Here is a 113664-nt window from a genome sequence, read left to right as displayed (position 1 = left end):
GGCGCTTGACCGGCGGCTCGGCGCAGGTGGTCGTGGGGAGCGGGCCCGCCTCGTAGAGGGGGTTGGCGATCAGCTTGGGGTGCTTGACGGGGTAGGCGGCGCTCTCCGCGGCTGCCGTGCCGGTCAAGGTCGTGCCGGCCGAGGAGGCGGTGAGCACGCCCGCCATCGTCAAGATCATGAGGGGTTTCACGAAGGGTGACAATAGGGCTCGGGTCCGACCACCACAAGACCACCGGGGGCCGTCCGCCGGAGGGCGGACGGCCCGAGGGGTCAGCCGCTCACGCCGGTGACCTTCAGGTGGGGGTCGGAGGTGATCTCGGCGTCGGTGAAGCGTTCCGTGACCCATCCGCCGCGGGAGAACAGGGCGGTCTGGTCGGTGTGGTGGGGCGAGTTCGGGTTGGCGGACAGGGAGTAGGTCAGGACGGTCCGGGTGCGGGGGCCGTCGGGGGTGAGCTCGACGGCCATCATGAAGCTGGAGCCGGTGTTCACGTCGGGGTAGCGGCCGTCCTCGCCGAGCGGGCCGGAGTTGCGGACGCGGTCGAAGCATCCCTCCCCCTCGGTGCAGCCGGGGATCGGGACCGACGCGTAGTGCTGGGCCTGGCCGGTGGTGAGGGTCAGGGGCAGGTGGTTGGCCCGGAAGAACAGCGCGGCGTCGGCCAGGGCCCGCCGCACGGCGGGGTCGTCCCGCTTGAGGCCGCGCGGCGTGGTGAGCGGATGGGCGGGCTCGAACGGCACCCGCCACCAGCCCTGCGGCGGCTCCCCCGGCTTGACCGGGACCTGCAGCCCGTCGAAGAACCGCCGCCACAACACGGCCCCCTCGCCGTCGAGCGTGGCGCGTCCGTCCCAGCGGGTCAGCGTCCGGCAGGCGTCCCGTACGTCCACCCGCTCCCCCGAGGAGGCCCGCAGCTCGCGGTGCTCCCGGCACAACGCCACCAGGTCCGGACGCATGAGCTCGAAGCCGTGGTTGCGCTTGCTCCGGGCGGTGGCCTGGAGCGTCTCCAGGGTGAAGCCGGGGTCGCCGAGCCCGTCGGAGCCCTTGAGCCGCCGGTCGATCATGTCCAGGCTCACCCGGGGCCGCAGCTCCAGATCGGTCCGTACGGCGCCCCAGACCTGGTCGTAGCCGGTCAGCGGCGCGGCCGGGTTCGTCATCCACGGGCTGTTGTTGGAGTTGGCGACGTAGTCGGCGCGGGTCAGGCCGGGCTTGCCGCCGGGGCCGAAGATGCCCGGCACGACCGCGTCGGGGTCCTTGCCCCACAGGCACGCCGAGGTCGAGCCGTCCAGGACGAAGGCGTCGATCGACGGGTCGGGCGAGGGCTCGGCGCAGCGGCGGGCCTGGGCGTCGGTGACGCGCGGGACGACGGAGGCGTCGGCGAAGGACGCGGTCCCGCCGACGTCGGTGGCCAGCGTGTAGACGAACGGCATGCCCTGGTGGGCGTCCTGGGCGGCGCGCAGCCCGCGCACGTCGCCGGCCTTGGACATCGCCAGCCACTCGTCGGCCGCCCGCAGGTTGGCGGCGTTGACGTCGGCCAGCGCGTACGCGTACTCCTTGCTCCGCCCGGCGGCCAGCACCGGGCCGTAGCGGGAGGTGAACAGGGTGCGCGAGACGAAGGTGCCGTCCTGGAGCGGCACCTCGACGTCCTGGCGGCCCATCGGCTCGGGCCGGCCGTCGACCAGGTAGGTGGTGGGGTCGCCCTGCGCCAGCCGGAGCCGGTAGAGGGTGAAACGCTGGGCGTGGGAGACGGTGTGGGTCCAGGCGACGGTCCTGTTGTGGCCGATCTGCACGACGGGGGTCCCGTACAGGCTGCCGCCGGCGACGTCGAGCACGCCGGGGATGGTGAGCTGCACCTGGTAGAAGCGGCGGACGCCGTTCCACGGGAAGTGCGGGTCGGCCAGCAGCATGCCGTGGCCGTCGCGGGTGGCCTCGCGGCCCAGCGCCCAGCCGTTGCTGCCGGGGGCGCGCCGCGGGCCCTCTCCCCCGCCGCCCTCGCCGACGATGGCCTCCTTCAGCGCGGAGCCGCCCGACATGCGGCTGAGGTCGAGGAGGTTGGCCCAGACGTCCTCGGCGGTGATCGGGCCGACCCAGGACTTGCCGCGGCAGGTGGGGTCGGGCAGGTCGGCCACGCCGGTGTCGTCGAGGTAGCGGTTGTAGCCGGCCGCGTACCCGTCCACCAGCTCGCGCAGCTCGGCGCTCGGCCCGATGGGGGCGGGCCGGGCCAGCAGCCGCCGGACGACGCCGGACTCCGCGACGCTGCGGTGATAAAGGTCGCTGGTGAGGTTGGCGACCGGGCGCACCGGGTCGTCGGACTCGGCCTCCGGGCCGAAGTAGCGGGATCGTTCGCCACGCAGCGTCACCACCCAGGAGGCCAGCACGCACAGGTTGTCCTGGGCGAAGGCGTACCCGTAGCCGAAGCCGAGGCCGCCGTGGTCCTTGGCGGACACGTGCGGGATGCCGTACTCGGTGCGCCGGATCTCGGCCGAGTAGCGGCCGGCGGTGGCCGCGGACGGCGGGCCGGTGAGCAGGGCGGCGACCACGGCCAGCACGATCGCCGGCACGAACGCCGCAGTCGGTGCTCGCAGCTTCATGTGGCTCCTATTCGAAGCGCGCGTTGTCGGGCGCGGTCATGTGCCGCAGCAGCGGCAGAGCGGTCAGGATCACCAGCAGGGACGCGGCCAGCCCGCCGCCGACGCCGGCGAAGTAGACCGGCCCCGGCATCGCCAGGGAGGCCCCCTTCATGCCCAGCCCGTCGATGAACGGCGCCGCCACGGCGAACCCGGCCCCGGCCGCGACGACGGCCGCCAGGACGAGCGGCAGCGCCGACTCCAGCAGCACGACCGCGCCCAGGGTGCGGCCGGGCGTGCCCGCCAGCCGCAGCAGCGTGAACGGCTGCCGGCGTTCCACCAGCCCGCCGCCGACCGCCACCAGCAGGCTGCAGCCGCCGGCGAGCAGGGTCAGGGCGACCATGCCCAGCGCGATGTTCTCGGCCTGCGTGTAGAGCGTCGCCCGGACCTGGGCGACCTCGTCGAACGTCATCGGCGGGCCGGTGCTCTGCCCTGCCAGCAGGGTGCGGATCTGTTCCAGGGCCGCCGGGTCGGCCATGGCGACCAGCACGGAGGCCAGGTTGAGTCCGTCGGCGGAGACGGGCGCGCTGCCGGCGTCGGCGAGGGGGATCAGCTTGTCGATGGTGAGCGGGTTGTCGGCCTCCACCACGCGGTCGAACCGCCCGGCGACGGCCCGCGCGCCCGGCGGGCACTGCCCGAGCGCGGGGAAGCGGGCCAGGTCGGCGCACTCGACGACCGCCCGGGGCGGCGGCGGACGTTCGGGGTCGATCATCCGGTTCTCCTCCTCCTTGGCGGCGTAGATCGGCATCACGCCGACGCCCGGGTAGGCCCGCAGCCGGGCCACCAGGTCGGCCCCGGCCCGCGGCGACAACCCGCCGCCGCCGAGCTCGCCGAGCGGGGCGCGCAGCACGCCGGACAATGTGCCGCCGGCCACCGCCCGCTGGCCGTCCACCACGGCGGGGACGATCCCGGCGATCGCCGTCCCGATGAACACCGCCAGGACGAGCCCGCTCACCGACCGGAACGCGGCCTTCGGATCGGCGGCCAGCCGCCGGGCGGCCAGCAGCGTCGCCGCCCCCCTGGTCAGCCGGGCGGCCAGGCGGGCGGCCAGCATCGTCAGCCAGGGGCCGGCCAGGATCAGCCCCGCCATGGTCAGTGCCAGGCCCGCCGCGGCCAGCCCGGCGTTCGGTTCGCGGTCCTCGGTCTGGAACGCCGGGCTCGCGAACAGGGCCAGCCCGGCCAGCAGCGGGATCACCCGCCAGGCCCGCGGCGGCCGTGGCGCGCCCTTCCTGAGCGCGCCCAGCGGCGAGATCCGTACGCGGCGCAGCGACCACAACGCGCTCACCCCGGCCAGCAGCGGGACGCCGGCGAGCACGGCCGCGTACTGCCAGGCGGCCGGGGTCACCGTGTCGGGGAAGAACCGGGAGCCGGTGACGCGGACGGCGGTGACAGCCGGGCGTACCAGGAGGAAGAGCACGATCCCGGCGAGCGCGCCGGTCAGCGCGCCGAGCGCCGCGTCCACCGCGGCGAACAGGTTGACCTGCCGGGACGTGCCGCCCACCAGCCGGATCGCGGCGAAACGCGCCTCACGGCGGGCGGCGGCCAGCCGGGTGGCGGAGTTGACGAGCACGAGCAGCGGCACCATCAGCCCGACGGCCGCGATCGCGAACGCGAACCGGTAGATGTCGGCGTTGTCGTCGACGGCGGGTTCGTCGGCCGTCGTGTCCACCTGCCGGGTGCCGCGCAGGGCGGCCACCTGCTCGGGCGTACGGCCGACCACGATGGTCAGGTCGTCGGGGCCGGACAGCGCGGCGCGGCCGATCGTCCCGGCCCTGGCGCCGGGGAAGCGGTCGGCGAGCTGCGCGCGCGGCGCCGAGTCCAGCAGCCGGGCCAGCTCAGGAGAGACGTGGTACTGGCCGGGCGCGGGCATGCGGGACAGCCCGGGGACGACGGGAGCCCGGTCGCCGAGCGCGGCGGCGTCGAGGCGTCTGATCACGCGGCCGGCGTAGTAGTCCTCGTGGTAGTTCCACAGGGCGCCGGTGGCGGTGGCGTCGAGGGCCCAGCCGCTGGGCGCGGTGCCGCTGGTGCACTCCCAGCAGGTGCGCTCGTTGGCCGTCTGGAAGGCGTTGAACAGGGAGAGCGTGGTCAGCAGCACCGCCACGCCGACCGCCACCCCGGCGACGATCAGCGCGAGCCGGGCGGCCACCTCCCTGCCTCCGGCCAGCGACAGCCGCAGGCCGAGGGCGATCACCGTACGACCTGGCCGGCGTAGGGGTCGGTGAGCCTGCCGTCGCGGACGATGACCTCCCGGTCGGCGGAGGAGGCGACGCGGGCGTCGTGGGTCACCACGATGACGGTCGTGCCCTCCTCGCGCGCCAGGCCGACCAGCAGTTCCATGACGTGCTCGCCGGTCAGCGAGTCGAGCGAGCCGGTCGGCTCGTCGGCGAACAGCACCCGCGGCCCGGTCACCAGCGCCCTGGCGATCGCCACCCGCTGCGCCTGCCCGCCGGACAGCTCGCCGATGCGCCGGCCGCCCAGCTCGGCCAGTTCCAGCCGCTCCAGCCAGCCCGCCGCCCGCCGGTACGCCTCCTTGCGCCCGGTACGCGCGAGCAGCAGCGGCAGGGCGACGTTGTCGGCCGCGGTCAGCTCCGGCACGAGCTGCCCGAACTGGAACACGAAGCCGAACGCGGTGCGCCGCAGGCGGGTGCGCCCGTCGTCGCTCATGGTGTCCATGCGCCGCCCGTCGAACCACACCTCGCCGCTGTCGGGGGTGAAGATCCCGGCCAGGCAGTGCAGCAAGGTCGACTTGCCCGAGCCGCTGGGGCCCATGACCGCCACGACCTCCCCGGCGTCCACTCCCAGGCTGGCCTCGCGCAGCGCCGGGGTGCGGCCGTAGGAGCGGCTGATCTCGCGCGCTTCGAGGATCACGACGACGCCCGCACCAGCTCGGCCAGCGCGTCCAGGCGCGCCTGCGTGACGTCGATCCAGCGCAGGTCGGCCTCCAGGTGGAACATGCCGTGGTCGGCGAGCAGCGCGTCGGCCAGCGAGTCACCCCGCTTGATCTGCGCGAACTCCCGCATGCGCCGCAGGTGCGTGGCCCGCTGGAGGTCGAGGTAGGCCGCCGCGTCGCGGCCCAGCATCAGCGCCAGCACGACCTTGGTGAACAGCACCGTCTGCAGGTACGGCTCGGCCGCGACCGGCTCGCTCAGCCACGCCTCGACCTCACGCGCGCCGAGCGGCGTGATCGCGTAGCGCTTGCGCTCGGGGCCGTCGCCCGGCTCGTTCTCCCCGGCGGTGACCTTGCCGTCCCTGGCCAGGCGGCCGAGGGTGGAGTACACCTGGCCGAAGGGCAGCGACTTGCCGCGGCCGAAGAAGGTGTCGTAGTCGCGCTTCAGGTCGTAGCCATGGCTCGGCTCCCGCTCAAGGAGGCCGAGCAGCGCAAGAGGAACGCTCATGCCCCCACTATATACCGAGGGTATATACGGGGGGCATAACCGCCGCTACGGGATGGGCGTCCGTCAGGAGGTGGAGCTGGGCGACGGGGTGGGCGGCTGGTCGCCGTGCCGGTGGCCGTCCTTGCCGCCGTCCCGGTGGTCGTCGCCGTGGGAGTGCCGGCCGCGGCCGTCGCGGGCGCTCACGTCGTGGACGGTGACGGCGGTGGACGTGCCGCCGGTGACCTTGGCGCTGACCATGACCTTCTGGCCGGCCTTGATCGCGCCGATGCCCTCGTCGCGGTTGACCCGGGTGTCGGCGTTGACGGCGTACTCCTTGGTGTAGCCGTCGGCGCTCTTGACCGTGACGGAGTCCTGGTCCACGGCGGTGACGTCGCCGTACTGGGTGGCCACCGTCACGTAGGCGCCCTGCCCGTCTGGGACGACGAACTCGCCGTGGACGGGCGGGCCGCCGAACCCGCGCCCCCAGCCCCGCCCCTTGTCGGACGGCGAGTCCGACGGACTGGCCGAAGGGGTCGCGACGGCCGGGGGCGTCCCGGTGGGCGACGGGGACGGCGAGAGCACCGAGGCGGCGGCGACGCCCCCGCCCCCGACGATGACGGCCGCGGTGGCCGCGGCGAGCAGTACGGAGCGGGGGAATCGGCGCCTTGGCGGCTCGTTCGCCAGAGTTTCCGCCGTGCCGAATCCGTCAGGCCCAGAGGTCATGATCTTTCCTCTCTATGGGATGCAACACGACAACCATGCACGAAACCGCCTAAAAGCGTCGTAAACGCCCATCGCCCTGCGGCCCGCAACCCCGCGTGCGGACCGCGTCCGGCGTTAGGACCCGGAGACGGGTGGGGTGCAGAGCGCGGCGATCAGCCAGGAGGACGGCCGCCGCGGAGAGAGTGATTTGCGTGGCATGTAACATGTCACACTTCAAGTCGCCCGTCTTTACCTCCGTACGATCTTCCGCGGCGCGGGATCGCTCACTCGACGATCAGGTTGACCGGGATGTTGTCGCGGGTGGCGTTGGAGTACGGGCAGACCTGATGAGTGGCCTCGACCAGCTCGCGGGCGGCCTCGGGCTCGATGTCGTCGGGCAGCTCGACGCGGAGCGTGGCGTCGAGCTGGAAGCCGCCCGCGCCGTTGGGCGACAGGCCGATCTCCGCCGTGACCGACGCGTCCGAGACGTCGAGCCCCTTCCGCCCGGCCACCAGCCGCATCGCCGAGGCGAAACAGGCGGCGTAGCCGGCGGCGAAGAGCTGCTCGGGGTTGGTGCCCTCGCCGTCGCCGCCGAGCTCCTTCTGCAGGGCCAGCTTGACGTCCAGCCTGCCGTCGGAGGAGACCGCGCGCCTGTCGCGGCCCGCGGAGGTGGCGATGGCGGTGTACATGCTCATGTCTCGTCTGCCCTTCCATCGTCGCCAGACAGACCTGTCTGTCTGCCCGGCTTGGCCATGAGACTAGACAGGTCTGTCTGGTAGCGTCAAGGGGTGAGCGCAGAGACGGTGAAGGAACCTCGTCCGAGCCCGGCCCGTACCCGGGTCCTGGAGACCGCGGCGCGGCTGTTCTACGCCGAGGGCGTGCACTCGGTGGGGATCGACCGGATCATCGCCGCGGCGGGCGTCGCGAAGGCGACCTTCTACCACCACTTCCCGAGCAAGGACGAGCTGGTCCGAGCGTACATCGCGGAGCAGGGCGCGACGCAGCGGGCCTTGGTCGCCACCCTGCGGGCGGCCTCACCGCGGGAGACGCTGGAGGCCATCTTCGCGTTCATGTGCGAGTTCGGGTCCGGCGCCGCCTATCGTGGCTGCCCCTTCGTCAACACCGCGGCCGAGTACCCGGATCCCGCGCATCCCGTACGGGAGGCCATCGCCGAGCACCGGCGCTGGTCCCGCGACCTGTACCGCGACCTCCTGGCGGCCGACGGCCACCCCGACGCGGAGCGCACCGCCGACATCCTGCTCCTGGTCAGGGACGGCCTGGTGGTCGGCTTCGACCTGGACGACCCGCCCACCGTCCGCACCACAGTCCAGGAAACCCTGACCCGAGTCCTGACCACCTGACCCCCGGCCCCTCCGAACACCGCCCCCGCCCCCGGACCAGGCGCGCCCCCAGCGCGCCCACGGCCCCGGCCCGCCGCCGCCCCGAGGCGACCTCGGCCTTCCCCTCGCCTCCGCGCCTCCTCACCTTGACGCCCCCCGCTTCGCGCCTCCGTCTTGCGGCGCCGGCGTTCCATCTCGGGGGCGGGAGGGCCGGTGGAGCCATGGGGGGTTTTGTGCTTGATGGGAGGTTTGTCTGGTATTACTGGGCAGCGCCGTTCCTCCCCTCCCCACCGCTTACGAGGCAGTCATGTCGTTGTCCGGAAATATCAGGAGAAGCGTGGCTGCGGTGGTGGCCATCGTCCTCGCCCTGCTCATCGCCTCCCCCGCGACCGCCGCCCCCACGGCGGCCCCCGCCCCCACCCGCCCCAACATCATCTTCTTCCTGGTCGACGACCTGTCAGCCGACCTGCTGCCCTACATGGACACGGTCCGCACCCTCGCCGACGGCGGCACCACGTTCACCGACTACTACGTGTCCGACTCGCTCTGCTGCCCCTCCCGGGCCTCGATGTTCACCGGCCAGTTCCCCCACAACACCGGCGTACGGACCAACCAGGGCTACGACCGCGGCGGCTACCAGGCCTTCGCCCGGCACGAGAGCCGCACCTACGCCGTCTCCCTCCACCAGGCCGGCTACCGCACGGGCTACCTGGGCAAGTACATCAACGAGTACCCCGCCCGCCCCGGCTACCAGGTGCCGCCCGGCTGGGACGAGTGGCACGTCTCCGCGGGCGGCGGCTACAACGAGTTCAGGTACCAGCTCACCCGCTACATCAGGGAGGAGTCGGGCAGCAGGCGCCCGATCGCCCCCTCCAAGGGCACGTACCTGGTCGACGAGCTGGCCCGGCGCGCGACCGGCTTCATCGAGCGCTCCCGCGAGCACGCCCCCGGCCGGCCGTTCTTCCTCCAGGTCTCGCCCTTCTCCCCGCACAACCGGGTGGACGTCAAGCCGGGCGACACCGAGCCGCGCTTCCCGCCCGCGCCGCGCGACCGTCCGAAGGACCGTTTCCCGGCCGGCGAGTTCCCGCACGGCGACTGCGGCGGCCCCGACTGCGCCGGCATCGACGTCACCACCCTGCCCTCCTACGACGAGGACACCGCCGACAAGCCCTCCTGGGTCCGCAGGGCCCCGATCGAGGCCAAGCGCGCCGAGGAGCTGCGCGAGGACTTCCGCGACCGGATCCGCATGGTCCAGTCGGTCGACGACATGGTGGGACGGGTGCTGTCCACGCTGACCGAGCCGGAGCGCCGCAACACCTACGTCGTGTTCGCCAGCGACAACGGCTTCCACCTCGGCCAGCACCGCCTGGTACGCGGCAAGTCCACCCCCTACGACCACGACGTACGGGTCCCGCTGCTGGTCAGGCGGCCGATCACCGGACAGCAGGACCGGCTGGTGACCAACGCCGTCGCCCAGAACGTGGACCTGTTCCCGACCTTCCTCGACATGGCCGGCGTCGCCCCGGCGGTCCGCGACAGCAGGGACGGCCGCAGCCTGCTCCCCCTCATCCAGGGCCGGCAGGTCACGGACTGGCGGCAGGCGGCGCTGGTCGAGCACGTCAAACCCGACCCGCGGACGCCGGGCAGGCCCGACCCCGACGCCGACCGGCTGAAGAAGGGCAACGCGCAGCCGCCCACGTACAACGCCGTACGGACCGCCGGAGAGCTGTACGTCGAGTACGCGGGCGACCCGAAGCCCGAGTACTACGACACCGTCACCGACCCCCACCAGGAGTCGAACGACCCCGGCAACGCCAGGACGGCCTACCTGTCCGGGATCCTGCGCGGGCTGACGACCTGCGGCAGGACCGGCGCGCCCGACTGCTGGACGGCCGCCCACCTGCGCTGAGGAGTACGGCAGAAGTTGACCACCTTCGGACCGGCGGTTGACGCGCGGGCCGCCGGTCCCCCCTTAGGTTGGGGCGGTCCGGAGTCCGAACCGAAGGAGAACCATGCGGTTCATGTCCCCCCTGGCCGGATTACTGCTGCTCGCAGGCACGATGGTGGCGCAGGCGGCGCCCGCGGAGGCGGCGGGGTGCGCGACCGTGCTCCCCCACGCCGACGGCTACGGCATCACCTGCGCCGACGTGCGACGCCACCCGCAGAGCGACGGCTCCGAGCTGCGGGACGTCACGATGACCTCGACGGCGATCTTCCAGGCGTCCGGCGGCACCCCGGTCATCAGCCCGCTGTCGCGCCCGATCACCGTCCGCGTCTACCTGCCCAAGGGGTACGACCCCCAGCGCGCCACCCGCTACCGCACGCTCTACCTGATCAACGGCGGCGGCGACGACTACGACTCGTGGACCACCAAGGCCGACCTCGTCTCCCTCGTCCGGACCGCGGGCTCCTTCGACGGGATCGTGGTGATGCCGACCGGCGGGATGACCGGCTGGTACGCGAACTGGGCCGGCCGTACGGACGGATATTTCGCCCCGAAGTGGGAGACGTACCACATCAATCAGCTCATCCCCTGGATCGACGCCAACTTCAACACCGTCGCCGACCGGTCCGGACGCGGCCTGGCGGGCCTGTCCATGGGCGGCTACGGCACCCTGCGGTACGCGGCCGCGCACCCCGGCGTCTTCTCCGTGGTCGGCGCGTTCTCGCCCGGCATCGACCTGCGCGCCAAGCCCGCCCAGCGCACGATCTCCGACTCCATGTGGCAGTCGGGCGCGGCGATCGACCTGACCGACCTGGGCGAGTTCCGCGTCAACAAGTACGAGAACGGCAGCCCGCTGCCCGTCCTCGACCAGGAGGTGCAGCGCCGCTACCGCCTGGACACCCTGTTCGGACCGCACACCACCACGGTCTTCCACGGCCGCACGGTCGACGACTGGCCCGCCGCCAACCCCGCCGACCTGGTCACCCAGGGCAAGTACGCCCCCTACGACGGACGGCTGGCCCTCTACGCCGGCGGCTGCGCGAGCCTCCCGCACGTCCCGGACGGCACCGAACCCGCCCCCGCCGCCTGCGGCTACGACACCCGGGCGAGCGACGACGCCACGGGCGTGAACGAGCCGATCCTCGGGGCGTACGCGAGCGAGTTCGACGCGACGCTGACCACCCTCGGCGTCGGCCACCGCTACTGCTACACCAAGGGCGGCCACGACTGGAACGCCTGGCCGGCCTACCTGGTCGACTTCCTCCGGTACGCCTACGGCACCGCCCCGGCCCGCTGCCCGTCGATCTGATCCCACATCCCGCTTCCAAGTCGGCCACAAGTACCGGCCGGTAGTCCTGGACGGGTGACGAACCATCTTCCGACCCGCGTCCTGGCCGCCCTGGGCGCCGCCGTCCTCACGCTCACCGCGATGGGCACGGCGGCCGCCGCCGACCCCACGAGCTGGAGGTGGGGCGCCCTGCACTCGACCGACGGCCTGGCGACCGCCCGGGGCAAGGTCGTGGCCGGGCAGTCGGGGCTCGCCGTGACCGGCCACCTCGACGACGACCGCGGCAAGGGTTGCTCGTGGGTCCTGATCAGGTACCAGAGCGCGAGCAACGGCCGCTGGCGTACGCACGGGGTCTACAACTGCATGGGGAGCACGGGCTCCTTCCGCAAGAACGTCGGTGGGGCGCTGCAGATCAGGGCGCAGGTGTGCCGCGGCACCTCCAAGCGGCCCGTCGGCCGGTGCTCGCGATGGAGGACCGTCTACACCCAGGGCGGCTGACACCCCGCCGCCCGGCTGCTTCAGCCGGCGCGTTTCTTGCTGGCGATGATGTAGAGCACCAGCTCGCCGCAGGCGCGGCAGACGGCCATGTCCTCGTCGGCGCCCAGATGGGCGGGCACGGCCCGCGCGCCGCAGAACGCGCAGGGCCGTTCCGCCCGCTCCCGCTCGCCGCGCGTGGTCCCGGCCGTCGCCAGCAGCGCGCATCCCAGGCAGATCGAGACCGCCTTGCCGACGACGAGATCGGCGGGATCGGGCACCGAGCCGCAGAAGCCGCACTGGAACACCGCCGTCACCCCGATCCAGTCGCTCGGCCGCGCGTGCTCCCCGGACAGCACCATCCGCAGGACGCGCAGGCAGCGGCCGGCGACCTCGTCCGTGACGCCCGCCCGCACGAGTTCCGCCCGGAGCTCGGCCCGCGCGCCGGGATCCTCGGACGGGAGCGCCTTCAGCAGGCCGAGCAGCGCCTCGTCGAGCGCGCGCAGGGCGTCGGCGGCGGAGGCGACGAGGTCGCTCATGCCGCCCCGCCAGCCTCGCCGCGCCCTCTCGGGCTCTGGTCTCGTCGCCGGCGTGCGGCGGGCGCGTAATGCCACGCCTCTCCGTCGCGCGCGCACCTTTTCCGCTCGCGCCTTGTACGGAATGTCGCGTGCCGCACTCGCCGCGCGTTTTCACCGGCAGCGCCGGAAACGCTTCTCCGCGATGACTGTTCTAGAATTCCGCACCAGCGGGAGTCAATGGCCGGGGCGCCGGTCCTGATGGGCATGAATTCATGCTCCCCGAAATCGGCGGCGAACTCGGTACGGCCGGCGCGGCGGAGTGCCGTGTCGCCCCGCGCGGGCTTCATCTGCTCAGCCCCTGCCACCACTCGCCGGAAAATCGCAGCTCACGGCCACGTCGCGACACTTCCCTGGCACGCCGGCCGGGGCCCCGGAGCGTCGAGTATTCGTATGCATAAGCAGGGTCACGCATTCCCTCATTTCCGGCGGAGGCGCGGACGCCCCTTTCGCGGCCATCATCGCCCCGGCCCAAAAAAGCGTCAACGGGAGCCGACCCTACATTTTCCCTATATTGCGGCGTGGCGCCGTCTTGCGCGCCCCGGGTTGTCCCGGCACGCTGGCAGCGTGGCGGATACCCGTACTGGAAACAGCCGCGCGCGAGCGGCTACCGCGTCGACCCCGTCACCACGGACGCCGAACGCACGGTCTGGGACGTCCCGCCCCTGGCCGAGGCCCTGGCGCGGGCCGAGGAGATGAACCAGGCGGACGGCCCGGGATGACCCGCCCCCTCACCTGACCGGCCCCGGCGTCCCTCGCCGGAAACCGGACACGACCTTTGCCGCCGGTTTCCCCGCAGTTCCCGGCTCTCGCCGGGCCGGCGGGCGAACCTGACCATGACATGTTCCCGCCCCGGTCGAGACAGGCAGGTTCCCATGGTCAGACGGGCTCTCGCGACGCCGGTCCCGCTCGCTCTCTCTCTGGTCGCCGTCCTCGCGACCGCGCCGCCGGCCCAGGCGGTGACGCTGGAGGAGAAGATCGCCGCGCTCTCGGACTTCACGCAGCCCACCGAGTCGAGTGCCGCGGCCTGGGGGGACGCCTGGACGGACCAGAGGTCGTGGGCCGACTTCGGCTTCGACTGGTCCAGCGACGGCTGTTCCAACAGCCCCGACCAGCCGCTCGGCTTCGACTTCCGGATCGCGTGCGTGCGGCACGACTTCGGCTACCGCAACTACCAGGCCGTCGGCGATTTCCGGGCGAACAAGGAGCACATCGACAAGGCGTTCCTCTTCGACCTCAAGCACGTGTGCGCCGGGTACCCGATCTTCCGTCAGCCGAGCTGCAACGCGCTGGCCAAGCTGTACTACCAGGCGGTCCGCCGGTTCGGCGCCCCTCGCGGCACCGGCGGGGAGATCGGGCGCGTGCCGGACAGAGAATCTCTAGGGCAGCAGGGCGCCGCTGAGTCCGCAGACGGCGGTGACAAGATGTTCGCCCAGAGCCCGCCAGGATTCTTCGACTGAACCGGCGGCGGCGCGGCCGGCGGCCAGGTCGGCCTCCAGCTCGGCGCTCATGTGGACGACGAGCAGCCGGATCATCGCCGCCTGCCGCTCGGACAGCTCGCGCTCCCGGTCGCGCATCGACGGCGGGCGCAGCAGCTCCAGCCGGCGGAACGAGGGCGTGCTCAGGGTCGCCTGCGCCGCGTACTCGCGCAGGGACGGCTCCACGACGGCCTGGGCGAGGAATCGCCCGTACCAGGACGGGGTGCCCAGGTCGATGTGGTGCTCGATGCTCGGCGCGATCGCGCACGTGATCCAGTCGCGCAGCGACACCTCGCCCGACGCCTCCAGTGCGGCCACCATCGGCAGGCGGTGCCGGTCGATGGCGGCCGCGTGACGGGACAGGATCGCGTGGATCAGCTCGTCACGGGTGCTGAAGTGGTATTGGACGGCGGACTTGTTCCGCTGGCCCGCCGCCTCGCGGATCATCCGGATCGACACGTGCGCGAAGCCGTGCTCGGCGTAGAGCCGCTCCGCGGTCTGCATGATCCGGTCCTTGGCGCGGATCGAGCGGGGAGACGGCGCGGCGACCGCCGTACTGACGTCCATGACGGGTCCTCGATCTCGTTTCCACCACCGTCCCCGAACGCTATCCCATGCCGCCGGCAGAGGTCAGCGGGTCACCAGGTGACCCACACGTCCTGGAGGCCGCCGGACAGGCCGCCCGTGCGCAGCCGCAGCTCGTCGGGGGCGTCGCGGAGGCGCAGGCCGGGCAGCCGCCGCGCCAGCAGGCCCAGGACGACCTGAAGCTCCAGCCTGGCCAGGGGCTGGCCGAGACAGTAGTGGCGGCCGGCGCCGAAGGTGAGGTGCTGGCTGCTGTTCTCCCGGCGCGGGTCGAACCGGTCGGGGTCGGCGAACTTGGCCGGGTCGCGGTTGGCCGCCGGGATGTTGGGGATCAGCGTGCTGCCGGCGGGCACGGTGACCTCGCTCAGCTCGACGTCCTCGGTGATGAACCTGGGCACGCCGCCGATGGCCGACAACGTGCTGTCCAGCCGCAGGACCTCCTCCACGGTGCCCGGGATCAGGTCGGGGTCGTCGATCACGGCCTCGTAGCGCCGCCGGTCGGAGAGCAGCATCGCCGTCATGATCGCGATCATGTTGGACGTGGTCTCGTGGCCGGCCAGCAGCAGCCCGCGCACGGTGGCGATGAGCTCGTCCTGGCTGAGCCTGCCGTCCTCGGCGTCGGTGATCTGGGTCAGCTCGCTGAGCAGGTCGTCGCCGGGATCGGCGCGGTTGCGGTCGATCAGGTCCGACACGTACGCGTTGAACTCCCGGTAGGCCGTGTCGACCTCCTCCTGGGTGTTGCGCGTCAGGGTCAGCATCGTGCGCGACCAGTGCGCGAACTTCTCCTGGTCCGAGCTCGGCGCGCCGACCAGCGCGCAGATGACCCGTACCGGCAGGGGCAGGGCCAGGCCGGACGACAGGTTTCCCGGGGAGCCCTTGGCCAGCATGGAGTCCAGGAGGTCGTCGGCCATGGCCTGGACCCGGGGGCGCCACACCTCCATCTTCCGTGCCGTGAACCAGCGGCTCAGCAGCCGCCGCCACCGCATGTGGCCCTCGCCCTCGCCGATGTCGCCGGCGCCGTCCTTGCGCCGGCTGAACAGGCCGCCGTCCTCGGTGGTGGACAGCCGGGCGGCGCCCTCGCGGGCGAGGTTGCGGCTGAAGCGGGGGTCGGCCATCACGGCTCGGGCGTCGTCGTACCTGGTCACGAGGGCCGCGACGTCGCCGCTGGGCAGGCGTACGTGGGCCACGGGGCATTTCTCCCGCAGGTCGGCGAGTTGTGGCGGCGGTTCCAGCGCCGTGGCGCGGTCGAAGGGGAAATCGGGGATCGCGTCAGCGGTCATGCGTCCTCCAGCTTGAAAGCCCGACACTTCGGAATATAAGGCGATCGCCTTATTCAAGGCAATCGTCTTGACTGGATGGATTACTTCGGGTGCGGAGAATCTACCGAGGCTTTGCGTCCCCTTTTGGCTGCCCACCCTCGCGAACTGGCGGTGGAGGTCGGGGTGTGCGTGACCCACATCCAGGCCAGGGTGGGACTGGCGCAGTCGACGGTGTCGGCGTACCTGAGCGAGCTGCAACGCGCGGGCCTGGTACGCGCCACCCGCGTGGGCAAGTGGACGCACTACAGGCGCGACGAGCGGCGCATCGCCCAGCTCGTCGCCACCCTCGGCCATACCCTGTAGACGCCGCCCGCGGGCCCGGCGGCGCCCGCTGTCCTGCACGCGACGCATGCACATCGTGAACGGCATCGCCCAGATCTGGGCCCGCGAGGCCAGGTGGACGTACGGCGCCGCCCTGCTGCTCGCCGACGCCTACCCCGACCGGCACCTCCTCGGCCTGGGGTTCGGCGGCGATCCCCGCCCCGGAACGACCCCGCTCAAGGCCATGCGCACCTACCTGGACGAGATGGACGGGCTGGAGACCGTCAACCCCGTCCCGAAGGGCGGCGTACGCCGCATCCTGGCCGCGTACGGGGCCAAGATGCTCGAACTGGCCCGCGACCGCGCCGCCGGCGCCCAGACCTACCACGTGAACGTCGCCCACACCGCCGAGGCGCGGGACCTCCTCGGCCCGGACCGTCGTCGGCAAGCTGCGCTCCCACGTGGACGCGGGCGCCGACCATGTCGCCGTGCAGGTGATCGGCATCGAGCCCGACCGGACGGCGATGCCCCACTGGCGCGAACTCGCCGACGCCCTCGCCCCCGGCGAGTCCTGACAGGTATGCAACCGATCGGTCGTTAATATAGTTTGGCGGCATGACACACGACACCGCCGCCGGACCGGGCGCCGCATGCTGACCTCACGCTGGATCCCCGGCCCCGAGAGCCACAGCCCGGGGCCCCTGGTGGCCGCCCTGACGGACTTCCGCATGCGGCGGCTCCTCGACCTGCCCGGCATCGCCCGGCGCGGCCGGTCCCTGAGCCGCCATTGGCCCGAACTGCCGGGCGCGGTGGGCATGTGGCTCTGGGTGGACCTCGCCGGCCGCCGGGTCGGCTCGCTCTCGGTGTGGCGGACCGAGGAGGATCTGCGGGGGTTCGTCCGGCTGCGCGAACACGTCGCGATCATGCGCGCCTACCGCGATCGAGGCACCCTGCGCTCCCGTACGTGGCCGATCGACGCCCTCGACCGGAGCGCCCTGCTGCGGTCGCTGCGCTGACCCGCCGCGCGGGCCGTCCGCCGCACGGTCAAGCCGGGCCCCGCGGAGGCGCGCATGGCGGACCGTTCCACAGGCACGCTAGGGTCGGGCGGGGACGGCAGCCGGAAGGCGGGGACGGATGGCGTGGGCAGCCCGGGTGGTCGCCGTCGTCATGGCCGTGGTCTCGCCGGTGCTCGTGCTCGCGGCGATCCTGATGTACGCGGCGCTTCCGTCCGGGTGGCGGCTGCCGGAGATCTTCACGCCGCTGGCGGCGGCGGGGGTCACCTTCCCGGCGTTCAGCGCGTTCCTCATCATGCACCGGCCGCGGCTCAGGCTGGCGTGGCTGATGTGCGCGGGCGGCCTCGGGGGCGCGGTCAACACGTTCTGCCAGTCGGCGATGCTGGCCGCCGCCGCGGGCGGGGATCTCGCGCTGGCCGGGTGGCTGCGGTTCCCTGCGCACGTCGGCTGGGCGGTGTCCGGGCTGCTGCTGGAGATGTTGCTGCCGCTGTACTCGCCCGACAGCAGGCTGCCGTCGCGGCGCTGGCGCCTGGTGGTGCTGCTGGGCGCGGTGTCGACCGCGGTGGAGCTGGCCCACATGTTCGTACGTCCCGACCCGCCGGCCGAGGGCTACCCGCTGCCCGCGGTCATCCCCAACCCGTTACAGGTCCCGGAGCTGGCGCCGATCTGGCCGGTGGTCACGGTGGTGGCCTGGACCGGGATCCTCTCGACGCTGCCGCTGGCGGCGTGGTCGATGCTGCTGCGCTTCCGCCGGGCCGACTCGACGGTCCGGCGGCAGATCGGCTGGCCGCTGTTCTCCTTCGCCGGGTACATCGTGTTCATGCTCGTCGCCATCGTCGTGCCCGGGCTGGAGTGGCTGTCGATCGCGTGGGCGACGGTCATCCCCGTGTCGATGGTGATCTCGGTGACCCGCTACCGGCTCTACGGCATCGACACCGTCATCAGCCGGACGTTCGTCGCCGCCGGGCTGCTGGCCGTGATCGGCGGGGTCTACTTCGGGATGGCCACGCTGTCGAGCCTGATCGTGTCGGGGTACCACCAGGTCGCCGGGCTCGCCTCCGCGCTGCTCACGGGCGCGTTCTTCCAGCCGTTGCGGCGGACGCTGCAACGCGCGGTCGACCGCCTGCTCTACGGGCCGGTGGGCGATCCGCGCGTCCTGGCCGAGCGGCTGGCCCAGGAGGTGCGCCGGGGCGATCCGGCGCAGGCGCTGGCGGCGGTGATCGGCGTGCTGCGCGAGGGCCTGGCGGTGCAGGGGGTGGCGATCGAGGTGACCAGCGGCGAGCCCGGCCACCCGGTCAGCGTGGCCGGCACGGACGACGACCGGCTCGGCGACTCCCCGCGCGAGGTGCCCCTCGTCTGGCACGGCGAGTGGGTGGGGCGGCTCCTGGTCGGCCCGCCCGCCGCGCGCCGCTTCCCCGCCGCGCACGACGAACGGGTTCTGGACACGCTGGTCCCGTACGCGGCCGACGTGGCCCACGCGGTCCGACTCGCCGCCGACCTGCAACGTTCTCGCGAACGCATGCTGGCCGCCCGCGAGGAGGAGCGCCGCCGGCTGCGCCGCGACCTGCACGACGGCCTCGGCCAGACGCTCAGCGGGCTGGCCATGACCGTCAACATGGCCCGCCTGAGCCTGAAGACCTCCCCGGAGGCGGCCGACGGGCTGCTGCGCGAGCTACGTACCGGCATGGACGCCGTCACGGGCGACCTGCGGCAGCTCGTCTACGGCCTGCGCCCGCCCGCCCTGGACGACCTGGGCCTGGCCGCCGCCGTACGGGCGCTGGCCGGGCCGGACGGTCCCGCCGCGGAGGTGGTCGCCGAGGGCGACCTGACCGGCCTGCCCGCCGCCGTCGAGGTGGCCGTCTACCGGATCGCGCAGGAGGCGCTGACGAACGTCCGGCGGCACGCGCGGGCCACCAGCGTCCGGGTCGAGCTGCGCCGCGAGGCCGGGGCGCTGCGCCTGCTGGTCGCCGACGACGGCAGGGGCCTGCCGCCGGAGCACCGTTCGGGGGTGGGCCTGACCTCGATGCGCGAACGCACGGCAGAGCTCGGCGGCATCTGCCTGGTCACCGGCGCGCCGGGCGCGGGCACCACGGTGGAGGTCATGCTCCCCGTCCAGCCGATCTGACCGTGTGCCTTACCGGATGTCCGCCCGCCGATCACATAGGGTGCTAGACGATCACTCTCGGTAACTCTCACGGAGGTGTCCATGAAGCTCATGGGCCGTATCGCCTGCACTCTCGCCGGTGGCGCGCTGCTGACCGTCGCCGTCACCACCCCGGCCTCCGCCGACTCGCTGGCCGCCGGTGGGCCCGTCGGGGCGCTGGTGCAGCCGGTGCTGGACGTGCTCAACATGATCAACGACACGTCGACCCTCGGCGCCCTGCTGCCCGGCGGCATCATCGCCGCCCGCTGACGATCGCCCCTTCCCCCCGGGCGACGGCGCGGGGTCGGTGTGCACGCAGCACACACCGACCCCCGGCGGAGGAGCACCGAAGAGACGGCGCCGCCAACGCGGAACACTATCCGGTAAGCCCGCCTTCCCGACAGAACCCGAGCTCCACGCCCCCCCGGCCACGACGCAGGCCGGGCGTCATGGTCGAGCGACGCCAGGGCGATCCCGACGGGTGGGGGCGTACCGTGGGCGGATGGCGGTCGCGGCGGGGGTGGGTGAGGGCATGCGGGTGTGGGAGCCGTCCATCGTCGTCAGTGACGAGCTGGTCGATCCGTCGCCGGTCGCCGCGCTCGCGGCCTCCACGGGCCGCTCATGACGCTCGCCCTGGCCGAGACGCTGCGGCTGGAGGGGCGTCCCGAGCGGGTGACGCGGGTGGGGCATCGGAACAACAGGCCCCTGTTCTGCGGTCAGCCGTCGCGGCTGCGGGGCCGCCGCATCCCGGAGGGGTTCGCGCTCGACCTCCTCGGGCCCGGGGCCGCCACTCCGTACACCAGCCTGACCGTGGCGGCCCGGTAGCCGCTCTCCGCGCCCGGACCCATCAGGGGGCGATGACGTGTTCGGCGAGTTCGCGGGCGGCGACGGCGGGGTCGGTGCCGGAGCGCGTCGCGCCGGCGGCGAGGAGGCCGTCGATGAGGATGAGGAGCTGGTCGGCGCCGTGGCCGGGGCGCGGGTGGCCGAGGGCGGTCAGCTCGCGCGCCAGCAGCTCGTGCACCTGCCGCCGGTAGTCGCGGGTGATCTCGTGCGCGGGATGGGCGGGGTCGGCCAGGCCGAGGTCGGCGGCCAGGTAGCGGCAGCCGTGGAAGCCGGGCGCGGCGACGATCTCGCCGAGCCGGTCGAAGACGGCCAGCAGGCGCTCGCGCGGGTCGTGGCCGGCGGCGTCCATGGTGCGGCGGTAGTCGGCCGCGTCGGCGTCGGCGGCCGACCGGAGCACCTCGACGATCAGGCCGTCCTTGCCGCCGAAGTGCTCGTACAGCGACCGTCTGGCCACGTTGGCCGCCTTGAGCAGGGCGTCGACGCCGATGTTCACGCCGTGGCTGTAGATCAGGCGGTCGGCGGCCTCCAGCAGGCGCTCCCGGGGGCCGGGTCCCGTACGAACTGTCATGGAACCCAGGTTGCCACGGGTTGACGAGTAGATCAACCGGTCGATATACATAGATAGACCGATCGATCTACCGGCTTCCACCTGGAGGAACCGTGTCCCACTCATCCACCGCCGACGTCATCGAGCGCTTCAACCGCGCCTTCGTCGAACGTGACCGCGGCCTGCTCGACGACCTGGTCGCCGAGGACTGCGTGATGGAATCCGTCCAGCCGGCCCCCACCGGCGAGCGCGTCACGGGCCGCCAGGCGTGCCTTGAGTGGTGGGGCGCGCTCGTGGACGACCTCACCAGCAGGTTCGAGCCGCAGGAGGTGATCGTCGCCGGCGACCGGGCCACCATCCACTGGCACTACCGCTACGGTCCCGGCCCCTCCGACTGGGTCAGCGGCGTGAACCTCATGCGCGTCCGCGACGGGCGGATCGTCGAGGCCCTCGGCTTCAGCAAGACCGCCGGCGAAGTCCCTCTGGCCACCGCCTGATGACCGTCATGCGCAGCTACCACGTCGACAGCGGAGCCGGGATCGACGGCCTGTCGATCAAGGAACATCCCGTCCCCACTCCCGGCCCCGGACAGGTGGTGGTCGCGGTACGCGCCACCTCCCTCAGCTTCCGCGAGCTGATGATCCTGCGCGGCGACTACGTGCTCCCCGTCAAACCGGACGTGGTGCCGGTCTCCGACGGCGCCGGCGAGGTCGTCGCGACCGGCCCCGGCGTCGAGTCCGCCGGCATCGGCGACCGGGTCACCGCCACCCTGTTCCCGAGCTGGCAGGACGGCCCGTTCGCCCTCCGGCACCTGCCGCAGCTCGGCGGCTCGCTGGACGGCATGCTCACCGAGTACGCGCTGCTCGACGAGCACGCGCTCGTGCCGATCCCGGCCCACCTGTCCTACGAGGAGGCCGCGACGCTCCCCTGCGCCGCGGTCACCGCCTGGAACGCCCTGACCGGCGAGGGCCCCGGCCCGATGCCCGGCCGGACCGTCGTCACCCAGGGCACCGGCGGGGTGTCGCTGTTCGCGCTGCAGTTCGCCAAGGCGCTGGGCGCCCGCGTGATCGCCACGACCAGCAGCCCGGCCAAGGCCGAACGGCTGTACGAGCTGGGCGCCGACGAGGTCGTCGACTACCGGGCCACCCCCGACTGGGCGGCCAGCGTCCGCGAGCTGACCGCGGGACAGGGCGCGGAACACGTCATCGACGTCGCCGGCGACCTGGAGCGGTCGCTCGCGGCAACCGCGATCGCGGGGCAGGTCGCCAGCGTCGGGTTCGTCGCCGGCGACCCGCCGCCCCTCGACCCCCGCGCGGTCTTCAGGTCGGGAGCCACGCTTCGGGGCGTCGCCGTCGGCAGCCGGGCGCAGTTCCTGGCCATGAACCGGCCCATCGAGGCCCACCGGATCCGCCCGGTCATCGACCGCGTCTTCCCCTTCGAGCAGGCCCCCGACGCCTACCGCCACTACACGTCGGGCCGGCCGTTCGGGAAGATCGTGATCACCGTGTGAGGGCGGTCAGTGCCGGGCGATCGGGCGCAGCGGGCCAGGCGTGACCTGGAGCCGCACCACGCCCTCGCGATACGACCAGGCCTGCCACACGAGCCAGTCATCGCCGACGTCGACGGCGCCGACCGGCTCGTACGTCAGGTGGAATGCGCCACGTATGCCGTCGATGTGGTTGATGTCCGGGTTGCCGGGATCGTCGCGGACCCGTTCGTAGACGGCCTTCAGGCCGCGTCTGCGGAGCTCGGCGCGCAGTTCGCGCACGCGGCGGTCCTCCACCGTGACGCCCTGCAGCATCTCGCCGGAGTCGGTGGCCATGGCGGCGGCCTGATAGGGCTCGTCGCGGGTGGCGGGTCTGCCGAGCTGGGCGTACCGGGCCTTTGAAGCCGGCGGGGACGCGGAACGTGAGGTGGCAGCCCGTCTGGCCGATCCGGCAGCCCTCGGGTTCGAGGCCGCCCTGGAAGTGGCCGGCCGGCCAGATGTCCTTGACGAGCACGAGGTCGCCCACCCTCGCGGGCGAGGCCGGTACGAGCTGGAGCCCGACATCCAGGCCCACGGCGGCGAACGCCTCGGCGTACCTCGCGGACTCGGCGAGCGGGTCCTTGATCCTGGCCACCCATTCACCGCCCTCCCGGGTGACCGCGACGGCGGCGTTGGCGTACGACGTCGCCTCCCCCGGCGGCGTCGCCGACAGGACCGTCAGGACGACGGCCGCGAGCATCGCCGTCACCGGCGCGAGCACGAGCAGCCGTACGCGCGCACGCCGTGCGGGCGGGCGTTCCCCGGGTCGCCAGGCGAGGCGGGCCTCCAGTTCGCCGGGGTCGGGCAGCGGGACCTGCGACCTCATCCGCTTGAGCTGGTCGATCTCATGCATCGGCGGTTCCTCCAAGCGCCTGGCGCACCTTCGTGCGTGCCCTGTTCAGCCGCGAGCGCACGGTGCCCACGGGGATGTCCAGCACATCGGCGACCTGCTGGTAGCTCAGCTCACCCCAAGCGGTGAGCAGCAGCACGTCGCGGTCGCCCTTGCGTAAGGCGGCCGGCGCGGCGGCCAGGCGGGGGCTCTCGGCCTCCGCGCTGACCCGCTCGGCGACGCGATCGGCATGGCCGTCCAGCACCGGGTCCACGCCGGTACGCGTCAACGCGCGCAACATGCGCAACTCGGAGCGGTAGTGCCGCCTGATCAGGTTGGTGGCGATCCGCCACAGCCACGGCCGCACCTCGCCCCGGGAGGGGTCGTAACGCGCGCGGACCCTGAAGGCCGTGTGGAACGTCTCCGCCACGATGTCGTCGGCGAGGTCGCCGCCGAGGCGGCGGGCGGCGTAGCGGTGCAGCGGCGGGGCGTGCCTGCGGAACACCTCGCCGAAGCAGCCGGGATCCTCCAGGGACCGCGCGACCAGCAGCGCGTCGTCCCTTTCTTCGCCGAGCAGGTCAGGTGGGCCCATCGATGTCCTCACGCCGTGTTCCGGGATCACATCGGGTACTAGCCCGGTACGGCGTCAGGGGTTCGCGACGGCGCCTTCCTAGCAGGGGGTCTCGTAGAACTCCGGGTACGAGCCGCGGGTGCCCACCCACGTCACGTCGCCCACGCAGTTCTCGTACTTGACGCCGACCAGCGTGGTGTGGGCGGAGTCGCTGTAGTAATACGTCTCGCAGTGGTAGTCGATCTGGCAGGCGCGGGCCTGGGCGGGCGAGCCGATGACGGTGAGGGTGCCGAGGGCGAGCAGGACGGCCAGCGATGCGCGGCGAATCATGGAGATCCTCTCTGACGCGAGGAAGCGCTACTGACCTCGATGATCGATCGCCGGAGCGAACAGTTCAAGACGGTATATGCCCGACAACCCATCGCGAAGGCGAAATGATCGGCCTCCGCCCCGACATAGGATCTTTTCATCTGGTAGTTGGCCGATTGTCGAAAGGCTTCCATGACCCACCCCCTCAGCCGCCGGTCCGCCCTGCTGGGGGCCGCGGCCGTGGCCGGAATCGCCCTGTGGGAACGGCCGGCCGAGGCGGCCGGCGCCGCCGCGTTCGACGCGGCCCGGGAGCGATGGGTGAGCCTGCTGGCCGGCGCGACGTACGACCCCGCGTACCTGGAGAAGACGCGGGCGGTCGAGGGCTCGGCCAACGCGGTGCTGCGCAAGATGAACCCCGCCCCCGGCCGTCCGAGCCTGTGGCCCGACCTGCCGCTCGACGACCCCCGTACGGGCAACTTCAACCGCGCCTACAACCGCATGCGCACGCTGGCGCTCGGCTGGGCCACGCCGGGCACCGACATGCACCGGGACCCGCGCGTCGCCGAGACCGCGGCCGGGGCGCTGGACTTCCTGTACGAGCACGCCTACCGCGAGGGCCTCGACCGCCGGGGCAGCAACTGGTACTGGTGGGAGATCGGCGTCCCCCGGGCGCTGACCGACACCTGCGCCCTGCTCTACGACGGCCTGCCCAAGGAGAGCCTCCACCGCTGGCTGCGCCCGCTGCGCCACTGGTGTCCCGACCCCGAGCGCCGGGTCAGCCACCCCGGCGTGGTCGAGACCGGCGCCAACCGGGCGAGCAAGGCCATGGCGGTGGCGATGCGCGGGCTGCTCACCCACGACGCCCGCCTGATCAAGCGGGCCAGGAACGCCGTCTCCGACCTGCTGCGCCGCACCGGAGGGCCGGGCGACGGCTTCTACCGGGACGGGTCGTTCATCCAGCACGACGTGTACCCCTACAACGGCAGCTACGGCGTGGACTACCTGGAGAGCGTGGCCAAGCTGATCGCCATGCTCGCCAGGTCACCGTGGGAGATCGACGGCATCGGGAACGTCTACGACATCGTGGACCGCTCGTTCACGCCGTTCATCTTCGACGGGCTGATGATGGACTGCGTGCGCGGCCGGCAGATCTCGGTGCAGGGCCATCGCGACCACCACTCGGGGCAGAAGGCGATCGAGGCCATCCTGACGCTGCTGGAGGCGGCGCCCGAACGCCACGCGCGGCGCTGGCGTCCGCTGGTGAAGGGCTGGCTCGTCCGCAACCAGGCCGTCCCGTACGACACGGTCGCCCCGCTTGCCGGCGTCGCGCGGGCCGAGGCCCTGCTGGCGGACGCGTCGGTGCCGGTGGGCCCCCGGACGACCGGCACCTACGTCTTCGCCGACATGGACCGGGTCGTGCACCGGCGTCCGACCTGGGCGTACGCGATCGCGATGAGCTCGGAGCGCATCGGCGCGGCCGAGGCCATGAACCAGGAGAACCTGCACGGCTGGTACACCGGCGACGGCATGACGTACCTGTACACCGCCGACCTCACCCACTGGAACGACGACCTGTGGCCGACGATCGACCCGTACCGGCTGCCCGGCACCACGGTCGACACCCGCAGGCGCGCCGACCTCCCGCACGGCGCGCGCCGCCTGCCGCCCACCCCGTGGGCGGGCGGCGTGGCGCTCGACGGCGAGTACGGCGTGGCGGCAATGAAGCTGATCGCCGACGGCTCCTCGCTGCGGGCCAGGAAGGCGTGGTTCCTGCTCGACGACGGGGTGATCGCCCTCGGCGCGGGCATCACCGCCTCCGACGGCCGCCGCGTCGAGACGGTCGTGGAGAACCGCAACACCCACGGCGCCCATCCCCCGCTGACCCGCGGCGACGGCTGGGTCCACCTGTCCGGCGTGGCCGGATACGCGCTGCTCGACGGCGCCGAGGCGAAGGTGATCCGCGAGAAGCGCACCGGCCGCTGGCGCGACATCGACACCGGCGCCACCACCGGCGGCGACCGCACCCCCGTCACCAGGCACTACACGACCATCGTCGTCGATCACGGCGTCGACCCGCGCAGGGCCCGCTACGCCTACGCCGTGCTGCCCGACGCCACCGCCGAGCAGACCGCGGCCTACGGCCGGCGGGTCGAGATCCTGGCCAACTCCCGGACGGTGCAGGCCGTCGCCCGGGGCGACCTGCTCGCCGCGGTGTTCTGGCGCGCGGGGGCCGTCGAGACCCCGCACGGGCCGCTCGCCGCCGACGGCCCGTGCGCCCTGCTGCTCCGCCGCGACCACCACCGGGTACGGCTGGCCGTCTCCGACCCGTCCAGGACCGCCGACGAGGTGCGGATCAAGCTGCCGTGGCCGGTCAAGTCGGTCAAGGAGGGCGACCGGGGCGTGCGCCGGGCCAAGCGGGCGGTCAAGGTCGAGGTCGGCGGCAGCCGCGGGCACACGCACACGGCCGTCGTCCGCGTCTGAGGCCGGGCCGCCGCCGCCGTTCAGGAGGCGTCGGCGGGGCTGTACGGCAGGAGGTCCGCCATGGGGACGCCCGGGTCGGCGAGCCGTCGCGGATCGGCGGTGTGCCCGGCCGCGACCAGCGCGCGGAGGTGTCCGGCGGCGCCGTGGGCGTCCATGGCCAGGGCGGCCACCGGGACGCCGCGGTCGAGCCAGAACGCGGTGAACCCGGGCTCGCCGGGCTCCCCCCGGGTGACGACGCGGTCCGAGGTGGTGGGGAGGCCGACGTATTCGAGGGTGGACCCGTACTGGGTGGAGAAGAAGTACGGGACGTGGTCGATGGTCACCGGTTCGCCCACCAGCGTGGCCGCGGCGGCCGTCCCGTGGACGACGGCGTTGTCCCAGTGCTCGATCCGCACCGGTTTCAGGTAGCGGGGGTGCCGGTGGCGGGCGACGTCGCCGGCGGCCAGGGCGGCCGGGTGCGAGGTGCGCAGATGGCCGTCGGTGAGGATGCCGCCGTTGACGCGCAACCCCGCCGCCTCGGCCAGCTCGGTGTTGGGGACGGCGCCCACGGCGACGACGACGAGGTCGGCCGGGATGCGCCGCCCCGCCACGGTGCGCACGGCCTCGACCGAGCGCGTGCCGAGCACGGCCTCGACGCCGTCGCCGGTCAGCAGGTCGACGCCGTGGTCGAGATGCCGCCGGGCGACGACGCCGCCGATCCGGTCGCCCAGCACGTGGTAGAGCGGCGCGGGCAGCGGGTCGACCACGGTCGTGCGGACGCCGAGCGTCCGGGCGGCGGCGGCGACCTCGCAGCCCAGCCAGCCGGCGCCCACGACGACGACGTCGGAGGCCGCGCGCAGGGCCTCGCGGAGGCGGTCGCTGTCCTCGCGGTCGCGCAGGTGGTGGACGCCGTCGAGGTCGGCGCCCGGCACCCGGAGGCGGCGCGGACGGGAGCCCGTGGCGATCAGCACCTGGCCGAACGGCAGCTCCACGTTGCGGCCCAGCTTCACCCGCCGGCCGTCCAGGTCGAGGAGGGTGGCGGGGGCGCCGAGGGCCAGGCCGACGTTGTGGGCGGCGTAGAAGCGCGGCTCCAGGACGTCGAGCTCGGCGGCCTGGGTGGTGCCCAGCAGGTAGCCCTTGGACAGCGCGGGACGCTGGTAGGGCAGGGGGTGCTCGTCGCCGACGAGCGTGATCGGCCCGTCGTAGCCGTGGTCGAGCCGCAGGGCCCGGGCGGCCTGGGCGCCGGCGAGGCCGGCGCCGATGATGACGATGCCGGGATCGGCGGGCATGGCAAGTCTCCTTGTGAACGGGACCGAGGTGGCGAGGGGGTCAGACGACCTGGAGGTTGGCCATCATGGCCATGTCCTCGTGCTCGGCGTTGTGGCAGTGGAAGAGGTAGCGGCCGCGGTAGCCGTCGAACCGGGTGATGATCTCCACCGCCTCGCCCGGACGCAGGGAGACGGTGTCCTTGAGCCCCGCGTCGTGCGGCAACGGCGGCCGGCCGCTGCGCGAGAGCACCCGGAAGCCGACCAGATGCAGGTGGACGGGGTGGTGGACGTCGGCGACCATCCGCCACACCTCGACGTCGCCGAGGCCCACGGTGACGTCGGACCGGGCGGGGTCGAACGGCAGCCCGCCGATCAGCCAGCCGCGGCCGTCGTGCATCCGGCCCGCGCGGAAGGAGAACTCGCGCACCCGTACGGCGTCCGCCCGCCGCCACTCCGGCAGGTCGGTGGACAGGACGCGCGGGACCCTGCTGTCGTCGGCCGCGGCCCGCGCGACCCGGAAGGCCATCACGTCCCGGGTACGGCCGGTGCCGAGCCGGTTGACGATCCGCACGCGCCCGCCGACCGGGACGCGGGCGAAGTCCACGACCACGTCGTAGCGCTCGGCCGGCGCGATCGGCAGGACCCGGTGGGTGACGGGGGACGCCAGCAGCCCCTGGTCGGCGCCGATCTGGACGAGGTCGAGCCGCCGCCCGTCGTCGAGCACGGCTTCGAGCTCGTAGTGGCGGGCGTTGGAGGCGTTCAGCAGGCGCAGCCGGTAGCGGGCCGCGTCCACCTCGTGGACGGGCCAGGGGGCGCCGTTGACCAGGATCACGTCGCCCAGCACCCCGGCGAGGTACGGTTCGAGCACGCCCGGCCGCTCCCGCAGGGTGGGGTCGAGGGCGGGGTAGGCGAGCTCGCCCTCGGCGGTGAACGCCCGGTCGGCGATCATGAGCGGCAGTTCCCGCGGCCCCGAGGGCAGGCCGAGGGCCTTCTCGGCGTCGTCGCGGACGATCTGCAGCCCGGCCAGGCCGCGCCAGATCGCGGGGGCGGTGAAGTCCATCCGGTGGTCGTGGTACCACAGCAGCGTCGCCCGCTGGTCCAGCGGGAAGGTGTAGTCCCTGGTCCGCCTGCTCAGCACGGCCCGGGGGTCGCGCATGTTCCCCATGCCGGAGCCGTGTGCCATGTGCATGGTGGGCTCCGTCCAGCCCTCGGGCAGCACGAGGTCGGTCGGGTAGCCGTCGGAGGCCGCCGGGGTGCGTCCGCCGTGCAGGTGGACGACGGTCGGCACCGGCAGGTCGTTGCGGTGCGTCACGGTGATCGGCCGGCCCCGGCGCGCCTCGATCGTCGGCCCCGGGAAGGTGCCCCCGTACGTCCAGGCCCGGGTCCGCACGCCGGGCAGGATCTCCAGGGTCGTCTCGCGCTGGACGATCTCGTAACGGTCCGCGCCGCCCGAGGTGCCGGACGGCGCCAGCACGGCGGGGATCGGCAGCGGCACCTGGTACGGCGGCGGCAGCGGCAGGTCGCTGCGCAGCTCGGCGCCGGTGATCGCGGGCCGGCGGGCCATCGCGGCCGAGGTGCCGAGCCCGGTGGCCGCCATCAACCCGAGCGCGCCGCCGATGCCGAGCGCCTGCCGCCTGGTCACGCCCGGGATCCACTTGTCACGCTGCGGCATCGCGGGTCTCCCGTCGCGGGAAGGGGCGGCGCCAGACGTCGATGAACTGCACCGTGAGCGCGGCGACCGTCATCACCCCCAGCGGGATGTGCAGCCACAAGGCGCCGTCGAGCCCGGCGAAGTACTGGATCGTCTCGGCCGCCACCACCGCCGCCGTGGCCAGGAAGGGCCCGGGACGGCGCAGGCGCACCCACAGGACGATCGCCACGATCAGTTGCAGGTAGCCGATGGAGGTGACCACGTCGGCGCCGAACGAGTGCCAGCGCAGGCTGTCGTAGTCGCCGGTCAGGTAGACGCCGGCGAACACCGGCTGCCCGGCGATCACCACCATGTGCGCGCTGACCAGCGCTCGCAGCGTCCAGGCCACGGGTGCCGTACGCCGCGTGGCGTCGGCTCGCGGCCCTTCGACGGCGGTGAGCATCGAGGGTCCTCCTCATCTCGTCCTCGTGAAACGCTCCGACGCTATGGCCTCCGGGTTATCTTGTCCAAGATCTGTATTGCTATGGTGTTATGCGTTGGGAGGCATGATGGATCTGAACGCGCTCCGGCAGTTCCTGGTGGTGGCCCGGCTCGAACACCTCAGCGCCGCCGCCGAGGAGCTGCGCGTCGCGCAGCCGTCGCTGAGCCGTACGATCGCGCGGCTGGAGAGCGAGCTGGGCACGCCGCTGTTCGACCGCGGCGGCCGGCTCCGGCTGAACGGCGCGGGCAGCCTGTTCCTGGGTTTCGTCGAACGGGCGCTCGGCGAGCTCGACGCCGGACGGCGAGCCGTCGCCGAGGCCGCCGACGAGGGGTTCGGCACCGTACGGCTGGCGTCGGAGACGTTCCTGACCCTCACCGGGCCGCTCGCGGCCTACAAGCGCGCCCATCCCTCGGTCGAGGTCGAGCTGCACTGGACGCCCGCCGACGACATGACCCGCCGCCTGCGCGCCCAGGAGTTCGACCTGTGCGTCGCCTCGCAGCCGATCCACGCCGACGGCCTGGAGGCGGTCGAGCTGCTCGACGAGCCGGTGGGGCTGGCCACCTCGCTCGACCACCCGCTGGCAGGCCGCATGTCGGTGACCATCGACGACCTCGCCGACCAGCCCTTCGTCACCGCCCGCAAGGGACACTGGCAACGCCGGCTGCTCGACCGCCTCTTCGCCGCCCGGGGCCGCACGCCGAGGGTCGTCTGCGAGGGCGACGAGTCCAGCGCCATCGCCGACCTGATCAGCGCGGGGCTCGGCATCGGCCTCGTCCCGTCCATCGCCCGCCGCTCCACCACCCGCGCGCCCCTGGCCTGGGTGGACGTCGACGACCCCGGCTGCCGCCGTACGCTCACCCTCTTCTGGGGCGCCGACAGCCACCTGTCCACCGCCGCCCGCCTTATGCGCACCACGATCACCAGCTGGGACTGGCTGGCCGGCGAACCCCAGGAGAAAAGCGCCTGACCTGTTGCGGGGGATCGCACGCGGGGCGTCCGGCTGATGCCCCCACGACCGGGTCACGCTTGGCGCCGCCCAGATCCGAGCGGTGTCGAGCCGCGTCTCCCGCACGGCACAGCGGCGTAGCGACGGCCGGGCGGAGAAGGCTCCGCCGGACACGGAGCGCGGCCGTCCGTACACTTTCTGTCGCTGGTCCGCGTGGCCTTATGGCCCGGTCAAGAGAGGGCGGGGTTGAGAGCGATGAGCGAGGTCCACGGCGGCGGACCGTCACCGGGCGCCGCGGAGGCCACCGGCCCGGAGTCGGTGACGTGTCACGAGGACCTGGCGAAGCTGCTGGCCGAGCAGTTCGCGCGGGCCGACGTGTCGTTGCGGGAGTTGCAGGCGCGGGCCGACAGGTCGGGCGGCGCCCGGCTGCCGCGCAGCACCTGCGCCGACATGCTGGCCGGTCGGCGCTTTCCCAAGAAGGCGGTCATGGTGGCGTTCCTGCGGGGGTGCCGCGTGCCCGACCATCAGCTCCCGGCGTGGGAACGGGCCTGGGACCGGGTGCGGATCAGCCGGCTGCCCGCCGGGTACCGGGACGATCGCGGCTCACAGCCACCCACCGGCACACCGCCGACGGCCGCGGGGCCGGTTGCGGACGGGGGCGGCACGCCGCCGACGGCCGCGCGTTCCCCCGGGGCGGGTCGAGCCGGTTCACGGTCAGCGTCAGCCCGGCCAACACCGGCGTACGGCTGACCCGCCGCCTGGACGCGGGCGTCGGCCTGCAACACGCGACGATCACCGTCGACGGCGCCCCGGCGGCGCCCCGGCGGCCGCCGCTGGAGGACGGCGTCCACAAGTGGCGCAACCAGGTCGTCGACCTCCCGCCGGCCCTGACGGCGGGACGGCGCGCGCTCACCATCGTGAACGAGTGCGTGTCCGCCTCGGGTTTACCCTGCGCATCGCGGTGGTCTCGCAGCTCGTCCGCTACGGCCTGCTGTTCACCCTCACCCAGCGGATGGTCCGGGTGCGCTGTGGCCGCGATGGCCGTGCTCCTGGCCGTAAGATAGCGAAGTGCTTCACGATGAAGTACGTAAACAAATACGAGGAGCTCCCCCGCATGGCCTCCATCCGGCACGAGATCGTCATCGACGCCTCCCCCGACCACATCTGGGACGTCCTGCGCGACGTCGCAGCCGTGCACGAACGGCTGCTCCCCGGCCGCGTCGAGGACACCCGGATCGAGGGCGACCAGCGGTTCCTGACGTTCCCGGACGGGCACGTGATCCGCGAGCTGATCCTGGCGATCGACGACGACGCCCGCCGCCTGGCCTACGCGGTCGTGGAGGGCGCGCGACCGCCGCTGGAGCACCATCACGCGTCCTTCGAGGTCCGTCCGGAGGGCGAGGAAGCGGGCCGGCTGATCTGGATCACCGACATGCTGCCCCACGCGCGGGCCGCCGAGGTCGGCCTGCGGATGCGGTACGGCGCGTCGGAGATGCGGCAGGCGATCGAGGCCGCGGCCCGCCCCTGACCCGGCACGACGTCTCTGACAACGGTGTCACTGGGATGGCCGGCGCCGGAGGGTTCCCCGTCCCTCCCGCACGACCCGGGAGGCGCACCACGATGGCGGACCGCGACGCCACCCCGCTCGCCACCCCGCTCGACGACCCGCTCGACGACCCGGTAGGCGCGTCACTGCGCGGACGCCACGCGCACCTCGCCCGCCGGCTCGGCGACGCGGCCACGTACCGGCAGGGGGTGGCGACCTTCTCCTCGGTGCCGGACGACCCGGACGGGCGGACGTGGGCCGACCTCGCCCACCTGCTCGGGCCGGGCGAGCTCGCCGACCTGTTCAGCTCCCCGGCGACCCCGCCGCCGGACTGGGAGCCGGTCTTCGCCCTCGACGGCCGCCGGCTGATCTGGCCCGACGGCCGGGCGCCTGCCGAGTCCGGCGAGGTCACCGTGCTCGGGGCGGACAGCGTCCCGGGCATGCTCGACCTCGTCGCCCGGACGCGGCCGGGGCCGTTCTGGCCGCGTACCCGCGAGATGGGCGACTACCTCGGCGTCCTCGACGACGGGAAGCTGGTGGCGATGGCGGGCGAGCGGCTGCGACCGCCGGGCTGGACCGAGATCAGCGCGGTCTGCACCGCGCCCGAGGCGCGCGGCCGCGGCCACGCGGCCCGCCTGGTCGGCGCCCTGGTCTGGCGGATCCTGGCCCGCGGCGACCGTCCCTTCCTGCACGTGGCCGAGTCCAACACCGGCGCGATCGCCCTCTACGAGGGGCTCGGCTTCCGGACCCGCAGGCCCGTGACCTTCCGGGGTTTCCGCACCCCCTGACGGCTCCGGCGGGCGCTCCGGTCCGGCGCGGGAAAAACGCGTTGCCATGGACGCTCGGTGAAACGTATGGTTTTGCGCTCGTGGTCACAGTGGTGGAGCGGGTCCTGCCGGCCCGATTGGGGACAGGGTTCCGATGGTTGCTGGCGTCGAGCTGGCTGACGAATCTCGGTGACGGGATCGCGGCCGCCGCGGGCCCCCTGCTGATCGCGACGCTGACCCGCGATCCGCTGATGATCTCGCTGTCCGCCCTGGTGAGCTGGGCGCCGCCGCTGATGTTCAGCCTGTACGCGGGCGTCCTGTCCGACCGGCACGACCGCCGCAGGATCGTGCTCCTCGCGAACGCGCTACGCGGCGTCGTGCTGGCGGCGCTCGTCGTGCTCATGGCGACCGGCACCGTGACCGTGGTGACGGCGCTGGTGGCGCTCACCCTCCGGTCCATCGCCGAGGTGTTCGCCGACAACGCGACGTCCACGCTGACGCCCATGATGGTCAGCCGGGACGACCTGATCATCGCCAACGCCCGCCTCGGCACCGGATTCATCACGCTCAACCAGCTCGCCGGTCCGCCGGTCGGCGCGGCGCTGTTCGGACTGGGGCTGACCTGGCCGTTCGCGAGCCAGCTGATCCTGGTGCTGGCGGGGATGGTCCTGGTCTCCCGGATCACGCTGCCGCCCCGGGACCGGCCGGCCGGCGCGCCGCGGCCGAACACCCTGCGCGAGCTCGTCGCCGGGTTCAGCTGGACCGTCAGGCATCCGGCGGTCCGCACGCTGGCGCTCACCATCCTGATCTTCAACTTCACCTTCGGCGCGGCCTGGTCGGTCCTCGTCCTCTACACCCAGGAGCAGCTCGGCCTCGGCGCGATGGGGTTCGGGCTGATGACCACCATCGGCGGCATCGGCGGCCTGATCGGCACCGGCCTGTACGGGACCATCACCCGCAAGGTCAGCCTCGGCGCCCTGATGCGGATCGGGCTCATCATCGAGACGTTCACCCACCTGGGCCTGGCGCTGACCCATTCGCCGTGGGTCGCCGGAGCCGTCTTCCTGGTCTTCGGCGCGCACGCCTTCATCTGGGGCACGACCTCGGGCACCGTCCGCCAGCGCGCGGTCCCGCAGGAGTTGCAGGGCCGGGTGGGCAGCGTCAACACCGTCTGCGTCTACGCCGGCCTGGTGGTGGGCTCGGTGATCGGCGGCGTGCTGGCCACCCACTTCGGCGTCGCGGCGCCCTTCTGGTTCGCCTTCGCCGGTTCCGCGGTGTTCGTCGTGCTGCTGTGGCGTCAGCTCATGCTCATCGCCCACGACGACTGACCCGCCCGGCGGCGGGCTCAGAGCACGTCGTGCAGCCGGACGCCGTTGCCGGCCAGTTCCTCGGGAAGGCCGGCCAGGGGCGGTAGCTGGTCGATGTGGTGCACCCCGGCGGGCAGCGCGCCGCCGACGACGGCACGCACGACGTACGCGGCGACCAGGGCGGTGACCCGGCTCTGGGAGTTGCCGGTGAGGGCGAGCGCCGCGTGCCGTTCGCCGTTGACCGCGTCGGCCCGGACGGCGAAGCCGTCACTCCCGATGTGCACCCGGGACAGCGCGGCGGCGACGAGGCGGCGGGCCGCGGGCGACCTGGCGGCGCGGAACACCCCGATCCGCCGCAGCCCGAACAGCAGCCCGGTGGAGAACGCCGAGTCGAAGCACACGCGGGTGACGACCGCCGGCCCGCCCAGCGTCCGGCGCAGGCTGTGCTGGTCGGAAACCTTGGCCATGTGCTCGAAGTCTTGGCCGGTCCAGGACGACTTTCCCTTGCGGAGGAGCCGGACGATCTCGCGGCCGGAGGCGTGCCCGGTCGACTCGCCGCCGTCCGGCTTCTGGCCGACCTCCTTCGACTCCTCGGTCGACAGCCAGCGTTCCAGCTCCTTGGCGGTCATGTTGAGGGCCTCGCCGAACTCGGCCGCCACGTCCCGGTCGCCGCTCACGTCGCGCCCTTGTCCTTGCGCAGGGCCGACGGCTTGTGCACGGCCTTGCGCCCGCTCCTGTCGCTGCGCACGACGTACTGCGGGTCGTCGGGCGAGGCCGCGACGGTGCGGCCCGCCTCCTTCGTCCTCTTGGTGATCTTCTTCTCCACCTTGCCCCGGGCCGTGGACCCGTGGCTCTTCCAGGAGACCTCGTCACCCACGGACGGATCGTCCTCGCGCTTGCCGGTCATAGAACCCGCGCTACCCCGGCCCCCTCCCGCACGCGGCCCAGGAGGCAAACCTTCCTTTACCGTCGGCCCTGCGGTCAGGCGTCGATCGCCTGGTAGAGCGTGGTCCAGAAGTCGTGGACGAGCCGGGCGGAGTCCGGGGTGGACATGCCGACCTGGGTGAGCAGGATCCCGGTGAGCCCGTTCTCGGGGTCGGCGTAGGTCGAGGTGCCGCTGCCGCCGTCCCAGCCGAACTGGCCGACGGGCGCGTAGTCGCCGCGGTAGGTGCGCACCGCCATGCCGAGGCCCCAGCCGCCGTGCTGGCCCTGGCCGAAGGAGACGTGCACGTTGTCGACCGCCATCGCGTGCCGGGCGGCCTGCTGCGCGGGCGTGAGGCGGTTGGTGGTCATCAGCTCGACGGCGGGCCGGGACAGGACGCGTTCGCCGCCGTGCGTGCCGCCGTTCAGCAACATCCGGAAGTAGGCGTGGTAGTCGTCCACCGTCGAGGCCAGCCCGCCGCCGCCCTGGAACGCCGGCGGCTCGCTGTGGCGTCCGCCCCGCGCCTCGTCCCACACGTGGAACTCGCCCGTCGCCGGGTCGGGGGCGTACAGCGGCGGCAGCCGGTCGATCTCGCCGGCGGGCACGTCGAAGCCGGTGTCCCGCATGCCCAGCGGCTCGAAGACGCGCTCACGCAGGAACGTCCCGAACGGCCGGCCCGTCACCCTGGCCACCAGCACGCCGAGCAGGTCGCTGGCGATGTGGTACTGCCAGCGCTCCCCGGGCTGGTGCATCAGCGGCAGCTCGCCCAAGCGGCGCATCCACTCGTCCGGCTCGGGCATCGGCGTCGGCAGGTCGGGCGTGAGGCCCTGCTCGAAGACCGCGTTCATGATCGGGGTGCCCAGCGACGTCATGTCCATGCCGAGCCCGAACGTGGAGGTCAGCACGTCCCGTACGGTGATCGGCCGGCGCGCCGGCACGGTGTCGTCCAGGGGGCCGTCCACGCGACTGAGCACCCGCCGGCCGGCCAGCTCGGGCAGCCACGGCTCGACCAGGTCGTCCAGCCGCAGCCGGCACTCGTCCAGCAGGATCATCGCCGCCGCCATCGTGACCGGCTTGGACGTGGACGCCATCCGGAAGATCGTGTCCCGGCTCATCGGCGCGCCGCCGTCGTGCCGCATCGTCCCGATCGCCTCCACGTGCGTCTCCTCGCCCCGGCCGACCAGGGCGACCAGGCCGGGGATCCGCCCCGAGTCCACATGCCGCGCCAGCACGTCGTGCAGCCTGCCCAGCCCGGCCTTCGAGAAGCCGCCGTCGCCGTTGCCCATCGTCGTTCTCCCTCGTCGCGTGAGCGCCGATCCGCTCATGGGGTAAACCCTCGCCGACCGCGCTGACACCGCGCTGTCGCCGTCCTGACGCCGCCGCTGACACCCGGGAGGCCGGGACGGGCGCGCGGAGGCGGGGCGCCTGCTGCTCACAGGCGGCCGAATCGTAAAGTGAGCACGACTGCACCAGTGATGTAGGGAGTCCTTCTTGCACGAGAAACTGTCGTCGATCTACGACAACGTCCTGCGCCGGAACCCCGGCGAGGTCGAGTTCCACCAGGCGGTGCGCGAGGTGCTCGAAAGCATCGGCCCGGTTCTCGGCAAGCATCCCGAGTACGCCGAATCGAAGATCATCGAGCGGATCTGCGAGCCCGAGCGTCAGATCATCTTCCGGGTGCCGTGGATGGACGACCGTGGCGAGGTGCAGATCAACCGCGGCTTCCGGGTGGAGTTCAACAGCGCGCTCGGGCCGTACAAGGGCGGGCTGCGCTTCCACCCGTCGGTCTACCTGGGCATCGTCAAGTTCCTCGGGTTCGAGCAGATCTTCAAGAACGGCCTGACCGGCCTGCCCATCGGCGGCGGCAAGGGCGGCTCGGACTTCGATCCCAAGGGCCGCTCCGACCGCGAGGTGATGAACTTCTGCCAGAGCTTCATGACCGAGCTCTACCGGCACATCGGCGAGTACACCGACGTGCCGGCCGGTGACATCGGCGTCGGCGGTCGCGAGATCGGCTACCTGTTCGGCCAGTACAAGCGCATCACCAACCGCTACGAATCCGGCGTGATCACCGGCAAGGGCCTGGTGTACGGCGGCGCGCAGGTACGCACCGAGGCCACCGGCTACGGTTGCACGTTCTTCGTGGAGGAGATGCTCAAGGCCCGCGGCACGTCGTTCGACGGCAAGCGGGTCGTCGTGTCGGGCTCCGGCAACGTGGCCGTCTACACGATCGAGAAGGTCGAGCAGCTCGGCGGCGTCGTGGTGGCCTGCTCCGACTCCTCGGGCTACGTCCTCGACGAGAAGGGCATCGACCTCGACCTGCTCAAGCAGGTCAAGCAGGTCGAGCGGGGCCGCCTGGAGGCGTACGCGGAGCGCCGGGGCGAGCACGCCGTCTTCGTCCCGGACCGCAGCGTGTGGGAGGTGCCCTGCGAGGTGGCGATGCCGTCCGCCACGCAGAACGAGATCACCGGCCGGGACGCCGCGTTCCTGGTGGACAACGGCTGCGTCGCGGTCGGCGAGGGCGCCAACATGCCGACCACGCCCGAGGGCATCAAGGTGTTCCTGGAGGCGGGCGTCTCGTTCGGGCCGGGCAAGGCGGCCAACGCGGGCGGGGTGGCGACCAGCGCGCTGGAGATGCAGCAGAACGCCAGCCGCGACTCCTGGACGTTCGAGTTCTCCGAGCACCGCCTCCAGGAGATCATGCAGGACATCCACGGCCGCTGCCTCCAGACCGCCGACGAGTACGGCATGCCGGGCAACTACGTGGCCGGCGCCAACATCGACGGCTTCCGCCGGGTCGCCGACGCCATGCTCGCCCTGGGCCTGATCTGACCCACCCCGGCACCCCCGCCTGCTCCTCCGGACCGGACACCGCCCCCCGGGGCCACCGCCGTGGCGTCCGGCGGCGGTCCTTGGGGCGGCCGGTGGTCGCGGGGCGGCGTGCGGCCCGCCTGGGGAAGGGGTCAGGCCGGGGGCATGAGGTCGGGGGTCATTTGGTGGTCGGCCCAGACGTAGGTCTCGGGGAGCAGATCGGCGATGGCGACCGTCCGGGTGCGGTCGCCGTCGCCCACGATGACCTTGAGGGCCGGGAAGTAGTCCAGCAGGACCTGACGGCAACGGCCGCACGGCGGGACGACGCCGCGGTCGCGGTCCCCCACGGCGACGATCGTGTCCAGCTCGTAGACGCCCTGGGCGGCGGCCGTGCCGATGAGGACCAGCTCGGCGCAGGGGCCTCCGGTGAAGTGGTAGGCGTTCACGGCGGTGATGATCCGGCCGTCCCGGGCACGGGCGGCGGCCGCCATGGTGTGGTTGTCACCCCGGCAGCGGGTACGGGCGACCTCAGCGGCGGCCCGGACGAGTTCGCGGTCGGCGTGACGGTCGGTCTGCGTGGTCATCTTTCCTGGTGTCCCGGTGCGGGTGGGGAGAGCCGGGTTCGCCCGGCTCTCGGTGCGGGGTTCGCCCGGCTCTCGACGACGGCGTCGTGGCCGGTCAGGCTCGGGTCTGGTCGCGCAGGAAGGCGACGATCAGTTCGGTGACCTCGGCCGGCCGTTCTATGCTCGCCAGGTGGGCCGCCCAGGGCAGCTCGACGTTGCGCGCGGCCGGCAGGTCGGCCTCGGTGTGCCGGAAGTCGGCGACGTCGTGCGCGCCCGACACGGCCAGGCACGGCATCGTCACGGCCGCCGGGTCCACCTGGACCTTGACCGGCCCGACGGCCCCCTCCGCGAGCTGGAGCTCGTAGGCGCGCAGCTGCATCTCGTACACGCCCCGCCCGGCCTCCTCGCCCGCGTCGGGGCCCAGCCAGCGGTCGACCATCAGCTGCGAGGCGGCCGCCAGATCGCCCGCCTCGACCAGCGCGTCCTCGCGCTCCCCCACCGCGCGCAGCTCGGCGCTCGGCTCCCGCCAGGGCAGGGCGGCGGAGAGCAGGACCAGCGCCTCCACCCGCTCGGGGCTGCTCGCGGCGACCTCCAGGGCCACCTTCCCGCCGTAGGAGGAGCCGACCAGGGAGAACCGGTCGATGCCCAGGCTGTCGAGAAGGTCGAGCACATCGCCCGAGTTGCTGTACGGCTCGGTGGGCAGCGGGCTCTGCCCGAAGCCGCGCAGGTCGCACCGGACCACCCGGAACCCGGCCGCGATCAGGGCCTCCCACTGGGCGTCCCACATGCGCCGGTCGCACACCCCCGCGTGGAGGAGGAGCAGTGCCGGCCCGTCGCCCTCGACATCATGAGAAATCGTCATCGCGCAGACGTTACCAGTCATGCAATGACCGGTTTGTCCCTCTCGGGACGGCTCCGGGGCCCTGCCCGGCGGCGACCCGGGCCATCCAGGCCGCCACCCCGAGCCACGGGGAGTCCTACGGCAGCGCCACCGCCCGGTCCAGGGCGGGCGGGGTCAGCGGCCCCTGCCGCAGGTAGGCCCGCATGGCCTCGTAGTCGCGGCTGCCGCGTACCGCGTCGGTGTACCCGGCGAAGGCGGTGTAGCCGTCCGCGCCGAGCAGCGTGTACGCCAGCGCCGCGAGCCGGTACGTCCCGCCGGTGTCGAGCGGCTGCCCGTTGATCACCACGTCGGCGGGGTTGATCCGGTCCCCCACGGCCCGGTTCGGGGAGTAGGAGAAGCGCACGTTCCTGGACACGGCCAGCGGGGCGAACTTCACGGTGCCGTCGGCCTGCGTCTGCCACTGCTGCTCCAGGGCCTGCTCAAGCTGCGCGCCGGTGACCGAGACCGTGAGCACCGGGTTGGCGTAGCCCCACGCCGCCCACGACTCGCCCATGAGCACCTGGCCGTCGGCGTCGGCGGGGTTCGTGCCCTTGGCGAACCTCAGGTCGCCGCGCAGCGAGTTCGAGCCCTTGGTCGGCGCCACGGCCACCATGGCCAGGTCGGCCTTGCCGCCCTGGGTCTGCTGGGAGTCGAAGTACTCCACGTCGGCCACGGTGTTGCCGAGCGTGCTCTGCCCGGTCGCGTCGCGGGTCCTGGTGAGGTCGCCGGTGATGGTCCCGTACGGCTTGGCGTAGGTCTCCTTCTGCTTGGCGTTCCAGTGGTCGACCAGCTTGACCATGGCGGGGTCGGGGGTGACGTCGCGGGTCACGGGGTGGTTGACCGCGGTGGTCCCGGGCCTGATGACGTCACGGGTACGACGGTCGAGCTTCAGGTTGATCTCGCTGATGAGGCGGCCGTGGTTGGCGGCCTCGACGACCGGGCGGGGGTTGCCGGCGGGGTCGGGGAGCGAGCAGGTGAAGTACCAGTGCCAGTGGCCCGTGACGATGACGTCGATGTCGGGCGAGGCGTTCTCGGCGAAGTCCCAGATCGGCCCGCTCTTCGGCTCACCGCAGCCGCTGTAGTCCGCACCGGCCTTGCCGCCCTCGTGCACGTTGGCGACGATGGCCTTGACGCCGCGCCGCTTGAGGATGGCGGCGTACTTGTTGGCCGTCTCCACCAGCGGCAGGTTGTCCAGCGACGGCTGGTAGGAGGTGGAGCCGTCCACGGTGGTGGGCGTGGTCAGGTTGATGAACCCGACGGGGATGCCCTGGAAGCGCTTGATCACGTACGGCGGGAGCACCGGCCGGGTGTCGCCCTTCCTGGCGATGTTGGCCGTGGAGATGGCGAAGTCGGCGCCGGGGAACTGCCGCCCGTCGGAGCCGGTGAAGCAGCTGTCGAGCCCGATCTCGCCGAAGCACTCGCCCTTGCCCATGTGGTCGCGCAGGAACTCCAGCGACCGGTCCAGCTCGTGGTTGCCGACCGTGGTGAACTCCACCTTGATCTTGTTCAGGAACTCGATCGTGGGCTCGTCGGCGTGGTAGGACACCTCGGTCGGCCAGCCGCTGAAGTTGTCACCGGTCGAGAACGTGACCGTGTTCTCGTGCCCCTGCCTGAGCCGGTCGAGATGCGTCGCGATGTACGGCGCACCGCCCACCACCAGGGTGTTCCCCTGTGGATCCTTGATCGTGCCGTCGGTGGCGTTGGTCTGCGGGGTGATGTAGCCGTGGAAGTCGGTCAGGGACAGCAGCTGCACGTCCACGGGCTTCGGCTGGGCCTGTGCCGGTGAGGCTGTCGAGGCCAGAGTGACGCCTAAGGCGACAACGATCCACTTACGGAACGAAGGCACGCATACTCCTCAATAGGGGGATACAGCGGGAGGAAAGACTTGCGGATCAGCCCTTCGAGCCGGTGAACGCGATCCCGGCGATCAGCTGCCGCTGCATGACCACGAAAAGAACGATCACCGGCAGCGAGGCCACGACGGACCCGGCGAAGAGGATGGGGTAGTTCGTCAGGTACTGGCCGCGCAACGAGGCCAGCCCGGCGGAGAGCGTCATCATCTCCGGGTCGGTGTTGACCACCAGCGGCCAGAGCAGGCTGCTCCAGGACCACATGACGGTCAGCAGCCCGAGCGCCAGCAGGCCCGGCCGCACCAGCGGCAGCATGATCCACCAGTAGATCTGCAGCGGGTTGGCGCCGTCCAGCCGCGCCGCCTCGTCCAGTTCCTTGGGCAGGGTCTTGAAGAACTGCCGCAGCAGGAACGTGCCGAAGGCCCCGAAGACCCCGGGTGCGATGAGCGCCTGGAGGCTGTTGAGCCACCCGAGCCCCTGCATGATCTCGTACCGCGGGAGCAGGAACAGCTCCCCCGGCACCATCAGCACGGCCAGGAACAGCATGAAGACCGGCCCGCGCCCGGGGAAGTCCAGCCGCGCGAAGGCGAAGGCCGCCAGCGAGCAGAGCAGGAGCTGCCCGGCCGTCACCGCCACCGTCACGATCACCGTGTTGAGGAACTGCCGCCCGAGCGGCACGGTCCGGAACACGTCGGCGAAGTTGTGCCACTGCCAGGAGGGGACCGCCGTGGGCGGCACCCGCATCGACTCGGTGACGGTCTGCAGCGAGACCACGAGCTGCCAGACGAACGGCGTGATCATGATCAACCCGCCGGCGAGCAGGACCGCGTGCACGATCCAGCGCCTACTCATAGTGCACCCACCGCCTCTGCAGCCTGAACTGGACGGCGGTCAGCATGAGGATCAGGGCCAGCAGCACGACCGCGATCGCGGCGGCGTAGCCGCGGCTGTTCTGCACGAAGCCCTGCTCGTAGAAGAGGTAGACGATGGTACGGCTCCCCGCCAGCGCCGGGCTCTTGGCGTCGATCATGAGGTAAACCAGGTCGAACACCTGCAACGCGTTGATCAGCGTGATCACCATGACGAAGAACGTGGTGGGCGTGAGCAGCGGCAGCGTGATGCGGAAGAACTGCCGCAGTCTGCCCGCGCCGTCGATCGAGGCGGCCTCGTAGTAGTGCTTGGGGATGCCCTGCAACCCGGCCAGGAACAGCACCGCGTTGTACCCGAGCGAGGTCCAGATCCCGACCACCGCGACCGCGTAGATCGCGAACTCGGGGTCGGACACCCAGTAGGGCCCGTCGATCCCCACCTGGGCCAGCAGGTAGTTGATCGGCCCGAAGTCGCCGTTGTACAGGTAACGCCAGGTCAGGCCGACGGCCGCGGGCATGGTGACCACCGGCAGGAAGTACAGCGTGCGGTAGAAGCCGAGCCCGCGCAGCCCCGGCACGTTCAGCAGCGCCGCGATCACGATCGACAGCGGCACCCCGATCAGCACGAGCACGGAGTAGAGCAGCGTGTTGCGCAGCGCGCCGACCATCTCCTCGTCGCCGAAGAGGGCGGCGAAGTTGTCCAGGCCCACCCACGTCTGCCCGCCGAACACGCCGGACTCGGTGAAGCTGAGATAGAGCGTCTGGACGATCGGCCACAGGTAGAACACGGCCAGCCCGAGGGCCATGGGCGCGATCAGTCCGTAACCCCAGAGCCAGTCGCGCCGCGACCGCCGCCCCGGCGGGGCCGGCGCCTTGACGGCGGCGGCCCGTTCCTCGGTCAGCACCATCGGCTACTCCTTGGCCAGGATCTCGTTCATCTGCGTGGCGATCTCCTTGGCCGCCTCCGCGGTCGGTCGCTTGCCCGCCCACGCCTCGGCCAGGAGTTTGTTCTGCACGTCCTGCCACTTGGCGGTGTTGAGGGAGACGGGGTACGGCACGCCGTCCGGGATCGAGGCGTCGAACGTCTCCTTCAGGTGGTAGCCCGGGAAGGCGTTGAACCAGCCGTCCTGGGTGCCCGCCCGCGAGGAGACCGAGGCGCCGCCGGAGTCGCTGAGGATCTTCTCGGCCTCGTCGGAGGAGAGGAACTGCGCGAACTGCGCGCTCTCGGCCGGGTGCTCGCTCTTGGCCGAGACGGAGTTGGCCAGGCCGAGCAGGATGGCTGCCTCCTGCACCGGCCCCTTGGGCAGGGGTGCCACGTCGACCTTGCCGCCGCGCTCGGTGTTGGCCTTGAACGTGGTGGCCAGCCAGGAGCCGCCGTAGTACATGGCGTACTTGCCGGTCATGAACAGTTGCACCGGGTTGGTGTCGGTGGTCGCCTGGGCGGGCGGGGCGACCTTGTCCTTGTTGATCATGTCGGTCCAGAACTCCAGGCCCTGGATGGAGCCCGGCTCGTCGAAGCCCGACTTCTTGCCGTCGGCGGAGATGACGTGGCCGCCGGCCTGGACCATCGTGGGGTAGAAGCCGCCCTGGTCCCACAGGGGGGCCAGCAGGCCGTACTGCTTCTTGGCCGGGTCGGTCAGCTTCTTGGCGGCGGCCCGCAGGTCGTCCCAGGTCCAGTCGGCGGTCGGGTACGCGACGCCGCCCTTGTCGAAGAGCTCCTTGTCGTACCAGAGCACGGGGAGGCCGACGTCGCGCGGCATGCCGTACAGCTTGCCGTCGTAGCGGTAGCCGTCCACGATGGCCTGCGGGAAGGCGCTGACGTCGGCGTTCTCGAAGGGGGCGATCACGCCGCCCTTGGCGTACATCCGGACGTTGAGGCTGTTCATCCAGAAGACGTCGGGGGCCGCGCCGCCGGTGGCCGCGGTCTGGAGCTTGGTCCAGTACTGGTCCCACGGGGTGATCTCAAGCTTGACCGTGACGCCGGGGTGCTTCTTCTGGAAGGCTTCGATGATCTTCTGGGTGCTGGGCTGGTCGTTCTTCTCCCAGATCGCATAGCTGATCGTGATTTTTCCGGACTTGGTGGCGGTGGTGTCGGTGCCGGAGCCACAACCGGCCAAGGTCATCGCCAGGGCGGCGGCCAATGCCATACGCAGGCGCACGGGGAGTTCCTTTTCTCTGGAAGCCGTCGGCGGGCGAGCCGGAGGACGGCGTCGGGGGGTGATGATCAGGTCTCGATCTCGGCTCAGAATCCGGTGTTGGTGAAGCCCGTCCTGGCCACGACGTCGCCGTATCCGTTGACGTCGAAGTCCTCGACGTAGAAGAGGTGGAACCCGCGGCCGTCGGCGGCGACGGCGGTGGCCGACTGGTCGCCGGTCGTGTTCGGGTTCATGCGTTCGCAGGGGAACCGGCCGGTCGTCGTCCCGTCGGCGTTGAAGCCGCGGGCGTACACCTCGTGGGAGCGGCCGGCGTTCCACACGTCGGACTCGGTCCAGCCCACCACGAACCGCCCGGTGTCGTCCACGGCGACGGACGGCGTCCCCTGGACGGCGCACCTGTCCACCGAGGAGACCTTCCCGCAGAGCGGCGGGTACTCCTTGCCTCCGTCGGAGACCGTGTTCGGCGCGTACTTCCCGAACGCGACGGGCGTCTCCGCGAACCTCTGCGCCAGGGAGGGCGTCAGGCCTCGCGTCCGTACCCGCCAGACGGTCGTCACGTCGCCGCCGGTGACCGCCACGTTGTCGCTCCATGCCACGACGCTGTCGCCGACCGGGGTCGTCGCCACGGCCGGGGCCAGGTGCTGGGTGGCCGCGTTGGTGTTGATCCTGGTGGCGGGCGCGACGGTCGCGCCGGTCGCCGAGATCCGCCTGCCGTACACGTCGGGCGCCTGCTGCCAGACCACGGTGACGGTGCCCGCGCCGTCCACGGCCACGTCCGGCCGATTGCCCGGGCCCACCTGGAGCGGGGCGAAGGCACGAGCGGTCGGCGACGTGTAACCGGCCGCGCGGACGGTTCCGCTCGGCGCGTCCTCCCACACCACCGTGAACCCGCCGTCACCGCGGACCGCGATCCTCGGCCGGGTCTGGTCGCCGCTCCACTGCGGGTCGTTGGCCCAGATCGCCGGGCTCAGCGTGCCCGCGGGCGAGAGCCTGCGCACCGCGATGTTGTGCTCGCCCCGGCAGTCGCCGTCCTCGGCCCAGGCGACGTACGCGTTGCCCGCGTCGTCCACGCCGGCCGACGGCTGGACGTGGTTCCAGCCGGTGGCGCAGCCGACCCCGCCCATCGAGACCTTCACGGGGCCGGTCACCGGCTGCCCGTCGTGGTAGATGCGCGCGTAGACCTCGGTGCCGTCCACGGAGGCGCGATCGCGATCGTCCTCCCAGGTCAGCGCCGTGTAGCCGGATCGCATGGCGGCCGCCCTGGGGGCGCGCTGGTCGTCGGGGCCGTTGGCGGTCATCTGGAGCCCGGCCCCCGGGTAGGCCCTCGGGACGATCTTGACGACCTCGTCCAGCATGGAGGCGAAGTCCGCGTCGTAGAGCGCGTAGGTCGTCGCGTCGTCGATGCGGACGAAGGAGTCGTCCGAGGCGGTCAGGGAGCCGTTGTTGAGGTTGTGGGAGCCGGTGTAGACGTAGCTCCGCCGCGCGCCGCCCGCCGCCGCCGACGGCCCGTCCACCAGGATGATCTTCGAGTGGACGCCGTCGGGCGCGCAGGTGCCGCCCGCCGGGTAGTGGCAGCCGCCGGGCCGGAAGGTGTGCACCACGATCCCGCCCTTGGCGAGTTCCTGGGCGGTCGCGACCGTCTGGTTGCCCTCGGCCACGAGTACCTGGACGTCGCAGCCCTGCTGCTTCTTCGCCTTGAGCTCGGCGATCACCAGCGGCCGGTCCGTGGCGAACTGCGACTGCACCACGCGGATCGTGCCCGGGCAGCCCACGTCGCGGATCATGGCCGCGACCAGGTCGGTGCTGCCATAGGCGTTCTGGTCGTAGGCGGTGTCGCGGGGCTCCATCCAGACCGTGACCTTGCCGCTGGTGGAGGTGAACGGCGCCCGCCACGACGTCCGCACCTGGGAGGCCAGCGTGTCGAACGCCTGCCGGTAGCCCTCGGCCAGCCCGGCGTCGCCCGAGCTGATCAGCATGTTCTGGTGCAGACCGTTCTCGGGGCTGAGGTTCTGCGAGCTCTGCGCGACCACGTCGGTCCTGCCGTCCGTGAGCCGGCTGAACACGAAGAACTTGTGGTGGCTGATGTCGGTGTCCGGCCCGTTGCAGCCCTTGTCGCAGAGCGTGACGGGCACGCCGGCGGCGGCCAGCTCGTCGAGCAGCGGGTGGTGACCGGACCCCTCCGACACCACCCGCACGTCGACACGCCGGCCGCGCGCCGCCACCAGCGCGTCCTTGACGGCCTCGATCTCCAGCACGAAGGTCGCCACGCGCAGCGTGGAGTCGGGGGCGGCCAGCTCGATCAGGTCGAGCAACCTGGTCAGCAGGGAGTCGTCGAGCGTGCCGTCGACGCCCGGCCTGCTGAAGTACGCCGACAACTGGGGAGCCGCCGCCTGGGCCGGGGTGACCAGGCCGAGCAGGCAGGACAGGCCCACCAGGAGGACGGACAGGCGTTTGATCATGCCCGCTTCCCTTCGCTGAGGTTCCGCCGCAGGTCGCGGGTCCAGGCAGCCACCTCGGCCTCGGTCTCCGCCCGCTCCCGAGGCCGGCCGCGGACGTCCGGCCGGGTCTGCCACGGCTCGGGGCCGGTCTCCTTGCGGTACTCCACGCCCAGCGCGGCGAGCCGGCGCTCGTGGTGGTGCAGCCGCGCCCGGAAGTCGTCGAAGTCGCCTCCCCCGGGGCTCCACACGACCTCGGCGAAGGCCGAGAGCCGGGGGAAGGCCATGTAGTCGAGCGCACGGGGCGAGTCGATGTGCTCGGTCCAGAGGTTGGCCTGCGCGCCGAGGACGCGGCCGGCCTCGGCCTCCGCCAGCTCCGCCGGCACCGGTTCGTAGGCGTAGACGTCGCGCAGCGAGATCACGTTGCCGATCGGGACCGGCTCGTCGGGCCGGTCCGACTGCCGGAAGTCGAGGTAGAGCTCGGTGAAGGGGCAGGTGACCACGTCGTGCCCGGCCCTCGCCGCCACGACCGCGCCGTACGTCCCGCGCCAGGACGCCACCGTCGCCCCCGGCGGCAGGCCGCCCTCGATGATCTCGTCCCAGCCCAGCAGGCGCCGGCCGCGTGCCGCCAGGTGGTCGGAGAACCGGTGGATGAACCAGCTCTGCAACTCCTCCTCGTCGCGCAGGCCGAGCTCGCGGATGCGCCGCTGGGCCGACGGGCTCTGCCGCCACTGCTCCTTGGGGCACTCGTCGCCGCCGACGCAGACGTACTCGCCGGGGAAGATCTCCATGACCTGGTCGAGCACGTCCCGGTAGAAGGCGAGCGTGGCGTCCTCGACGTTGAGCACGTTGGGCGAGACGCCCCACTGCGTGGCGACCTCCAGCCGTTCGTCGAGGTTGCCCAGCTCCGGGTAGGCCGCGATGGCCGCCTGCGAGTGCCCGGGCAGCTCGATCTCCGGCACCACGGTGACGAACCGGTCGGCCGCGTACGAGACGATCTCGCGCAGGTCCTCCTGCGTGTAGAAACCACCGTGCGGGCGGCCGTCGAACACGCCGTGCCCGCGGGAGCCGAGCGGGCTCTCCCTGCGCCACGCGCCGACCTCGGTGAGCTTCGGATATCCCTTCACCTCCACCCGCCAGCCCTGGTCGTCGGTGAGGTGCAGGTGCAGCACGTTGAGCTTGTGAGCGGCCAGCAGGTCGATGTACCGCAGCAGGTCGGGCTTGGGCAGGAAGTGCCTGGCCACGTCGATCAGGCAGCCCCGCCACCGGAAGCGCGGCCGGTCGGCGACGGTGACCGGGGCCACCAGCCAGTCCCGCTCGCCGACCGCGGCGCTGCGGAAGGCCGCGGGCGGAAGGAGCTGGCGCAGGGTCTGCGCGCCGTAGAACGCCCCGGCCGCGTCACCGGCCTCGATGCGCACCCCGTCCGGGCGTACGGTCAGGTGGTACGCCTCCGGGCCGAGCCCGGCGGTCAGGGTGAACTCGATCGCCCCCGGCCCCGGCGCTCCGGGGGGCAGCGGCAGGCCGGTCACCGGGAACAGCGCGGCACGCAGCCAGCCCTCCACCCGCGAGAGCCCGGGCGGCGAGGCGATCACTGTGGTCGTGGTGAGGGCGAAGGGTTTTCCGCCGTCTCGGGTCAGACGGACGGGTCGTGGCAGCAGCAAGACAGGTCCCTGAGGGGGGTCGGGGGCGGGGATCGGCGGTCAGTGACAGGGTGGGCGGCGGGTCGTACCATGGCGCTCGGCTTCCGGTCGCCGCGAACCGCCCGCGGCCACGCCCATGATCTGGCCTCTTTTCTGGGTGAGCGCCGCGATCTGGATTTATGATGGAGCTCACCATTAAGATTCGTCAAGAAGGGTTCTCAGTGACGCTCTCCGTGACCGGCGGCGACCTCCAGCGGCTCCGGCGGCTCAACGCGCTCGCCGCGCTCTCGGCCCTGCGCGGGGGCGGGCCGGCGACGCTGACCCAGCTCGCCGAGCGCGCCGACCTGGCCAGAGCCACCATCAAGGCTGTGGTCAAGGACCTGATGGAGCTGGGCTGGGTGGTCCAGATGGACCCGAGCGGCGGGGAGAAGGGCAGGCCCGCGCGCCGCTACCGCTTCCACGCGGAGGCGGGCCGGGTGCTCGGGCTCGACATAGGAGCGCACAAGGTGCTCGCGGTCGTGGCCGACCTCGACGGCAACGTCCTGCACACCACGCGGGAGCCGGTCTCCCCCGAGCAGCCGCGCACCGAGCGACTGGCCGCCGTGGACCGGGCCATCGAGTCCTGCCTGACCGGCTCGGGCACCGCCGCCCCCGACGTCTGGCTCGCGGTCGCGGGCAGCACGGGCTACGTCGACCTGCAAGGACGCGTGGTGCTCTCGCGGGCCATCCAGGACTGGTCGGACGTGCCGCTGGCCGACCACCTCGGCGCCCGGCTCCGCTGCCCCGTCCTGGTGGAGAACGACAGCAGGCTCGCCGCGCTGGCCGAGTGCCGCAGGGGCATCGCCCGCGACGCGCGGAACCTGGTCTTCCTGCACGTCGGCCGCCGGGCCGGAGCCGCCGTCGTGCTCGACGGGGTCCCCCTGCGCGGCAGCGGCGGCGCGGCGGGGGAGATCGGCGTGCATCCGCTGTTCAACCTCGGTCACGTGGGCGAGCTCCTCCAGGCCGTCCCCTCGGTCGAGCCCGGCACGCCGCCCGAGGCGGTCGCCGGAGCGGTGTTCGAGGCCGCCCGGCAGGGGGACGTCGAGGCGCGCCGCGCCGTCCTGCGCTACGTCAAGGTGCTGGCGCTGGCCACCACCGCGATGGCCCTCACCGTCGATCCCGACCTGGTGGTGCTCGGCGGGGGGTTCTCCCGCTCGGCGGACGTGCTCATGGAGCCGCTGAGGGTCGAGCTCGAAACGATGTGCCTGCGCACGCCGGAGCTGCGGGCCTCCGTGCTCGGGGACGAATGCGTGGCGATCGGGGCCGTGTGTCACGGCGTCGATCACCTGTCCAAGGTCCTCTTCGGCCCGGAGACCGATCTGCCGGCCGCGGCCTCTCCTCCCCCCATAATGGTGTAGTCCATCGGAAGTCCCCGATGAGTGGGATGGGAGCGTCCCTATTTACATCGAAATTCGATATAAAGGGGCGTGGCATCTTCTCAGGCGGACCCTGACCCCGTTCTGGACCTCGACGAGCTGGTCGGCGCGATCGAGGAGTTCAACACGTACTTCATCCGGCTGCCCTCGGTCAGAAGGCTCAGCTTCTCGACCCTGTCCGTGCTGCACACGCTGGCGGGCAAGGGCCCGATGCGGCTCACCGACCTGACGGCGACGGAACAGCTCAGACAACCCGCGCTCACGGCCCTGGTGGCCAAGCTCGAACGGGACGGGCTGGTCACGCGCCGTCCCGACCCGCGCGACGGGCGTGCCGTCCTGCTGACCCTCACCGAGGAGGGCATGGGCATCGTCCGCTCCCGGCGCGCCGACCGGGTGGCGCGGGTCGCCCGGCTGGTGGAGCACCTGAGCGACGAGGAGCGCGCGGCGCTGGCCCGCTACGCGGGCCTCCTGGGCCGCCTGACCGAGATCGCCGCGCGTGTCGAAGACTAGGAGAACACTTCCCTTGACGAATCGCCCCTTCCCGTTGCGCCCCGAGCCGCTGCACGTACCCGACGACGTGCTCGACGACCTGCGCCGCAGGCTCACCATGACCAGATGGCCGGCGACCGCAGGGAACGAGGACGGCTTCTACGGCGTGCGCGGTGACCACCTGCGCGAGCTGGTCGGCTACTGGGCCGACGGCTTCGACTGGCGTGCGGCCGAGCGCGCGATCAACGCCTACGAGCACTACCGGGTGGACGTCGGCGGCGTGCCGGTGCGGCGCAGAAGCTCACCATGTTCAACGGCGACCGCGCCTGGGACCTGAGCGGCGGCATGCCCATCCCCGACGGCCTGCCCGCCGACGTGCACGCCCGGATCGTCGAGCTGGACCGGCGGTTCGCGGTGCATCTGGCGGCGCACGTGCTCGCGCCGTCCACGCTCGGCTTCGGGCTGGCCGACTCCCCCGCCGGCATGCTGGCCTGGATCCTGGAACGCTGGACGAAGTGGTCCGACAACCACGGGAACGTCGAGAACGTGTTCACCAAGGACGACCTGCTCACCCACGCGACGATCTTCTGGGCGGGCAACACGATCGACAGCTCGATCCGTACCTACGCCAACAACAACCGCTATCCCTGGACGCCGTCGCACGACCGCTGGCCGGTCGTCGAGGCGCCCACGGGCATCACGTTCGTCGGCTTCGAGAACCCGCCCGGCGTGACGACCGGTGAACAGCGGATACAGGGCTTCGTCGACGGCGACCGGGGCGCCTGGTACAACCACGTCAACATCACCGCCCACGACCGCGGCGGCCATTTCATCCCCTGGGAGATCCCCCGGGAATGGGTGGACGACCTGCGCCGCACGTTCCGCCCCTACCGCTGACCACCCCGCCGGCGCTCGCCCCAGGGCCGGGCCGCCCGGCGGGGGCCGATGGTCGGGGGCTGCCCCGGCACGTCCAGCGACGGTTCACCGTCGGGTACTGACGCGGCTCGCGGAGAACGTCCGGTGTCCGGGGCATCCCGGCTACCGTGCTCGGCATGGCCCACACCGAGATCGAGATCGATGCGGAGCTCGTGCGGGAACTGCTGCGCGACCAGCACCCCGACCTGGCCGACCGCCCTGTGCGGCTCGGGGCGCGAGGCTGGGACAACCAGTTGTGGCGGCTCGGGGACGACCTCGCCGTCCGGCTGCCCTGGGCGACGGGGTCCGCGGCCACGCTGCTGCTCAACGAGCACGCCTGGCTGCCCGTCCTCGCCCCGCGCCTACCGCTGCCGATCCCCGTCCCGAAGCGCCTCGGCGAGCCGTCCGCGCTGTTCCCGCATCCCTGGATCGTCACCACCTGGGTGCCGGGCGAGCCCGCCGACCGCGCCCCCGTCACGCGCGCCGCCGAGGCGGCCCACGCCCTGGCCGCCTTCCTGACGGCTCTGCACCGGCCGGCCCCCGGACAGGCGCCCACCGGCCGCTTCGGCCGCGGAGGGCCGCCGGCCGGGCACGTCGAGGGCCTGACCGCGCGGCTCGCCGAGGCCACCGAGCTGGGGCTGGTCCCCGACCCGGACGCCGTCCGGGCGGTCTGGGAGGACGCCGCCGCCGCGCCCGGCTGGGCGGGCCCTGCGGTCTGGCTCCACGGTGACCTGCACCCTGCCAACGTCCTCACCGAGGACGGCACCCTCTGCGGAGTGATCGACTTCGGGGACGTCTGCGCCGGCGACCCGGCCTGCGACCTCGCCGCCGCCTGGTCCCTGCTCCCGGACGGCGCCGCCGACCTCTTCCATGCCGCCTACCGGCCGGTCCCGGACGCCGCGACCCTGCGCCGGGCCCGCGGGTGGGCGGTATGGGCCGCCCTGGGCGGGCTCCTCATCGGAGAAGCCGGCGTCCGGGGCCGCCGGGGCGGCAAGGCCACGTGGGGCCCGCCCGCCCGGGCCGCGCTGCGACGCCTCACCGCGACGGCCCACGCCTGATCGACCGAGGGGCGCCTCGGGGGCCGCCGTTCCCGGCTCGTTCGTCAGGACGGGCGCGGGGCTGCCAGGGGCTCGCCGACCTGGACGACCGCGAACTCGACCTGGCTCTGCCCCTCCGCCCAGTTCGCGATCAGCGTGCAGCCCTCGTCGGCGAGCAGGTCGCCGCCCGAACGTTCGGTCCGCAGGTACATCAGCCCCTCCTCGCCGTCGGTGCAGAAGAAGCTCAGGTGGGTGAACAACTCGGGCGCGGTGAGTGCCAAGAAGAACTCCAGCGACAGGCCCGCTCGATGCGGCGGGCGGCCGGACCATCACAATGCACCGCAAACCCGCCTGTCGACCCGATTTCCCGCCGTCGCGCGCGGCCGGTCACCGCACCCCTGCGCGTGACGGCTCTGATGCCGGTCGGCGTCCGGACGCCGCGAGCTGGTGCAGGGTGAAGCCGCCCGAGGCCTGCTTGAACAGGTACTCGGCGCGTTCGTAGGACAGGCGGCGCCTGCCGGTCTCGGGGCACAGGTCGGCCGGGTCCGGCGTCCGGGCGGGGGCGGGCCTGCGGTCGGCCAGGAAGAGCGGGCCGCCGGTCCGGCCCGCGACCAGCTCCTCCAGCAGCGCCGCGGCGCCATCGCCCCACGTGATCGTGGCGGCGCGGCGGGCGGGCAGGTCGAGGTCCTCGACGTTGAGCGCGAGGACGGCGGCGGCCGAGGCGCCCGACTCGTGCACCAGCCGCCACAGCGCCCTCTCCCTCGGCGACGGGTGCCGCCAGAGCGCGGCCAGGGCCTGATCGGCGACGGCGGGGCGTTTCGTCCGGTCGTCGTGCTTCCGTGGCAGTCCGGCCGGCAGGTCGCCGAGGCCCGCCCAGGCGCTGAACGACCGTACGGCCGCGCGGTGCCGGTTCCAGGTCCTCGGCGCGGCCGTGCTCCAGGCGGCGGCGAACACCCTGGCCACCAGGGCGGGGGTGAGCTCGGCCAGCGGCGTGGCGGCCCCCAGGTCCAGGCGCAGCCGCCGCAACGTCTGCCCGTACGAGCGGATCGTCCCGGCGTCCAGGTCCTCCCGCGCCAGAAACCGGTCCGCCGCCTCCCCGAGCAGGACCACGCCATGGACGTGGGCGATGCCGCCGGTCCGCTCGGTCCCGTCGGTGCGGTCGAGGGGGGAGGTGCGGTGGCGGGTGGCGCGGGTGCGGAGGAAGGCGCGTTCGGCGGTGTTGCGGGTGAGGGCGGCGGCCCGCTCGAACGCCGCCGCGGCCTCGGCGTCACGCCCCGCCCGCGCCAGCAGATCGCCATGGACGGCCGACAGCGGCGGGTAGTCCCGCAGCGCCGGGTCAGACAGCAGCGAGTGCACGAGCGCCAGCCCCGCCTCGGGCCCGGCCGCCATGCCGACGGCGACCGCCTGGTTGAGCCGCACCACCGGCGAGGGCAGCAGCCGTACCAGTGCCCCGTAGAGGGCGGCGATCTGGTCCCAGTCGGTGTCGGCCGCGCCGGCCGCCTGCGCGTGACACACCGCGATCGCCGCCTGCAACACGTACGGCCCGAGCCCTCCGCCCGCCTCCCGCGCCCTCAGCATGGAGGCGAACCCGCGTGCGATCAGCTCCCGGTCCCAGCGTCCACGATCCTGCTCGTGCAGCTGCACCGGCTCCCCCGACGGCCCCGTACGGGCGGCCGCGCGCGACTGCTGGATCTCCATCAGCGCCACCAGCCCGTGCACCTCGGACTCCCCCGGGGCCAGCCCGGCCAGCAGCCGCCCGAGCCGCAACGCCTCCAGCGCCAGGGCGGGCCGCATCAGGTCCTCGCCCGCCGTGGCCGAGTAGCCCTCGTTGAAGATCAGGTAGATGACCTCCAGGACGGACGCCAGCCGTCCGGCCAGCTCGGGGCCCCGCGGCAGCTCGAACGGCACCCCCTCCTGGGCGAGCGTGCGCTTGGCGCGCGCGACGCGTCCGGCCACGACCGCCTCCCGCACCAGGAACGCGCGGGCGATCTCCGCGGTGGTCAGCCCGCCGAGCAGCCGCAACGTCAACGCGGTCCGCTCCTCGGCGGGGAGCACGGGATGGCTGGAGACGAACATCAGCCGCAGCACGTCGTCACCGACCTCGGCCTCCTCGGCCCCCTCCGGTCGCCCGCGGTGCTCGGGCCGCTCGGAGTACTCGGGATGCCCGGGGTTCTCGACGTGCTCGGGCTGGATCTCGCGGATGGCCCGGTCGTGCCGCCGGGTGCGGCGCAGGTGGTCCAGGGCGCGCCGCTTGGCGGTGGTCATCAGCCACGCGCCCGGCTTGTCCGGTACGCCGTCACGCGGCCAGGTCTCCAGCGCGGCGACCAGCGCGTCCTGGGCGAACTCCTCGGCCAGGCCCACGTCGCCGACCATCCTGGCCAGCCCGGCGACGATCCGCGCGGACTCGTCCCGCCAGGCCGCCGTGACGGCGTCCATCAGTAGATCTGGCGCATGTGGCACTCGCCGTCGCCGATGACGGCGAAGAAGCGCCGCGAGATCTCCAGCGCCTCCTCCCGCGAACCCACCTCGACCAGCGCGAACCCGCCCGCCATCTCCTTGGCCTCGGCGAAGGGCCCGTCGGTCACGGTCAGCTCGCCGCCCGCGGACCTCAGTACGGTGCCGCCCAGCTCCATGCCCCCGGTGGCGAGCAGCACGCCCGCCTGGGTGAGCTCCTGGATGAACCTGCCCATCTCGACGTGCAGAGTCTCGTCGTCGCGCCGCTCGCTCACGTTCGTCAGCAGAAATCTCATGTGCGTTCCCTGTCACATCGCCCGTTCGTCGCGTATGCAGTAGAACACGAAAGGACACGGGCCATGACCGCGACCACCACCGCCCCCGCACCCGCCGCCTCGACCCGCACCCTGCTGACCGCCGGCGCCGTCGCCGCTCCCCTGTGGACGGCGGTCAACCTGGCCCAGGTGCTCACCCGCGAGGGCTTCGACATCATCCGCCACCCGCTCAGCCAGTTGTCGACCGGCTCGCTCGGCTGGCTCCAGGTGGCCGACTTCCTGGTCGTCGGCGCGCTGGTGATCGCCGGCTCGTACGGCCTGCGCCGGGCCACCGCCGGCCGGTGGCTCCCCCGCCTCCTGCTGGTCAACGGCATCGGGATGATCTCCGCGGGGATCTTCCGGATGGACGCCGGCGACGGATTCCCCGTCGGCACCCCCGCGGGCCCGCCCACGACGATGAGCTGGCACGCCGTGCTGCACATGGCCTCGGGTTCGATCGCCTTCATCGCCCTGGCGGCGGCCTGTTTCGTCCTCGGCCGCCGGTTCTCCCGGGCCGGAGCCCGCGGCTCGGCCGTCGCGTCCTTCGTGGCGGGCGCGGCCGTGATCGCCGGGAACGGCTGGGCGATGAGCGGCGGCCATGGGGGTTCGCTGACCCTCGCCGTCGGGGTCACCGGCGCGATGTTGTGGGTGTCGGCCGTCGCCTACCGGCTACGCCGTCACCCCCTGGTCTGACCCACACCCCCCGGCCCGCCGAACTCCACGCACGTCCGCTCCCGCTCCTGGGAGCGGGCGTCGGGGGTTCGGCCGGGGGGCGGAGGTGGCTGGGGAGGGTCAGGTGGGGCGGTTGCCGGTCGGGATCACGATCTTGGTCTGTGCGCCCTTGGTCAGGTAGAACGTGGTCCACTTCTTGATCATCTCGTCGAGGAGCCAGGCCGCGGCGGGCACCAGCGGCAGCCCGATCAGCCCCTCCCTGAACTGCACGAGCAACGGCCAGGCGGTCTTGACGACCGGGTCCCACAGCGGCTCGCGCGGGATGCCGTTCCAGTCGGCCGCCTGGTTGCCGGTGAGGTACCTGGAGAACGCGTTGACGAGGGGCTTGTCGATGCTGCCCGGGCTGGTCAGCTCCGCGAGCATGTCCCGCAGGATGTCGTTGAGCTCCACGCCCTCGGCGGTCGGCCCCATGTTCCTGGGCAGGACGATGTCCGACTGGGCGTAGGAGGAGTCCCAGGTGGCGGGGATGAACTCGTCCCTGATGCCGAGCATGTGCGCCAGCAGCTGCAACGAGTGCAGGTACGCCGCGGACTCTGTGGAGGAGATGCGCACCTTCCACTCGCGCATCCCGCGCATGGAGTAGGTCGCCAGGGTGTGCCACGTGACGAGCATGTCCTCCTGGCTGATCGGGATCGGGCCCGGCCAGTGGGGGGACGACTTGAGCAGGTGCCGCACGGCCGCGTGCACCAGCCGGGTCTTGACCGCCTCGACCACGGCGGTCCCGCCGGGCCCCCAGGCGTTCTGGGGCCTGACCGCGTACGCCAGGACGTTCGTCTTGGCGACCCGGTCCTTCAGGTCCGCGCCGCCCGCGGAGTAGTAGACCGCGCGGGCCTCCTTGGGGATGGCGGTGGCCAGCATGCCGGCGCCGACGATGGTGAGGACGACGATGTAGTTCCCCTTGAGCGCGTGGAACCGTGACGCGGCGTCCAGCTTGCTCTGGTCGGCCCACGCCGGTAGCTGACGTGCCTGCTCGATGAAGGTCCGCAGGTCGGCCGGGAGCCCGGCGGGCAGGGGCTGATCGTTGCGGTTCCAGTCGTACAGCAGCCGGTTGACCTCGGGGATGACGCCGCGGTCGAACAGCGAGGCGAGGAGCGGATCGGCGACGTCGTCCCAGACCCATCGGGGGTCGGCGCCGGTGCCGGAGCCCGCGACCGAGCCACTGGCCGGCCACGTCCAGCCGTCCGCCAGGGTCTTCGCCTGGGCCGGAGAGGTGATGCCCAACGCGCCGAGGGCTCCCAGCGCGGTGCCCGAGATCAGGATCTCGCGCCTGCTCAGCTCTGCCATGCTCTGCACTCCTTCGAGATGGGGGGTCCCGCTCAGGGCAGTCTCGATCGGCTCGCCGGAGATCCACCGAGCAGGGAGCGCGTGTCGGCGCCGTCGCCGGAACCACGCCTGCCGAGTTCTCCCACGCCGCTTCCTCCTTCTCGTCCGATGCCGAGAAGTGGGTGATACTGAGAAACAAACCATGAGTCCGTGTATCATCATGAGAGCACGTTGTGATGGACATCACAAGACCCGCCTCTGAGGCGGAATCGATCCAGGAGGTGATCGTGGAATCCGTGCTGTCCGGCTTCATGGCGCCGTCGGGCTCGGAGTCGTTGCTGGAGCGCGCGTTCGTCGACGCCGTCGAACGCGTGGACGACCCCGACGAGTTACGGACGCGCATCCTCGACGCGGCCTACGGACAGTTCTGCCGGATGGGCATCAGACGCTCCACCATGGAGGACGTCGCGCGCCTGGCCAAGGTGTCACGGATCACGGTCTACCGGCGCTTCGACACCAAGGACACCCTGGTCGAGCATGTGGTGCGCCGGGAGTTCCGCCGCTACTTCGACCGGTTCCTCATCGACATAGAGCAGGCCCGCACCCCGGCCGACAGGGTGGTGCTCGGCTTCGTCAGCTCGTTGCGGGCCATCCGCGGCAACCCGCTGATCGGCGGGCTCATCGCCACGGAGCCCGACCTGCTGGTGCCGTCCATGATGACCGACGGGGGCCAGACCCTCGCCACCGTGCGGCGATTCGTCGCCGGTCAGCTCCGCCGGGAGCAGCGCGCGGGCAACGTGTCCGGCAGCCTTGACGCCGATCTCGTGGCCGAGATGATGGTCCGGATCTCCACCTCTTTCCTGGCGATCCCCAGCGCCGTCATCGACCTCGACGACGACGGGCAACTGGCCGCGGTGGCCAGGCGCTTCCTCGTGCCCATGCTCGAACCGCCCGCCTGATCCCCCTGCCGCGCGGGCCGCCGCGGCAGGGGCCCGAGGACGTCACTTCTCGCCGGGGAAGGCGGCGCGCAGCGCGGCACCCCGGGTGACGAAGGCGACGCCGGCCAGGGGCAACGCGGACAGGCCCTGGAGGACGGCGTACCAGGCCGGGCAGAGGCCGGGGATCAGGTCGACGCCGATGATCGCGATCGGCAGGACGGCGGACAGGGTGCGCACCCGGTCGAAAGCCTTGTACGACCCCTGCGAAGCGCGCACGGTCATGCGGTGGAGCAGCGGGGCGACCGCCAGCAGGATCGCTCCCCTGATCCACATGAACGCGGACGCCTCCTGCCCGGTGAACGCCATCACCGCGACCACCCCGAGGACGACGGCCCCAACGGCGCCGAAGAGCGTGACGCACTTCTTCACCGTGGCGAACGCCTCCTGGGCGCGGGCGTCGCCGAGGCCGGTCGTCGTGGCCGTGATGTCGCTGGTGCTCGTCATGATCTGTCCCCTTCGCGGTGTCATGGCAGAAATGCTAGGAAGACCGCGTTCGGCACGGTATGGGGGTGGCCGTACGGGTGGGTGGGGCTGGACCCACTCCGGTGGCCGCCGGCCGGCAGAGCGTCCCGCCCGACGTGACCGCGCTCCGGTCCGACCGCCGTCCGAATGTCACCGGAGTTCACACCGGCCATTCCTCATGCCTGTTTCATATGGCCGATCGGATGAACTCCCACACGAAAAGGCATTTCGTCTGGGACCATGACTCGCGCGTCAACACGTTCAGCGGTTCGCTGACCATCTGAATAGTGGAATGGAAATTCGCGATGTCTCCTGCTCCGGTTCCTCCCGACGCGTTCGCCTCCGTCTCCGTCTCCGTCTCCGTCTCCGTCTCCGGATCGACGTCCCGCCCGTCCCGCCGGGCCGTTCTGACCGGTGGCGGCGCCGCCCTCGCCGCCGCGCTCGTCCCGTCCTCACCGGCCAGGGCCGGCACGGCGCGGGACGCCGCCAGGACGGCCGTCACCTCCGGCACCGACTTCGCCGTCGCACCCTCGCCCGACGGCCGCCTGCTCGCCCTCGACCTGCTCGGCGTCCTGTGGGTCTGCTCCGCCTCCGGGGGCGCCGCCCGCAGGCTCACCAGCGACCTGTACGACATCGCCCAGCCCGACTGGTCCCCCGACGGCGGCACCATCGTGTTCCAGTCCTACCGCGACGGCGTCTTCGACCTGTGGACGATCCGCCCCGACGGGTCCGGGATCAGGAAGCTGACCACCGGCCCGTTCGATCACCGGGAGCCCCGCCACAGCCCGGACGGTCGGACCATCGCCTACTCCTCCGACGCGGGCGGCAGCTACGGGATCCACCTGCTCGACGTCGCCACCGGCGCGAGCCGCGTCCTGACCGACGGCTCCGCCGAGGAGTACGAACCGGCCTGGTCGCCCGACGGACGGAAGATCGCGTTCGTCGTCGCCGACACCAGGATCGACGTCATCGAGGTCGCCACCGGCACGCGCGGAACGGCGGTCACGGTGCCCGCCGGCCAGGTCGTCCACCAGCCGTCCTGGTTGCCGAACGGCACCGACCTGGCCTACCACCTCTTCCGCTCGGGCGCCAACGAGCTGGCCGGCACCGCGGGCACCCTCGTCAGCGGCGAGGAGATCTTCCCGTTCCGTGCCCGGTTCGCCCCTGACGGACGCTTTTACTACACCGCCGCGGGCGCCATCAGGGTCCGCCGGCTCAATTCCGCCTCCGTCGGCACGGTCGGTTTCACCGCCGCGCTGACGACGACGACCCCGAAGTACCAGAAGAAAGTCCGTGTATTCGACGAGCCGGGGCCGTTCCCCGTCGTCGGGATCGGCAGCCCGGCCGTTTCCCCGGACGGTTCCGCCATCGCCTTCCGCGCGCTCAACGACATCTATCTGATGCCTACCGGCGGCACCCCGGAACCGCTTTTCCGGGACCGCTGGTGGAAGGCCGACCCGGATTTCTCCCCGGACGGACGGCGACTGGCCTTCGTCACCGACCGCACCGGCACACTCAACGTCTGGATCCGCGACCTGGGCACCGGAGCCGACCGGCAGGTGACCCGGCTGACCGACTCCGCCGCCCTGTCGGTCCGGTGGTCGCCGGACGGGCGGGAGATCGCCTACCTGGACCAGGACGGCGCCCTGTGGGTCGTGGACGTCTCCACCGGCGACCTCCAGAAGATCTACGACGCCACCTTCGAGCCAGGCCGCCCGACCTGGTCACCCGACGGCCGGACCCTGGCGATGGCCGCGGTGGTGCCGTACTCGCGGCGCTACCGGGAGGGCCTGTCCAAGATCCTGCTCGTGGACCGGGCCACGGGCGCCGGCACGTACGTCGACCCCGCGCCGCACCGGTCCCTGCAGACCCGCGGGGACGACGGCCCCGTCTGGTCACCGGACGGCACCATGCTGGCCTTCGCCATGGAATCGCTCCTGTGGGTCCTGCCCGTCGACAGGTCCGGACGGCCCACCGGCGCCGCCCGTCAGGTCACCCGAGAGGTCTCCGACGCCCCCGTCTGGGCCGGCGGTTCGGACACCCTGCTCTACCTGAACGAGGGACGTCTCAAGAGCACGCGCCTCGACGGCGGGCCCGCCCGGCCGATCCCGATGCGGCTGACCTGGCGCAACGACCCCGGCCCCGACCAGGTCGTCATCCACGCGGGCCGCATGTGGGACGGCGTCTCCGACCGCGTCGCCCGCGACGTCGACATCGTCGTACGAGGCCAGCGCATCACCGCGATCGAGCCGCACCGGGAAGGAAGGCCCGGCGCCCGGATCGACGCCCGGGACAGGTTCGTCATGCCCGGCCTGATCGACATCCACCATCACCGCGAGATGCAGGGCTACGCCTACGGATCGCGGCAGGGCCCGCTGTGGCTCGCCCTGGGCGTCACCACGACGCGGTCGCCCGGCTCACCCGCGTACCACATGGTCGAGGAACGGGAGTCGGTGCAGTCCGGCGCCCGGCTCGCGCCGCGCTACCTGGGCACCGGCGAGGCCATCGACGGGGCGCGGATCTACTACAACTTCATGCGCCCGACGTACTCCCACGACCAGTTGCGGCTCGAACTGCGGCGGGCCGCCGCCCTCGACTACGACCTGCTGAAGTGCTACGTGCGGCTGCCGGTCGTCTGGCACCGCGAGGTCATCGACTGGGCCCACCGGCAGGGCAGACCGGTCAGCTCGCACTACCACTACCCGGCGATCGCCATGGGCGGCGACCAGACCGAGCACGTCGGCGCGACCAACCGGTTCGGCTACTCGCGCACCGTCACGAACGTCGGGTCCGCCTACTCCGACGTCGTCTCCATGTTCAACGCCTCGAAGATGGCCAGAACCCCCACCCTGTTCACCTCTTCCACCCTCTACAGGGAGGACACCTCGCTGGTCACCGACGAACGCGTGCGCCGGCTCTACCCGAACTGGCGGATGGCCCAGCTCCGGGCGACGGTCACCGCGGCGCAGACCGCCGACCCGGCGGCGGTCCAGGTGGTCCGGACGAACCTCGCCAACCAGGTCGCGCAGCTCACGGCGATGATCCGCGGCGGCGGCGTGGTCACCGCCGGCACCGACGCGCCGATCGACCATCTCGGGCTCAGCCTGCACATGAACCTGCGCGCCATGGTCAGGTACGGCCTGACCCCGCGCGAGACGCTCACCGCCGCGACCAGCACGTCCGGGGCCCAGCTCGGCCTCCCGCTGGGCAGGATCGCCAAGGGCATGTACGCCGACCTGGCCATCGTCGACGGCGACCCGCTGTCCCGCATCGAGGACGCGGCCAACGTCACCGCCGTCGTCGTCGGCGGCCGGCACCACACCGTCGAGCGGCTTCTCGCGCCCTACCCGTCGGCCACCGCCACCGACCAGGCGGCGCCCGTGGCCTCCGCACCCGCGAGCAGGGTCAGGGCCCGCGTCCCCGTCCATCCGAGCACGGCGGGCCACTGGTGGAACGACCCCGTCCACCTTCAGGGAGCCCGTACCGCCTGCTGCGACGGCCACTGAACGTCCGACGGTGGCCGGGCCGGTCCGGGCGAGGGAATGTCCATTAGGCCGATCACGGTCGGCCGTTCGGCCGATCAAGGTCAATGGCACGGGCCCCTAGCGTCGGTGACGACATCACCAGAAAAGGGGGCTTTCTGTGCATGCACGAAAGATCGTCACAGCCGTCGCCGCGAGCGCGGCCCTGATGGCGGGGATGGCGGTCACCGGCCAGGCGTCGGCAGAGGTCAGGAGCGACGCCCGGACCGACGACGCGGCGCGGTTCCACCGCCAGGCGCTCGACTGGCACCGCTGCCGGACCGGTCCCGACGACGAGATCGGCCAGGCCCTGGACGCGGCGGGGGCCCGGTGCGCCGAGGTCGCCGTGCCGCTGGACTACCGCAGGCCCCGAGGGCGGACCATCTCGGTGGCGATCTCTCGGATCAGGGCGACCGACCCCGCCGCGCGCCGGGGCGTCCTGCTGATCAATCCCGGCGGTCCGGGCGGGAGCGGGCTGCCACGTCCGTTGCTCGGCAGGCTCATGCCCGACGTCGCGGCCCGTTACGACCTCATCGGGATGGATCCGCGCTTCGTCGGCCGCAGCACGCCGATCCGCTGCCGGTGGACGACCGACACCCCCACCCGGTCGGCCGGCCCGGCCCGCCGCACCTTCGACGAGAGCGCCATCCTCATGAAGGAGCTGGCGGACGGGTGCGTCAAGGGAAACCGCGACCTGCTGCCGTACGCCTCCACCCGCAACCCCGCTCGCGACATGGACGTCGTCCGCGCCGCCCTCGGCGAGCCCAGGCTGTCCTACCTGGGCTATTCCTACGGCACCTACCTGGGCGCGGTCTACACGCAGCTGTTCGGTGGCCGGGCCGACCGGTTCGTGCTGGACAGCGCGGTCGACCCGGACGTCTACGGCCCCGACCTGCTGTCCGCGAACGGCCCGGCGATCGACGCCGCGCTGGGGAACTGGGCCTCGTGGGCCGCCGCCCGCGACGCCGAGTACGGCCTGGGCGGCACCCAGGCCGAGGTCCTGGCCACCGTGGAGCGGGTCGACCGGGCCGCGACCCGCCGCCCGCTGCGTGTGGGCGCGTACCGGATCGACGCCCACCACGTCCCCTACCTGCTGTTCATCCGCCTCTACGACGACAGCGCCAAGGCGTACGCGGGCTTCGCGGCGGAGGTGCGGACGCTGGCCGGCGCCGCCCGCGGCGAGGCGGTGACCGTCCCGGCGTCGCTGAAGGAGACCCTCGACGGCCTGTTCACCGGGTCGGGGGCGGCCGAGGACCGGGCCGGGACCCCGATCCTCTGCGCCGACCGGGCCGCCTCCCGCGACCTGGAGACCTACTTCCGCGACATCCAGGCCCACCGCGCGGACGAGCCGCTGTTCGGGCCGATGACCCGCAACCTCGGCCCCTGCTCCTTCTGGCCGACCACTCCGGTGGAGCCGCCCACCAGGCTCGGCAACGACGTCCCGCTGCTGGTCGTCGGCGCCGACGGCGACCCCGTCACGCCCTTCCCCGGCCAGCGGGCGATGCACCGGGCGCTGACCGGCTCCCGCATGGTCACCCTGCGCGGCGCGTTCCGCCACGGCGCCTACCTCGCCGCGGGCGACACCTGCGTGAACACCACCGTCAACCGGTACCTGGTGGACGGCGTCCTGCCCGACGGCGACACCACCTGCGACAAGACCACCGAGCGGTGAGCCGGGCCGCGGGTCGGCAAGGCGGGCGGACGGCGAGCCGGGCCGCGGGTCAGCCGGATCTGGCGCGGTCGCAGCGGGCCAGTTCGGCGCGGAGGTCGCGGCGGAGAGCGCGGTCCAGGCCGGGCTGGGCGAGCGCGTCGGCGAAGTCGCGGGCCGCCTCCTCCCAGCGGCCGAGCCGGGCCAGCGCGGTGCCCCGGTTGTAGCGCGGCTCGGGCGCGGGCGACAGGGCCACCGCCCGGTCCAGGTCGGCCACGGCGGCGGTCACCTCACCGCGGTCGAAGCGCACGGCGGCGCGATTGGTCCACGCCTCGACCAGCGTCTCGTCACCTTCAAGAGCCTGCGTGAACAGGTCCTCGGCCGGTTCGCCGCGCTCGGAGCGGATCAGGCCGAGCGTGCACAGCAGCGCCGGGTCCTTGGGCGCCAGTGCCAGCCCGGCCAGCGCGTCCCGTTCGGCGACGTCGAGCGCGCCGCGCTCCAGGTGGACGTTGACCAGCGCGATCCGGGCGTCGAGGTGACCCGGGTCGATGGCGAGCACGTGCTCCAGGTCCTCGCGGGCCCGCTCGTCGCGGCCGCGTTCCAGGTGCAGCACGGCGCGGTTGTAGTACGCCTCGGGCAGGTGCGGTCCCAAGCGGATGGCGGTGCCGTAGTCCTTGATCGCGGACTGGACGCGTCCGGCCGCCCGGTGCAGGGCGGCCCGGTCCACGTAGTACTCGCTGTTGTCCGGGTCGTGGGCGATCACGCTGTCGAGGTCGGCCAGGGCCCGCTCCGGGTCTCCGAGAGCCAGGTGCACCTGGGCGCGGTTGTGGCGCAGGCGGGCCAGGTGCTGCGGGTGCTCGCCCGGCGCCAGCACCGCCGTCAGCCTGGCCAGCCCGTCGTCGACCAGCCGCAGCGCCTCGGCGGGCGCGCCGGCCTTGGCGTCCAGCAACGCCAGGCCCTGCTCGTAGAAGACGGTGGAGATCACCTGGTGGCGCGGGTCGTCCACGTGTTCGGCCAGCCGGAGTGCCTGTTCCAGCCAGTGCCGCGCCCGCGCGGGGTCCTGGCCGGCGGTCGGGAGGTGGCGGGCGTACAACATGGCGGTGGCGTACGCGGCGGACATGTTGATCTTGGGGTCGGCGGTGGCCGCGCGGGCCTCGTCGTAGAGCTCTAGCGCCTCTTCGGCGCGCTCCAGCGCCGCCAGGGCGGTGGCCAGGCCGGTGGTGCAGGCCCACCACTGCCGCAGGTCGCCGTCGGGGGTGACGACGGCGCGTCCGTGGGCGGCGACGCGGGCCGCGTGGTGATAGAAGCCGCGGGCCAGGCTGTCGCCGAGCGCGGCGCGGACGGCGTCCGGGGCCGTGGGCAGCGGCGGGGGCTCGGCACTGCCGTCGTCGCGCAGGTCCAGGCGCAGCGGGGTGGAGGCGATCCGCGGGAGCAGGGTGTCCAGCAGTTCGGTGGTGGTCTCGTCGGCGTGCGCGACGTGCTCGAAGGTGACGGTGACCGGGCGGCGAAGGGTGCCGGCCCAGGAGGCGGCGAACTCGGCCGCGCCGTACGCCAGGCAGGCGGTGCGGCGGGCCGGGTGGAACCTGATCGGCTCCTCCTCGGCGGCCGGCCGGGCCGTACGGTCGAGCCAGGGGGCGATCGCGTACAGCTCGACCCGATGGCGGGCGGCCAGGCGGGGACGGTCGGCGGCGATCCCGGCGAGGAAGCCGGAGACCCCGGCGTAGGGCCCGTGCCCGCGATGGCAGTCGAAGCGGTTCACGGCAGCACCGGAGACCGCAGGGGCGGGCACCCGAGAGCGCCCGCCGTCTCGGCACCTACCAGCACCACTCGATCCAGAGCCGGCGGGCACCGGACATCAGGCGCTGCGTGCTCTTGCGGCGGATGGTCATCTTCTTCATGGGCGCCTCCCAGGGGGGGTGATCCACTTCAGGTTGCCCAGAGCATAAACCGGCTTGTCCGAAATGAGTAGAGCATCCGTAACTAAAGATGATCTGACGTCAAAGACCGCGGGAACGCGCGGCGGCGATCTTGTCGGTGGGCCGATCTATCGTCCCGGCCATGACTTCAGCGACGCAGGCGTACACGTACGCCGCGCCCTCCTCTCTCATCGACGGTCGTCTCGGTCTGGCGACCTCCGGCGGCCGGGCCCTGTCCGGCCCGGCCGTGGCCCCCCGGTTCTTCAGCGGCGTGGTGACCCAGGCCGCCCCCGCCGCGGCGGCCCTGCTCGGCGTCGCCGACGTGGCGCTGGCCCGCTACCACCAGCCGCAGTCGCGGCCCGGCTGGGTGCGCGACCCGGTGGTGACGTGCAACGGCGACCGGTTGCGGTTCGAGTCGTTCTCGGCCTGCGGCGGCGTGTACGCCCGGCTCGACCTGCTCAACGGCGCGCTCGACGGCGAGGTGTTCGACCGGGGCACCACCAACGTCGACGTGAACGCGCCGCTGCGGGAGGCGCTGGCACGCATCGGCGCGCGCGACCCGCTGCACCTGGGAGTGGGCCTCGACGAGCTGGTCGTGACCACGCTGGACGGCGCGGTGGTGGAGAAGAAGGTGCCGCTGCCCGAGCGCTGGCTGCGCGGGTTCGCCGAGGTGCAGGTCATCGCCTCGGGCATGGACCAGCGCGGCGAGCTGGCCGGCATGGCGGCGGTGCGGTTCCTGCGCGGGCTGCCCAGGAAGGGCACGGTGTGGGTGGCGCAGGCCGGGCGGGAGCTGAAGGTGTCCGACCGTCAGGTTCCCGGCTCGGTCCAGCTCGCCGGCCCCAACCGGCTCGGCACCCTCCTGCCGCTGCTCCGCTTCGCTAAGTCCCTGCGGGTGTACGGCCCGTCCGACGCCGCCTCCAGCGCCTGGGAGCTGGAGCTGCCGGGCATGCGCTACACGCTCACCCTCTCCCCCGAGCGCTGGCGCGGCTTCTCCGGCGAGGGCGCGGTGCTCGACGACCTGGCCACCGACGAGGCCGAGAACGACGCCGACGTGGTGGGCATGCTGCTCAACTTCGAGCCCGAGATCGAGATCGGCCTGCTGGCCGACCGCGCCGGCATCCCCGCCGACCGGGCACGCGCCGCGCTGACGCAGCTCGGCGTCGCCGGCCGGGTCGGCTACGACCTGTCGGAGGCCGCCCACTTCCACCGCGAGCTGCCCTACGACAAGGACAACGTGATCCTGCTCAACCCGCGGCTGGCCAAGGCGCGCAGGCTCGTCGAGGCGGGCGCGGTACGCCTCGACGGCGAGTCGGCCACCGTCCGCACCTCGGGCGGCACGCGCCAGGTCTCGCTGGCCGACGGCTCCTGCACCTGCGAGTGGTGGTGGGACCATCGCGGCTCCCGCGGGCCGTGCAAACACGTGCTGGCCGCCCGGATCGTCGCCCGCGCCGCCGTGGAGGTCTCCCGATGACCCTGTGGACGGAGATCTGCGACCTGATCAGCCGCAACCAGGTCATCCGCCTGGCCGACCGGCTGGTCACGCTCACCGAGCAGGAGCGCGCCGAACTCGGCGGGCGGCTGCCCGGCCTGGTCAAGGAGCTGCGCCGGGCCCGCGCCGAGCAGGTACGCGCCGAGCACCCCGACGACTTCGAGGAGATGTCCTCCTGGGAGGTCGGCGACCTGCTCGACAGCCTGGCCGGGGCGCTGCTGCTGACCGGTGTCGGCGTCATCACCGGCCCGGCCGCCGCCGTGGCGTGGATGACCGGCCGCGACGTCAACCGCCGCTGGGCCCGTGAACCCCACGTCGCCCAGGTGTGCCGGGTGGCGGCCACCCGGCCCCTGGAGTGGCGTCGCGATGTCGCGATCCGGCTGGCCCGGCGGATACGCCGTCCCGCCGACCGCATCGCGCCGCTGGCCGTGGCGCTGCTGCGCGAGTCCGGGGCCGTGCCGCCCGACCACGATCCGCTGGTGGCCGCCTGGCTGTCCGTGCCGAGCGTGCCCGGCGACCCGCTGACGTCCGTGCTGCTGCCGCGCGTCTTCGACGCCGACGGCGCGGGCCGCGCACTCCGTGACGAGCGGCTGGAGCCCCGGCCCAGCCGCTGGCTGGCCGCCGCCGCCCGCGAACTGCCCAGGGAGCGGGCGCTCGACGGTTGCGTGAGCCGATTCCTGCGCGGCGGCGAGGCACAGGACCTGCGTTTCTTCGTCCGGCTGCACACGCTGCTCGACCCCACGCCCGCGGAGTCCGCTCCCCGCCTGCGCGACTACCTGCGGTTGTTGCCGTCGGCCCCGGGCACGGTCGCCGAGCTGGCCGCCGCGCAGGTGCGCGGGGCGCTGCCGCTCGACCACGCCGACCTGGTCGAGGCGGTCGACGCGCTCACCTTCCGGGCCGAGGCCAAGCTCGCCACCATGGGCCTGCGCTGGCTCGACCAGGCGGTCCGGGCCACGCCGGAGACGGCCGCCGACTTCGTGACCGCGCTGACCACGGCTTATGGGCACGCGTCCTTCGAGGTGCGCAAGCGTGCGGTCGAGGTGACCCTGAGACACGCCGTCCTGTTCGCCGACCACGCCGAGGCGATCCTCGACGGCGTCCGCGACCTGCCCGCGGACCTGGGCGCGAAGCTGGCCGGGCGGTTCGGCGGCGAGATCCCGGTCGAGGAGCTGCTGGCGCGGAAGGAGTTCCCGCCGCTGCCCGAGCCCGCCGGGGCACGGCGCTTCCCCGAGCCGTCGCTCCTCCCCGGCCACCACGAGCCCTGGATCGAGCAGGAGCGCTGGCTGGCGGCCTTCGTCACCGGCGCCGCCGGCGACCGGGCGACGCTGCGCCGCCAGCTCGAACTGCACTTCGGGCAGGACCACGGTTACTGGCGGACCAGCGAGGGGCGCCTCGAACCCGGCGGCTGGCAGTCGGCGCTGGCCGCCGAGCTCGTTACCCCCGGCAGCGTGCCGGAGGTGCCGCCGATCCGGCCGGAGACGTTCTGGGACGACGCGAACCACTCCGTGCGGATGCGCGTCCTCACCCGTGGTGTGGAGCCCGGCGCGGAGCCGCCGTCGTCCCGGCGGATCATGATGAGCGGCTTCCACGGGCCCGGCCGCTACCTCGACGACGACGCCCCGCTGCGCGCCTTCTTCCTCACCTGGACCAGCGACGACGGCCCCGAGCATGCGGTGGCCCGCGAGGGCGACCGGCAGATCCCCTTCGCCGAAGGCCGGATCCACCTGAACGACCCCGACCCTCTCCACCCGGTGCGGACGAGGCCCGGCATCCGGTACGACGACTCCGCCGAGGCCATGCCCGGCCACCTCCTTGAGCGCGCCTACGAGCACCTGGCCGAGCTCGGCGTGAACCCCGTCCGGATCGCCGCGATGCGGGCGGGGGAACCGGTGCCCCCGCCGCACCCGGACGAGCCTCTGGTGCAGGTGACCGTCGTCTTCGTCCCGCCGCGGCTGCGTTCGTTCATGCCCAGGGAGCTGCCCGAGCACGACGAGTGGCGGCGGCGCAACCGGCTGCCCCAGCCCCATCGCGTCTCCCCGCCCCACGACTTCCTGCTGCACCGCTACGCCGAACTCGCCGAGGCCCTCAGGACCGGCGCGCTGCCGCCTGTGCTGCTGGCCACGCCGACCTGGATGAGCGGCCACCTCGACCCCGACGTGCTGATCGACCGGCTGGAGACGTGCGCCGCCGCCGGTGTGGAGCCACTGCCGGCCGACCTGGCGCAGGCGCTGCTGCGGCTGCCCAGGGGCGATCACCCCGAGGCGGCCGAGCGGGCCGCCAAGGTCGAGTCGGAGGCGGCCGGGCCGGCCGCCCGCTGGCTCGCCGGCGACGGCCTGGCCGATCCCGAATGCGGCCACGTGTGGCGTCACATGGTGGGCGCGTCCATGGTGGACTTCGGTGACGGCGAGCCGGAACACTTCACCGAGGTCAGGTTGAAGCCCGTACTGCGAGCGGCCCCGACCGGCCATCGGCTGATCGACGAGGTGCTGCTGCGCGAGCCGTCCGGGTCGACCGGCGAGTCCGGCCACACGCTCGGCGCGTGGCCCGCCATGCTGCCCTCGCACCGCGAGGTCGTGGCCGTCAACTTCCTGCCCTACCTGCTGCGCGGCCAGTGGGGTACGTGGCGCGCTCCGGCGGAGCTCACCGGCCTGGAGATCGCCCAGGGCCCGATGGGCGAGTCCACGGCGGTGATCCTCGCCTTCCTCCTGGTCGACGGCGTGCCCGGCGTGACCCAGCAGATCCTTGACCTGGCCGCCAAGGGCGAGCTGCCCGCCGAGGCGATCGGCCGCCAGCTCGCGCTGGTGCTGCGCCGCACCTGGCAGGAGACCCGCCCCGCCCTCGCGGCCCTGACCGCGCTGGCCGAGGCCGGCGGCCAGCACGAGGTGTGGCGCGTCCTGCTGACTCTGCTGCCCGGGATGCTGCCCGGGATGTCGTCCGGCGAGGGGCGGCGCGTCACCGTGACCCACACCGCGCTCGTCGCCTTCGCCGCCGACGTCGCCCACTGGACCGGCGCGCGCGGGGAGATCCCGGTCGTCGCCGAGTACGCCCGCAGCCGCCGGACGACCCGCTTCGCGCACGAGTGCCGGCGCCTGCACGCCCAGCTCACCGGAGCCACCTCATGACCTTCGACGACGTCCGTGCCGGGATCAGGGATCTGGTGCTCGCCCACGACACCGAGGGGCTGGCGTCCCGGTTGCCGACGCTCACCGACGCCGAGCGGGCCGCCGTCGCCGCCGAGCTGCCGGGCCTGCTCGCCGAGGTCCGCCCACGGCTGGGCACCATCGGCTGGGACGGCTTCGCCTGGGGCCCCGACGGCCAGGTCCCCGGCCTCTCCGAGGCGCTGATGATGGTGGGCGCGGCGACCATCCCCGGCCCGGCCGGTGCCGCCACCTGGCTGATGAAGCGTGACCTCAATCCCCGCGGGCTGCGCGCGCCGGGCCCGCACCGGCTGGTGAAAGCGCTCTCCGGTCGCCCGGTGGCCTGGCGGGCCGACCTGGCGGGCCGGCTGGCGCGCCGCGTCCGCCGCCCCGACGACCGGGTCGTGCCGCTGGCGCTGGAGCTGCTGCGCGCCGGCGCGGCCACCCCGCCCGACCACGAACCGCTGGTGGCGGCCTGGTTGTCGGCGGCGGCCGTGGCCGAGGACCCGCTGACCCCGCACCTGCTTCCGAGGATCTTCGAGGCGGCCGGCGCGGGCCGGGCGCTGGCCGGCGAGACGCTCACCCCGAAGCCGTCCCACTGGCTGGCCCTGACCGCCCGCTCGCTGCCGCGCGAGCAGGTCATCGCCGGCTGCGTGCGCCGGTTCCTGCTCGGCGGCGACGCGCGTGACCTGCGGTTCTTCGTCCGGCTGCACACGCTCGTGGCGCCCGTACCGGAGGAGTCGGCCGGGCGGCTGCGCGACTACCTGCGTCTGCTGGCCGCCGCGCCGGGCCCGGTGGCCGAGCTGGCCTGGCAGCAGGTACGCCGGGCGCCCCTCGACCCGGCGGACGCCGCCGAGGCCATCGAGGCGATGACCTTCCGCCAGGAGGCCAAGCTCGCCGTGAAGGGCCTGACCTGGCTCGACCGCGACCTCGGCCGCCACCCGGAACGCGTGGCCGACCACGTCACCGCGCTGACCAACGCGTACGCGCACGCCTCCCACGAGGTGCGCGACCGCGCGGTGGCCCTCACCCTCAAGCACGCCGCCCACCTCACCGACCCCGCCCCGATCCTGGAGGGGGCCGAACTGCTGCCCCCGGCCTCGGCCCGGCGGCTCCACGAGCGCTTCGTCAAGGGCTGGACCGGCGACTTCACCCCGGGACGGCTGCCCGAGGCCACCGTGCCCGGCCCGTTCCCCACGTCCGGCCCGGAGAGCGGCCCGGAGAGCGGCCCGGAGAGCGGCCCGCCGGAGGAGACGGGCTGGATCGGCGTCGAGGCGTGGCTGGCGGCGGTCGTCCGGGAGGCGCGGGCGAACCAGGACTCCCTGCGGGAGACGCTGGCCCTGCGGTTCGGCGAGGACCTGCGGCCGGTCCTCTACGACGCGCCGGTGTGGGAGTCCCCTCGTGACTGGTGCACCGCGCTGGCCAGGGAACTCGTCAATCCCGGCGAGGATCCGGGTCCGCCCGGGTCGCGTCCGCCCCGGGGGCGTCCGCGGGCCTACCCGGACCCGGCCGGTGATCTCGGGCACGCCCTGTACGACGGCATGGTGACCCTGGCGGCCACGGCCTTCCGGCTGTTCCCCGGCCTGCGCACGATGGTCCCGCTCCACGAGCTGCCCGCGGAGGTGCAGGAGGAGCTCCTGCGGACGGACGACGTCGAGCCCGACCTCTACGACCCCGGCGCGCGACCCGCGCCCGCCGACTGGAGCCGCCTGCCCCATCCGCGGAAGTGCGCCCGCCCCGACGCCTTCCTGCTGTCCCGCCTCGACGAGCTCCTGCGCGCGGCCAAGGCCGCAGCCCTGCCCCCGGTCCTGCTGGCCACCCCCACCCGCGCCGACGGCCACCTCGACCCCGAGACCCTGCTCGACCGCCTGGCCGCCTGCGCGGACTCCGGCCGCGAACCGCTCCCGCTGGACCTGGAACAGGCCCTGTTGCGCCTCCCGCCCGCCCCCGCCCCCGGCCTGGCCGAACGCGCGAAGGGCATCGCCTCGGCGGCCGGCGCGGTGGTGGCCCGCTGGTTCGAGCGCGGCGCGCTCCCGTCCCCGGCGGTGGAGCTGACCTGGGGGGCCGCCCTCGGCTCCCGCGCGCCGTACGACGACCACGGGCTCGACCGGCGCGGCATCGCCGAGGTGAGCTGGCGACCCGTGGAGCCCACCGGACTCGCGCACCTCGACACGCTGCTGACCGCGCCGTCCGAGACGCCTGCCTTCCGGCGCGCGTCACGGCAGTTCTGGCCCGGCATGACGCCCCACCACCGGGAGCTCGTGGCGGCCCATCTGGCGATCGGCCTGATCGGCCGCTTCGACCCGCCCGACATCGCGATCGGCGACCTGCGCGGCCTGGCGCTGGCCGAAGGCGCGTCCGGCCCGGCCACGGCCCTGGTCCTGGCCTACTTCCTCACCGTGGAGGGCGACGACGCGGTTCCCCCGCTGCTTCAGCTCGCGGCCAAGGGCGCGCTCCCCGCCGCCGAGACGGGCCGCCTGCTGGGCCTGCTCGGCCGCCGTACCCGCCACGAGGCCGACCGCGCGTTGCCCTCCCTGGAGTTGGCCGCCGAGCAGGGCGCGCACGCCGAGGTGTGGACGATCATGCGCCACTTCCTGGCCGTCCACCTCCCGCGCGAGGGCGAACGGGCCCGGCGCGCGCACACCGACGCCGTCGTGCTGGCCACCGATCTGGCCACGTGGGTCGGCGCGCGCGGCGAGATCCCGGAGGTGGCCGCCCATGCGGGGAAACGCGGCTCGACGTCGCTCACCCGCGCCTGCCGAAGCCTCCACCAGGCACTGACCCGGCCGGGCTGATCGGCCGAGGAACGCCGAAGCGGCGCCGGGTCACGACCCGGCGCCGCTTCGACGGCCCCGCCGGCTCAGACGGCCACCAGTTCGTAGCCCGCCTCTTCGACGACGTCCCTGATCCTGGCGTCGTCGAGGGCGTCGGCCGAGGTGACGGTCACCTGTCCGGTGGCCAGCTCGACGTCGACCGAGGAGACCCCGGCGACCTTGCCGATCTCGGTCTTGACGGTGCCCGCGCAGCCGCCGCAGGTCATGCCGGACACCGTGTAGGTCTTCGTGCTCATCGCCTGGCCCCTCTCGTGAATACCCCTTCCGGGTATGTGACGAAGCGAACGTACGCCCGATCATCGCGAGAGGCAAGCCATACGGAGGAGGGGTACATGAGACGCGCGTCACATTGCCTCTCGCATACCCCCTCCCAGTATGGTGCCTCGCATGAGAACCCTTGGTGAGATCATTGTTGTCGGCGCCTCGCTGGCGGGGCTGCGGGCCGTCCAGACCCTGCGCAGAGAGGGCTTCGACGGCGAGCTCACGCTGGTCGGCGCCGAGACGCACATGCCGTACAACCGGCCGCCGCTGTCCAAGAGCGTTTTGCGCGGCGACGAGGACGTCACGCTCCCCGGCGCGGAGGAGCTCGGCGAGGAGTGGCTGCGCGGCAGGCAGGCCGTACGCCTGGACGCCGCGAACCGCACGCTCGTCCTCGACGACGGGACCGAGCTCGGCTACGACGGCCTGGTCATCGCGAGCGGCGGGCGTCCCAGGCGGCTCGACGGCGTGCGCACCCTGCGCACCATCGAGGACGCCCTGGCTCTGCGCGCCGAGCTGGACTCCGGCCACGAGCACGTGCTGGTCGTCGGGGGCGGGTTCATCGGGGGCGAGGTGGCGTCCACGGCCAGGCAGCTCGGCCGCAAGGTCACCCTGGTCGACTCCGGGCCGTACCCCATGCACGCGGGTCTCGGCGTGGAGGCGGCGCGCTGGCTGGCCGGGCACCACGAGCGCAACGGCGTCGAGCTCGTCACCGGCGTCCGCGTCACCGGCGTGACCGGCGGCCGGGTGCGGCTCGCCGACGGCCGCGTCCTGTCCGCCGGCCTGGTCGTCGGCGGCATGGGCGTGACGCCCAACACCGAATGGCTGGAGGGCAGCGGCCTGGCCGTGGACGACGGCGTCCTGTGCGAGCCGACGCTGTACGCCGCGAACTCGGCGGACGTCGTCGCGGCGGGCGACGTGGCCCGCTGGCCACACCGCCTGTACGGCGACGCCCCGGTCCGCGTCGAGCACTGGTCCAACGCCAACGAACAGGGCGCGGCGGCCGCCCGCAACCTGCTGGCGGGCCCCGAGGAAGCGCAGCCGTTCGCGGACGTGCCCAACTTCGCCACCCACGTGCACGGCGCCCGCATCCAGACGGCCGGCCTGCCCCACCTGGCCGACGAGGCCCGCGTCGTCACGGGCAGCCCGGAGGAGGACCGCTTCGCCGTGGCCTTCGCCCGCGACGGCGTGCTGGTGGGCGCGGTCGCCGTCAACGCGCCGAAGGACCTGATCAGGCTCAAGCGGTCCGTCGCGGCCCGCGAGACGCTCTGACTACGATCGCGGGTAGCATGACGGGCATGATGCGTGGCCTTGGCGAGCTCGAATCCACGATCATGGACTGGATATGGGCCAGGCGCCGCCCCGCCTCCGTCCGCGACGTCTTCGAAGACCTCAAGCAGCGGCGGACGGTCGCGTACACCACGGTGATGACAGTGATGGACAACCTGCACACCAAGGGCCTGCTGAGGCGTGAGGCCGTCGGCCGCGCCTATGTCTACGAGCCGGTCGCCTCCAAGGAGGCCTACACCGCCGACCTGATGCGCCGCGCGCTCGCGGGCAGCGGCAACCAGGCCGCCACCCTCGTGCACTTCCTCGAACGGCTCACCCCCGAAGAGGCGGAGGCCCTGGAGGCGGCCCTCCAGGTCTACCCGCACCGGGGCCGACCCGCGTGATCGCCGCCGCCGTCCCGGCCCGCCACACCGTGGTGGCGGCCGTCTGACCGCCCGTGCTCGGGCGGCGGGCCGCCGGGTGGTCCGATCGGGCCCCCGGGCTGCGATCGCGCCGCTCGGCGGGCCCGCGGTGGTGGCGCCGGCGCCGGGGGTCGGCTCGTTCCTGGCCCACCACTGCCACTCGCCACTCTCGCCCTGACCTACGGTCACGGGTAGTAGACGACGCCGTCGCGGCCGGGTCGCCGCCCGCGGCCTTCCCGCTGACAACGCCGGTGGACAAGTGGCTGATCTCGCGCGGCAAGGGGCACGCGGTGACCCACCAGTACCACTGAGAGAACCCGAACCCGGGCGCGGAACGAACCGCCCACGCGGACTTGACAGATACCCCCCCGGTGTATGTATGTTCATCGCCACATACCCCCTATAGGTATGAAGAGGACCCTAGAGACCACCCGCATCCCCCACCGGGGTACGGCGTAGCGCTGGAGAATGCTCATGTCCGCACCATCCCCCCGGCGATGGACCGCCCTGGCCCTGATCGCCATGGCCCAGTTCATCGTCATCATGGACACGTCGATCATCGGCGTGGCCCTCCCCCGCATCCAGGAAGAGCTCGGCTTCTCGCAGGAGAACCTGTCGTGGGTCTTCAACGCCTACGTCGTCGCCTTCGGCGGGCTCCTGCTGCTCGGCGGCCGGCTCTCGGACCTGTTCGGCGCGCGCAGGCTGTTCGGCGCCGGATGGCTGATCCTGCTCGCCGGCTCGCTCGTGGCCGGCATCGCCCCCGAGGTGTGGGTCGAGCTCACCGGACGCGCCGTCCAGGGCGTCGGCGCGGCCCTGATCGCCCCGTCCGCGCTCACCCTGCTGATGATGCTGTTCGGCCACGACCCCAAGGAGCTCACCAAGGCCCTCGCCCTGTACGGCGCCGCCGCCCCGGCGGGCGGCACCGCGGGCGTGTTCCTCGGCGGCGTCATCACCGAGTACCTGAGCTGGCCCTGGGTCTTCTACATCAACATCCCGATCGCCCTGGTCGCGCTGCTGGCCACCGGCCCCCTGATGCCCGCCGGCCGGTCCCAGCGCGGATCCATCGACGTCGTCGGCGCGCTGACCGTCACCGCGGGGCTCGGCGCCGCCGTGTACGCCATCGTCCGGGCGCCCGAGGTCGGCTGGGGCTCCGCCCAGACCTGGGGCGTGCTGGCCGGCGCGGTGGCGCTGCTCATCGCCTTCCTCGCGATCCAGGCCCGCCGCCGCGAGCCGCTGATGAGGCTGTCGATCTTCCGTACGCCGAACCTCGCCGCGGCGAACCTGACCCAGCTCCTGCTCGGCGGGGCCTGGATCCCGATGTGGTTCTTCCTCAACCTGTACCTGCAGCAGGTGCTCGGCTACAGCGCCTTCCCCAGTGGCGCCGCCCTGGTGCCGATGACCGTCCTCATCATGCTCGGCATGATCGTCCTGGCGCCCCGCGCCATCAACCGGTTCGGGCCCAAAGCCATCACGGTGGCCGGTCTCGTCCTGCTCGCCGTCGGCATGGGCTGGCTGTCGCTGATCAGCCCCGAGGGCAGCTTCGCGGTGGACGTCCTGCCCGCCAGCCTCGTGGCCGCGCTCGGCATGTCGCTGGCCTTCATCCCCTCCCTCGGCACCGCCATCTCCTCCGCCCGCCCCGAGGAGGGCGGCCTGGCCTCCGGCATCGTCAACACCAGCTACCAGGTCGGCTCGGCGCTCGGGCTGGCCGCCATGACGGCCGTCGCCGCCGCGAACGGCGCCGGCCGGCTCGGGAACCTGCCCGCGCTGACCGACGGCTTCTCCTCGGCCTTCGTGGGAGCCGCCGGGATCGCGGTGGCCGGCGCGCTGATCGCCGCGCTGACGCTCCGCTCGCGGGGCGCCGCGCACACCGGGGCCGCCGACGAGACCACCGCCGCCACCCGCGGCTGACCTCGACGCACACAGCTCCGAAGGAGATCCCCATGTCCGTCCTCATCGCCTACGACGGCTCACCCGACGCCCGCCGTGCCGCCGGGCACCGGGCGGCCCGCTGAGGTCGTCGACAACGTCCGGCTCCCACGGGAGCCGGACGTTTCCGCGTGCCGGTGAACGCGCTCGACGCGGCGTGCGTATCTCCACACGAGCCAGGACGGCCGTCTGTTACGCCGGATAGTACGACCGAAACGCCCACGCCCGCCAAGGCCAGGGCCAAGCTGGTGACGCTCAACGAGCGGGCCGACGAGGTCGTCGAGCAGTACAACCAGGCGAACGAGGCGTACAAGAAGGCGAAGCGCACGTACGACGTGCTCGACGCCGAGGTCGAGCGCACGAACGCCCGGGCCGACCTGTTACGCAGGGATCTCGTCACGGCGGCGGTCAGCGACTACCAGGCGGGCCCCCTCACGGGCTGGGGCCGCTTCGCCGCGGAGGGCAGCCCCGAGACCGTTCTGAGCGGCATGGCCTCCCTCGAACAGATCTCCCAGGCCAGAGCGGCGAAGCTGGCGGCCTTCAGGGCGACCACCCAGGACCTGCGCGACCGGCGCGACGAAGCCAGGACCGTCCTCGCGGAGGCCGCCACGGCACGCGACAAGGTACGGGCGGAGAAGACCAAGGCCGACAAGCTCGTGGCGGAACAGACCAAGCTGCTGCGCAGGCTGGGCACCTTCCGTACCGGCGATCCCGACAGCGCCGGCATCAGGTACACCGGCCCGGCCTCCGGAAGCGCCCGCCAGGCGCTGCAGTTCGCCTTCGCCCAGATCGGCAAGCCGTACCGGTACGGCGGTGAGGGCCCCGGCTCCTACGACTGCTCCGGCCTAACCCAGGCCGCCTGGCGTACGGCGGGCGTCGAGCTGCCCCGTACCACCTGGACGCAATGGGCGTGGGGCGCGGCCAGACGCGTCCCCCTCGACGCGTTGCAGCCCGGTGACCTGCTCTTCAGCAAAGGGGCTGGGGCACATGGGCATGTACGCCGGCAACGGCAGGATGGTCCACGCGCCCCAGACCGGTGACGTCGTCAAAGTCGTCGACCTGGACGATTACTGGCGCAACCGGCTGCTCGGCGCGGTCCGCCCCTGACCGGCGACGGCCGCCGTCAGCGCGTCGGCGACGGGCTCGGCGAGCGGGGTGTCCATCTCGGCGATGCGCAGGGGAAGGACGTCCGGCGGGAACTCACGCCACTTGACGCTTTGCCGCCGGCGCAGCTCCTCGGTGGTGAACACGGTGAGGAGGTCGTCGGGGTGGGCGGTCGAGGAGGGTCCTTCCTTCGCGGGTGATCAGAGCCTGGGCGGGGGACGCGGAAAGGGCTCCGGGCGTCGGCGCCCGGAGCCCTTTTCGCGGGTGTTCACCTGAAGCGGCGCAGCCGCAGGCTGTTGCTCACCACGAACACGCTGGAGAAGGCCATCGCGGCCCCCGCGATCATCGGGTTGAGCAGGCCGAGCGCGGCCAGCGGCAGGGCGGCCACGTTGTAGGCGAAGGCCCAGAACAGGTTGCCCTTGATGGTGCCGAGCGTCCGGCGGGAGAGCCTGATCGCGTCGGCGGCCACCAGCAGGTCGCCCCTGACCAGGGTCAGGTCGGAGGCCTCGATAGCGGCGTCCGTGCCGGTGCCCATGGCCAGGCCCAGGTCGGCCTGGGCGAGCGCGGCCGCGTCGTTGACGCCGTCGCCGACCATCGCCACGACCTTGCCCTCGCCCTGCAACCGCTTGACGACGTCCACCTTGTCGGCGGGCAGCACCTCGGCGATCACCTCGTCGATGCCGACCTCGGCGGCCACAGTCCTCGCCACGGCCTCGTTGTCGCCGGTCAGCAGGACGGGCGTGAGGCCGAGTGCCCGGAGCCGCTTGATGGCCTCCTTGCTGGTGGGCTTGATCACGTCGGCGACCACCAGCACCGCGCGGGCCTCGCCGTCCCAGCCGACCGCCACGGCGGTCCTGCCGCCCGCCTGGGCGGCGTGCAGAGCGCGTTCCAGGTCGGGTGACAGGTGCTGGGACCACTCCTCCAGCAGCCTCGGCCGGCCGACCAGGACGGCGTGACCGTCCACGATGCCCTGGACGCCGAGGCCCTCGACGTTCGCGAAGTCCTCGGGGGTGGGCAGTTCGCCGACGCGGGCGGCGGCGCCCTTGGCGATGGCCTGGGCGATCGGGTGCTCGGAGGCGTGCTCCAGAGCGCCCGCCAGGCGCAGCATCTCGGTCTCGTCCGCGCCCTCGGCGAGGTGCACGCCGGTGAGCGTCATCCGGCCCTCGGTGACCGTGCCGGTCTTGTCCAGGACGATGGTGTCGATGCGGCGGGTGGACTCCAGCACCTCGGGACCCTTGATCAGGATGCCTAGCTGCGCGCCCCTGCCGGTGCCGACCAGCAGCGCCGTGGGCGTGGCCAGGCCGAGCGCGCACGGGCAGGCGATGATCAGCACGGCCACCGCCGCGGTGAAGGCCGCGCCGACGCCGTTGCCGGTGCCGAGCCAGAAGCCCAGCGTGCCGAGGGCCAGCGCGATCACGATCGGGACGAAGATGCCCGAGACGCGGTCGGCCAGCCGCTGCACCTGCGCCTTGCCCGTCTGGGCCTCCTCCACCAGCTTGGCCATCTGGGCGAGCTGGGTGTCCGCGCCGACCCGGGTGGCCCGCACGACCAGCCGGCCCCCCGCGTTGACGGTCGCGCCGGTGACCGCGTCGCCCGGCCGCACCTCGACGGGCACGGACTCGCCGGTCAGCATCGAGGCGTCCACCGCCGAGCTGCCCTCCTCGATCACGCCGTCCGTCGCGATCTTCTCGCCCGGCCGCACCACGAACCGGTCGCCCACGGCGAGCCGGTCGCTGGGGATGCGGGTCTCCACGCCGTCGCGCAGCACCGCGACGTCCTTGGCGCCCAGCTCCAGCAGGGCGCGCAGCGCGGCCCCCGCCCGCCGCTTGGAGCGGGCCTCGAAGTAGCGGCCGGCCAGGATGAACGCCGTGACGCCCGCCGCGGCCTCCAGGTAGATGTTGCCCGACCCGTCGGTGCGCTCGATGGTGAACGCGAAGGGGTGGGTCATCCCCGGGATGCCCGCGCTGCCGAAGAACAGCGCCCACAACGACCAGCCGAGCGCGGCGATGGTGCCGACGGAGATCAGCGTGTCCATGGTGGCGGCGCCGTGACGCAGGTTCGTCCAGGCGGCCTTGTGGAAGGGCCAGCCCGCGTAGACCACGACCGGCGCGGCCAGCACCAGCGACAACCACTGCCAGTTCGTGAACTGCAACGGCGGGATCATCGCCATCGCGATCACCGGCACGGCCAGCACCACCGAGGTGATCAACCGGCTGCGCAGCGGCCGCAGCTCGTCCTCCGGCTCCCGCTCCCCCGCCTCGCCCTCGGTCCTGGGCGGAGCGGGCAGGGCGGCGGTGTAGCCGGCCGCCTCCACCTGGGCGATCAGCTGCTGCGGATCGACGCCTTCGGGGAAGGTGACCTTCGCCTTCTCGGTGGCGTAGTTGACCGTGGCGGTCACGCCGTCCATCTTGTTGAGCTTGCGCTCGATGCGGTTGGCGCACGAGGCGCAGGTCATGCCGCCGATCGCGAGTTCGACCGCGTTCTGCCGGTCATCGGTGACAGAGGTCATCACCGTTCCCCTTTCTCAGTGGCCTGCTCAGTGGCTGTGGTTGCCGTGTCCGCCGGGCGTCGCCGACGGAGCGGACGTGGCGGGCCTCGGCCCGGCGCGGAGGGTGAAGTCGGCGGTGCGGACCTCGCCCTCGTGCTGGAAGTCCAGGAACAGGCGGTAGTCGCCGCCGCTCGGCACCTCGGCGTAGAAGACGATCTCGGGGCCGGGCTCGGTCCTGCCGTCGCCGGGCTCGCCGTCGGGGTGGACGTGCAGGTAGGCGAGGTCACGGGCGCGGAGGGCGACCAGGTGGCCGAACGCGCCGAGGTAGGGCTGGAGGTCGGTGACCGGCTTGCCGTCCTTGCTGACCTTGAGGGTGAGCTTGCTCGCCCGGCCCGGCGTCAGGTCGCCGTCGAGGGTGACCTCGTAGCCGTCCACCTTGGACGTACGGCTCGCCTCCGGCAGCGGCTTGGGCGCGTAGTCGCCCGCCACGGCCAGGTCGGCGCCCAGCGTCAGGGCCTCGCCGCCGGTCGGCGCGAAGTCGGCGAAGGCCCGGTAGCCGCCCGCCTCGGGGAAGGTGACCTTGACCGACCAGATCCCGTCGGGCGACATCTCCGGGTGGACGTGCTGGAAGCTGCCCAGATCGCGGGAGACCACGATGAAGTGCAGCTTCTTGTCGTGCTGGACCTGGTAGTCGGTGACCGGGCGGCCGTCGGGGCCGGTCACCGAGAAGGTGAAGTCGGTGGGCTCACCGGGCTTGATCGTCGCGGTGAGCGGGTTGAGGGTGTAACCGTTCTCGGACACTTGGAGCCCCCCAGGGGTATCGTTCGTCGTCTGCCGGGCTGCGTGCTGGTCGTGACCCGCGCTCTCCGCGCTCTCCGTGGCGGCCGCCATGGCGGTGTGGCCGGCCGCGGGGGCGGACCCGACCGGCCCCACGGCCTTGCCGGCGCCCAGGGCGCCGCCGAAGACGACGGCCAGCCCCAGGGCGTAGGAGCCGAGCTTGGCCGCGGTGTTCACGACTGGCTCGCCACTTCGTACCCGGCCTCCTCGACGGCGGCGACGATCCTCGCCGCGTCGATCGGGCCGCCACTCTCGACGGTCAGCAGGCCGGAGGCCAGGTCGACCTCGACGCCGGTCACTCCGGCGACCTCGCCGACCTCTTCCTTGACCGAGCTGACGCAGTGGCCGCAGGTCATGCCCTTGACGGTGTAGGTGGTGGTGCTCATATCGGTCTCTCCTTCAATCCGGTCAGGAACGAACAAGTCTGGCGATGGCGTCGGAGGCTTCCTTGACCTTCGCGTCGGCCTCCGGACCGCCCTTCAGGGTGGCCTCGGCGACGCAATGGGCCAGGTGCTCCTCCAGGAGCGACAGGGAGAACGACTTCAGGGCGCTGGTCGCGGCCGACACCTGGGTCAGGATGTCGATGCAGTACTTGTCGTCCTCGACCATCCGCTGCAGGCCGCGGACCTGCCCCTCGATGCGGCGCAACCGCATCCCTTGGTCCTGCTTGTCGCTGCCGCGTCCAGCCATGTCCAGCCCTCCCTCGGCTCGTTGCCGTCGAGCACACTATACCCCCCTACGGTATCCAGAAGGCAAGTGGCGGGAACGCCGACGACCCCCTCGAAGACCACTGGCCTTCGAGGGGGTCGCACGGCGCCGCAGGTCAGGCGCCGGGTTTCAGGGAGTTCCGGTACGGCGGCATGAACCGCAGCCGCGGCATCTGGTCGGCCAGCACTCCGCCGTCCACGACCAGGGTGGAGCCGGTGACGTAGCGGGCCGCCTCCGAGACCAGGTAGGCGACCGCGCCCGCCACGTCGTCCGGCCGGCCGTAGCCTCCCCGCAGCGGGATGCGCTCCTCCCAGGCCGCCTCGAACGCCTCGCGGTCGAAGGGGAAGTCGCCGTCGATCGGGGTGGCGATCATGCCGGGCGCGACGGCGTTCACGGTGATGCCATGGGCTCCCAGCTCGGCGGCGAGCGAGCGGGTGATCAGTTCCAGGGCGCCCTTGGAGGCGTTGTAGTGGGCCAGACCGGCTTCGGCCATGAGGCCGTTCTTGGAGGAGACCGAGACGATCCTGCCCCGCACGCCGTCGGCGATCATGTGCTCGGCCACCCGCTGGGACAGGAAGAACGGCGCGTCGCAGTTGACCCGCATGACGGCCTGCCATCCGGCCACGGTGATCTCGTTGAAGTGTTCGAGCCGGGCCACCCCGGCATTGTTGACCAGGACGTGGATCGGCCCGTGGTCGCGGCGGACGGCGTCGGCGAGCCCGGCCAGCCCCTCGGTGTCGGCCAGGTCGAAGCCGTACACGCAGCCCGCGCCCGGCCGGTCGACGGTGACCACCTGGTAGCCGTCGGCCGACAGGCGCGCGGCGATGGCCCGGCCGAGGCCCCTGGCGGCCCCGGTGACCACGGCCAGTTCGGTCATGACAGCCCCAGCAGGTCGAGCGATGGGCGGTGGATGAGCTTCTCGATCTCCTCACGGTCCAGGGGCGGCAGGCCGGGGATGCCGGGGACGGCCCCGACGGCCCGCAGCCCCTCCACCGAGGCGTCCACCGTGGTGAAGGGGTAGTCGCTGCCGAACAGCAGCTTGGCCCACACCCCGTAGTCCTGGGCCAGGCGCAGGCTGTGCCAGAGCTGGAAGGGCCGGTAGTGCAGGGCCGAGACGTCGGCGTAGACGTGGCGGTGCTTGCGGATCACCGCGATGCACTCCCCCTCGTACGGGTGGCCGAGGTGGGCCAGGACCATGCGCAGCTCCGGATGCCGGATGGCGACCTCGTCCAGGTGCACCGGCAGCGCGTAGCGCAGGGGCGCGGCCGAGACGAACGTGGTCCCGGTGTGCACGAGCAGCGGCAGGCCGTGGCGGGCGGCGTAGGCGTACAGGTCGTCCAGCTCGGGCGCGGCCGGGTCGAAACCGGCGTACATCGGCATGAGCTTGATGCCGCGCAGCCCCAGGTCGCGGTGTCCGTGCTCCAGCTCGTCGCGCCAGCCGGGCTGGGTGGGGTCCAGCGACAGGTAGCCGATGAGCCGGTCGGGGTGCTCGCCCGCGTAGGCGGCCACGGCGGCGTCGTCCACCCACAGGCCCGAGCGCCTGGCCTTGCCGCCCACCACGACGGTACGGGTGCCGGCGGGCGAGGTGGCGGCGTAGTCCGCCCAGCGCACGGTCAGGTCGACGTGACCGCCGTGCGCGCGGGCGGACTCGGCCGCGAACGGGTCGCCGACGTCGTCCGGGCAGGTGAACAGATGGGAGTGGACGTCAACGATCACGCTTCTCCCAGCCCTCCTTGAACATGTTCCAGAACCGGTGGGAGGGCGGGTGCTCGGCGAAGACCTCGTCGGCCAGCTCGACGCCGAGCCCCGGCCGCTCCGGCAGCCCGATGTGGCCGTCGACCACGGGCAGGGCGCCCTTGAGCGCGTCGAAGACGTACGGCTCCAGCATGCCGTCGAAGGTCTCCAGGACGAGCAGGTTCGGCATGCCGAGCACCGCGTGGACGGAGGCCGTGGTGCACAGCGGGGAGTTGGAGTTGTGCGGGGCGACGAGCATGGCGTGCACGTCGGCCTGCGCCGCGAGCTTCCTGACCTCGGTGAACCCGCCGGCCATCGACAGGTCGGGCTGGATGATGTCGACCGCGCCGGTGGCGAACAGCCGGGCGTACTCGTAGCGGTTGTGGAAGTGCTCGCCGCCGGAGATGGGCATGGCGGCGCGGGCCCGCAGCTCGGCGTAGCGCTCGATGTGCGTCCACGGCAGCGGCTCCTCGAACCAGCCGAGGTCGAACGGCTCCAGCTCACGCACGAGCCGGACGGCGGTCGGCATCGCGAAGCGGGCGTGCCCCTCGACGAACAGGTCGAGGTCCGGCACGGCCTCGCGGACGGCCGCGACGATGTCGACCGAGAAGCGCAGCTCGGCCCGGGACAGCTCGCCCAGCCCGGCGCCGAACGGGTCGAACTTCAGCGCGGTGTAGCCGCGGGCGGCGACCTCCTTGGCCTTGGCCGCGAACACCTGTGGGTCGCGCTCGCCGGTGTACCAGCCGTTGGCGTAGACCCGTACCGAGTCGCGGCAGGCGCCGCCGGTCAGCCGGTAGGCGGGCACGCCCAGCGCCTTGCCCATGATGTCGTAGAGCGCCTGGTCGACGCCGGAGACGACGATGCCGCCGACGTCGCCGCCGCGCAGGAAGTCGCCCTGGTACATCCGCAGCCAGATCTCCTCGACGTCGAAGGGATCGGCGCCGATCAGGTGGCGCTGCGCCATGGCCTCGGTCAGCGAGCAGGTCTCCCGGCCCCGGTAGGGGTGGGTGATCTCGCCGATGCCGCTCAGACCTTCGTCGGTGTGGATGCGCACGTAGGAGAAGTCGCGCCAGGCGGTGCCGAGTGAGAGGGTCTCGACGCGGCTGATCCGGCCGGCGGGCCCGGCCGGGCGGTTGGTGTCAACGGTGAGCATCGGCTCCGCCCATCGTGCTGGCGTCGGTCAGGTCGAGCACGTCGCCGCGGGCCGGCCTGGCCGCCGCGGCGGCCGCTTCGAGCAGGTGGTCGGCGTCGGCGTCGGTGTGGGCGTAGGAGACGTGGCTGCGCTTGAGGTTCAGCGGCAGCTCGAAGATGCCGTGCTCCAGCAGGCGGCGGCGGTACCCGATGAACATGTTGGCATCATTGCGCAGCAGGTCGTCGTAGGTGCGGGCGGGTCCGGTCATGAAATATTCGACGAAGACCGAGCCGTATCCGCTGACCAGCGCCGGGATGTCCAGCGAGGCGAAGACCTCGGCCAGCCCGGTCCTGATCCGCTCGCCGAGGCGGAAGACGTGCTCGTGCACCGGCTCCTCGCGCAACTTGCGCAGCGTGGCCAGGGCCGCCGCCACGACGGCCGGGTGGCCGTTGTAGGTGCCGGCGAAGAAGGCGGGGCCGCCGGGCCGCGAGCTGAACAGCTCCATGAGATCGGCGCGGCCTCCGAGCGCGCCCACCGGGTAGCCGTTCGCGATCGCCTTGCCCATGGTGGTGAGGTCGGGGGTGATCCCGGAGATCGCCTGCCAGCCGCCCAGGTGGTGGCGGAAGCCGGTGATGACCTCGTCGAAGATCAGTACGCTCCCCGCCCTGGTGCACTCCTCGCGCAGCGTCCGCAGGAACTCCTGCTCGGGCAGCAGGCAGCCGACGTTGTGCGGCACCGGCTCCAGGATGACGGCGGCGATGTCGTCGCCGTGCTCGGCGAACGCGCGGCGTACCGCCTCGGCGTCGTTGAACGGCAGGACCAGCGTGGCCTGGAGCACCTCGGGCAGGATGCCGGTCGAGATCGGGTCGTGCGTGCCGACCTTCTCCGGCGTGGAGATCACGTTGAGGCTGACCGCGTCGTGCCAGCCGTGGTAGCACCCCTGGAACTTCACCACGAGCCGGCGGCCGGTCGCGGCCCTGGCCACGCGCAGGGCGTGGAAGGTGGCCTCGCTGCCGGTGCTGGTCAGGAGCACCTTCTCCACGCTCGGCACGAGTTCGGCCAGTGTCTCCGCGAGCTCCACCTCGCCGGCGGTGACGCCGACGCCGCACAGGTCGACCGTACGGCCGGCCTCGGCGACGGCCGCGCCGACGTCGGGGTCGTTGTGGCCGAGCAGCGGCGGGCCGAAGGCGGCGTGGTAGTCGACGAACTCCCGTCCTTGCGAGTCGCGGAAGCGGGCGCCGGCGGCATGGGTGATCACCAGGTCGGTGAGCCCGGGGATGCTGCGCTGCCCGCTGTTCACGCCACCGGGGATGACCTGGCGTGCGCGCTCGGCTAGGTGCTTCAAATCTCTCTCCTCTGACGCGCCTCCCGGCCCGGCCCGGCCCGGGGTGCGCTGCTCATCCGCCACAAATTCCGAACAGTGTTTGGCAATACCGAACAGACGAGGGAGATTGAAACACGAGAACGGGTGGGGGTCAACGATGAATTCCGCTAAGCTGTTCGGCTGTGACGAACACTGCTGCTGAGGAATCGCGATATTGGGTCCGCAGCGTCGCCCGCGCCGCCGAGGTTCTGGAGGTCCTGTCCCGCGTGGGGCAGGGCGGCGGCATGAGCGTGACCGAGATCGCCGCGGCCTGCGGGCTGAGCAAGAGCGCCGCCTTCGCCACGCTCTACACGCTGCGCGGCCACAGCCTGGTCGCCGACGACGGCGAGGGCATGAACCGCCGCTACCGGCTGGGCATGGCGCTGGCCAGGCTGGGGGCCAGGGCCCAGGAGCAGCTCTCGCTGCGCGACGTCGCGCGGCCGGCGCTGGTCGCGCTCACTGAGCGGACCGGGATGAACTCCAGGCTCGCCGTGCCCGAGGCCGGCCAGGCCGTCGTCGTCGACCAGGTGAGCAACGGCGAGCGCATCCAGGTCGACCTGCGGATGGGCACCAGGGAGCTGCCCCACTGCACCGGGCTGGGCAAGGCGCTGCTGGCCGAGATGAGCGACGAGGAGGTCGCCAGGGTCGTCGGCCACGTCGGCCTGCCACGCCGGACCGGCCACACGATCACCGAGCTGCCGTTGCTGCTGGCCCACCTGAAGACGGTCAGGGAGCTCGGCTACGCGGTCGACGACGAGGAGGAAGCCGACGGGATCTTCTGCATCGGCAGCGCGCTGCGCGACCACACCGGCGCCTGCGTGGGCGCCATCAGCGTCACCTCGCTCAAGCGCGATCTGCCCGCCTGGCGCTACCAGGAGCTCGGCAGGGACGTGCGGGAGACCGCGGCGATGATCTCCCAGCAGCTCGGGCATCCCACGTGACGGCTTGACAGATCCGCCACCACTGTCTAGCGTCCTCGCCAATCGTTTCGGGCGAAGATCCGACTCCGAGCGCCGCGGCCCCGGCGCCGGACGTCGGGGCCGCAGCACCGCCGCCTGCCCGCCTTCGCACGTCGCCCGGCCTTCCCATCACCCCGCTCCCGAAGGCCTCCCCCCATGAACCATGTAGCCGACGTCGCGCGCCTTCTCGCGCTCGACGTCTCCCGACTCGCCGACGGCACGCTGGTGCGTGTCTCGGGCTACCATCGCGCCGGTGACGGCGGCGGCAAGCTCGTCCGCTGGGACGCGGCCTCCACCGCGCCCGCCAACGGCGGCACGGTCCTCGGCTCCGCGCCGAAGGGCCGCTGGATCCAGCTCCACGACGGCTGCCTCGACTTCCGGGCGTTCGGCGTCCTCGACGACAGGACGCCCGCCGACGCCGCGCTGGAGGCCATGGTCAACGACCCGGCCGTCGCCAGGATCGAGGCCCACACCGACCTGAACTTCGTCAGGCGCCACACCTTCCGGCGCTCGGACGTCGTGCTCGACTTCGGCGGCCACACCATGACCACCGAGGGCATCGAGAAGAACACCCACGACAACCCCTTCGGCGCGGTCCTGTTCTTCCAGGGCGAGCGGACCGGGACCACCGTCACCGGCACGCTCACGGCCACGATCCCCGACCTGGCCGACGTCTTCGAGGTCGACTCGCGGTCGTTCCGGGTCGGCCAGTGGTGGGCCGTGGAGGTCGACGCGCTGGCCGGCACGTACGAACGCGAGCTCCAGCGACTGGTCCAGATCACCCAGATCGTCGACGGCCGGCACGTCCGGGTGAACTACAAGAACGGCTGGGAGCTGGCGGCCGGCCGTACGCTGACCTGGACGCTGGTCAACCCGGTCGAGCGCGTGGACGTGCGCGACCTGCGCTTCGAGGCCGCCCCCGGCGGCGACGAGTACACCGGCTCGCACCCGATCGCCTACGAGTACGCCGTCCACTGCGACGTCGAGGACGTCCACGCCACCGGCAGCTTCTGGCCGGTGATCATGCGGCGCTGGTGCACCCACTTCCGCACCCGGCGCTGCAGCCTGAAGAACCCCCCGACCGTCATGTACGGCGGAGCGGGCTACCTGACCCAGCAGATCTACTGCCTGTACGGGCACGTCGCCGACTGCACCACCTCCAACGTCCGCCATCTCAACGACTTCACCGCCAGCGCCTACTGCACGGTCGAGAACTGCCACGGCGACGGCGACGACGAGGGCGGCAACCCCTTCACCACCCACGGCCAGTACGAGCACGACCTGGTCTTCACCGGCAACTCCGGCCTCATGGACATCGCCAACAGCGGCGCCCTGTGGGGCACCAGCGCCAAGCGCATCACCGTGCGCAAGCACCTGTGCTCGTGGTTCGTGGCCGGAACGAAGATCACCGACCTGACGCTGGAGGACGTCCGGGTGATCCCGCGCTCGACGTTCGACCCGGCGGGAACGCTCCAGGTGAACGCCGACGGCCTGCACATGCGCGGCTGCTCGGCCAGAACCGTCGCGATCGGCCAGCGCTCCAACCGGTCCGGCCGGCCCAACGTCATCGAGGGCTGCTCCTTCGACCTGCCCAAGGATCAGGTGCTGGTCCAGACGCCGGTGAGCAACGCGCTGCACTTCAAGGAGTGCGTCATCACCGGCCTCGACGGCGCCACCCTGCGCGGCTCCGGCCCCCTGCGCCTCACCGGGTGCGTCCTGAGCGGCAAGGGCCAGGTCTCGCTGGGCTCGGCCGACGTCGTGATCAGCGGCGGCCGGCTCGACGGCGTGCGGATCGAGCTGAGCGCCGTACGCGACCAGCGGCTGCGCCTGGAGGGCGTCACGCTGGAGGGCGCCTCGCTCGGCCGGGCCGCCGGTCCGGGCGTCCTGACCTGGGAACTCTCCGCGTGTACGGCCGACGCCACCCGCGTCGAGCTGGCCACGGGCGACAACCGCTTCCGCGCCACCGGCTCCCGCTTCACCGGCGGCCGCCTCGACCTGACCGCCGCCACCGTCCTGGTGCACACCGGCTGCGCCGAGGAGGGCGTCGAGCGCGCCTTCCCGCCCGCCGGCCCCCGCGTCCTCATCGCCGACACCCTCGCACTGTAAGGAACCACCCCATGGAACGTCGTGACATCCTGCGCGTCACCGGCTTAGCGGCTGTCGGCACCGTCCTGATGGCCAAGCCCGCGCTCGCCGAGCCGGACAAGAAGCCCAAGGACGAGGTGCACGCGGTCGGCACCGTCGCCGAGCTGCTCGCCTTCGAGGCCGCCAAACTGGAGGATGGCACGCTGGCGCAGGTCGCGGGCTATCTCAAGCCGGGCGACGGCGGCGGCAAGCTCGTCCGCTGGGACGCGGCCTCCACCGCGCCCGCCAACGGCGGCACCGTGCTCGGCACCGCGCCGAAGGGCCGCTGGATCCAGCTCCACGACGGCTGCCTCGACTTCCGGGCGTTCGGCGTCCTCGACGACAGGACGCCCGCCGACGCCGCGCTGGAGGCCATGGTCAACGACCCGGCCGTCGCCAGGATCGAGGCCCACACCGACCTGAACTTCGTCAAGCGGCACAAGTTCCAGCGCTCCGGCCTGGTGCTGGACTTCGGCGGTCACACGATGCGCACCGTGGGCATCGAGAAGGCCGACCAGGACGACCCGTTCGCGGCGGTGCTGTTCTTCCGCGGCAAGGTCACCTCCACCACGGTCACCCACAAGCTGGGCGCCGCGGTGCCCGACCTGTCGGACGTCTTCGAGGTCGCCGACTCCGGCGCCTTCAAGGTCGGGCAGTGGTGGAGCGCCGAGGTCAACGCGCTGTCCGGCCGCTGGGAGCGCGAGCTGCAGAAGCTGGTCGAGGTCACCCAGATCGTCGACGGCACGCACATCCGGGTGAACTACAAGAACGGCTGGGAGCTGGCCGCCGGCCGGACGATCACCTGGACCCTCGTCGAGCCGGTCGAGCGCGTGCACGTGCGCAACCTGCGCTTCGAGGGCGTCGCGGACGGCGACCAGTACACCGGCTCGCACCCGCTGGCCTACGAGTACGCCGTCCACTGCGACGTCGAGGGCATCCACGGGACGGGCACGTTCTGGCCGCTGATCATGCGGCGCTGGGCCACCCACTTCCGCACCGAGCGCTGCACCCTGAAGAACCCCGCCAGCGTGACCTGGGGCGGGGCGGGCTACCTGACCCAGCAGATCTACTGCCTGTACGGCCACGTCCGCGACTGCCACACGGCCAACGCCCGCCACCTGAACGACTTCACCGCCAGCGCCTACTGCTACGTGGAGAACTGCCACGGCGACGGCGACGACCAGGGGCCGTTCGTCACCCACGGCCAGTACGAGCACGACCTGACCTACACCGGCAACTCCGGCCTGATGACCTTCGCCAACTCCGGCGCGGCCTGGGGCTCGGCGGCCAAACGCATCACGGTGCGCAAGCACGTCTGCTCGTGGTTCGTGGCCCGCGTGAAGATCACCGACCTGACGCTGGAGGACCTCCAGGTCATCGGCAAGCCGTCGCTGGACGGCTCGGGCATGATCTGGGTCAACGCCGACGGCGTGCAGATGCGCGGCTGCTCGGCCAGCCACACACTGATCGTCTCCCAGCAGTCGAAGTTGTCGCGCCGCCCCAACCTGATCGAGGGCTGCGTCTTCAACGTCCCGGCCAAGAGCGAGATCGTCCAGGCGAACGTGACCGCGCCGGTGCACGTCAGCCGGACCACCTTCAACGGCCTGAGCGGCAACGCCTTCAACGGCGCCGACCTGCGCCTGTCCGGCTCCACGCTGAACGGCGCCGAGGGCGCGGCCCCGCTGGTCCTCGCCGGGTCGGTGTCGCTGACCGGCTGCACGGTCAGGAACGTGGGCCTGGCCGCCGCCGGCAAGGCCGACCAGCGCGTCCGCCTCGACGGCGGCACCGAACTGGCCGAGGCCGGGCTGTCGCGGGTGGACGGCGCCGGGCTGGTCTCCTGGCAGCTGGCCGGTGTCCGCAGCCAGAACGCCGGAGCCCACGTCCAGCTCGACTCCGGCAGGAACCGCTACATGGCGACCGGCTGCCAGTTCGGCGGCGGCCGCCTGTCGATCAAGGCCTTCGAGGTGGTCCAGCACACGGGCAACGTCGAGGAGGGCGTCGCCAGGGAGCTGCCGGCCGACGGCCCCAAGGTCCTCACCTCGGGAAATCTGGTGATCTAGATGCGCAAAGTAACGCTGGCGGTCGCGGGGGCGGGCAACCGGGGGCAGACCTACGCCTCCTGGATCGCCGCCCACCCCGACCGCGCGGAGCTGGTCGCCGTGGCCGACCCCGACCCCGCCCGCCGGGCAAGACTGGCCGGCCCCGGGGTGCGCGAGTTCGGCGACTGGCGCGACCTGCTGCGCGAGCGGGTGGCCGACGCCGTCGTCCTGTCCACCCAGGACCGCCTGCACGTGGAGCCCGCCGTCGCCCTGGCGCGGGCGGGCTACGCGCTGCTCGTGGAGAAGCCCATGGCGCCGACCGAGGAGGAGTGCCGCGAGATCGTGTCGGCCGTGGGCGAGACGGGCGTGCTGCTCGCCGTCTGCCACGTGCTGCGCTACACCCCCTACACCGCGCTGGTGAAGGAGACCGTGGACAGCGGCGTGCTCGGCGAGGTCATGAGCGTCGAGCACCTGGAGCCGGTCGGCTGGTGGCACCAGGCGCACTCCTACGTGCGCGGCCCCTGGCGCAGCGAGCGCCTGGCCAGCCCGATGTTGCTGGCCAAGTCCTGCCACGACCTGGACTGGCTGGCCTACGTCACCGGGCTCAGGATCGAGAAGGTCTCCAGCTTCGGCTCGCTCGGCCACTTCAGGCCCGAGCGGCGCCCGGCCGAGGCAGCCGACCGGTGCCTCGACTGCGTCCTGGAGCCCCGGTGCCCGTACTCGGCGCCGCGCCTGTACCTCGACCGCGGCTACGACTGGCCGACCAGCGTCCTGGGCGACGACGAGGAGCAGGTCATGGACGCCCTGCGCACCGGCCCGTACGGCAGGTGCGTCTACGCCTGCGACAACGACGTGGTCGACCACCAGGTGCTCGCCATGGAGCTGACCGGCGGGGCGACCGCGACCTTCACCATGACCGCCTTCACCGAGCAGACCCACCGCCAGACCAAGATCTTCGGCACCCACGGGCGGCTGATCGGCGACGGCGAGACGATCGACGTGCTCGACTTCCGCGACGGCCGCAGCACCCGGCGCAGTGTCGCCGGGACCGGCTCGAACGCCGGCGACGGCCACGGCGGCGGCGACGACGGCGTGATGGACGCCTTCGTCACCGCGCTGGCCACCGGCGACCCCGCACACGTGCGCTCGGGCCCCACCGAGTCGCTCCACAGCCACCTCGCGGTCTTCGCCGCCGAGAAGGCCCGGCACAGCGGCACGGTCGTCACCGTGCCGGCATCCTAGGAAGGAACCATCATGCGACTGCGCGCGCTGGCCGCCGCTGCGGCCGCCCTCGGCACCCTGACCGCCTGCGGCGGCGGCTCCGGAGGCGACGAGAAGCAGACCGTGACCATGTGGATCTACCCGAACATCGCCGACCAGGCCAAGCACCAGGCGTTCTGGGACGAGCAGACCAAGGCGTTCGAGGCGGCCAACCCGGCCATCGACGTCAAGGTCGAGATCTACCCGTGGGCCAAGCGCGACGAGGCGCTGTCCACGGCGATCGCCGGAAACAAGGCGCCCGACGTGGTCTACCTCATCCCCGACCAGCTCCCCAAGTACGGCAGGACGCTGGAGCCGGTGGACGCCTACCTCGCCGACAAGGCCGACTACCGGGACAACGCCCTGAAGTCGGTCACCATCGACGGCAAGGTCATGGGCGCGCCGATCCTCATGTCGGCCAACCCGCTGGTCTGCAACCAGAAGGCCTTCGACGCCGCCGGGATCACCGAGTTCCCCAAGACCTGGAACGACGTGCTCACGCTGGCCCCGAAGTTCAAGGCCAAGGACGTGGACGTCACCAACTACTGGGCCGACCCCGCCGCCACCCTGAACCAGTCGTTCTACCCGCTGCTGTGGCAGGCGGGCGGCGACGTGTTCAGCCCAGACGGCAAGTCGGCGGCCTTCGGCGGCCCCGAGGGCGTCAAGGCGCTGACCTTCCTGAAGAACCTGGCCGACGGCGGCTTCGTGGAGAAGGACCTGCTGACCGGGCTGCCCAAGTTCGAGCAGACCAGGACCGCGCAGAACAAGGTGGCCTGCACCTGGCAGCAGCTCCCCGCCGACGTGGAGTCGTTCTGGGGCAAGGAGAACATCAAGGTCCTGCCTCCGCTGACCGACGCCAAGCAGGTCGCCTACGGCACCGTCGGCTCGCTGGCCCTGCTCAAGGCCTCCGACCACAAGGAGGCGGCGGGCAAGTGGATCGGCTTCGCCACCGGCGCCGCCCCGAGCAAGGCCTACGACCTGGCCTCCGGCTACTTCTCCCCGCGCAAGTCCACCGGCTCGCTGTACGCGGCCGACCCGGTGCAGGCCGAGGTGGAGAAGGCGCTCGACCTGACCACGGCCGGGCCGCTGCACGAGAAGGCGCGTGACGTGATGGGCGTCCTGGCTCCCGAGATCCAGGCCGCGCTGATCGGCAAGAAGACGCCCGAGCAGGCGCTCGCCGACGCGGCCAAGGCCGCGGACGCGCTGCTGGGTGGCTGATGGCGGCGATCGACGTCAGGCGGTGGGAGGCGCGGACCGGACTGCTGTTCGTCCTGCCGTGCCTCCTGCTCTTCCTGCTCTTCCGGTTCGGCCCGTCCGTCGCCGGGGTGCTGCTGGGGTTCTTCGACTCCTCCATCGGCGCGAGCCCCGAGTGGACCGGCGTGGACAACTACCGGCGGATGGCCGCCGACCCCGTCTTCTGGGAGTCGCTGCGCATCACGCTGATCTACACGGTCCTGTACGTGCCGGCGTCGATGGCCGCCTCGGTGGGCATGGCGCTGCTGGTGCGCCGCGCCTTCCGCGGGGCGGCGTTCTTCCGCTCGGTCTTCTTCCTGCCCGTCGTCACCAGCCTGGTCCTGGCCGGGACGGTCTTCACCTGGCTGTTCTCCTCCGAGGGGCCGATCACCAAGCTCACCGGGCAGTCCTGGCTGGGCTCCACCACGCTGGTCATCCCGGCGCTGGTGATCGTCTCGGTCTGGTCCAGGTTCGGGTACGGCATGCTGATCGTCCTGGCCCGGCTCCAGGACCTGCCGCGGGAGCTGGAGGAGGCCGCGCTCACCGACGGCGCCTCCACCTGGCAGCGGTTCCGCTACATCGTGGCCCCGCAGCTGCGCCCCGCGCTGTTCTTCGTCGCCGTCATCGAGACGACGAACTCCTTCCAGGTGTTCGACCTGGTCTACGTGATGACCGGCGGCGGCCCGGCGCACGGCAGCTTCACGCTGGTCATGGCCCTGTACGAGCAGGCGTTCAAGAACTTCGACTTCGGCTACGCCAGCGCCATCGGCGTCGCGCTGTTCGTCATGACCCTCGTGGTCGCGCTGATCCAGCGCCTGATCATCGGGAGGTCGAAGTGACGACACATCGTTCGTACAAGGCGCTGGAGCCGTCCAGGGGCGGGAAGGTCGTCAGGTTCGTCCTGCTGGCCGTCGCCACGCCGGTCACGCTGTTCCCCTTCTACGCGATGGTCGTGCTGTCGCTGAAGCCGGGCACGGCCGTGACGTTCCCCGAGAGCATGCTGCCCTGGCCGGTCGACTTCGGCGCCTACGGCGAGGTGCTGGGCGGGCGCGACCTGGTCACCTGGACGGTCAACACGCTGATCTACTCCGTGGTCAGCGTGGTGGCCGTGCTGCTGCTGGCCTCGCTGGCCGGGTACGCCTTCGCCAAGAAGCGTTTCCCCGGCCGCGAGCCGATGTTCTGGTCGTTCCTGGCCATGGTCATGGTGCCCTACCACGTGACGCTCATCCCGACCTTCATGCTCATCGCCGAGCTGGGCGGGGTGGACACCTACTGGGGGCTGATCCTGCCGACGCTCGCCAACGCGCAGGCCGTCTTCCTCATGCGGCAGTTCATCATGGGCCTGCCGGACGAGCTGTTCGAGGCGGCCCGGCTCGACGGCGCCTCCGAGTGGCGGATCTTCATCAGGATCGTCCTGCCGCTGTGCAAGCCGATCCTGGCCACGCTGGGCGTCTTCGTCTTCCTGTGGCACTGGAACGACCTGCTCTGGCCGCTCATCATCGGCGGCGGCGCCGACATGCGCACCCTGACCGTGGGCATCGCCTCCCTGCAGACGGAGAACGTGCCGCTCAGCGTCGTGCTGGCCGGGGCCACGGTCGCGTTCGTACCGATCTTCGCCGCCTACCTGGTCGGCCAGCGCTATTTCACCGAAGGAGTCACGATGTCGGGGATCAAGGGTTGATGTTCACCTCCGTCGACGATCTGGAAGAGCACCTCACCCGGCCGTCCGAGTCGCTCGTCGCCGACCTCGCCGCCGGTTCCGGCGACCTGGTCGTGCTGGGCGCCGGGGGCAAGATGGGGCCCACGTTGTGCCGCCTGGCCCGGCGCGGCCTGGACGCCGCAGGGCGCGGCGCCGACCGCGTCCTCGCCGTCTCCCGCTGGTCCGACCGCGTGGCCGCCGCCGCCCTCGCCGCGCACGGCGTGGACGTCGTCCCCTTCGACCTGCTCGACGGCGACCTGGGCACGCTGCCCGACGCCGCGGACGTGGTCTTCATGGTCGGGGCCAAGTTCGGCACGTCCGCCGCGCCGTACCTGGCCTGGGTCGTCAACGCGGCCCTGCCCGCGCGCGTCGCCGACAGGTACGGCCAGGCACGCGTCGCCGCGCTGTCCACGGGCAACGTCTACCCGCTGGTGCCCGTCGCGTCGGGCGGGAGCGTCGAAGGCGACCCGGTCGGGCCGGTGGGCGAGTACGCGATGAGCTGCCTCGGGCGCGAGCGCATCTTCGGGCACGCGGCCGCCACCCGCGGCACGGCCGTGACGATCGTCCGTCTCAACTACGCCGTGGACCTGCGTTACGGCGTGCTCGCCGACATCGGGCAGCGGGTGTTGTCCGGCGCCCCGGTGGACGTGACGACCGGCCACGTCAACGTGGTCTGGCAGGGCTACGCCAACGAGGTCGTGCTGCGCTCGCTCGCCCACGCGACGCCGGGCACGCCGTTCACGCTGAACCTGACCGGCCCCGAGACCGCCTCGGTGCGCCGGGTGGCCGCCGCCTTCGGCGAGCGATTCGGCAAGCCGGTCTCCTTCGAGGGGTCCGAGGCCGCGACGGCGCTGCTGAACGACGCCACGCTCTGCCACCGGCTCTTCGGCTACCCGCACGTACCGCTGGGCACGCTCGTCGACCGGCAGGCCGCCTGGCTGGCCGCCGGGCTGCCGACGTCGGGCAAACCCACCAAGTTCGCCGTACGAGACGGGAGATTCTGATGCTCACCCTGAATCCCGCACTGTCCCGCCTGCGGGCCGGGACCGTCATCCCCGCCCACCCGCTGGCGCTGACCGCGGACCGGACGCTGGACGAGCGCCGCCAGGCCGCCCTCACCCGCTACTACCTCGCCGCGGGGGCCGGGGGCCTGGCCGTGGGCGTGCACACGACCCAGTTCGAGATCCGCCGGGCCGGGCTGCTGGAGCCGGTCCTCCGCCTGGCCGCCGACGTGGCCCGGGAGTCTTCCGGGGAGCGGCCGGTGCTCGTCGCCGGGGCGTGCGGCCCGACCGCGCAGGCGGTGGCCGAGGCCGGGCTGGCCGCCTCGCTCGGGTACGACGCCGTGCTGCTGTCGCCGGTCGTGCCGGGCGCCTCCGAGGCCGACCTGCTGGCACGGGCCGAGGCCGTGGGCGAGGTGCTGCCGGTCGTCGGCTTCTACCTCCAGACGGCCATCGGCGGGCCGGCGCTGTCGCGCGCCTTCTGGCGGGCGCTGGCCGACCAGCCGTCCACGGTCGCGGTGAAGGTGGCGGCCTTCGACCGCTACCGCTCGCTGGACGTGGCGCACGGGGTGGCCGCCTCCGACCGGGCCGACCAGGTCGCGCTGTACACGGGCAACGACGACCACATCATCGGCGACCTGCTGGCCGAGCTGCCCGGCGGGGCGCGCTTCGTCGGCGGGCTGCTCGGCCAGTGGGCGGTGTGGACCCGGGCCGCGGTGGAGATGGTCGACGGCCTGCGGAACGACCCGGCGACGTGGTGGGGCCGGGCCACGGCGCTCACCGACGCCAACGCCGCCGTCTTCGACACCGCCAACGCCTTCGCCGGCTGCATCGCCGGCGTGCACGAGGTGCTGCGCCGGCAGGGCCTGCTGGCGGGCACCTGGTGCCTCGACCCCGCCGAGGGCCTGTCCCCCGGCCAGGCCGAGGAGCTGACCCGGGTCGGCGCCGCCTACCCGTGGCTGACCGACGACGACTTCGTGGCGGAACACCGCGATGCCTGGCTCCGCTGACTCCCCCGTGCGCGTCCTGGTCAGCGTCCCGCCGGGGTTGCGCGCGCAGTTCTTCCCCGACCCCGCCGCCCTGACGGCCCTGGGGGACGTACGGCTGATCGACGACCACCGCGCGCTCCCCGAGGCGCTGCCCGGCACCGAGGTGCTGGTGACCTCGTGGGGGGTGCCGCCGCTGACCGCCGGGCTGCTCGACCGGGCGCCGGGGCTGCGGCTGGTCGCGCACACCGGGGCGACGGTCAAGCCGTTCGTCACCGGCGAGCTGTGGGCGCGCGGAATCCGGGTGACCCAGGCGGGCGCGGGCATGGCGCGGTCGGTGGCGGAGGTGGCGCTGACCTTCACGCTGGCGCTGCTGCACCAGGTGCACCGCTTCGACCACGCCCTGCGCGGCGACCTGCCGTGGGAGGCGGCCGAGCTGGCGCCGGCCAGGCGGGAGATCCTCGGCTGCCCGATCGGCGTCATCGGCGCCTCCAGGACCGGCCGGGCCTACCTCGACCTGGTCCGCGCGCTCGGCGCCGAGGTCACCGTGGCCGACCCGTACCACGAGGGCGCCGTGGAGCTCGACGAGCTGCTGTCCACCAGCCGGATCGTCGCCGTGCACGCCCCGGCGCTGCCGGAGACGCGCCACCTGCTCGGGGCGCGGGAGCTGGCGCTGATGCCCGACGGCGCCGGGCTGGTCAACACCGCCAGGTCGTGGCTGGTGGACGAGGCCGCCCTGCTGGCGGAGCTGCGCGCGGGACGGCTGGACGCGGCGATCGACGTCTTCGACGAGGAGCCGCTGCCGGTCGGGCACCCGTTCCGCAAGCTGCCGAACGCGCTGCTCACCCCGCACCAGGCGGCCGGCACCGATTCGGGCCGGGCCCGCCAGGGCCGGCTGGTGGTCGAGGAGATCGCCCGGTACGCCGGGGGCGTCCCGCTGGAGCACGAGGTGACGCCGGAGCACCTGGGGAGGATGGGGTGACGCCCCTGCGCACCGCCCGTCCCGGCGACCGCGAGGCGCTCTACGCGCTGTGGGCCGCCTGCTTCGACGCCCCGCACGTGGTACCCCTGTACGAGACCGACCCCGGCCGGTACGGCAGGACGTTCGTGACCGGCGACGTGTCGGCGTGCGTGTACTACCTGCCGCGCCGGGTTCACGACGGCCTGGGCGGCGAGGTGCTGGTGGGCGGGGTGGCCAACGTCGCCGCCCACCCGTCGGTCCGCGGCCGGGGGCACGTCCGGCGGCTGCTGGCGCTGGCGGCCGAGGCGATGGTGGACGACGGCTGCGCGTGGTCGCTGCTGTTCACCGGCACGCCGGGGGTCTACAAGGAGTGGACCTCCTTCGAGCTCCGGACCGTGTCCGGCCCGTTGCGCCACCCCGCCACGACCGGGCCGAGGCCGCGCGAGGTCGCCGCGGGCGACGCGGGCGTCCTGCGGGACCTGTACGAGCGGCACAACGCCCGGCGTCCGCTGACCGCCGTGCGGGACGAGGCGCACTGGCGGGACCGGCTGCCGGTCTGGTACGGCGAACCGGTCGAACTGCTGGCCGGGGACGCCGGGTACGCCGCCGTCCGATGGGACGGCGGCGTGCTCGACGTGCTCGAAGTCGCCGGTGACCTGCCCGGGGTGCTGTCCGCCCTGGCCGCCGAGGCGGGAGCCAGGGGGATCCGTACCGGCAGGGCCAGGCTGACCTGGGACGATCCGGCCCTGCCGCACCTGTTCGCGAGCGTCGTCCCGGAGCGGGACCGCACGGGGATGGCCCGCGCGATCCTGGCCGACCCGGCGCCCGTGGTCGGCGCGGCGAACGCCGCCCACTGGCCGGCGGACTACTTCTGACGGCCGGAGCTCATCCGGACATGCGGAAGTCGTACCGGGGCGGGACGGGCTCGCCGGGGTGGACGGCCAGCCAGAGCCGGTCGAGGGAGACCTCTCCCTCGCGCAGGTCGTCGACGCGGATGCCCTCCGCCAGCAGGCGGCGCAGGCGGTCGTCGTCGCCGGTCGCGTGCGCGGCCCTGGCCTCGGCCAGCCGGATCCGGCCGTGGTCGCGGTACGGCAGCTCCCCGATCAGGGCGAGCGCCGCCTCGGACCGCCCCGCGACGAGCAGGGCGTCGAGGGTCTCGACGGCCAGTTCCCGCACGTCCGGGCGCAGCCTGTGGGCTTCGAGCAGCAGGTCGGCCGCCTCCTGCGGCGACGAGGCGAGGAAGGCCAGGACGCGCAGCGCCCACGGGGTCCTCAGCGCGCCGACGGACAGCTCGCAGGCGGCGCGGGCCGCGTCGTCCTCACCGTCGGCCAGGAGCGTCAGGCCCAGGTGGTAGTACGCGTGCCAGTCGTCCGCGCTCCGCTCCAGCGCCTCCCGCCAGCGCCGGCCGGTGATCGGGGGCGCGGGCGGGTCGCAGACCGGCAGCCGGCCGGTGTCCAGTAATTGTCGCCAGGGCGCCTGTGCGGGGCCCGGCGGCGGGAAGCCGGCGAGCCCCTCGAGCCCGCCCCAGCCGGAGCCCTCGGCCAGCCACTCCTCGGGCGGCCCGAACGCCGCCGCCTCCCGGAGCGCCTCCTCCAGCCGGGCGGGAGGGACGAGCCGTTCCAGCGCCTCTGCCGCCGCCGCGCACGCCTCCCGCCAGCTCCCGTGCACGGCCGCCGCGTCGACGTCGAGCCGGCCGTACGCCTCGGTCCAGGACCAGGTCGCGCCGCCGGGCATCGGCAGGTGCTCCAGCTGGGTCCTGGCGAGCCCGGCCTGGATCTCCAGGTACGGTGAGCCGGGGCCGGACAGCCACTCCTGCCACTGCCGGCCGCCGGCCGTGGCCCCCCAGCAGAACAACTTGCGTCCGCGCAGCCTGCCGGTGGAGGTCTGGACGAGCCCCGACCCGGCCTCGTCCAGGGCCGCGATCCAGCGGCGCTCCCCTTCGGGCAGGTCCAGGAAGTAGTCGGCCGCCCGGACGGCCCGCGCCGGATAGCTGCGGTCGGCGCCGTCCGTGCCGGGGAAGTCCACGTGCCGCAGATCGCTCACGTAGTCGAAGTGGAAGGCGCGCTGGGCCGGGCAGAGCACCCGGCTCCCAGCGCTCTCCGGCACGGCGATGTTGGACCACCAGTAGACCGGTGTGACCTGGTCGGAGGGGTTGTGGAGGGAGACGTGCACGTAGAGCACCGGCGACCCGGCGGGCAGCCAGGCGTCGATGCGCACGATCAGCCGCCGCAGCCGCTCGAACTCGAACATGCGCAGCACCGGCGTCCCGTCGGCGGCGGTCACCCGGACCGCGTGCAGCGGCTCGCAGGTCAGCGGCCAGTGCCCGGTCGTGCCCAGGTTCCACTCCACCCCGCCGGCGACCCACGCGTCCCGCAGGGCGAGGTTGGCGGGCTGGAGGATCGGGTTGCGATGCAACAGCTCCCTGCCGCTGGGCCGATGCACGAGTGACCACAGGCGGCCGCCGTACCCCGGCAGGAACGTGGCGGTGAGCAGGTCGTTCTCCAGGACAACCGTGGGCAGTTCCCGCTCGGCGCGCTCGCGGCCGTACCCCCACTGCCGGGTGTACGGCAGGAGCGAGCGCGGCCGGCCGTAGGCCAGGTTCTCGCGCATCTCGTCGTCGGCGCCCACGCCGTCGCCGGTGGTGGGCCGCACGCCGGACAGGATCGGCAGCGTCCCGGAGACCGGGTCGGCGGCTCCCTCGATCCGGAGCGTTCCCTCGCGCAAGGAGGTCACAGCGTCACCTCGGCCGTCAGCCCGAACGTCAGCACCGTGCCGCCCGGCAGCACCGGCCGTACCGTGAACGTGTGCGCCGAGCCCGGCACGAGCGCGCCGATCTTCGCCTTGGTCCTGTTCGCCGGGACGCGGGCGACCTCGGTGTCACCGTCGAGGACGGCGTAGCCGGTCGCGATCGGCGACCTGGGCCAGGCGAGCCGCACCGACGTCTTCTTCGTCCTGACGGTGAGCTCGGCGCCGTCGGCCCACGGGCGCGGCACCTCGACGACGAAGGCGTCCACGATGGCGATCCGTCCGGTGTCGGCGGCGCTCTGCCTGTTGACCACGCGGATGGTGTGCCGGCCCAGCTTCAGGCCGGTCGCCCGGAACACCCGCTGCTGCCCCTGGCGGACCGGGCCGTAGCAGTCGGCCGAGGCCCGCAGCTCGCCGTCCACGTACAGGTCGACGACCCCCATGTCGGTGTAGCGCTCGGTGAGGAAGCTGATGCCGGTGCCGGTGAAGGTGAGCTCGGCGTAGTCCCCCTTCTCGGTGGAGTAGTGCACGTCGTCGCCGTAGTCGCCGAGTCCGCGGCCCCGGTCCACGCCGAAGGCGCCGGAGTACGTCACCCGCTGGTCGTCGTCGTTGACGTGGGTGAGGATCAGCGCGGGGTCGGTGACGGTCAGCGCATAGCCGTCCGACAGGCCGTCGTAGATCGCCGTGATGGTCGTCGATCCCCAGGACGCCGCCTTCACCACGCCGTGCGCGTCCACCGTGGCGACCGACGGGTCCGAGCTGGCGTAGGTGACGCCGTCGGAGACGGGGGTGCGGCTGCCGTCGGCGTGCACGGCCTCGGTGGTGATCGTGGCGGTCTCGCCCGCCTTGAGCGCGGTGGCGCCGGTCGCGACGAGCGCCTTGGTCGCCGCGGTGCCCGCGGTGACGGTGAACGCGTCGAGCAGCAGGCCCGTCCCCTCGGCGACGATCCGGAACGTGTGCGCGCCCGCCGTGAGCTTCACCCAGGTGCCGGCGGTCGTGAAGTGGCCGTCGCCGCCGGTGTCCGGCACGTGCACCGGGTACCGGTCGCCGTCGACCTCGAAGCGGAAGGAGGTGGCCGTGCCGGACGCGGCGGTGAACGCGACCCGGTAGAGCCCGGTGTGCGGCGCGAGGACGTTCTCGTAGCGCAGGTAGTCGCCCTCGTCCACGTGGCCGACCGCGCGCACGGGGCCGTCCGCGCCCTGGTACGTGCCGACGACGACGCCGGTGTCGGCCCCCTTCCAGGCCCATTCCTGGCCCAGGTTCCACTGCATGGTGTAGTTCTCCGCCTCGATCGTCTGCTCGGCGGCGCCCTGGAGGTCGAAGCGCATCCGGTTCCACACGATGTTGGAGTGGGCCTCCGTCCACACCACCTTGATCGAATGGGTGCCGGCGGTCAGCGGGACGACGAAGTCCTCCGTCCGGACGCGGTTGACCCCGCCCGTGTCGCGCAGGCTCAGGCCGCCCGAGACGTCGGCCCCGTCGACCTCGACCCGGAACGTCAGCGGCTCGGCGTTGACCGTGGAGTACTGGAACTGCAGCAGGTAGTCGCCGCTCGCGGGCACCGCGACGTCGTCGTACCGCAGCCAGTCGCCGGTGTCGACGACGGAGACGCCGGGGGTGCCGTCGTCGTTGACCGCGTCCGCGGCGGCGAGCCAGACGCCCTCCTGCGCCGTGGGCTTCTCGGCCTGGATCGTGATCGACTCGGGCCGCTCGTGGGTGAAACGCATCCAGTTCATGAAGAACCAGCGGCCGTCCTCGCGGATGATCCGGATCGTGTGCCGGCCCTCGGGGAGGGTGAGGTCGCGCTCGACGGTCCGGTAGACGTTGTAGCCGCCGGAGTCCGGCACGGTGACCGTGCCCAGCGCGTCCCGGCCGTCCACCTCCACCCGGAAGCGGTTTCCCTGCTCCGACGACACGCGGAACTCGGCCCGGTAGGTCCCGCTCACGGGCACCACGACGTTGTCGTACTCGGCCCACTCACCGGCCTCGTCCAGGTAGACCGAGCCGAACCCGCCCTCGGGCGGCGCCTCGACGCCGTACGCGCCCCTGGCCTCGGTGTAGTCCTCGTTCTCGATCCTGAACTGGGTGAGCGGCGCCGCGAGCGCCGCCGGACGCGTGACCTCGGGCACGACCTTGATCGTGCCGATCGGGTACACCTTGCCGGCGCCGTCCGGCATGGCCAGCTCGATGCGCGGCCTGCCGTCGGCGCCGAGCATGGCGACTCCGACGTCGTAGGTTCCGGCGGGGACGCCCGCGGGCAGCGTGAACGCCGACCGCAGTTCGCGCACGTCCCCCTTGAACCACTTCGTCTGGTCGAGCGAGTCATCGGTGCCGCGCCACACCACCTCGCCCGTGGCGCGGTCGGTGAAGCGCACCTCCAGCGGGTACCTCCGCGGGCTGAAGCCGACGCCGTTGTTGGTCCAGGTGTGGGCGAGCGTGAACCGGCCGCCGGCCGTGACCTGCGAGTCGTACGTCGCCCGCGGCATGAGGAACCGGTAGCCGGAGTAGCGCCCGAGCGTCGTGAACCACTCGCCGTACGCGTCCCTCATCGCCTGCCACTGCGCGAAGCTCGTGTTGTTGATGCCCTGGAGGTTCGAGTGGTAGCCCTCCAGCGCGTTCTTGACGACGAGCCGCGGGTTGTTCAGCATGATCCCGCTGTCCCAGCCCGCGCCCTCCGAGACCTGGATGAGGTCGCGGCGGAGCTTGCGGTTGACCCACACGTTCTCGCTGCCGGTGCCGTACTGCATCCACGGGAACGCGCTGTTCACGGTGTCGGACCGCAGGCCCCAGTTCTCGTTGCGGGCGGCCTGGTCGTAGCCGAACGCGACGTACCGCTTGGCCTGGGTGTCGGCGTCGGGGTCGGTCGCCACGACGTCCGCGCCGGGGTTCGGCATCATGACCATCGTCTGGGTGAAGGCCTCGGCGTAGATGTCGATGATCGCGCGCAGCGTCTTCGAGCGGGTGGCGTTGTCGGGCCACGGGAAGTTCATCGCGTCGTTCCAGCCGGACCACTCGCCGAACAGCGCGAAGGCGCGCAGGTCGACCCAGGCCATCCCCGGGTTCCTGTCGTAGCGGGCCGCGAAGGCGCCGACCGCCTCCTTGAGCTCGGCGAGGTAGATCGGGTCGTGGTAGATCGGCTGCCGTGACTTGTAGACCGTGTTGTACGGCGCGAGCCGGAACCCCGCGCCGAGCTTGTCGAAGAGCCAGGCGGGCGGGTACTCGTAGGCGAAGACGCTCGGGTCGTTCTCGATGTCCGGCGCCTCGGACATGAGGAGCTGGAACTCCACGGTCTTGCCCTGCTCGACGATGCGCTTCATGAACGCGTCCAGGCGGTCCCAGGTGAAGGCGTCGTCATCGGGCTCGAAGTCGGCCCACGCGATCTGCAGCCGTACGATGTCCGCCTCGTCCGGGATCTTCTCCTTGCCGTCGATGAACGCGGTGATCGCGGGATCGTCGGCGAAGACCCAGCCGCGTCCGCCCGCGGGCTTGGGCGAGTTGATGTCGAAGGCGGTGCCGGTGTACGGGTTCCCGTGCAGCACCTCGTGGGTGTCGGTGAAGGTCACCGTCGTGCGCGGGGTCGGGGTCTCGGCGGCCGTCGTGGCGACAGCGGCGGCGTGACCGGGCACGACGGCCAGGGCCGCGGCGACCGCGAGGGACAGGGCGATGCCGAGCGGGCCACGGCTGCTCATCGGTTCTCCGTCTCAAGGCGCACGGGGGCCGTCTCGGCCAGCGACCGGTACGCCGCCTCGACCAGCGCGACGGTGCGGTAGCCCGCCCTCGCGTCCGGCTGGCGGGCCTGGCCGGTGCGCACCGCGTCGAGGAAGGCGCGGATCAGCAGGTCGTCCAGCGGCGCGCCGTAGCCGGAGGCGACCGCGCCACGGCTGTTCCAGCCGGTCAGGACGCCGGCGAAGGGCGCGATCTCGGCCACGCCCTCGGTGCCGACGACGGTCAGCGTGACCAGGTCGCCGGCGTTGGGCCGGCCGGGCGGGCGCGACCAGGAGCAGTCGATCGACGCGATGGCGCCGTCGCGGTAGAGCAGCGAGACGAGCCCGGCCGTCTCGACCGGTTCGGCGGCGCCGTTCTGCCCCGGGTTCGGGATCGTGTTGGCGATGGCGTACACCTCGACGGGGTCCTCGTCCAGGAGGTCGGCGAGCAGGTCGGCCACGTGCACGACGTGGTCGGTCAGGGCGCCTCCGCCGCTGCGTGCCGGATCGACGAACCAGTCCCGGGTGGTGGGCACGCCGCCGCAGTTCGTGGCCGCGATGGAGATGATCCGGCCGAGGTCGCCGTGTCGTACCGCCGCGCGCAGTTCGGCGTAGGCGGGGGCGAACCTGACCGGGAACGCCGTCATCAGCACGGTCCCCGCGGCGCGGGCGGCGCCGAGCATCTCGGCCGCGTCCGCGAGGGACGTCGCCAGCGGCTTCTCGCACAACACGTGCACGCCCTCGGCCGCGGCGCGTACCGCGAGCTCGCGGTGCCTGACGTTCTCGGCGCAGATCACCACACCGTCCGGCCGCCAGGCCCAGAGCTCCTCCTCGGTCTCGAACCAGCCGACGCCGAGCGCGTCGGCGAGCGCACGGCCGCCGAGCTCCGTGCCGGGACGGTCGGCGTGGCCGGCGTCGCACGCCGCGATCTCGACGTCGCCGGCACGGCGCAGCGCGGCGGCGTACTCGGTCGCGTGCAGGTGGGCGAAGGAGATGATTCCGATCCTCATGCGGCAGAAACCTCTTCCTTGGTGGGCTGAAGGTCGATGGGCAGGCCGGCGGCGGCCGAACGGGCCACGGCGTCCGCGATGCGCATGGCCTCAAGGCCGTCGAGGGCGGTGACCCTCGGCGCCGCGCCGGTCGCGATGGACCGCATGAAATCCGCCAGTTCGGCGCGATAGGGACTGGTGAGAGGGGAGAAGTCGGGGAGGAGGTCCGCGCCCGGCTCGGCGCGCCCCTGGTAGCGGAAGGCGCGGCGCTCGGCGGAGTCGCCGTGCAGGACGCCGTCGGAGCCCGCGACCTCGAACTGCGTCCGGAACTCGATCGGCGCGGTGGTCCAGGTCGCGGTGAGCACCGAGATCGCGCCGCCGGCATGCGTCAGGAACGCCTGCGTGCTCTGGCTGCCGTCCACGACGTTCGTACGGGCGAACACCCGCTCGACGTCGCCGCCGATCCAGCGGGCGACGTCGATGTCGTGGATCATGAGATCGAGGAGCACGCCGCCTGAGCGGTGCTCGTCGAGATACCAGCCGCTCTGCGGGCTGCGTCCCTGGCGGGTGTGGCGTTGCACGCCGACCCGGCCCACGTCGCCGCGCGTCACCGCGTGCCACAGCTCCTCGTACTCGGCGAAGTACCGTACGACGTGCGCGGGGAAGAGCGGCACCCCGGCCGCGGCGAACCGCGCGACGAGATCCTCCGCCTCCCCGAGGGTGCGGGTCAGGGGTTTCTCGCACACCGTCGGGAGGCCGTGCTCAAGGGCGGCGAGCGCCAGCTCGCGGTGGGTGTGCGTCGGCGTGCAGATGTCGACGACGTCGGCCGCGCCGAACAGCTCCTCCAGGCCGGCCACGGACCGCCCGCCGCCGTGCCGGGCGATGAGCTGCTCCGCGTCGTCGGCGACGGAGCAGACCACGACGTCGTAGCCGAGGTCGAGCCAGGCCGGCAGATGCGCGTTGGCGATGCCGCCCGCGCCGATGAGTCCGACCGTTCCGTGCATGTGGTGACCATCCGTTTCCGCGCGATTGTCAGTCATTTGCCGATGCCTTGCGTCATGCCGTTGACGATGCGGCGGCCGAACCAGAGGTAGATCACGATCATGGGGAGCACGACGATGACGACGCCGGCGAAGAGCCCGCCCCAGTTCGAGGTGTATTGCATGTTGGAGTAGAAGTTGAGCAGCGCGACGTTCAGCGTCTGCATGCGCTGGTTGGGCACCAGCATCAGCACGATCACGGTCTCGTTCCACAGGCTCAGCACGTTCAGCACGGCCACGGTCGTGATGCCGGGCCTGGCGAGCGGGACCATGATCCGCCAGAAGGTCCTGAACGGCGTCGCGCCGTCCAGCGCCGCGGCCTCCTCCAGCTCGCCGGGCAGCGACCGGAAGTAGCCGATGAGCACGAAGACGCTGAACGGCAGGCTCAGCACGACGTAGAAGAGCGCGACGGTGATGCGCGGATCCCACGCCCCCGTCACCCAGTCGATCATGAACCTCGACAGGCCGACGCCGATGAGCACCATCGGCACGGCGAACGCCTGGAACGGGATGCTCATGCCGACGGCGAAGAGCGTCGCGACCGGCCCGCTCGACCGTCCGCCCAGCCGCGCCACCGCGTAGGCCGCCGGGATGCTGAGCCCCATGATGAGCGCCACCGAGACGGTCACCAGGATCACCGAGTTGAGCGCGGCGGCCCCGAGCCCCGAGGCCGACCAGGCGGTGGCGAAGTTCTCCCACATCCAGGTGTCGGGCAGTCCCACGGGGTTCGCGAAGATCGATCGGGAGGTCTTGACCGAGTTCAGCATGACCCAGACGACCATGGCGAGGTTGAGCAGCACCCACAGCCACAGACCGGCCCTGATGAGGACGATCAGCGAGGCACCGAAGACCTCCGCCGGGCGGTGGCGCGCGGAGCCGGTCATGACCACTCCAGCCGGTCGCGCCGCTGGATGCGGCGGGACAGCACGATCAGTCCGACGGTGATGGCCGTCATGACCACCCCGATGGCGGCCGCCTCGCCGAGCTGGGCCATGCCGCCGACGCGTCCGCCGGTGACCCGCAGGTACTGCTCGACGGCGAGGGTCCTGGCCTCCGGCGGCGGGGTGCCCGCCGTGCCGACGAAGGCGATGACGATCTCGAACGTCTTGATGCCGGCGATCGCCCAGAGGGCCGCGGCGGTCGCGATCATGTCCCGGGTCAGCGGGAGGGTGACGTACCTGAACTGCTGGATCAGGCCGGCGCCCTCGATGCGGGCCACCTCGTACAGGCTCGGGGGGATCCCGTCCACCGCGGACATCACCAGGACGACGTAGAAGCCCGCGGCGCTCCACACGACCCCGGCCATGATCACCCGGAAGATGAGCTCGGGCCCGAGCCAGGGCTGGCGCAGCGCGTCCAGGCCGGCCAGCCCGAGGACGCTGTTCACCATGCCCTTCGGGTTGAACAGGAACGAGACCGCGAGACCGACCGCGATCGGTGAGATCATGAACGGCAGGAAGACGGCCGACCGGATGAAGGCGCCGGCGCGAGCGGTGCGCAGCGCGACCATGGCGGCGACCGCGACCAGGAAGAGCGCCACCCCGACGATCAGCGTCAGCAGGACGGTGTTCAGGAACGACGACAGGAACATCCGGCTCGACAGGAGTTCGGCGTAATTGGCGAGGCCGACCCAGGAGAACTCGGTGCCCAGCCCCGACCACTCGGCGAAACTGAGCACGACGCCGAAGACCGACGGCACGACGAAGAAGAGCAGGTAGGCGATCAGTGCCGGCAGCAGCAACGGGAGGTACAGCCGGCGGCGCTCGACGTGCAGCGCGCCGCCGTCGGCCGTCACCCGCCCTCGGCGTGCGGCGGGCCGCGCCACGGTGTCCGCGACCACTACTGACCCAGCTCGGCGGTCTGCGCCTTGCCCTCGGCCAGGAACTTCGCGGCGTCGATCGAGCCGCCGACGAGCTTGTCGTCGAGCGGGAGGAAGACGTCGTTGAACCACTTGGGCGCCACGGTGGCGACGCCGTCGAAGTCGAGGCTGACCGCCGTCGCGGTGCGGATCGACTCCTGGATCGAGGTGAGCGCCTCGGGGGCCGGGGAGTCGGCGCGCGACGGGATGTTGTCGGCGTCGGTCGCGATCCGGTCGATGTACTTCTTCTGCATCGCGAACGCCAGGAAGTCCGAGACCGCCTGCCGGCTCTTCGACTTCGGGTTCACGCCCCAGCCGAGCGCGCCGATCGTGACCGCCGAGCCCTTCGACGCCTCCACCGGCGGCAAGGAGATGATCCGAGCCTTGACCGCCGGGGCGCGGAGCGAGGCCGTCTCGCTGCCGAGCCAGGTGCCGTTCAGGTTGAAGGTGTGGTCGCCGGCCGCCCAGGCGTTCTGCGCGTCGGGGAACTTCGTGGCCATGTGGTCGGGCTGGAAGAGCCCGGCCTCGACGAGCGATTCGAGCTCGGTCACGGCCCGCTTCACCTCGGGACGGTCCCAGGCGCCGGGGTCCTCGGCGAGCTGCCGCAGCGCGCCGGGGCCCGCCGTGGAGAGCAGCAGTTGGTAGAGCCAGAACGCGTTGTAGGAGTTGACCGTGCCGTCGAGCGCGATCGGCCGGCGGCCCGCGGCCTTCTCCTTGCCCGCGACGGCGAGGAAGTCCCCGAAGGTCTTGGGCGGGGTGGCGGCGAAGTCCGGGTAGCGGGCGGCGTCGTACCACAGGCCCACGGAGAAGACACTGTGCGGCACGAACCCGTAGCCCTTGTCGTCGCTGATCGCCTTGAGCACGCTCTTCGGCAGGACCTGCTCGATCGTGGTGTTCTCGCCGGGGATCCGGGCCTTGAAGACGTCCGACATGTCGCCGAGCGCGCCTGCGGCGCGGAACTCGGCGGTGTGGTCGATCGCCGTGTCGAAGAGGTCGGGCCCCTCTCCGGTCGCGATCGCGTTCTTGATCTGCTCTTCCTGGGCCTTGCCGAGCCACTGCACGTCGACCTTGCGCCCGGTCTCCTTGGCGTAGTCGGCGATGATGCTCTCGAAGAGCGTGGCCTGCGGGGTGCCCTTGGCCCACTTCCCCCAGTAGACCAGGGGTTTCGCGTTCGGGCCCGGCGAGGCGCCGGAGGGCTCGCCGCCTTGGAGCTTCGTGCCGCACGCGCTCAGGACGAGGAGCGCGCTGACGACGGCCGTGACGCGGATGCTGTTGCGCATTGCTGTTCCCTTCTGGGGGCAGGCGTCTACGGGGTGCCGTGCGACGCGAGGCGGGACTGCGCTGCGCAATAATAAAGACAGTTTCTGTATTAATGGAAGAGGTTGGACCGCACTCCGTGCGTCACCCGACGCCGCGGGAACCGAGAGGGTTGTGGATGAGTGTGCTGTTCGGACGCGAGAAGAGCCCGCTGCGCCGCGCCGGAGACCAGTCGCGGCTACGGCGCCTGAACTCCCTGGCCGTGATCGAGGCGATCCGGCGGGAGCCGCTCACCATCCCCATGGTCGCCCAGGCCACGGGGCTCTCGAAGACCGCCGCGGACTCCGTCGTCGCCAACCTCGTCACGCTCGGCTGGGCCGCCCCGGTCGAGCCGCTGGCCCCCACCGGCGCCGGCCGGCCGGCCAGCCGCTACCGCTTCCGCGCCGAGGCGGCGGTCGTGGTCGGCATCGACATCGGCCAGCACACCACCAGGGCCGAGATCGCCGACCTGAACGGCGAGGTGCTGGCCGCGGGGTCGGTCGCCTCGCCCGTCTCGCGGGCCCCCGGCGACCTCGTCACCGCGGCCGTGCGGGTCGTCGATCGGTTGCTCGCCGAGCAGGGGCGCGGGCGGGCCGAAGTCTGGGCGATCGGCGCGGCCGTGCCCGCCGTGGTCTACCAGGACGTCATCACCAAGGGGGCGGAGGGCTGGGCCGGCTTCAGCGTGCGCGCGGCGCTGGAACCGCACTTCGAGTGCCCGATCGCGGTGGAGAACGACTCGAACCTGGCCGCGTTCGCCGAGGCGTGGAAGGGCAGCGCCACCGATGCGACCTCGATGATCTACGTGCACTCGGGCAACCGCACGGGTGCGGGGCTCGTCCTGAACGGCATGGTCGTCCGCGGCGCGAACGGCGCGGCCGGCGAGATCGGCGCGCTGCCGCACCTCGGCTGGGAGCACGCCCAGGAGTTCCTGCACGACGTGCGGCTCGCCGACGGGCGGCGGCTCAACCGCGAGGAGGTGTTCGCCGCCGCGGCCGACGGCGAGGCGCCGGCCGTCCAGGCGGTCGACCGGTTCAGCGGGGAGATCGCGATCGGCATCGCCGCGCTCGTGCTCGCGATCGACCCCGAGGTCGTGGTGGTCGGCGGCGGCAACGCGCGCGCCGGCGACACCTTCCTGGAGCCGCTCCGCCGGCACGTCGAGGCCCTGTGCACGGTACGTCCGGCGCCGCCGATCGTGCCCTCGACGCTGAAGGAACGCGGGTCGATCACCGGCGCGGCCGGGCTCGCCGCCAACACCGTCCTGGAACAGCTCTACGCGGCGGCCTCCGGCGGGCAGACGCTGTCCAGCACCGACGTCCCGCCGTGGCGGTGGAACACGACGGCGGGTGGGGCCGGGTCGTAACATCCTCTCAGCCTTCAGGGCAGACATCGGATGAATCTTCGCGCAACCCTTGCCGAGGCCATGGAGATCGGGCTACGTTTCCTCCAATCTCTCCCCCGCTTTGGAGTGGTCATGGCCCTCTTACGTCGACTTCTCGCCGTCTCCATGCTCAGCATCATCGGATGTCTCCCCGCTCCCGCCCAAGCCTCGACGGACGGGCCCTACGAGCCCACCGTCGACTCGCTGAACAGTCATCCGACCCCCAAGTGGTTCAACAACGACAAGTTCGGCATCTTCCTTCACTGGGGGGCGTACTCCGTCCCGGCCTGGGGCCCTCGCGGCAGTTACGCGGAGTGGTACTGGTACTACATGAACTCCCTCCGTAGCGCGACCAGCGACTACCACCGGGACACCTACGGCCAGGACTTCTCCTACGACCGCTTCGCCGAGCAGTGGAAGGCCGAGAAGTTCGACGCCGCCGACTGGGTCAAGCTCTTCAACGACGCCGGGGCCAAGTACTTCGTCCTCACCTCCAAGCACCACGAGGGCGTCGCCCTGTGGGACAGCAAGGTGAGCGAGCGCGACACCATGGCGCTGGGCCCGAAGCGTGACCTGGCCAAGGAGCTGTTCACCGCGGCCCGCGCCGACGGGAAGCTGCGCGCGGGCTTCTACTACTCGCTCATGGAGTGGTACAACCCGCTGTTCACCGGTCAGCCCGCGACCAACCCGTACACCGGTCAGCCCGTGCCGTACACCGGGGCTCCGCAGAGCGGCGACTACGTCAAGGACTACATGCTCCCGCAGATGCGCGAGCTGATCGACGGCTACGACCCCGACATCCTGTGGTGCGACGGCCAGTGGGACCGTTCGGCCGCCCAGTGGCAGACCGCGGGAGTGATCGCCGACTACTACAACAAGGCGCTCAAGAAGGGCAAGGAAGTGGCGGTCGCCAACCGCTGCAAGATCGAGAGCGGCGCGCTGGACAGCCACGAGCTGGACTTCCAGACGCCCGAGTACTCCGTCAAGCCGGACATCGATCCCGTCAAGTGGGAGTCCAGCCGCGGCATCGCGCACTCCTACGGCTACAACCAGAACGAGCCCATCGAGGACTACCTGACCTCCGACCAGCTCGTGGACTCCTTCGTGGACATCGTCAGCAAGAACGGCAACCTGCTGCTGGACGTGGGCCCGAAGGCCGACGGCACCATCCCCGACGTGCAGCGCGAGCGGCTGCTGGACATGGGCTCCTGGCTGAAGGTCAACGGCGAGGCCATGTACGGCACCACGTACTGGACGCGCGCCGAGGAGAAGGGCGGCCCGGACGACGTCCGGTACACCGTCAAGGACGGCGTCCTCTACGCGACCGCGCTGAAGTGGCCGGGAGAGCGGCTCACCCTGGGCGCGGACGTGCCGGCGGGCCCCGGAACGCGCATCACCCTGCTCGGCTCCGACAGCGGCCCGCTGCCGTGGCAGCGCGACGAGCAGGGCCGGGTGGTCGTCACCACCCCCGCCGAGACCGGGCAGTACGCCTACTCCTTCAAGATCGAGACGCCCGGCGTGTCGGCCCTGCCGCGCTTCGCCACCGACCTGCCCGAGCAGGTGCAGGCCGGTGAGACCCTGACCGGCAAGGTGACCGTCACCAACCCCGGCTCCACGACGCTGCGCGCGGCCTCGCTGGCCCTCACCGCGCCCGAGGGCTGGACGGTGACCCCGGCGACCGACCGGATCGGCCACCTGGCGGGCGGGGCGAGCGCCGAGGTGCCCGTCACCGTGACCGTGCCGGCCGGAGCCGAGCCTGCCGCGCTGGCGATACAGGCCGGGCTCAAGTCGGGACGGCTCCGCGCGCCGTACTCGATGCCCGTCTCGGTGGTCCTGCCCAACCTGGCCGAGGGCAAGCCGGCCACCCAGCAGAGCACCGGTTACGACGCCCCTGCCTCGCGGGCCGTGGACGGCAACACCGACGGGAGCTTCTGGGGCGGTTCGGTCACCCACACCGCGGAACCGGCCAAGGAAGCCTGGTGGCAGGTCGATCTGGGGGCCTCGGCCAACCTGGACAGCGTCGAGATCTGGAACCGCACCGACTGCTGCGCCGACCGGTTGCGGGACTACTGGGTGATGTCCTCCGAGCAGCCGATCACCGCGGACGGCCTGGAGGCGGCCCGTACGACGCCGGGCGTGACCGCCGTGCACGTGCAGGAGCAGGCCGGGCGGCCCAGCACGATCAAGCTGCCCGCCGGCACGACCGGCCGGCACGTGCGCATCCAGCTCTCCTCGGACACC

Annotated in this window: 101 protein-coding genes and 1 pseudogene (2 of these 102 cut by a window edge); 51 read left to right on the top strand and 51 right to left on the bottom strand. The window is 72.5% G+C overall.

Translation table 11 applies throughout. From position 1 onward, the window contains the following. The 7 genes from ACIHAD_RS26885 to ACIHAD_RS26855 all read right to left on the bottom strand — a co-directional run. Nucleotides 1-190 carry the start of a neutral zinc metallopeptidase gene (locus tag ACIHAD_RS26885; RefSeq protein ID WP_397357402.1) on the bottom strand. The gene continues 608 nt to the left of window position 1, outside the view, so the window shows 190 of its 798 coding nt (coding positions 1-190); it begins with the start codon at nucleotides 188-190; the stop codon falls past the left edge of the window. A gap of 80 nt (nucleotides 191-270) precedes the next feature. Continuing rightward, complete coding sequence (locus ACIHAD_RS26880; RefSeq protein WP_397357401.1) at nucleotides 271-2583, bottom strand: penicillin acylase family protein; 2313 nt, start codon at nucleotides 2581-2583, stop codon at nucleotides 271-273. 7 nt (nucleotides 2584-2590) lie between these two features. Beyond that, a complete protein-coding gene (locus tag ACIHAD_RS26875; protein ID WP_397357400.1) occupies nucleotides 2591-4810 on the bottom strand; it encodes an FtsX-like permease family protein in 2220 nt (739 codons plus the stop codon). Then, nucleotides 4807-5487 carry an ABC transporter ATP-binding protein gene (locus ACIHAD_RS26870; RefSeq protein WP_397357399.1) on the bottom strand — a complete coding sequence of 227 codons (681 nt, stop codon included), beginning with the start codon at nucleotides 5485-5487 and terminating at the stop codon, nucleotides 4807-4809. Before ACIHAD_RS26870 ends, ACIHAD_RS26875 begins: the two co-directional genes overlap by 4 nt. Beyond that, nucleotides 5484-6014 (bottom strand): PadR family transcriptional regulator, encoded by a 531-nt coding sequence (locus ACIHAD_RS26865; RefSeq protein ID WP_397357398.1) that lies wholly within the window; start codon nucleotides 6012-6014, stop codon nucleotides 5484-5486. Before ACIHAD_RS26865 ends, ACIHAD_RS26870 begins: the two co-directional genes overlap by 4 nt. A 63-nt stretch (nucleotides 6015-6077) precedes the next feature. Beyond that, entirely contained in the window at nucleotides 6078-6716 is a 639-nt protein-coding gene (locus ACIHAD_RS26860) for a hypothetical protein (RefSeq protein ID WP_397357397.1), read from the bottom strand. Between the two features lie 263 nt (nucleotides 6717-6979). Further along, nucleotides 6980-7390: an organic hydroperoxide resistance protein gene (locus tag ACIHAD_RS26855; protein WP_397357396.1), complete on the bottom strand. Its 411-nt coding sequence runs from the start codon at nucleotides 7388-7390 to the stop codon at nucleotides 6980-6982. 93 nt (nucleotides 7391-7483) lie between these two features. Here ACIHAD_RS26855 and ACIHAD_RS26850 point away from each other — a divergent pair, with 93 nt between their 5' ends. The 4 genes from ACIHAD_RS26850 to ACIHAD_RS26835 all read left to right on the top strand — a co-directional run bounded on the left by ACIHAD_RS26850 (nucleotide 7484) and on the right by ACIHAD_RS26835 (nucleotide 11766). Then, on the top strand, nucleotides 7484-8056 hold the full coding sequence (locus ACIHAD_RS26850) for a TetR/AcrR family transcriptional regulator (RefSeq protein WP_397357395.1): 573 nt from the start codon (nucleotides 7484-7486) through the stop codon (nucleotides 8054-8056). A gap of 316 nt (nucleotides 8057-8372) precedes the next feature. Further along, a complete protein-coding gene (locus ACIHAD_RS26845) occupies nucleotides 8373-9944 on the top strand; it encodes a sulfatase (protein WP_397357394.1) in 1572 nt (523 codons plus the stop codon). Between the two features lie 103 nt (nucleotides 9945-10047). Further along, a complete protein-coding gene (locus ACIHAD_RS26840; protein WP_397357393.1) occupies nucleotides 10048-11289 on the top strand; it encodes an alpha/beta hydrolase in 1242 nt (413 codons plus the stop codon). A 54-nt stretch (nucleotides 11290-11343) separates the two neighbouring features. Continuing rightward, nucleotides 11344-11766, top strand: a complete 423-nt coding sequence (locus ACIHAD_RS26835) for a hypothetical protein (protein WP_397357392.1) — start codon at nucleotides 11344-11346, stop codon at nucleotides 11764-11766. A 20-nt stretch (nucleotides 11767-11786) separates the two neighbouring features. Here ACIHAD_RS26835 and ACIHAD_RS26830 read toward each other — a convergent pair whose 3' ends face one another. Continuing rightward, complete coding sequence (locus tag ACIHAD_RS26830; RefSeq protein ID WP_397357391.1) at nucleotides 11787-12281, bottom strand: hypothetical protein; 495 nt, start codon at nucleotides 12279-12281, stop codon at nucleotides 11787-11789. A gap of 557 nt (nucleotides 12282-12838) precedes the next feature. On the opposite strand from ACIHAD_RS26830, the gene ACIHAD_RS26825 reads away from it, so the two are divergent. Further along, nucleotides 12839-13039: a hypothetical protein gene (locus ACIHAD_RS26825; RefSeq protein WP_397357390.1), complete on the top strand. Its 201-nt coding sequence runs from the start codon at nucleotides 12839-12841 to the stop codon at nucleotides 13037-13039. Nucleotides 13040-13192: 153 nt separating this feature from the next. After that, nucleotides 13193-13777, top strand: coding sequence for a phospholipase (locus ACIHAD_RS26820; RefSeq protein ID WP_397357389.1), 585 nt, complete (start codon nucleotides 13193-13195; stop codon nucleotides 13775-13777). On the opposite strand, the gene ACIHAD_RS26815 is transcribed toward ACIHAD_RS26820, so the two are convergent. Both ACIHAD_RS26815 and ACIHAD_RS26810 read right to left on the bottom strand, forming a co-directional pair. Beyond that, nucleotides 13697-14362, bottom strand: a complete 666-nt coding sequence (locus ACIHAD_RS26815) for a TetR/AcrR family transcriptional regulator (RefSeq protein WP_397357388.1) — start codon at nucleotides 14360-14362, stop codon at nucleotides 13697-13699. The two genes, ACIHAD_RS26820 and ACIHAD_RS26815, sit on opposite strands and share 81 nt — an antisense overlap. A 71-nt stretch (nucleotides 14363-14433) precedes the next feature. Beyond that, entirely contained in the window at nucleotides 14434-15657 is a 1224-nt protein-coding gene (locus ACIHAD_RS26810; protein ID WP_397357387.1) for a cytochrome P450, read from the bottom strand. A 123-nt stretch (nucleotides 15658-15780) separates the two neighbouring features. Between ACIHAD_RS26810 and ACIHAD_RS26805 the strand changes: the two genes are divergently transcribed. From ACIHAD_RS26805 to ACIHAD_RS26775, 7 genes are all read left to right on the top strand, one after another. Beyond that, a complete protein-coding gene (locus ACIHAD_RS26805; RefSeq protein ID WP_397357386.1) occupies nucleotides 15781-15999 on the top strand; it encodes an ArsR/SmtB family transcription factor in 219 nt (72 codons plus the stop codon). Nucleotides 16000-16045: 46 nt separating this feature from the next. After that, on the top strand, nucleotides 16046-16558 hold the full coding sequence (locus tag ACIHAD_RS26800) for a hypothetical protein (RefSeq protein ID WP_397357385.1): 513 nt from the start codon (nucleotides 16046-16048) through the stop codon (nucleotides 16556-16558). A gap of 49 nt (nucleotides 16559-16607) precedes the next feature. Then, entirely contained in the window at nucleotides 16608-16973 is a 366-nt protein-coding gene (locus tag ACIHAD_RS26795; protein WP_397357384.1) for an antibiotic biosynthesis monooxygenase family protein, read from the top strand. A gap of 118 nt (nucleotides 16974-17091) precedes the next feature. Further along, entirely contained in the window at nucleotides 17092-19095 is a 2004-nt protein-coding gene (locus ACIHAD_RS26790) for a sensor histidine kinase (RefSeq protein WP_397357383.1), read from the top strand. Nucleotides 19096-19176: 81 nt separating this feature from the next. After that, nucleotides 19177-19383, top strand: a complete 207-nt coding sequence (locus ACIHAD_RS26785) for a hypothetical protein (protein ID WP_397357382.1) — start codon at nucleotides 19177-19179, stop codon at nucleotides 19381-19383. A gap of 232 nt (nucleotides 19384-19615) precedes the next feature. Next, nucleotides 19616-19738, top strand: a complete 123-nt coding sequence (locus ACIHAD_RS26780) for a hypothetical protein (protein ID WP_397357381.1) — start codon at nucleotides 19616-19618, stop codon at nucleotides 19736-19738. Next, entirely contained in the window at nucleotides 19735-19938 is a 204-nt protein-coding gene (locus ACIHAD_RS26775) for a hypothetical protein (RefSeq protein WP_397357380.1), read from the top strand. The genes ACIHAD_RS26780 and ACIHAD_RS26775 overlap by 4 nt, the downstream gene beginning before the upstream one ends. A gap of 22 nt (nucleotides 19939-19960) precedes the next feature. Here the strand turns inward: ACIHAD_RS26775 and ACIHAD_RS26770 are convergent, their stop codons facing one another. Then, the gene (locus tag ACIHAD_RS26770; RefSeq protein WP_397357379.1) at nucleotides 19961-20524 is read right to left on the bottom strand and encodes a TetR/AcrR family transcriptional regulator; all 564 of its coding nucleotides are present in this window, start codon (nucleotides 20522-20524) and stop codon (nucleotides 19961-19963) included. Between the two features lie 92 nt (nucleotides 20525-20616). Between ACIHAD_RS26770 and ACIHAD_RS26765 the strand changes: the two genes are divergently transcribed. Further along, a complete protein-coding gene (locus ACIHAD_RS26765; RefSeq protein WP_397357378.1) occupies nucleotides 20617-21000 on the top strand; it encodes a nuclear transport factor 2 family protein in 384 nt (127 codons plus the stop codon). Next, on the top strand, nucleotides 21000-22013 hold the full coding sequence (locus ACIHAD_RS26760; protein ID WP_397357377.1) for an NAD(P)-dependent alcohol dehydrogenase: 1014 nt from the start codon (nucleotides 21000-21002) through the stop codon (nucleotides 22011-22013). The genes ACIHAD_RS26765 and ACIHAD_RS26760 overlap by 1 nt, the downstream gene beginning before the upstream one ends. 6 nt (nucleotides 22014-22019) lie before the next feature. Here ACIHAD_RS26760 and ACIHAD_RS26755 read toward each other — a convergent pair whose 3' ends face one another. From ACIHAD_RS26755 to ACIHAD_RS26745, 3 genes are all read right to left on the bottom strand, one after another. Further along, nucleotides 22020-22325, bottom strand: a complete 306-nt coding sequence (locus ACIHAD_RS26755; protein ID WP_397357376.1) for a hypothetical protein — start codon at nucleotides 22323-22325, stop codon at nucleotides 22020-22022. A 548-nt stretch (nucleotides 22326-22873) separates the two neighbouring features. Continuing rightward, nucleotides 22874-23449, bottom strand: a complete 576-nt coding sequence (locus ACIHAD_RS26750) for an RNA polymerase sigma factor (protein ID WP_397357375.1) — start codon at nucleotides 23447-23449, stop codon at nucleotides 22874-22876. Between the two features lie 78 nt (nucleotides 23450-23527). Further along, a complete protein-coding gene (locus ACIHAD_RS26745) occupies nucleotides 23528-23758 on the bottom strand; it encodes a DUF6289 family protein (protein ID WP_397357374.1) in 231 nt (76 codons plus the stop codon). 171 nt (nucleotides 23759-23929) lie between these two features. On the opposite strand from ACIHAD_RS26745, the gene ACIHAD_RS26740 reads away from it, so the two are divergent. Next, nucleotides 23930-26218, top strand: coding sequence for a polysaccharide lyase 8 family protein (locus tag ACIHAD_RS26740; RefSeq protein WP_397357373.1), 2289 nt, complete (start codon nucleotides 23930-23932; stop codon nucleotides 26216-26218). A 20-nt stretch (nucleotides 26219-26238) separates the two neighbouring features. On the opposite strand, the gene ACIHAD_RS26735 is transcribed toward ACIHAD_RS26740, so the two are convergent. From ACIHAD_RS26735 to ACIHAD_RS26725, 3 genes are read right to left on the bottom strand one after another with little or no spacing between them, the layout of a single operon-like run. Then, the gene (locus ACIHAD_RS26735) at nucleotides 26239-27486 is read right to left on the bottom strand and encodes an NAD(P)/FAD-dependent oxidoreductase (RefSeq protein WP_397357372.1); all 1248 of its coding nucleotides are present in this window, start codon (nucleotides 27484-27486) and stop codon (nucleotides 26239-26241) included. Nucleotides 27487-27526: 40 nt separating this feature from the next. Further along, the gene (locus ACIHAD_RS26730) at nucleotides 27527-29137 is read right to left on the bottom strand and encodes a multicopper oxidase family protein (RefSeq protein ID WP_397357371.1); all 1611 of its coding nucleotides are present in this window, start codon (nucleotides 29135-29137) and stop codon (nucleotides 27527-27529) included. After that, a complete protein-coding gene (locus tag ACIHAD_RS26725; protein WP_397357370.1) occupies nucleotides 29124-29558 on the bottom strand; it encodes a hypothetical protein in 435 nt (144 codons plus the stop codon). The genes ACIHAD_RS26730 and ACIHAD_RS26725 overlap by 14 nt, the downstream gene beginning before the upstream one ends. A 103-nt stretch (nucleotides 29559-29661) precedes the next feature. Between ACIHAD_RS26725 and ACIHAD_RS26720 the strand changes: the two genes are divergently transcribed. The 5 genes from ACIHAD_RS26720 to ACIHAD_RS26700 all read left to right on the top strand — a co-directional run bounded on the left by ACIHAD_RS26720 (nucleotide 29662) and on the right by ACIHAD_RS26700 (nucleotide 34184). After that, nucleotides 29662-30564 carry a LysR family transcriptional regulator gene (locus tag ACIHAD_RS26720; RefSeq protein ID WP_397357369.1) on the top strand — a complete coding sequence of 301 codons (903 nt, stop codon included), beginning with the start codon at nucleotides 29662-29664 and terminating at the stop codon, nucleotides 30562-30564. 234 nt (nucleotides 30565-30798) lie between these two features. Then, the gene (locus tag ACIHAD_RS26715; RefSeq protein WP_397357368.1) at nucleotides 30799-31293 is read left to right on the top strand and encodes a hypothetical protein; all 495 of its coding nucleotides are present in this window, start codon (nucleotides 30799-30801) and stop codon (nucleotides 31291-31293) included. A gap of 175 nt (nucleotides 31294-31468) precedes the next feature. After that, nucleotides 31469-32071, top strand: a complete 603-nt coding sequence (locus ACIHAD_RS26710; RefSeq protein WP_397357367.1) for an SRPBCC family protein — start codon at nucleotides 31469-31471, stop codon at nucleotides 32069-32071. A gap of 92 nt (nucleotides 32072-32163) precedes the next feature. Continuing rightward, entirely contained in the window at nucleotides 32164-32877 is a 714-nt protein-coding gene (locus tag ACIHAD_RS26705; RefSeq protein ID WP_397357366.1) for a GNAT family N-acetyltransferase, read from the top strand. An 80-nt stretch (nucleotides 32878-32957) separates the two neighbouring features. Further along, nucleotides 32958-34184 carry an MFS transporter gene (locus tag ACIHAD_RS26700; protein ID WP_397357365.1) on the top strand — a complete coding sequence of 409 codons (1227 nt, stop codon included), beginning with the start codon at nucleotides 32958-32960 and terminating at the stop codon, nucleotides 34182-34184. 17 nt (nucleotides 34185-34201) lie between these two features. On the opposite strand, the gene ACIHAD_RS26695 is transcribed toward ACIHAD_RS26700, so the two are convergent. From ACIHAD_RS26695 to ACIHAD_RS26685, 3 genes are all read right to left on the bottom strand, one after another. Further along, complete coding sequence (locus ACIHAD_RS26695; protein WP_397357364.1) at nucleotides 34202-34840, bottom strand: DUF3140 domain-containing protein; 639 nt, start codon at nucleotides 34838-34840, stop codon at nucleotides 34202-34204. Then, nucleotides 34837-35070, bottom strand: coding sequence for a DUF2945 domain-containing protein (locus ACIHAD_RS26690; protein WP_397357363.1), 234 nt, complete (start codon nucleotides 35068-35070; stop codon nucleotides 34837-34839). Before ACIHAD_RS26690 ends, ACIHAD_RS26695 begins: the two co-directional genes overlap by 4 nt. A gap of 74 nt (nucleotides 35071-35144) precedes the next feature. Next, nucleotides 35145-36371 carry a serine hydrolase domain-containing protein gene (locus ACIHAD_RS26685; RefSeq protein ID WP_397357362.1) on the bottom strand — a complete coding sequence of 409 codons (1227 nt, stop codon included), beginning with the start codon at nucleotides 36369-36371 and terminating at the stop codon, nucleotides 35145-35147. 205 nt (nucleotides 36372-36576) lie between these two features. Here ACIHAD_RS26685 and gdhA point away from each other — a divergent pair, with 205 nt between their 5' ends. Continuing rightward, nucleotides 36577-37917, top strand: coding sequence for an NADP-specific glutamate dehydrogenase (gdhA, locus tag ACIHAD_RS26680; RefSeq protein WP_397357361.1), 1341 nt, complete (start codon nucleotides 36577-36579; stop codon nucleotides 37915-37917). Between the two features lie 131 nt (nucleotides 37918-38048). Here gdhA and ACIHAD_RS26675 read toward each other — a convergent pair whose 3' ends face one another. From ACIHAD_RS26675 to ACIHAD_RS26640, 8 genes are all read right to left on the bottom strand, one after another. Continuing rightward, nucleotides 38049-38480 carry a hypothetical protein gene (locus tag ACIHAD_RS26675; RefSeq protein ID WP_397357360.1) on the bottom strand — a complete coding sequence of 144 codons (432 nt, stop codon included), beginning with the start codon at nucleotides 38478-38480 and terminating at the stop codon, nucleotides 38049-38051. 94 nt (nucleotides 38481-38574) lie between these two features. Further along, nucleotides 38575-39321, bottom strand: a complete 747-nt coding sequence (locus tag ACIHAD_RS26670; RefSeq protein ID WP_397357359.1) for an alpha/beta fold hydrolase — start codon at nucleotides 39319-39321, stop codon at nucleotides 38575-38577. A gap of 115 nt (nucleotides 39322-39436) precedes the next feature. Beyond that, nucleotides 39437-41098, bottom strand: coding sequence for a bifunctional metallophosphatase/5'-nucleotidase (locus tag ACIHAD_RS26665; protein ID WP_397357358.1), 1662 nt, complete (start codon nucleotides 41096-41098; stop codon nucleotides 39437-39439). Nucleotides 41099-41231: 133 nt separating this feature from the next. Further along, nucleotides 41232-42041, bottom strand: a complete 810-nt coding sequence (locus tag ACIHAD_RS26660; protein ID WP_397357357.1) for a carbohydrate ABC transporter permease — start codon at nucleotides 42039-42041, stop codon at nucleotides 41232-41234. Next, nucleotides 42034-42966 (bottom strand): carbohydrate ABC transporter permease, encoded by a 933-nt coding sequence (locus ACIHAD_RS26655; protein WP_397357356.1) that lies wholly within the window; start codon nucleotides 42964-42966, stop codon nucleotides 42034-42036. The genes ACIHAD_RS26660 and ACIHAD_RS26655 overlap by 8 nt, the downstream gene beginning before the upstream one ends. Before the next feature lie 3 nt (nucleotides 42967-42969). After that, on the bottom strand, nucleotides 42970-44217 hold the full coding sequence (locus ACIHAD_RS26650; RefSeq protein WP_397357355.1) for an ABC transporter substrate-binding protein: 1248 nt from the start codon (nucleotides 44215-44217) through the stop codon (nucleotides 42970-42972). Nucleotides 44218-44300: 83 nt separating this feature from the next. Further along, nucleotides 44301-46673 (bottom strand): phosphatidylserine/phosphatidylglycerophosphate/cardiolipin synthase family protein, encoded by a 2373-nt coding sequence (locus tag ACIHAD_RS26645; RefSeq protein ID WP_397357354.1) that lies wholly within the window; start codon nucleotides 46671-46673, stop codon nucleotides 44301-44303. Further along, nucleotides 46670-48310 carry a beta-N-acetylhexosaminidase gene (locus ACIHAD_RS26640; protein ID WP_397357353.1) on the bottom strand — a complete coding sequence of 547 codons (1641 nt, stop codon included), beginning with the start codon at nucleotides 48308-48310 and terminating at the stop codon, nucleotides 46670-46672. Before ACIHAD_RS26640 ends, ACIHAD_RS26645 begins: the two co-directional genes overlap by 4 nt. Before the next feature lie 200 nt (nucleotides 48311-48510). Between ACIHAD_RS26640 and ACIHAD_RS26635 the strand changes: the two genes are divergently transcribed. The 5 genes from ACIHAD_RS26635 to ACIHAD_RS26615 all read left to right on the top strand — a co-directional run bounded on the left by ACIHAD_RS26635 (nucleotide 48511) and on the right by ACIHAD_RS26615 (nucleotide 52166). Next, on the top strand, nucleotides 48511-49686 hold the full coding sequence (locus tag ACIHAD_RS26635) for an ROK family protein (RefSeq protein ID WP_397357352.1): 1176 nt from the start codon (nucleotides 48511-48513) through the stop codon (nucleotides 49684-49686). A gap of 69 nt (nucleotides 49687-49755) precedes the next feature. Then, entirely contained in the window at nucleotides 49756-50214 is a 459-nt protein-coding gene (locus tag ACIHAD_RS26630) for a MarR family winged helix-turn-helix transcriptional regulator (RefSeq protein WP_397357351.1), read from the top strand. A 13-nt stretch (nucleotides 50215-50227) separates the two neighbouring features. After that, nucleotides 50228-50530, top strand: coding sequence for an epoxide hydrolase N-terminal domain-containing protein (locus tag ACIHAD_RS26625; protein WP_397357350.1), 303 nt, complete (start codon nucleotides 50228-50230; stop codon nucleotides 50528-50530). Continuing rightward, on the top strand, nucleotides 50500-51090 hold the full coding sequence (locus ACIHAD_RS26620; RefSeq protein ID WP_397357349.1) for a hypothetical protein: 591 nt from the start codon (nucleotides 50500-50502) through the stop codon (nucleotides 51088-51090). Before ACIHAD_RS26625 ends, ACIHAD_RS26620 begins: the two co-directional genes overlap by 31 nt. A gap of 155 nt (nucleotides 51091-51245) precedes the next feature. Next, the gene (locus ACIHAD_RS26615; RefSeq protein ID WP_397357348.1) at nucleotides 51246-52166 is read left to right on the top strand and encodes an aminoglycoside phosphotransferase family protein; all 921 of its coding nucleotides are present in this window, start codon (nucleotides 51246-51248) and stop codon (nucleotides 52164-52166) included. A 44-nt stretch (nucleotides 52167-52210) separates the two neighbouring features. On the opposite strand, the gene ACIHAD_RS26610 is transcribed toward ACIHAD_RS26615, so the two are convergent. From ACIHAD_RS26610 to ACIHAD_RS26600, 3 genes are all read right to left on the bottom strand, one after another. Continuing rightward, nucleotides 52211-52426: a hypothetical protein gene (locus ACIHAD_RS26610; protein ID WP_397357347.1), complete on the bottom strand. Its 216-nt coding sequence runs from the start codon at nucleotides 52424-52426 to the stop codon at nucleotides 52211-52213. 106 nt (nucleotides 52427-52532) lie between these two features. Further along, complete coding sequence (locus ACIHAD_RS26605) at nucleotides 52533-54581, bottom strand: sigma-70 family RNA polymerase sigma factor (RefSeq protein ID WP_397357346.1); 2049 nt, start codon at nucleotides 54579-54581, stop codon at nucleotides 52533-52535. Continuing rightward, complete coding sequence (locus tag ACIHAD_RS26600; RefSeq protein WP_397357345.1) at nucleotides 54581-54895, bottom strand: YciI family protein; 315 nt, start codon at nucleotides 54893-54895, stop codon at nucleotides 54581-54583. Before ACIHAD_RS26600 ends, ACIHAD_RS26605 begins: the two co-directional genes overlap by 1 nt. Nucleotides 54896-54958: 63 nt before the next feature. Here ACIHAD_RS26600 and ACIHAD_RS26595 point away from each other — a divergent pair, with 63 nt between their 5' ends. Continuing rightward, on the top strand, nucleotides 54959-55606 hold the full coding sequence (locus ACIHAD_RS26595) for a DUF998 domain-containing protein (RefSeq protein ID WP_397357344.1): 648 nt from the start codon (nucleotides 54959-54961) through the stop codon (nucleotides 55604-55606). 99 nt (nucleotides 55607-55705) lie between these two features. Here ACIHAD_RS26595 and ACIHAD_RS26590 read toward each other — a convergent pair whose 3' ends face one another. Beyond that, the gene (locus tag ACIHAD_RS26590; RefSeq protein ID WP_397357343.1) at nucleotides 55706-56929 is read right to left on the bottom strand and encodes an oxygenase MpaB family protein; all 1224 of its coding nucleotides are present in this window, start codon (nucleotides 56927-56929) and stop codon (nucleotides 55706-55708) included. A gap of 266 nt (nucleotides 56930-57195) precedes the next feature. On the opposite strand from ACIHAD_RS26590, the gene ACIHAD_RS26585 reads away from it, so the two are divergent. Continuing rightward, nucleotides 57196-57867 carry a TetR/AcrR family transcriptional regulator gene (locus ACIHAD_RS26585; protein WP_397357342.1) on the top strand — a complete coding sequence of 224 codons (672 nt, stop codon included), beginning with the start codon at nucleotides 57196-57198 and terminating at the stop codon, nucleotides 57865-57867. Between the two features lie 42 nt (nucleotides 57868-57909). On the opposite strand, the gene ACIHAD_RS26580 is transcribed toward ACIHAD_RS26585, so the two are convergent. Continuing rightward, a complete protein-coding gene (locus ACIHAD_RS26580; RefSeq protein WP_397357341.1) occupies nucleotides 57910-58350 on the bottom strand; it encodes a hypothetical protein in 441 nt (146 codons plus the stop codon). Nucleotides 58351-58673: 323 nt separating this feature from the next. Between ACIHAD_RS26580 and ACIHAD_RS26575 the strand changes: the two genes are divergently transcribed. After that, on the top strand, nucleotides 58674-61874 hold the full coding sequence (locus ACIHAD_RS26575; protein WP_397357340.1) for an amidohydrolase family protein: 3201 nt from the start codon (nucleotides 58674-58676) through the stop codon (nucleotides 61872-61874). Nucleotides 61875-62010: 136 nt separating this feature from the next. After that, nucleotides 62011-63561: an alpha/beta hydrolase gene (locus ACIHAD_RS26570; RefSeq protein WP_397357339.1), complete on the top strand. Its 1551-nt coding sequence runs from the start codon at nucleotides 62011-62013 to the stop codon at nucleotides 63559-63561. Nucleotides 63562-63610: 49 nt separating this feature from the next. Here ACIHAD_RS26570 and ACIHAD_RS26565 read toward each other — a convergent pair whose 3' ends face one another. Continuing rightward, the gene (locus ACIHAD_RS26565) at nucleotides 63611-65296 is read right to left on the bottom strand and encodes a tetratricopeptide repeat protein (RefSeq protein WP_397357338.1); all 1686 of its coding nucleotides are present in this window, start codon (nucleotides 65294-65296) and stop codon (nucleotides 63611-63613) included. A 299-nt stretch (nucleotides 65297-65595) separates the two neighbouring features. Between ACIHAD_RS26565 and ACIHAD_RS26560 the strand changes: the two genes are divergently transcribed. The 3 genes from ACIHAD_RS26560 to ACIHAD_RS26550 are packed head-to-tail and all read left to right on the top strand — an operon-like array spanning nucleotide 65596 to nucleotide 72874. Beyond that, complete coding sequence (locus ACIHAD_RS26560) at nucleotides 65596-66924, top strand: SWIM zinc finger family protein (protein WP_397357337.1); 1329 nt, start codon at nucleotides 65596-65598, stop codon at nucleotides 66922-66924. After that, nucleotides 66921-70064 carry a DUF6493 family protein gene (locus tag ACIHAD_RS26555; RefSeq protein ID WP_397357336.1) on the top strand — a complete coding sequence of 1048 codons (3144 nt, stop codon included), beginning with the start codon at nucleotides 66921-66923 and terminating at the stop codon, nucleotides 70062-70064. The genes ACIHAD_RS26560 and ACIHAD_RS26555 overlap by 4 nt, the downstream gene beginning before the upstream one ends. Then, a complete protein-coding gene (locus tag ACIHAD_RS26550; protein WP_397357335.1) occupies nucleotides 70061-72874 on the top strand; it encodes a hypothetical protein in 2814 nt (937 codons plus the stop codon). The genes ACIHAD_RS26555 and ACIHAD_RS26550 overlap by 4 nt, the downstream gene beginning before the upstream one ends. Nucleotides 72875-72939: 65 nt before the next feature. On the opposite strand, the gene ACIHAD_RS26545 is transcribed toward ACIHAD_RS26550, so the two are convergent. Continuing rightward, a complete protein-coding gene (locus tag ACIHAD_RS26545) occupies nucleotides 72940-73149 on the bottom strand; it encodes a heavy-metal-associated domain-containing protein (protein ID WP_397357334.1) in 210 nt (69 codons plus the stop codon). Nucleotides 73150-73300: 151 nt separating this feature from the next. On the opposite strand from ACIHAD_RS26545, the gene ACIHAD_RS26540 reads away from it, so the two are divergent. From ACIHAD_RS26540 to ACIHAD_RS26525, 4 genes and pseudogenes are all read left to right on the top strand, one after another. Further along, nucleotides 73301-74443, top strand: a complete 1143-nt coding sequence (locus ACIHAD_RS26540) for an NAD(P)/FAD-dependent oxidoreductase (protein WP_397357333.1) — start codon at nucleotides 73301-73303, stop codon at nucleotides 74441-74443. A gap of 26 nt (nucleotides 74444-74469) precedes the next feature. Continuing rightward, nucleotides 74470-74844, top strand: a complete 375-nt coding sequence (locus ACIHAD_RS26535) for a BlaI/MecI/CopY family transcriptional regulator (protein ID WP_397357332.1) — start codon at nucleotides 74470-74472, stop codon at nucleotides 74842-74844. Between the two features lie 492 nt (nucleotides 74845-75336). Beyond that, complete coding sequence (locus tag ACIHAD_RS26530; protein ID WP_397357331.1) at nucleotides 75337-76770, top strand: MFS transporter; 1434 nt, start codon at nucleotides 75337-75339, stop codon at nucleotides 76768-76770. Nucleotides 76771-77276: 506 nt separating this feature from the next. Beyond that, nucleotides 77277-77895: pseudogene (locus tag ACIHAD_RS26525) on the top strand (C40 family peptidase). Here ACIHAD_RS26525 and ACIHAD_RS26520 read toward each other — a convergent pair. The 9 genes from ACIHAD_RS26520 to ACIHAD_RS26480 all read right to left on the bottom strand — a co-directional run bounded on the left by ACIHAD_RS26520 (nucleotide 77856) and on the right by ACIHAD_RS26480 (nucleotide 86136). Continuing rightward, nucleotides 77856-78038 (bottom strand): hypothetical protein, encoded by a 183-nt coding sequence (locus ACIHAD_RS26520; RefSeq protein WP_397357330.1) that lies wholly within the window; start codon nucleotides 78036-78038, stop codon nucleotides 77856-77858. The pseudogene ACIHAD_RS26525 and the gene ACIHAD_RS26520 sit on opposite strands and share 40 nt — an antisense overlap. A 122-nt stretch (nucleotides 78039-78160) precedes the next feature. Beyond that, nucleotides 78161-80401, bottom strand: coding sequence for a heavy metal translocating P-type ATPase (locus ACIHAD_RS26515; RefSeq protein ID WP_397357329.1), 2241 nt, complete (start codon nucleotides 80399-80401; stop codon nucleotides 78161-78163). 27 nt (nucleotides 80402-80428) lie between these two features. Then, entirely contained in the window at nucleotides 80429-81394 is a 966-nt protein-coding gene (locus tag ACIHAD_RS26510) for a hypothetical protein (protein WP_397357328.1), read from the bottom strand. Further along, a complete protein-coding gene (locus ACIHAD_RS26505) occupies nucleotides 81391-81603 on the bottom strand; it encodes a heavy-metal-associated domain-containing protein (protein ID WP_397357327.1) in 213 nt (70 codons plus the stop codon). Before ACIHAD_RS26505 ends, ACIHAD_RS26510 begins: the two co-directional genes overlap by 4 nt. 22 nt (nucleotides 81604-81625) lie before the next feature. Further along, nucleotides 81626-81907: a metal-sensitive transcriptional regulator gene (locus tag ACIHAD_RS26500; protein ID WP_397357326.1), complete on the bottom strand. Its 282-nt coding sequence runs from the start codon at nucleotides 81905-81907 to the stop codon at nucleotides 81626-81628. A 133-nt stretch (nucleotides 81908-82040) separates the two neighbouring features. Next, a complete protein-coding gene (locus ACIHAD_RS26495) occupies nucleotides 82041-82802 on the bottom strand; it encodes an SDR family NAD(P)-dependent oxidoreductase (protein WP_397357325.1) in 762 nt (253 codons plus the stop codon). Then, nucleotides 82799-83641, bottom strand: coding sequence for an amidohydrolase family protein (locus ACIHAD_RS26490; protein ID WP_397357324.1), 843 nt, complete (start codon nucleotides 83639-83641; stop codon nucleotides 82799-82801). Before ACIHAD_RS26490 ends, ACIHAD_RS26495 begins: the two co-directional genes overlap by 4 nt. Continuing rightward, complete coding sequence (locus tag ACIHAD_RS26485) at nucleotides 83631-84812, bottom strand: mandelate racemase/muconate lactonizing enzyme family protein (RefSeq protein WP_397357323.1); 1182 nt, start codon at nucleotides 84810-84812, stop codon at nucleotides 83631-83633. Before ACIHAD_RS26485 ends, ACIHAD_RS26490 begins: the two co-directional genes overlap by 11 nt. Then, complete coding sequence (locus ACIHAD_RS26480) at nucleotides 84799-86136, bottom strand: aspartate aminotransferase family protein (protein ID WP_397357322.1); 1338 nt, start codon at nucleotides 86134-86136, stop codon at nucleotides 84799-84801. The genes ACIHAD_RS26485 and ACIHAD_RS26480 overlap by 14 nt, the downstream gene beginning before the upstream one ends. A 161-nt stretch (nucleotides 86137-86297) precedes the next feature. Here ACIHAD_RS26480 and ACIHAD_RS26475 point away from each other — a divergent pair, with 161 nt between their 5' ends. The 11 genes from ACIHAD_RS26475 (at nucleotide 86298) to ACIHAD_RS26425 (ending at nucleotide 99288) form a co-directional block, all read left to right on the top strand. Then, entirely contained in the window at nucleotides 86298-87095 is a 798-nt protein-coding gene (locus ACIHAD_RS26475; protein WP_397357321.1) for an IclR family transcriptional regulator, read from the top strand. Nucleotides 87096-87269: 174 nt separating this feature from the next. Then, nucleotides 87270-89219: a hypothetical protein gene (locus ACIHAD_RS26470; protein ID WP_397357320.1), complete on the top strand. Its 1950-nt coding sequence runs from the start codon at nucleotides 87270-87272 to the stop codon at nucleotides 89217-89219. Between the two features lie 11 nt (nucleotides 89220-89230). Beyond that, nucleotides 89231-91297, top strand: coding sequence for a hypothetical protein (locus ACIHAD_RS26465; RefSeq protein ID WP_397357319.1), 2067 nt, complete (start codon nucleotides 89231-89233; stop codon nucleotides 91295-91297). Beyond that, nucleotides 91298-92518 carry a Gfo/Idh/MocA family protein gene (locus ACIHAD_RS26460; protein WP_397357318.1) on the top strand — a complete coding sequence of 407 codons (1221 nt, stop codon included), beginning with the start codon at nucleotides 91298-91300 and terminating at the stop codon, nucleotides 92516-92518. Nucleotides 92519-92530: 12 nt separating this feature from the next. After that, the gene (locus ACIHAD_RS26455; protein ID WP_397357317.1) at nucleotides 92531-93754 is read left to right on the top strand and encodes an ABC transporter substrate-binding protein; all 1224 of its coding nucleotides are present in this window, start codon (nucleotides 92531-92533) and stop codon (nucleotides 93752-93754) included. Continuing rightward, nucleotides 93754-94608 (top strand): carbohydrate ABC transporter permease, encoded by an 855-nt coding sequence (locus tag ACIHAD_RS26450; protein ID WP_397357316.1) that lies wholly within the window; start codon nucleotides 93754-93756, stop codon nucleotides 94606-94608. Before ACIHAD_RS26455 ends, ACIHAD_RS26450 begins: the two co-directional genes overlap by 1 nt. Continuing rightward, nucleotides 94605-95450 carry a carbohydrate ABC transporter permease gene (locus ACIHAD_RS26445; protein ID WP_397357315.1) on the top strand — a complete coding sequence of 282 codons (846 nt, stop codon included), beginning with the start codon at nucleotides 94605-94607 and terminating at the stop codon, nucleotides 95448-95450. The genes ACIHAD_RS26450 and ACIHAD_RS26445 overlap by 4 nt, the downstream gene beginning before the upstream one ends. Then, nucleotides 95450-96472, top strand: a complete 1023-nt coding sequence (locus tag ACIHAD_RS26440) for an NAD-dependent epimerase/dehydratase family protein (protein ID WP_397357314.1) — start codon at nucleotides 95450-95452, stop codon at nucleotides 96470-96472. The genes ACIHAD_RS26445 and ACIHAD_RS26440 overlap by 1 nt, the downstream gene beginning before the upstream one ends. Further along, nucleotides 96472-97476, top strand: a complete 1005-nt coding sequence (locus ACIHAD_RS26435; protein ID WP_397357313.1) for a dihydrodipicolinate synthase family protein — start codon at nucleotides 96472-96474, stop codon at nucleotides 97474-97476. The genes ACIHAD_RS26440 and ACIHAD_RS26435 overlap by 1 nt, the downstream gene beginning before the upstream one ends. Further along, nucleotides 97460-98434 carry a hydroxyacid dehydrogenase gene (locus ACIHAD_RS26430; RefSeq protein WP_397357312.1) on the top strand — a complete coding sequence of 325 codons (975 nt, stop codon included), beginning with the start codon at nucleotides 97460-97462 and terminating at the stop codon, nucleotides 98432-98434. Before ACIHAD_RS26435 ends, ACIHAD_RS26430 begins: the two co-directional genes overlap by 17 nt. Continuing rightward, entirely contained in the window at nucleotides 98431-99288 is an 858-nt protein-coding gene (locus ACIHAD_RS26425; protein ID WP_397357311.1) for a GNAT family N-acetyltransferase, read from the top strand. Before ACIHAD_RS26430 ends, ACIHAD_RS26425 begins: the two co-directional genes overlap by 4 nt. Before the next feature lie 10 nt (nucleotides 99289-99298). Here ACIHAD_RS26425 and ACIHAD_RS26420 read toward each other — a convergent pair whose 3' ends face one another. The 7 genes from ACIHAD_RS26420 to ACIHAD_RS26390 are packed head-to-tail and all read right to left on the bottom strand — an operon-like array spanning nucleotide 99299 to nucleotide 110029. Beyond that, nucleotides 99299-101146, bottom strand: a complete 1848-nt coding sequence (locus ACIHAD_RS26420) for a DUF5107 domain-containing protein (protein ID WP_397357310.1) — start codon at nucleotides 101144-101146, stop codon at nucleotides 99299-99301. Continuing rightward, the gene (locus tag ACIHAD_RS26415; RefSeq protein WP_397357309.1) at nucleotides 101143-104847 is read right to left on the bottom strand and encodes a carbohydrate-binding protein; all 3705 of its coding nucleotides are present in this window, start codon (nucleotides 104845-104847) and stop codon (nucleotides 101143-101145) included. The genes ACIHAD_RS26420 and ACIHAD_RS26415 overlap by 4 nt, the downstream gene beginning before the upstream one ends. Continuing rightward, entirely contained in the window at nucleotides 104844-105872 is a 1029-nt protein-coding gene (locus ACIHAD_RS26410; protein WP_397357308.1) for a Gfo/Idh/MocA family protein, read from the bottom strand. The genes ACIHAD_RS26415 and ACIHAD_RS26410 overlap by 4 nt, the downstream gene beginning before the upstream one ends. Continuing rightward, nucleotides 105869-106855: a Gfo/Idh/MocA family protein gene (locus ACIHAD_RS26405; protein ID WP_397357307.1), complete on the bottom strand. Its 987-nt coding sequence runs from the start codon at nucleotides 106853-106855 to the stop codon at nucleotides 105869-105871. Before ACIHAD_RS26405 ends, ACIHAD_RS26410 begins: the two co-directional genes overlap by 4 nt. A 32-nt stretch (nucleotides 106856-106887) precedes the next feature. After that, entirely contained in the window at nucleotides 106888-107775 is an 888-nt protein-coding gene (locus ACIHAD_RS26400) for a carbohydrate ABC transporter permease (protein ID WP_397357306.1), read from the bottom strand. Further along, nucleotides 107772-108731 carry a carbohydrate ABC transporter permease gene (locus ACIHAD_RS26395; protein ID WP_397357305.1) on the bottom strand — a complete coding sequence of 320 codons (960 nt, stop codon included), beginning with the start codon at nucleotides 108729-108731 and terminating at the stop codon, nucleotides 107772-107774. The genes ACIHAD_RS26400 and ACIHAD_RS26395 overlap by 4 nt, the downstream gene beginning before the upstream one ends. Next, the gene (locus ACIHAD_RS26390) at nucleotides 108731-110029 is read right to left on the bottom strand and encodes an ABC transporter substrate-binding protein (RefSeq protein WP_397357304.1); all 1299 of its coding nucleotides are present in this window, start codon (nucleotides 110027-110029) and stop codon (nucleotides 108731-108733) included. Before ACIHAD_RS26390 ends, ACIHAD_RS26395 begins: the two co-directional genes overlap by 1 nt. A gap of 155 nt (nucleotides 110030-110184) precedes the next feature. Here ACIHAD_RS26390 and ACIHAD_RS26385 point away from each other — a divergent pair, with 155 nt between their 5' ends. Further along, entirely contained in the window at nucleotides 110185-111405 is a 1221-nt protein-coding gene (locus ACIHAD_RS26385; protein WP_397357303.1) for an ROK family protein, read from the top strand. Nucleotides 111406-111516: 111 nt separating this feature from the next. Further along, nucleotides 111517-113664: the 5' portion of an alpha-L-fucosidase gene (locus ACIHAD_RS26380; protein WP_397357302.1), read on the top strand. The gene runs 42 nt beyond the window's last position; 2148 of the gene's 2190 nt are visible here — the first part of the coding sequence; it begins with the start codon at nucleotides 111517-111519; the stop codon falls past the right edge of the window.

The organism is Nonomuraea sp. NPDC052265, assembly GCF_044547985.1.
Taxonomy (GTDB): domain Bacteria; phylum Actinomycetota; class Actinomycetes; order Streptosporangiales; family Streptosporangiaceae; genus Nonomuraea.
Note: the sequence above shows the minus strand (reverse complement) of the source record. Positions and strands in the feature narration are given on the sequence as shown.

Excerpts from the sequence above, each read along its gene's own strand:
- ACIHAD_RS26735 (WP_397357372.1), bottom strand. The coding sequence starts at position 27,486 with ATGCCCGCCGATCCCGGCATCGTCATCATCGGCGCCGGCCTCGCCGGC.
- ACIHAD_RS26775 (WP_397357380.1), top strand. The coding sequence starts at position 19,735 with ATGACGCTCGCCCTGGCCGAGACGCTGCGGCTGGAGGGGCGTCCCGAG.
- ACIHAD_RS26575 (WP_397357340.1), top strand. The coding sequence starts at position 58,674 with ATGTCTCCTGCTCCGGTTCCTCCCGACGCGTTCGCCTCCGTCTCCGTC.
- ACIHAD_RS26810 (WP_397357387.1), bottom strand. The coding sequence starts at position 15,657 with ATGACCGCTGACGCGATCCCCGATTTCCCCTTCGACCGCGCCACGGCG.
- ACIHAD_RS26605 (WP_397357346.1), bottom strand. The coding sequence starts at position 54,581 with ATGGACGCCGTCACGGCGGCCTGGCGGGACGAGTCCGCGCGGATCGTC.
- ACIHAD_RS26730 (WP_397357371.1), bottom strand. The coding sequence starts at position 29,137 with ATGCCGCAGCGTGACAAGTGGATCCCGGGCGTGACCAGGCGGCAGGCG.
- ACIHAD_RS26670 (WP_397357359.1), bottom strand. The coding sequence starts at position 39,321 with ATGACGATTTCTCATGATGTCGAGGGCGACGGGCCGGCACTGCTCCTC.
- ACIHAD_RS26530 (WP_397357331.1), top strand. The coding sequence starts at position 75,337 with ATGTCCGCACCATCCCCCCGGCGATGGACCGCCCTGGCCCTGATCGCC.
- ACIHAD_RS26790 (WP_397357383.1), top strand. The coding sequence starts at position 17,092 with ATGGCGTGGGCAGCCCGGGTGGTCGCCGTCGTCATGGCCGTGGTCTCG.
- ACIHAD_RS26555 (WP_397357336.1), top strand. The coding sequence starts at position 66,921 with ATGACCCTGTGGACGGAGATCTGCGACCTGATCAGCCGCAACCAGGTC.
- ACIHAD_RS26860 (WP_397357397.1), bottom strand. The coding sequence starts at position 6,716 with ATGACCTCTGGGCCTGACGGATTCGGCACGGCGGAAACTCTGGCGAAC.
- ACIHAD_RS26880 (WP_397357401.1), bottom strand. The coding sequence starts at position 2,583 with ATGAAGCTGCGAGCACCGACTGCGGCGTTCGTGCCGGCGATCGTGCTG.
- ACIHAD_RS26815 (WP_397357388.1), bottom strand. The coding sequence starts at position 14,362 with ATGGACGTCAGTACGGCGGTCGCCGCGCCGTCTCCCCGCTCGATCCGC.
- ACIHAD_RS26515 (WP_397357329.1), bottom strand. The coding sequence starts at position 80,401 with ATGACCTCTGTCACCGATGACCGGCAGAACGCGGTCGAACTCGCGATC.
- ACIHAD_RS26500 (WP_397357326.1), bottom strand. The coding sequence starts at position 81,907 with ATGGCTGGACGCGGCAGCGACAAGCAGGACCAAGGGATGCGGTTGCGC.
- ACIHAD_RS26750 (WP_397357375.1), bottom strand. The coding sequence starts at position 23,449 with ATGGGCCCACCTGACCTGCTCGGCGAAGAAAGGGACGACGCGCTGCTG.
- ACIHAD_RS26505 (WP_397357327.1), bottom strand. The coding sequence starts at position 81,603 with ATGAGCACCACCACCTACACCGTCAAGGGCATGACCTGCGGCCACTGC.
- ACIHAD_RS26855 (WP_397357396.1), bottom strand. The coding sequence starts at position 7,390 with ATGAGCATGTACACCGCCATCGCCACCTCCGCGGGCCGCGACAGGCGC.
- ACIHAD_RS26470 (WP_397357320.1), top strand. The coding sequence starts at position 87,270 with ATGAACCATGTAGCCGACGTCGCGCGCCTTCTCGCGCTCGACGTCTCC.
- ACIHAD_RS26595 (WP_397357344.1), top strand. The coding sequence starts at position 54,959 with ATGACCGCGACCACCACCGCCCCCGCACCCGCCGCCTCGACCCGCACC.
- ACIHAD_RS26760 (WP_397357377.1), top strand. The coding sequence starts at position 21,000 with ATGACCGTCATGCGCAGCTACCACGTCGACAGCGGAGCCGGGATCGAC.
- ACIHAD_RS26460 (WP_397357318.1), top strand. The coding sequence starts at position 91,298 with ATGCGCAAAGTAACGCTGGCGGTCGCGGGGGCGGGCAACCGGGGGCAG.
- ACIHAD_RS26645 (WP_397357354.1), bottom strand. The coding sequence starts at position 46,673 with ATGATCAAACGCCTGTCCGTCCTCCTGGTGGGCCTGTCCTGCCTGCTC.
- ACIHAD_RS26455 (WP_397357317.1), top strand. The coding sequence starts at position 92,531 with ATGCGACTGCGCGCGCTGGCCGCCGCTGCGGCCGCCCTCGGCACCCTG.
- ACIHAD_RS26725 (WP_397357370.1), bottom strand. The coding sequence starts at position 29,558 with ATGCTCACCGCCGTCGAAGGGCCGCGAGCCGACGCCACGCGGCGTACG.
- ACIHAD_RS26495 (WP_397357325.1), bottom strand. The coding sequence starts at position 82,802 with ATGACCGAACTGGCCGTGGTCACCGGGGCCGCCAGGGGCCTCGGCCGG.
- ACIHAD_RS26405 (WP_397357307.1), bottom strand. The coding sequence starts at position 106,855 with ATGCACGGAACGGTCGGACTCATCGGCGCGGGCGGCATCGCCAACGCG.
- ACIHAD_RS26840 (WP_397357393.1), top strand. The coding sequence starts at position 10,048 with ATGCGGTTCATGTCCCCCCTGGCCGGATTACTGCTGCTCGCAGGCACG.
- ACIHAD_RS26580 (WP_397357341.1), bottom strand. The coding sequence starts at position 58,350 with ATGACGAGCACCAGCGACATCACGGCCACGACGACCGGCCTCGGCGAC.
- ACIHAD_RS26660 (WP_397357357.1), bottom strand. The coding sequence starts at position 42,041 with ATGAGTAGGCGCTGGATCGTGCACGCGGTCCTGCTCGCCGGCGGGTTG.
- ACIHAD_RS26440 (WP_397357314.1), top strand. The coding sequence starts at position 95,450 with ATGTTCACCTCCGTCGACGATCTGGAAGAGCACCTCACCCGGCCGTCC.
- ACIHAD_RS26770 (WP_397357379.1), bottom strand. The coding sequence starts at position 20,524 with ATGACAGTTCGTACGGGACCCGGCCCCCGGGAGCGCCTGCTGGAGGCC.
- ACIHAD_RS26715 (WP_397357368.1), top strand. The coding sequence starts at position 30,799 with ATGAGCGAGGTCCACGGCGGCGGACCGTCACCGGGCGCCGCGGAGGCC.
- ACIHAD_RS26780 (WP_397357381.1), top strand. The coding sequence starts at position 19,616 with ATGGCGGTCGCGGCGGGGGTGGGTGAGGGCATGCGGGTGTGGGAGCCG.
- ACIHAD_RS26535 (WP_397357332.1), top strand. The coding sequence starts at position 74,470 with ATGATGCGTGGCCTTGGCGAGCTCGAATCCACGATCATGGACTGGATA.
- ACIHAD_RS26385 (WP_397357303.1), top strand. The coding sequence starts at position 110,185 with ATGAGTGTGCTGTTCGGACGCGAGAAGAGCCCGCTGCGCCGCGCCGGA.
- ACIHAD_RS26675 (WP_397357360.1), bottom strand. The coding sequence starts at position 38,480 with ATGACCACGCAGACCGACCGTCACGCCGACCGCGAACTCGTCCGGGCC.
- ACIHAD_RS26785 (WP_397357382.1), top strand. The coding sequence starts at position 19,177 with ATGAAGCTCATGGGCCGTATCGCCTGCACTCTCGCCGGTGGCGCGCTG.
- ACIHAD_RS26745 (WP_397357374.1), bottom strand. The coding sequence starts at position 23,758 with ATGATTCGCCGCGCATCGCTGGCCGTCCTGCTCGCCCTCGGCACCCTC.
- ACIHAD_RS26600 (WP_397357345.1), bottom strand. The coding sequence starts at position 54,895 with ATGAGATTTCTGCTGACGAACGTGAGCGAGCGGCGCGACGACGAGACT.
- ACIHAD_RS26415 (WP_397357309.1), bottom strand. The coding sequence starts at position 104,847 with ATGAGCAGCCGTGGCCCGCTCGGCATCGCCCTGTCCCTCGCGGTCGCC.
- ACIHAD_RS26485 (WP_397357323.1), bottom strand. The coding sequence starts at position 84,812 with ATGCTCACCGTTGACACCAACCGCCCGGCCGGGCCCGCCGGCCGGATC.
- ACIHAD_RS26390 (WP_397357304.1), bottom strand. The coding sequence starts at position 110,029 with ATGCGCAACAGCATCCGCGTCACGGCCGTCGTCAGCGCGCTCCTCGTC.
- ACIHAD_RS26435 (WP_397357313.1), top strand. The coding sequence starts at position 96,472 with ATGCTCACCCTGAATCCCGCACTGTCCCGCCTGCGGGCCGGGACCGTC.
- ACIHAD_RS26720 (WP_397357369.1), top strand. The coding sequence starts at position 29,662 with ATGATGGATCTGAACGCGCTCCGGCAGTTCCTGGTGGTGGCCCGGCTC.
- ACIHAD_RS26550 (WP_397357335.1), top strand. The coding sequence starts at position 70,061 with ATGACCTTCGACGACGTCCGTGCCGGGATCAGGGATCTGGTGCTCGCC.
- ACIHAD_RS26560 (WP_397357337.1), top strand. The coding sequence starts at position 65,596 with ATGACTTCAGCGACGCAGGCGTACACGTACGCCGCGCCCTCCTCTCTC.
- ACIHAD_RS26655 (WP_397357356.1), bottom strand. The coding sequence starts at position 42,966 with ATGGTGCTGACCGAGGAACGGGCCGCCGCCGTCAAGGCGCCGGCCCCG.
- ACIHAD_RS26690 (WP_397357363.1), bottom strand. The coding sequence starts at position 35,070 with ATGACCGGCAAGCGCGAGGACGATCCGTCCGTGGGTGACGAGGTCTCC.
- ACIHAD_RS26795 (WP_397357384.1), top strand. The coding sequence starts at position 16,608 with ATGCTGACCTCACGCTGGATCCCCGGCCCCGAGAGCCACAGCCCGGGG.
- ACIHAD_RS26755 (WP_397357376.1), bottom strand. The coding sequence starts at position 22,325 with ATGGCCACCGACTCCGGCGAGATGCTGCAGGGCGTCACGGTGGAGGAC.
- ACIHAD_RS26590 (WP_397357343.1), bottom strand. The coding sequence starts at position 56,929 with ATGGCAGAGCTGAGCAGGCGCGAGATCCTGATCTCGGGCACCGCGCTG.
- ACIHAD_RS26545 (WP_397357334.1), bottom strand. The coding sequence starts at position 73,149 with ATGAGCACGAAGACCTACACGGTGTCCGGCATGACCTGCGGCGGCTGC.
- ACIHAD_RS26685 (WP_397357362.1), bottom strand. The coding sequence starts at position 36,371 with ATGGGCAACGGCGACGGCGGCTTCTCGAAGGCCGGGCTGGGCAGGCTG.
- ACIHAD_RS26615 (WP_397357348.1), top strand. The coding sequence starts at position 51,246 with ATGGCCCACACCGAGATCGAGATCGATGCGGAGCTCGTGCGGGAACTG.
- ACIHAD_RS26620 (WP_397357349.1), top strand. The coding sequence starts at position 50,500 with ATGTTCAACGGCGACCGCGCCTGGGACCTGAGCGGCGGCATGCCCATC.
- ACIHAD_RS26800 (WP_397357385.1), top strand. The coding sequence starts at position 16,046 with ATGCACATCGTGAACGGCATCGCCCAGATCTGGGCCCGCGAGGCCAGG.
- ACIHAD_RS26705 (WP_397357366.1), top strand. The coding sequence starts at position 32,164 with ATGGCGGACCGCGACGCCACCCCGCTCGCCACCCCGCTCGACGACCCG.
- ACIHAD_RS26820 (WP_397357389.1), top strand. The coding sequence starts at position 13,193 with ATGGTCAGACGGGCTCTCGCGACGCCGGTCCCGCTCGCTCTCTCTCTG.
- ACIHAD_RS26410 (WP_397357308.1), bottom strand. The coding sequence starts at position 105,872 with ATGAGGATCGGAATCATCTCCTTCGCCCACCTGCACGCGACCGAGTAC.
- ACIHAD_RS26740 (WP_397357373.1), top strand. The coding sequence starts at position 23,930 with ATGACCCACCCCCTCAGCCGCCGGTCCGCCCTGCTGGGGGCCGCGGCC.
- ACIHAD_RS26540 (WP_397357333.1), top strand. The coding sequence starts at position 73,301 with ATGAGAACCCTTGGTGAGATCATTGTTGTCGGCGCCTCGCTGGCGGGG.
- ACIHAD_RS26430 (WP_397357312.1), top strand. The coding sequence starts at position 97,460 with ATGCCTGGCTCCGCTGACTCCCCCGTGCGCGTCCTGGTCAGCGTCCCG.
- ACIHAD_RS26830 (WP_397357391.1), bottom strand. The coding sequence starts at position 12,281 with ATGAGCGACCTCGTCGCCTCCGCCGCCGACGCCCTGCGCGCGCTCGAC.
- ACIHAD_RS26465 (WP_397357319.1), top strand. The coding sequence starts at position 89,231 with ATGGAACGTCGTGACATCCTGCGCGTCACCGGCTTAGCGGCTGTCGGC.
- ACIHAD_RS26400 (WP_397357306.1), bottom strand. The coding sequence starts at position 107,775 with ATGACCGGCTCCGCGCGCCACCGCCCGGCGGAGGTCTTCGGTGCCTCG.
- ACIHAD_RS26865 (WP_397357398.1), bottom strand. The coding sequence starts at position 6,014 with ATGAGCGTTCCTCTTGCGCTGCTCGGCCTCCTTGAGCGGGAGCCGAGC.
- ACIHAD_RS26450 (WP_397357316.1), top strand. The coding sequence starts at position 93,754 with ATGGCGGCGATCGACGTCAGGCGGTGGGAGGCGCGGACCGGACTGCTG.